The following is a 115070-nucleotide window of genomic DNA, read 5'->3' on the forward strand; positions in this document are numbered from 1 at the left end:
TGTCCATTCGCTACACGGAGCGCCTGGCAGAGGCAGGCATCGAGCCCTCGGTGGGCAGCAAGGGTGACAGCTACGACAACGCCCTGGCCGAGACGATCAACGGGCTGTACAAGGCCGAGGTGATTCATCGCCGATCCTGGCCAACGCGCGAATCGGTGGAGTTGGCAACCCTCGAATGGGTGTCCTGGTTCAACCACCACCGGCTCTTGGAGCCCATCGGCTACATACCGCCGGCCGAAGCTGAGGCAAACTACTACCGGCATCTCGCCAGTCAAATCTCCACGGTGGAGGTCTGACTTAAACCAACCGGCCTCCACGAAACACGGGGCGGTTCAGAACTGACCGTTAGCTGTGCCATTGCCGGTGGCTCAAAGGTACATCTAATCTGCACCTGCGACCATCGGTCGCTTGAGGCCGCTGGTGCCACTGCCTCCGCAGTTAGTGCAGCTCTTCGCCGCGGCGGTGTCTTGAATCTGCGAATGGACGATGGGCAGGGGCTAGCTTTCGGTCGTGGTGAGCAGGGCGGCCCCGGGGCTGAGGATGTGCAGATAGTTCTCGTCCTGACGCAATCTGGTACTGGTACCAACATGCTTGATATGCCCAAGCGCCCCACAAGGCTAATGCCCTTATGTGATCTGGTCAGCATCTTCGACGGTCTTGAGGACATACAAGAGCTTGAGCAGTTCTGGAAATTTTCGGACGCACAGCAGAGAACCCTGTCCCCATTCTCTCGAGCACTAGCTGACCTGTTCGGCACGTTCAAGGACACACACGGGGTACTAGTCGAGGGAGCCATCAACCCGACGATGATTGCACTAGACCCCCATTGGGGCAGCGGGTGGCGCTTCCGTAGCCTAGTCGAATTCTGGGCGTCGGCGCCGGCCTGCTTCCCGGACGGAACGCTTGGATGGCATGTGAGGCGAACAGCCAAAGGAGTTGTTGAACTTCGCTCACGTCACGATGCTGTGATGGCTTACTCCACCCAGGTCGGCCCCTGCACCATCCAAACAACAGTGACGATTGAACCCGGGTTGGAGGTCGAAGACGCCAAGATGGCTGACATGTTCGCGCAGATGGTCATCGATGCCCTGCATAAATGTTCAGGCGATCTCCAATCAGAGGAGCTGTTCCAAAGGCAGCAGTTGGTCTTGGCCTGCCGGATTGCCGACACGGGCCGTTTTGACCGCGAGCAGTCCCCAGCACCTCTGGATAACTTCGAGAAAGTGGTGCTGTCCTTCAGAGTCGGTGCAGTCAACCCGGCTTACGTTGAACTGAGTCTGCATTCAGCCGCCATTCAGGCTGGGTTGCATGGAGCGCTAAACGCGGCGTTTGAAGCCCGCTGCCTTCGAGAGGCACTTTTCGCCTGCACAGCATTACTTGGCATAGATCCCCTGCAGAACTTAGAGGCTCGACTAGCAGCTCTCAGTAACAGTCCCGCGCGGTACCACCTGCAGGTGGTCGAGCGCACGATTGATGTCCCCGACTTCGCTGACCCTGTCGTTCCAACGCCGACGGAGTACAAGCTCGCTCGCAAGGCGCTGGCAGTGGTCATGAGGGAAGCTGGGCTCGAACCAGGCCACTACGAGTTGCAGGAGGCAAAGGTTCGTATCGACGCGGCTCGAGAGAGCTTTCGCCTCCACCTTGAAAAACGGCTTGAATCCCTGGACAGAGAGATGCTGGCCATGGCCTGTGTGGAGCAGCACGATGGCCTGCTTCTTATGAGACGACTCCGCGAGACCCGAGTGCACCAGAGCCGCGTCCATCAAGTTGACTACGACCGCCTGGAGGCTCTCTCCGAGGCCCGGAAAGAGTTTGAAAGCACCGCTCGCAACTACCGGTACCTACTAGAGAAGACGGTCAGCTCAACCACGGCTGGTCAAGAGCGAATTACCGCGCAACTCCTTCGTGAACTCATCGGGTTGGTTGACTGGTACATGGTTCTTGCTGGAGCCAGCGACGTTCTGCATAACCAAGTCGACGTAGGCGGCGTGCAAATTGACGACCAGTTCATCCCCGAAGTCTTTTACTCAGAAACCTGGCAGGAGCGAGAGGAGGAGTACGCGCACGAGTTGGCGCGAATCAGACTGGGTGAGGGCATCAGGAATGCCGACGCGGTGGAGGGGGCGGCAGCGAGACTCCTGGAGAGCGAAGAGTTACAGAAGGCATTCCAAGCTGATGTGGGATTCGAGCTGCAGAAGCTCCTGCAGGCCCTGGCAGTGCTCGCCCAGCCGGTGAGCCATGGCTTGGCGGACGACTTGGCGCTGTTCTATCTGGGAGAACCAGCCCGCATTGCTCATACGCTTGTTCAGGGCTTTGAGGGAACCACGCCGGGAGAGGCAGCTGCAATTGTGTCGTTTCTTACGCTTTCAGGACACGACATCAGACGGCTGCCTGGCAAGTCAATCGACGAGAGCGATGTCCCGTTCTGGGAGCATAGCAAGCGCCTTCATCGCTATGCTATTCGACCTCTTATTCCCGTCGGTAAGCAGGTCGTCTGGGGGGCCGAGCACGCCAGTCGGTCTCTGCACATATGGTTGTCCGCCGTTCGAGATGGCGTTCTGCCAGCCGACTTCCGGTGGGCAAATGTTCAAGCAGTCGTCAAGTCCATCAAAAAGTCCATTGAGGATGCGCTTGAGTACCGCGCCGTGGAGATTCTCAAACGCCACACTCCGTACGTTGAAGGTGGCGTAGATTTCTTCCGTCGATTTCGGAGCGAGGGTTTCGCGGACGCTGGGGACTACGATGTCCTCGCCTATTGGCCTGCCACGAACACTGTCCTTTATGCGGAATGCAAGTACAACCAGACGGCGCACTCAGTGAAGGACTCACGGCGGCTGCGAGACCGCATGTTCGGACTGAGCGACGAGGATAGAGACGGCCAGTACAGCCGAATCCGAGACCGTCGAGAGTTCCTAGCCAAGAATCGAGAAAGGATGTTTGAACTCCTAAAGTGGCCCAAGCCAGCGCAAGTGCCTCCGAGAGATGTGGAGGTGTATATCAGCCGCGAGCTTCACTATTGGATGGTGCACCCGCCTTATAACGTTCCCACCAAGTTCATCCGAGTAGACGCATTAGATGCCTGGGTAACAAGTGTGATGAGAGCAGAGGAGAGCTAGGTAAACCACCGCGTGGGTCTAATCTAATCCTGCGCCCAGGATCCACCAAATCACTACCAATTTAATAGCTATCAGCGCTTTATAGACGGGCGACAGAGCCTAATTTTTTTCAAATTTGAGCACACCTCACCCTCAATACCTCGACAGCACCCATCCCGCCCATCCTCATAGCTCACAGCCACTGAGACAGACAACACACCGCCACGCCAGCAACAGCCAGCGCGGCGGCGCGTCGAGCACAACGCTTGCCCTCCTTGGCAGCGGCTTACTTCACCGCAAACCGCACATTCGCCGCCTTCTTGCCCGGCAGTGTCACCAGCGCCACCACCTTGGTGCCTGCTGCGACCTTGAAGATGCCTTTGGTTTCGAGCCTGCCCTCGCCTGCCGGAACAAGCACAGCCTCGGATTTTTCGGTGCCGTTGAGCAGGGTGAGCTTGGCGCTCACGCCCTCGGTTTTGGCGGGTTTGCCGTGGTCGCGCAGGTGCAGGGTCAGGGTGTCGGGCTTGGCGACGAGTTCGTAGTCCATGTCGTTGGCCTCGGCCACGATGCCGCCGTGTTGGGGCTTGTGGTCGTGGCCTGCGCCGTGGTCGCCAGCGGCATGGGCGGCGGTGGTGGCCAAAGCTGCGAGGGCCAGGGCGGCGAAAAGTTGGCGGGTGGTTTTCATGAAAGTCCTTTCAAAGGGTGAATGAAAAAGCAAACGAACAAACAAAGAGAACAAAAACAAAACAAGAAAAGCTCAGAACGCCTCGGCGTTCTTGTCGTCCAGCAGGCGTTCGGCATCCTTGCGGCCAAGCAGCCAGAACAGGGCCGGGGTGAGGAAGGTGTCGAGCAGCGTGGAGCTGATGAGGCCGCTGAAGATGACCACGGCCACCGGGTGCAGGATTTCGGTGCCGGGGCGTTCGGCCTCCAGCAGCAGCGGGGCCAGGGCAAAGGCGGTGACCAGGGCGGTCATCAGCACGGGGCTCAGGCGCTCCAGCGAGCCGCGCACGATCATGGAGGTGTCAAAGCGCTCGCCTTCCACACGCATCAGGTTGAGGTAGTGGCTCACCTTCAAAATGCCGTTGCGCACCGAGATGCCCGCCAGCGTGATGAAGCCGATCAGCGCCGCCACCGACAGCGGCTGGCCCGACACCCACAGCCCCAGCACGGCGCCCACCAGCGCCAGCGGGATGTTGGCCATGATGAGGGCCGAGAGCGTGGCCGAGCGGTAGCGCGTGTACAGCACCACAAACATCAGCACCAGCGAGACGATGGCCAGCAGGCCCACCAGGCGGCTGGCTTCTTCCTGCGCCTGGAACTGCCCGCCCAGGGTGATGAAGTAGCCCTCGGGCAGGCGCGTGTCGCCCACGGCCTGGCGGATGTCGGCCACCACGTCGGACAGCGCCCTGCCCTGCGCGTTGGCCGACAGCACGATGCGGCGCTTGCCATCGTCGCGGCTGATCTGGTTGGGGCCGTCGCCCTCTTCGATGGTGGCCAGGCGCGACAGGGGCACGGGGCCGCGTGGCGTGTCGATCAGCACACGCGCCAGGCCGTCGATGGAGCGTGCGCTGTCGGGCAGGCGCACCACCAGCGCAAAGCGGCGGCTGCCTTCCACCACCTGGGCCACTTTTTCGCCCTCCACCAGCGTCTGCAGCGCGGCCAGCACCTGGGGTGCGGGCACGCCCATTTGTGCAGCGGCGGCGTAGTCCACGCGCACGGTGATCTGCGGCGCCAGCACCTGCTTTTCCACCTCCAGGTCGGCCAGGCCGGGGATGCCCGCCAGCCGCGCGCGCAGGGCCTCGGCCTGGCCGCGCAGGGTGTCCAGGTCGTCGCCAAAGAGCTTGATGGCAATTTGCGAGCGCACGCCCGAGAGCATGTGGTCGATGCGGTGCGAGATGGGCTGGCCGATGGCGATGGCGGCGGGCAGGTGCGCAAGGCGGCTGCGGATGTCGGCCTGCACCTCGGCCATGCTGCGCTTGAGCTCCGCCGCAGGCACCAGGCCCACGTCCAGCTCGCTCACGTGCACGCCTTCGGCATGTTCGTCCAGCTCGGCACGGCCGCTGCGCCGGCCCACGTGCGTGACCTCGGGCACCTGGCGCACCAGCACCTCGGCCTGGCGGGCCAGCGCGCTCGATTCGGCCAGCGTGACGCCAGGGTTGAGCCGCATGCCGATGAGCAGCGTGCCTTCGTTGAACGGCGGCAGGAAGGTGGTGGGGAAGAACGGCACCGCCGCTGCCGACAGCGCCACCGCCACCGCGCTCACGGCCAGGGCTGTGCGCGGGCGCGCCAGCACGGCCACAAGCCCGTTGCGGTAGCGCGCTTTGAGCCAGGCCACCACGCGCGTGTCGCCGTGGTCAAGGTTCTTCATGCGCGGCAGCAGGTAAAAAGCCAGCACCGGCGTGACCGTGACCGACACCAAGAGCGATGCCAGCGTGGACACGATGAAGGCAATGCCCAGCGGCACAAACAGCCGCCCCTCGATGCCCGGCAGCGCAAACAGCGGCAAAAACACCAGCACGATGATGGCCGTGGCATACAGGATGCCCGAGCGCACTTCCATGGACGCGAGCTTGACCACCTCGATGGGGTGCAGGCGGTGGTGGGGGTGTTTGGCGCGGTCCATCTTCAGGCGGCGCAGCACGTTTTCCACATCGACCACCGCGTCGTCCACCAGGCCGCCGATGGCAATGGCCAGGCCGCCCAGCGTCATGGTGTTGATCGACAGGCCGAAGTACTTGAACACCAGCGCGGTGATGAAGATGGACACCGGGATGGCCGTGAGCGCAATCACCGTGGGCCTGAGCGTGCCGAGGAACACGAACAAAATCACCGCCACAAACACCGAGGCGCCCATGAGCTTGCCCTGCAGCGTGGTGACCGAGGCCTCGATGAAGCTTGCCTGGCGGAAGGTGACGCGTGGCGCCTCCATGCCGATGGGCAGCGAGTTCTTCAGGTCCACCAGCGCGGCCTCGATGCTGCGCGTGAGCCCGATGGTGTCGGCCGTGGGCTGCTTCTGGATGCCCAGGATGACGGCGCCCTGCCCTTCAAAGCCCGCATCGCCCCGCTTGGTGGCGGCGGCAAAAGTGGCATCGGCCACCTGGCGCAGCAGCACGCTTTGGCCGTTTTTGGCGGTGAGGGCGAGGTTCTGCAGGTCTTCGAGCCGCGAGGTGCGGCCCAGGTGGCGGATGAGGTATTCGCGCCCGCCCAGCTCCAGAAACCCGCCCGAGGTGTTGGCCGCAAAGCCCTTGAGGGCGCCCGTGAGCTGGTCGTGCGTGATGCCCAGCGCCGCCATGCGCGCCGTGTCGGGCAGCACCTGGAACTGGCGCACCTCGCCACCGATGGGGATGACCTGCGCCACGCCGGGGATGGCCATGAGGCGCGGGCGCAGCACCCAGTCGGCGTACTCGCGCACGGCCATGGGCGTGGTCTTGCCTGCGTCGATGGGGATGGCCACCTGCATGATCTCGCCCATGATGGAGCTGATGGGCCCCATGCGCGGCGTGATGCCGCTGGGCAGGCCCTCTTCCATGGACGACAGGCGTTCAGACACCATCTGGCGCGCGCGGTAGATGTCGGTGCTCCAGTCAAAGGTGACGTAGATGAACGACAGGCCCGCACTGGAGGTGGAGCGCACGCTCTCCACACCGGGCAGGCCATTCATCGTGGTCTCCAGCGGGAAGGTGATGAGCTGCTCGACCTCTTCGGCGGCCATGCCGCCGGCCTCGGTCACGAGGGTGACGGTGGGTTTGTTGAGGTCAGGGAACACGTCCACCGGCGTGCGCGAGAGCGTGAAGGCGCCGTAGGCCATGAGCACGGCGGCGGCGATGAGCACCAGCAGCCGGTTGACCAGGCTGTTTTCGAGAAGCCACTTGAACATCGTGACTCCTTAGCGGACCTGGTTGATGAGCGTGGCGCCCTGCGTGGCCACGCGGTCGCCGGGCTGCAGGCCCGAGGTCACGGCCACCGAGGTGCCATCCAGCGGCACCGCAGTGACCACCCGTGGCGCAAAGCGCTCGGGCGACTCCTTGACCCAGACGATGGTCTGGTTGGCCGGGTTGCGCAGCAGCGCGGCAGCGGGCACTTGCACGCCATCGACCTTGTCGGTGGACTGCACGAACACGCGCACCGGCTGGCCCAGGGCCAAGGCGCCAAGCGCAGACGAGTCGCCCGCAAACTGCAGCGGCAGCGCCTGATCACGCAGGCTGCGCGCCGCGCCCAGAAAGCGCAGTGGCACGCGCTGCCCGGCCACGGCCAGCGTGGCACCGGCCACGCTCTGGGCCTGTGCCGGGTCGTAAGCCAGGGCCTCGATGCGCATGCGCGATGGGTCTACCACCTCAAACACCAGTTCGCGCGCATCCACCACCTGCCCAGCCACGGCATTGGCCGAAGCGATCACGCCCGAAACGGGGGCCGCCAGCGCATCGCGTGTGGCCAGGCCCGCGCCCACGGCGCCCAGGCGCTGGGTGAGGCTGTGCAGCTCGCTCTCGGCCGCTTCGATGTCCTTGCGCGGCACGGTGTCGGCCAGCTCCGTGAGGCGTGCGACGCGCCGGGCGGCCAGGTCGCGGGCGGCGCGCAGCTCGGCCTGCTGGGCCAGTTGGTTGGAGCGCTCGATGGCGCCCGCCGTGGGCACCACATAGGCCAGCACCTCACCCTTGCGCACCGCCTGGCCCACGCCAGGCAGGCCCTTGGGCCCGGCCTCCAGCCGCCCGGCCAGCACGGCCTGCACCTTGCCACCCGCGTTGGGGTCCATCACCACGGTGCCCGCCAGTTCGAAGGCCTTGACATGTTGCCCCATGGCTGCCACCACAGTGCGTACGCCCAGTTGGCGCTGTGCGGGCTTGGGCAGAAACACGCTGCCATCGGGCTGGCGGCTGGGGCCGTTGCCGGTGGGCGTGGGTGGCGCGTCGCCATGGTCGTGGCCGGGGCCTGCCAGGGCTGGCAGGGGGGCGCTGAGCGCGGTGGCCATCAGCAAAGCCAGCAAAGAGGGCATCGGATGGAAGCGCTTCATGCGACACCTCCCACGCGCTGGGTGTTGCCAATGCGGGCAGCACGGCCTCGGCGCAAACCCCACACGGCGACCAGCGCCAGCAGCACGGCGGCCACGGCCCCTGCGATCAGCGCGGTGCGACGGGCCAGCCCTGCCGGTGCGGCATAGGTGTGGGCGGCGGGGTGCAGGTCGATCTCGCCTGCGAGCAGGTCAGTCTCATTGCCTGCGGCCACGGTGGCGGTGACGGGGCTCACACCCTCGGCCAGCGGCGCGGCCAGGGTGGCCTGGAACTCGCCCTCGGCCACACGGGTGACGGGCACGTTGGTGCCTGCAATGTCCAGCTCCAGCCGGGCGTCTTTCACCGGGCTGTTGTCGCCCGCGTGGTCCAGATAGAGCGCGATTTTTTGCCCGTCGAGCACACCCACGAGTTCAAACAGGTCCGAGGTAGCAGCAAAGCGCGGCAGGGTCGTGCCCGCTGCGGCAGCGGGGGCTTCGCCATGGTCGTGGCCAGCACCGGCCAGCGCGGTCGGCGGTAGCAAGCCCAGCAGCAGGGCTAGGCCCAGTGTGGAGAAAGTGGAAGAGAGTGTCATGGTTGTCTTAAAAATTGGTCGGGATTCACAGGGAGCTCATTGCGGCAGCAGGCCCAGGGCCTGGCGCAGGTGGGAGACGGCGGCGGCCGCATCGATGCGGGCGCGGGCCAACTGGCGTTCGGCCTGGGCGGCCTCCAGCTCCACACGCAGGCGCGTGGGGCCGTCGGCCTCGCCCAGGCGGAAGGCCTTGTCAACAAAGCCGCGCGTGCCCTGCGCCAGCGCCGCGTGGCGTGCCAGCGCATCCCGCTGGGCCTGGGTAGCTTTCACACGGGCCATGGCGGCGGCGATGTCGGCGGCCAGGCGCCTCTGCTCCACGGCAGCACGCGCCTCGGCATCGATGGCATCGGCGCGGGCTGTAGCCTGCTTCGCCTGCGCACGGTCGCCCCCGCCCAGCGGTATGCGCAGGCCCACGGTGAATGTCTGCAGGTAGCGGTCGCCCGCAAGCTCACGCCCGCGCGTGGCGGCCACCGTCAGCTCGGGGTTGGCACGGGTTTGCACGGCGGCCAGGTCGGCGGCGCGGCGGGCCACCTCGGCCTGGTCCTGCCAGTCGGCCGCCGCTGGGTGCTGGGCAGCGGCTGCCGTGGGGTCTGGCACGGGGGGCTCGGGCTCTGCCCCGTCCGCCAGCGCCAGGGTGGGCGCGGCCTGCACGCCCCAGGCAGCCAGTGCGGCCTGCGCTGAATCCCGCGCGCCCTGGGCCTCGGCCATGGCGGCTTCGGCCTGGGCCACGGCGCCGTCGGCCTGCGCCTGGTCGGCACGCGCCAGGTCGCCTGCACGCACGCGGCGCGCCACGTCGGCGGCCAGGCGCTGGGCGTTCAGCAGCCGGTCTTGCGCCAGTGCCTGATCGGCCTGCGCGCGCTGCGCGGCCCACCACGCTTCGCGCACGGTGGCGGCCAGTTGCAGCTGCGCGGCTCGCTTGCGGCTGTTAAGCGCCTGCGCTTCCGCATCGGCCAGCGCTGCCTTGCGGGCGCGCTCGCCGGGCAGCCACAGCGGCAGGGCCAGGCCCACTTCGGCCTCGCGGCTGCCCTGGTTGCTACCGGGGCGGTCGGTTTTGGTGGCCAGCTCCAGCGCCACGGGCTCGGCCGTCCAGGCTGCCGCCGCGCTGCGTGTGGCCTGCGCGGCCTCGCGCCGCAAAGCTGCAGACAGCGCTTCGGGCTGGCGTTGCCAGGCATGCTCGAACAGGGCCTGGAGTGTGAGCGGCGCTGTGCCGGGGTGGGTTGTCAGGGTCTGGGCCTGCGTGGCGCTGCCCAGCAGTGCCAAGCCCAGCGCGATAGCCGCTACGGCGGCGGGCGCATGGTGTCGTTGTTTCGTTAATTGCATCCGATTCCTCTGCAGTGGCCAGGGGCCACAGGTTGAAATCGGCGAGGCGCGATGGGAGGAAGAGCCGATCAGCAGTACACGCAGGCGTCAGCGCGCGCGTCGCGACTGCCTCAAAAGGCAGCTCTTCAACACCATCAACAAAATGGAAACGGGACAGCCCAGAGCCCCCGCCTCGCCGCTCAGGCGAGGAAGGGCCAATTGGGGCGTTCGGGGCGTGAAAGGGGGGCTGGAGGCCAGGCTGGTGCCGCCTGGGCCAGCGGGCGTGCTGCAGTCACGACGATGGCATGGTCACCGGGACTGTGCGCGAGACCGCTGCCCGCACCATGGCAGGCGTGACAGTCCATGTCCGCCGGGGTGGCACTGGATGTCTTGGCTGGATGGGCGGGAGACTCATCGGCCACATGATCGTGCACATGGTGGCCGAAGTGCGAGGCTTGCGGCGCCGTTTCATGCCCGCAATACGGCGAAGCAGCCGCCCAGATGGATTGGAGCGGCATGAACACCAACAAGAAGAGCAACAGCAATCGGCGCATGGGCAGCCGGATTCTAGGGAGGTTTGTAGAACCCCTACAGAAACAGCGGATCGCCCAGACCGGGTTGAAGGACTTTGGGTGATTGAGTGACAAAAGGCCCCAAGCCTGAATCCGCAGCTGGATTCACGCTGCGGGCGGCCCAACCTGCAGGGACGAGGGCAGCATCCGCCCCCATCCCCTGCACGACATCAAGCAGCAACGGCCTCGGGCTGCGCTGCCTGCGCCTTGGCCCCTTCGGCCACCACGGGCATGCGGATCAGGTGGTCAAAGGCGCTCAGCGCTGCCTTGGAGCCATCGCCCGCTGCAATCACGATCTGCTTGAAAGGCACGGTGGTGCAATCGCCCGCCGCAAACACGCCGGGGATGTTGGTGCGACCGTGCGAATCGACAATGATTTCGCCGAAGCGCGACAGCTCCACCGTACCTTTGAGCCATTCGGTATTGGGCACCAGGCCGATCTGCACGAACACGCCCTCCAGCGCCACGGTGTGCTCCACGTTGGTCGCGCGGTCCTTGTACTTGAGGCCATTGACCTTGCCATCAGCGCCGGTGATTTCGGTGGTCTGCGCATTGGTGTGGATGGTCACGTTGGACAGGCTCTTGAGCTTGTTGACCAGCACGGCGTCGGCCTTGAGCTGGTCGGCAAACTCGATGAGCGTGACGTGGGCGACCACGCCAGCGAGGTCGATAGCCGCTTCCACACCGCTGTTACCGCCACCGATCACCGACACGCGCTTGCCCTTGAACAGCGGGCCATCGCAGTGCGGGCAGTAGGCCACGCCCTTGTTCTTGTACTCGGCTTCGCCGGGCACGTTCACGTTGCGCCAGCGGGCGCCGGTGGACAGGATCACCGTCTTGGCCTTGAGCGAACCGCCGTTGGCCAGCTGCACTTCGATCAAACCACCGGGCTGCGCGGCGGGGATGAGCTTGTCGGCGCGCTGCAGGTTCATGATGTCCACACCATAGGCGCGGGTGTGGGCTTCAAGCGCGGCTGCGAACTTGGGGCCGTCGGTTTCGAGCACCGAGATGTAATTCTCGATGGCCAGCGTGTCATTCACCTGGCCGCCAAAACGCTCGGCCGCCACACCGGTGCGGATGCCCTTGCGGGCGGCATACACAGCAGCTGCGGCACCAGCGGGGCCACCGCCGACGATCAGCACGTCGTACGGATTCTTGGCGCTGAGCTTGGCGGCTTCGCGGGCGGCAGAGCCGGTGTCGAGCTTGGCGACGATCTCTTCGATGGTCATCCGGCCCGAGCCGAACACCTGGCCGTTCAGGAACACCATGGGCACGGCCATGATTTCGCGCTCGGTCACTTCCTGCTGGAAGGCGCCGCCTTCGATGACGGTGGTCTTGACCTTGGGGTTGACGATGGCCATGAGCGACAGCGCCTGCACCACGTCCGGGCAGTTGTGGCAGGTCAGGCTCATGTAGACCTCAAAGTTGAAGTCGCCATCCAGGGCCTTGATCGAATCGATCACGTCCTGCTCGACCTTGGGCGGGTGGCCGCCCGTCCACAGCAGGGCCAGCACCAGCGAGGTGAATTCATGGCCCAAGGGCAAGCCGGCAAAGCGCAGGCTGTTGGCGGCGCCCACGCGCTGCAGGCTGAAGGATGGCTTGCGTGCATCGTTGCCGTCGGTGCGCAGGGTGATCTTGTCGCTGCGCAGGGATTGGATGGTCGTCAGCAGCTCGCGCATGTCGCGCGCCGTCTCACTGTCGTCCAGGGAAGCCACCAGCTCAAACGGCTGCTGCACGCGCTCCAGGTAGGCGGCGAGTTGGGTCTTGAGTTGTTCGTCGAGCATGGTGGTGTCCTTTGAAATTCGAGTTGTGGTGTCTGGGAGGGTGACGCCAAAAAGGCTGCAGTTCAAGCCTGCTTGTCAACGTCCGGGCGTAAAAAAGCCGGACGGCATGGCGCGATGGCGCCATGACGCTGTCCGGCTTTGGAGGAGCCGTGGATTAGATCTTGCCAACCAGGTCCAGCGAAGGCGTCAGCGTCTTGGCGCCTTCCTTCCACTTGGCGGGGCAGACTTGGCCAGGGTTGGCGGCGGTGAACTGTGCAGCCTTGAGCTTGCGCAGGGTTTCCGACACGTCACGTGCGATTTCGTTGGAGTGAATTTCCATGGTCTTGATCACGCCATCGGGGTTGATCACGAACGTGCCACGCAGTGCCAGACCTTCTTCAGGAATGTGCACGCCGAAAGCGTTGGTCAGCTGGTGCGTTGGGTCGCCGACCAGGGGGAACTTGGCCTTGCCCACGGCGTCGGACGTTTCGTGCCACACCTTGTGCGAGAAGTGGGTGTCGGTGGTCACGATGTAAACCTCAGCACCGGCCTTTTGGAATTCAGCGTAGTTGTCGGCAGCGTCTTCGATTTCGGTGGGGCAGTTGAAGGTGAAGGCTGCAGGCATGAAGATCAGCACGGACCACTTGCCCTTGAGGGACTGCTCGGTCACTTCGATGAATTCACCCTTGCCGCCACGGTTGACAAAAGCGGTGGTCTTGAAGGGCTGAACTTGCGTATTGATCAGGGACATTGCTGTTTCCTTTGTGGTTGGTTGACTGAACAGGACTGAAGTTTAGGCATTTCCATGCCATCAATCCAATTAATTGATTACATCGAATCAATTGCCAATTACTATACAACGCCCTGTGCGACCTCCCGGTGACAACCCTGGTGCGCCGCGGGGCACACAGGATGTGAACGCGAACGCCTCTCAGCATCACACGCAGCCCGCGCGCCACAGCAGGGGCTTGCCTTGCGCTGCTGGATGCGGGTCACGACAATCAGCGCCGAATCCACACATTACAAGGAGTCCCCATGAAAGGTGACGCACAGGTCATTGGCCATCTGCAGGCCCAGCTCAAGAACGAACTCACCGCCATCAACCAGTACTTCCTGCACTACCGCATGCTCAAGCACTGGGGCTTCGACAAGCTGGCGAAGAAGGAGTATTCGGAATCCATCGGCGAGATGAAGCATGCCGACTGGCTCATGGACCGCATCTTCACGCTGGACGGCCTGCCCAACCTGCAGGACCTGGCCAAGATCCAGGTCGGCGAAGACGTGCCAGAGATCCTGGCCTGTGACCTGCGCGCCGAACAAGGTGCCCAAGCCACCATCAAGGATGGGATCGCCCACTGCGAAAGCGTGCGTGACTATGTATCGCGCGACCTGCTGCAAAAGATCCTGGACGACACCGAGGAGCACATCGACTTCCTCGAAACCCAGATCGACCTGATCGGCAAGGTGGGCCTGCAGAACTACCTGCAGTCGCAGATGGGCGATGTGGAGTAAGGCCACGGATCGCCAGATTGGTCCACGAAAGCGGGCAGAAAAATCAAAACGGGCTTCGGCCCGTTTTTTTGTGCCTGCGCGCTGCAGCTTTGAGAATGTCTCTCCCGGATAGCAATGCCCCCTGCGATCACGGGTTGTTGCAAGTGCACATCAACGGAAGAAAATTCCCGCAACACAAATGAGAATGCTTCTCAACAAAAGTAGAATATCAGCCTACCACCAGCGGCCGGGTTCAGTGACACCCTGATTCCCGAGCCCGCCAGCAAGCCAGTCAGCCCGGCTCCAGCCGCCCGTTGCAGCCAGCGTTTGTGCGTTTTGTACCCACACACCTGTCTGGAGCTCTTTGCTGATGCCGCACCGTACGACCCGCCCCCGCCTTGCGGGGCCCTTGCCCACATACACCCCCGGAGCTCCCCGGGCCCTGCCATGAAGGCCACCCGCGTCAATGGACGCTACCGGCTGGCCATCACCTCCCGCGCCGTGGCGGCGATAGGGGGCGGCTACGCGCTGGCGGCAGGCTTCTCGGCGGCGCTGTCGCTCCTGCTTGCGCAGTGCATGCCACGCGTGGAGGCTGTGCTCACGGCCACCATGCTCTCGTGGGTGGTGTATGCCACCGCCGCTGGCTGGGCTTTTTACACACGCACCGCCTGGGGCGCCTGGGGTGGCACGCTGCTGCCCGCACTGGTGCTGGGCGCCTGCGCCACGGCACCGCATTGGATGAAGGCAGCGGCATGACCAGCAGCACACTCCCATCGCAAACCCCGGCCGAACGGGCCCCTGCAGCCACCGCGGCCAACACTGCGTCTGAAGCAGCACGCTCAGCCAAGAAGCCCAAGGCGCCCAACGACCGCGAGGGATTCCGCCAGGCCATGTCTTGGCTGCACACCTGGGCCGGATTGATCCTGGGCTGGCTGCTGTTTGCAATCTTCCTGACCGGCACGCTGTCGTTCTTCAAGAACGAGTTCAACCTGTGGATGCGCCCCGAGATGCATGGACTGCAGCCGGTGGATGCCACCGATCCGCAGGTGGCGCAAAAAGCCCTGGATGCGCTAGTACGCCGGGTGCCCAACGTCACGCAATGGATCATGCACCTGCCCGACGACCGCGACCCTGCCGTCAACATCCTGTGGCGCGACACGGGCAATGGCCGCTTCGAGACGCTGCGCATGAACCCGCAGACCGGCGAGGCCATCGACGCGCGCCAGACCATGGGCGGCGACTTCTTCTACCGCTTCCACTTCGAGCTGCGCACCGCGCAGAAGGGGCGCTGGCCCCTCGAAGGCCGCTGGGTGGTGGGCGTGGCCACCATGCTGATGTTTGTGGCACTGATCTCGGGGGTGATCACGCACCGCCGCATCTTCAAGGACTTCTTCACCTTCCGCCCCACCAAGGGCGGCCAGCGCGCCTGGCTGGACGCACACAACGTCAGCGGTGTACTGGTGCTGCCGTTCTACCTGATGATCACCTTCAGCGGGCTGATGATCTTCCACACGCTCTACATGCCTGCAGGCATTGCCACCGCCTACAAGGGCGAGAACGGCGTGGACTCCAACACGTACTTTGCCGACCTGCAGGGCGAGAAAGCCGAAAGCCGCCCCCGGCGCAGACCGGGCGACAAGGTAGAGCCCCTGCCCGCTATTGCACTGCCGTCCATCCTGACCGAAGCGCGCACCCGCTGGGACGGTGGGCGCATCGGCAGCCTGCAGGCGCGCCGCGATGCCAAGGGCCGCGCCGTGGTCGAAGTCACCCGCCACGAAGGCGACCGCTTGCAATACCGACCACCGCGCCTGCTGTTTGATGCCACCACCGGCCAGTGGCTGGACCAGGCCGATGCCACCGGCCCCGCCGTCAAGACCTACGGCGTGTTGTACGGCCTACACATGGCGCGGTTTGCCGACATCGGCCTGCGCTGGGCGCTGTTTGGCTTTGGCGTGTTGGGCAGCCTGATGATCGCCACCGGCATGGTGCTGTGGTCGGTCAAGCGCAGCGCCAAATCGCAGACGCAGGCCAGCCGCACAGGGATCGCCGCCAATAAAGACAACAGTGCGGGCGTCGCACCCACCAAGGCGCCGTTTGGCGAGCGCCTGGTGGCCGCCATCAACATTGCCACGCTGGCGGGCCTGCCGCTGGCCTGCGGCGTGTACATCGCATCCAACCGCCTGGTCCCGCTGAATGCAGAGGGCCGGGCCGATGTGGAACTGGCCTGGTTCTTCAGCGCCTGGGGCCTGGCCCTGATGTGGGCGCTGGCCTGCGCCGTGGTGCGGCCCAGCCGCATGGGCTGGTCTGTGCCGCTGGGCGCCGCGGGGCTGGTGTGGGCGCTGCTGCCTGTCATCAACGCCCTGACCACCCACACCCACCTGGGCGTCACGCTGCCGGCGGGCGAATGGGTGTGGGCCAGCATGGACCTGGCGTTCCTGACCACCGGGCTGGTGCTGGGCTGGCTGTCGTGGCGGCTGGGCCCGGGCCGTGCCCCCAAGGGCAAAGCCGCTGAGGCCAAAACACCGCGCACTGCGCCGGCGGCCGCATTGCCTGCGGCCACCGAAGTGTCTGTTTCAACGTCGGGGGCCTGAACACCATGTCCGCATTTCTGCTGTGTTTTGCGGCCTGGTCGGTGATGGCGCTGGGCATGGACCGCCACCATGAAGACGCCACAGGCCGCGAAGGTGCAGCCCACCGCCTGCAACAACTGCGCCGCGCGGGTTGGCTGTTGCTGATGCTGTCGCTGTGGCTGGCCGCACACCCGGCCGATGGCGTGCCTGTCTCGCTCGGCGTGACCGCATGGGCCGTGGCCCTGTCAGTAGCTGCCGTGGCCGTGACAGCCACTGTGACCTGGCAGCCCCGGCGCACACCGCTGCTGGCGGGGTTGGCCCTGCTGGCAGGCCTCGCCGCCTGGGCCGGGGGGTGGTGAGCGGAAAGGATGCGGCGGCCCCGCTGGCTCGTCGCACTTTCTGATCCGCCTCTCACCCCTGCATTTTTTCATCCCGCTCTCTGCGCCCCTCCCAGCCACCGGCCCCATGGGCCCGCGCCAGGCCCGGTGCCTGCGGAGCCGTTTTCAACCGCGTTGCGCACACACCAAGGACAAACCATGCACGCACCTTTCAGCCGCCCCTTCCGCCACCCCCAGGCCCTGCACCCGCTGGCCGCCGCCGTACTGGCCGCGTTCTGCGGCACCGCGCTGGCACAAGCAACACCGCCCTCTGCGCCGACCCAGACGCTGGGCGAGGTCACCGTGCAATCCACCAGCGGCGATGACGGCTATTCGCCCGCTGTCAGCTCCTCGGCCACCAAGGGCAGCGCGCCGCTGCGCGATGTGCCCCAAGCCGTGAACGTGGTACCCGAGCAGCTCATGCGCGACCAGGGTGCGCGGTCGATGGAAGACGTGCTGCGCAACGTACCCGGCGTGGCAATGAGCCACGGCGACGGCCAGCGTGACCAGGTGGTGATCCGTGGCTTCACCGCCATTGCCGACCAGTTTGTGGATGGGGTGCGCGACGATGCGCTGTACTTCCGCGACCTGGCCGACATCGAGCGCGTGGAGGTGCTCAAGGGCCCCGCCGCCGTGCTGTACGGGCGCGGCTCCTCGGGCGGCCTGATCAACCGCGTGACTAAGAAACCCAAGTTTGGCGAGACCTCGGGGGAGGCTTCTCTGGGCCTGGGCAGTTATGCCTTTCGCCGCGCCACGGCCGATGTGAATGTAGGCATCAGCGACACCGCGGCCTTCCGCATCAACGCCGCCGTCGAAGACTCGGGCAGCTACCGCGACCAGCAGTTCGTCAAGCGCCACAACTTCGCGCCGTCGCTCGCGCTCAAGCTCGCGGCGCAGACCGACCTACTGCTGCAGTACACCAACGCGCGCGACAAGCGCCTGACGGACTTCGGCATTCCCGCACTCAACGGCCGTCCAGTGAACGTGCCCGCCAGCACCTACTACGGCTCCAGCAACGCCGCACAAGACGACACCACCACCAGCACCATGCAATCGCTGGCGGCCACCCTCAACCACCGCTTCAACGACGACTGGTCGGTGCGCAATGTGACACGCGCATACGACTACACGCTGGACCGCTACAACACCCTGCCCGGCGGCACCACCAACCCGGTGAACCTGACCGTGGGCCGCACACGCTCGTTCATCCTGCGCGACGAAAGCGGCCTGTTCAACCAGACCGACGTGACCTGGCGCAACCAGCTCGGGGGCCTGAAGCAGGAGTGGCTGATAGGCATGGAACTGGGCCGGCAGAAGAAGCGCGCGGAGTCCGTGTCGGGCGGAGCAGACCGCGTCTCCATCTTCAACCCCGCAGGCGTAGCCGCTCCGGTGATACCTGTCGCCAGCTACACCGCCGACAGCGCCATCCCCAGCCACACCACCCAAGACACAGCGGCGCTGTACTGGCAGAACCAGATCACGCTGGCCCCGCAGTGGAAGGCGATGGTGGGTGAGCGCTACGACGTGTTCAAGCAGCAGACCGAGTTTGATCGCAAGCTCTCCGCGTTGTCGCGCACTGACAAGAAGTTCAGCCCCCGCGCAGGCCTGGTCTGGCAGCCCAGCGACGCCGTGTCGTACTACGTGTCATACAGCAAGTCGTTCCAGCCTTCGGCAGAGACTTTTGCGCTGGCTTCCAACAACACCGCCAACGAACCCGAGATCACGCAGAACAAGGAAATCGGCGTGAAGCTCGACCTGCTCGATGGCCGCATGAACGTGACCGGCGCGCTCTTCAACCTTGAGCGCACCAACATCAAGAACACCGACCCCACCAACCCCTCGCGCCAGATCAACGTGGGCACGCAACGCACCAACGGCCTGGAGCTGACCGCCAACGGCCGCCTGCCCGGCCGCTGGGATGTGAGCGCCGGCTACGCCTGGCTGGATGGCCGCATGACAAAATCACTGGCCACCACCACCTCCACCCAGTTGCCCACCGCCGCCATTGCCGCCCAGGGCAAAGTGCCTGCGCTCACGCCCCGCAACTCTGCCTTCCTCTGGGCCATGAAGGACCTGGGCCACGGCCTGCGCGTGGGTGGCGGCGTGAACTACGTGGGCGCCCGCTTCACCTCGCTGACCAACTTGGTCACCCTGCCCGGTTACACCACGCTGGACGCCGCCCTGCAGTACACGCTGGGCCAGTGGGATGTGGACGTGAACATCAAGAACCTGGCCAACCGCAAGTACTACGTGTCAGCCCACGGCAGCAACGACAACCTGATCCTGCCCGGCTCGCCGCGTGCGGTGCAGGTCACACTGCGCTCGCACTTCTGACAAGGGCAAAAAGCGCACGCGTCTCAGTCAACCGACCGGTCGCCGCAACTTGCCACAGCCGGACCAAAGACGCTGCTGACGCCCTACCAAAGGTCTTTATCCGCTATCTAAAAGATAGCAAAAGTCGCTTTAACAGCATCGCACAGACGCACTGAGCGAAGCGTGCAATGGGGTCGATGGCGTTCAGTTCATGCTCCAGGTTCCGTCATAGAGCTCGGCTCTCAGACCCAGCTCCATGATCTGTGCAGTCAGGGTGCGTACCGAATGCCTGGCCTTGTCGCCTTCCGGGTCATTGGTTTGCGTTGACTGCGCAGCCCGGAGGCGGCGACCGACGTTGCGTCCCCACACACCGCGCCAGCGCGCCATGTTGGTTGTTTCCAGCGACACTGCATTCAAAGACTCGATGTAGATGTATCCGGTGGTCATCACCTCCTGGATGCTCTCCCGTTCGGCAGCGCTTGGGCTTGTGATTTGTTCGCTTTGCAACGCCACCATCACAACGCCGATCAACCGTATCAATGACGCGGACGTCTGCACCGAGAGATCCACCAGTCGATGGACCTGATCGTTAAGACCGGCATCGCACCCCGCTCGGTTCGCGCCGAACCTGTCTACAGAAACGATGGCCAGTGTGCCGGACATGGCCGTCAGCATGTGGGATGCCAATGCGAACAGGTTCACGATTCCCAGCGGGCCTTTGCGCTGCTCAGGGCTTTCCACCTTCGGCAAATAGTCAAACTGCCGCGCGAAGAGCTCTTGGATCAGGCGTGGGGACTCTTCAGTCATTGCCGACTTTCGGGCCTAGGAGGCGAATTGGGCCAGTACGGGCGCAGCGGCTCAGACTGCATAGCCAAGACCGGGCCGCCGCTCGTGGCTGACCGAGGCAGTGCCCGACCGCTCTTCAAGCTTGAAGATTTGCACCGCCCGCGTCAGCTGCTGGGCCTGCATGTCCAGACTCTGGGCTGCCGCCGCGCTTTCTTCGACGAGCGCTGCGTTGTGCTGTGTGACCTGATCCATCTGATTCACAGCTTGGCCGATCTGAGACACGCCGGAGCTCTGCTCAGAGATGGCAGCGCTAATCTGCCCCACAACCTCCGTCACACGCTGGATTGCGCCCACCACCTCGTCCATGGTCTGGCCCGCCTGATCCACCAGCTGGGTACCGGCAACCACCTTTTCCACGCTTTCGCTGATCAATGCCTTGATCTCCTTGGCGGCCGTGGCACTGCGTTGCGCAAGGTTGCGCACCTCGGTGGCCACCACGGCAAACCCGCGCCCTTGTTCACCCGCCCGCGCGGCCTCAACAGCAGCGTTCAGCGCCAGGATGTTCGTTTGAAAGGCAATGCCGTCAATCACGCCGATGATGTCGGAAATCCTGCGTGAGCTGTCATTGATACCCCGCATGGTGTCCACCACCTGCGATACCACTTTGCCGCCCTGGGTGGCCACGGTGGTTGCGTTCATGGCCAACTGGTCTGCCACCTTGGCGTTCTCTGCGTTGTTGAGTACCGTGGTGCTGAACTGCTCCATGGTGGCGGCCGTCTGCTGCAGGGCGCTGGCCTGCTCTTCGGTACGGTGGCTCAGGTCGATATTTCCACGTGCGATTTCCGAAGTGCCCATGGCGATCGAATCCGACGCACCGCGCACCTTGGCAACGATGTCCGCCAGGTTCTGCTGCATCGCGCTCAGAGAAGCCAGCACGCTTCCCTGGATGGCACTGTCGGCCCCATCCATTTTCGACAGATCCCCGTCCGCCACGCGGCGTGCTGCATCGCTGAGCACATCGGGCTCGGCCCCCAGCGCACGGGACAGGCTGCGTGTGATCAGGTAGCCGGAGATCAGAGCCACCAATGCTGCCACCAAAGCAAGGGCCACCAAGTAGGTGTGCTGCGCGGCCATGTCCGACTCAGATTGCTGCACAAGCTGGCCTGATCGCTCGTCGGTGACAGCCTGGTATTCATTGGTCTTGGAGACCAGCGCGGCCAGCAGAGGGCGGCACTTCTCGTTGATCATGGTGATGGCCTCATCCCGCTGGCCATTCAGCGCCAGATCCACGATCTTCAAAGCCACAGGGCTGTAGGCGTGTTCGATCTTGTCGATGTCGTCCACAAGCGCCTTGATGGGCGCTGGCACATGGCCTGCCGCCGCCATTTCTTTCAGTCGAGCCAACCGGTCCTGAACATCAGCATGGGCTTTGCTCACCGCGAGCTTCTCAGCCGCGCGTTCTGATTCCGAGGTGACTATCACCAGGTTACGCGCCGCAATGGCACGCCGGTTGACGGCCGACTGCACGTCTTTCGCCAGATGGGCGCGGGCATTGATGCCGGTGACGTAGTCGTGGAACAGGTCCTTCTGCTTTGTCATGTCATAGATGGCGAGCCCCGCCACCAGCAGGATCAGGGTCACCATCAGGCCGAAGGCCAGACTCAGTTTTCTACGGACGGTCATTCGGTTGCGGTTCACGGCATATCACCTTGTTCATTGATGTGATTCAATTTTTAATGAATTTATCATTTTCGTCAATTTTTTTTATCAATTAGAGATCGATACTGTCACGCAGAAGCCAAATTCGCAAAATCACAGCATCTGATCGGGAATCATTCGCATTTACGGGATAAAATTTGGTTACCGCAAGCCAAAGCCCTTTCTCTCGGCTGCAGCCAGCTCCCTCCGTCATCAGATGCATTCGGGTTGCCTGGCTTGAAACACTCCTTTCTCTCTGATCCTTCCGGCATGGCCGGCGCTTTGCGTCTGGCTCTTCAGTGCGTGCGTGCGCAGCGCTTTGAAACTCAAAGCCCTTGCGGTAGCAAATCGCTCAACAAGGTTCTCATCCCATGCTGAGCCCCACCGCCCTGCGCCGCTGGAGCTGGACCCACAAATGGTCCAGCCTGGTGTGCACCGTCTTCATGCTGCTGCTGTGCATCACCGGCCTGCCGCTGATCTTTCACCACGAAATTGGCCACCTGCTGGGCACCGAGGTCGAGGCGCCCGCCATGCCCGCCAACACGCCGCGCGCCAGCCTCGACCAGGTGTTGGCCACGGCAAAGGCGCTGCACCCCGAGCGAGTGGTGCAGTTCGCGTCGCATGCGGAGGACGATGACAACGTCTGGTTCGTCACGCTCACGCCCACCCCGGCGCCCACCGATGACTTCCGCTCAGTGGCGGTGGATGCCCGCACGGCCCAGGTGCTGGCGCAGCCACGGTTTGACGAAGGCTTCATGTACGTGATGTTCAAGCTGCATGTGGACCTGTTCGCGGGGCTGCCGGGCAAGCTGTTTCTGGGCTTCATGGGCTTGCTGCTGCTGGTGGCCATCGTCACCGGCGTGGTGTTGTATGCGCCGTACATGCGCAAGCTGGCGTTTGGTGAGGTGCGGCGGGATCGGTCCACGCGGGTGAAGTGGCTCGACCTGCACAACCTGCTGGGCATCGTCACGCTGGTGTGGGCCTTCGTGGTGGGTGGCACGGGCATGATCAACACGTGGGCCGATCTGCTCATCAAGTACTGGCAGTACGACCAGTTGTCGGTGCTGCTCAAGCCCTATGAGGGCCGGCCCATCGTGCCCGCCGCAGAGCGCGGGCCGCTGCAGCAAGCGCTGGAGGTGGCGCAGGCCCAGGCGCCGGGCACCAAGCTGTCGTTCATTGCGTTCCCGGGCACGGCATTCTCCAGCCCGCACCACAACACGTTTTTCCTGCGCGGCAACGAGCCGCTCACCTCGCGCCTGCTCAAGCCCGTGCTGGTGGACGCGCGCACAGCGCAGGTCACCGCATCGCCCACGCTGCCGTGGTACCTGACGGCGCTGCTCGTGTCGCAGCCGCTGCACTTTGGCGACTACGGCGGCGTGCCGATGAAGATCCTCTGGGCGCTGCTCGACATCGCCACCATCGTGGTGCTGGGCAGCGGGCTGTATCTGTGGCTGCGCAAGGGCGTGCAGACAGCAAGCCCCACAACACCAACCGTGGGCAGCGCCACCGCTCACTTGGCTGGCGGCGCATTACCCACATCGGGCGCCGCGCGCTCCACCGAGGGGGCCGCATGAAAAAGCGCAGCCCTTTCTGGGCCCTGTGGGGCGGGCCCATCACGATGGGTGTGCTCACCACCACCGGGCTGCTCACGGCCCTGGTGTCCGACACCTGGGGCGACTGGTGGTCGTGGGTGGCGCTGGGCATCCCCGTGGGGGTGATGGGCTGGTACGGCCGGCCGCGCGCACCGGTGCCGACTCCCCCAGCAAAGAACCCGCGCGCGAGCGCAGCGTTGTGAGCGTTTTCCGGCGGCTGTCGTGACGACCTCATGGCGGTCGCTGAAGCGGGCCCCACGGCCCAACGATCTGCGCTGTCGTCCGGTGTGAGCCGGGCGCTGCAACGTTCAGATCAAAAAGCCACCCAGCGCTTATCCCAAAAGCGCAGGCAGCTATCAAGAAGTGAGCTTTGCTGCACCCACCCTGGAGGTGGTGCGGCGGGCTGCGCTCTGCGCTTTATGGCGGCGTTCCCGAATCCCAAACCAAAGAGAGGAAATATCCATGTCTTGTGCTCCCACCTTCCCACGCCCTTGGCTGGCTGCCGCGCTGACCATCGCCAGCGTGACCGCACTGGCCCCTGTCCACGCGCACCAGGTGTGGCTGGAAAACGCCGGGGGTCAGGCGCGCCTGCACTTCGGGGAGTTCAACGACAACCTGCGCGAGAATTCGCCCGGCCGGTTGGACCAGTTCAAGGGTGTGCCCGTGCTCGAGCAGCAACGCACGGGCGCCGCCGCCCAGCGTGTGGAAGGCCAACTGGGCAAGGACGCTTTTGTCTACCCCGCCGCCGGCACGCCCGACACCCTGTTTGCCACCGCCACCTACCCGCTGATCGACCGCAGCAAGCGCAACCTGCCCGCGATGTACTGGCAGCCCTCGGCCCGCTGGGTGGCCAGTCTGGCCAAGCCCGTGGGCCCCACCGCCCCGCTGGACCTTGTGCCCACCGGTAAGCCCGGTGAGCTGAAAGTGGTCTATCAGGGTGCACCGCTGCCCAAGGCCAAGGTGCAGCTGGCCGCACCCTCGGGCTGGACGCGCGAGGCCGAGGCCGGTGAAGACGGCACAGTGACCTTCGTCACCCCCTGGAAGGGCCAGTACGTGGCCGAGGTGAAGCACAGCGACAAGACGCCGGGTGAGGCACATGGCGCACCGTACGGCGAAGCCAGCTACGTGACCACGCTGAGCTTTGTGCTGGCCGACGGCATGCCGTCGCCGTCCCTGCCCCCAGCGGCCACTCCCGCCCCTGCGGGACGCTGAGCGGCGCCCATTTCAAGCCAAAACGGCCGCTTGCGCTAGTCGAATATGCCCAAGTAGCTATCTAATTAATAGCAAATCATGCATCCTTCCGCATCCAATTCGCGCGCATGCCGCGCGCCGCGCACCGCGGTGGCACAGGCCGCTCTGCTGCTGCTGTGCAGCGCCGCTGCCCATGCACAAACCACTCCGACCACCACGGCCGAGACCACGCTGGCCCCTGTCACCGTCTCTTCGGGCGCGGGGCAGGAGAACCCCACCGCGCCCGTCACCGGCTTTGTGGCCCAGCGTGCGCTCAGCGCCACCAAGACCGACACCCCACTCATCGAAACGCCGCAGGCCATCAGCGTGATCACCCGCGACCAGATGGAAGCCCAGGGCGTCCAGACGCTGCGGCAGGTGACGGCATACACCGCGGGCGCGGTGTCCAACTATTTCGACAGCCGCGTGGACAGCTTTGCCGCACGCGGCGGCACGGTGAGCCAGTACCAGGACGGCCTGCTGCGCACCTACGGCACCTACAACACCAGCCGGCCGGACCCGTACACGCTGGAACGTGTGGAGTTTCTGCGCGGCCCCACCTCCGTGCTGTACGGCCAAGGCAGCGTGGGCGGCGTGCTCAACCTGACTAGCAAACGCCCGCAGGCAGACACCCTGCGCGAGGTGCAGGTGCAGCTGGGCAACAACGCACGCAAGCAGATCGCCGCCGACCTGACGGGCGCACTCGACCAGGACGGCCAGTGGCTCTACCGCCTGGTGGCCGTGGGCCGCGACAGCGGTACGCAGGTGGACCATGTGGACGACAACCGCGTGGTGTTTGCGCCATCGCTCACCTGGAAACCCAATGCCGACATGTCGCTGACGCTGCAGGCGCTGCACCAGAAGGACCAAAGCGGCTCGCTCATTGGCTTCTTCCCGTGGCAAGGCACGCAGCTGCCCAGCCAGTACGGACAGATTCCGCGCAACACCTTCATCAGCGAGCCGGGCTGGGACGCGTACGACACCAGCAACAACTCCTGGGGCTACCTGTTCAGCCACCGTCTGAACAGCGACTGGACAGTGCGCCAGAACCTGCGCCGCACCGTGAGCGAGGTGGACTATCGCACCATCTACACCAGCTTCACCGCCAACGCTGGGACCGGCCGCCCTGCGCGCCCCGTGTTCAACAGCGACAACCGCACGCTGGTGCGCGATGCGGTGTGGAACCTCAACACCGGCCGCATGCTGCTCATCGACACGCAGCTCGAAGGCAAGCTGCAGGCGGGCAGTACCGCGCACACAGTGCTCGCAGGCCTGGACGTGCAGCGCAACCACACCGGCCAGCAGGCATGGCGAGCGGTGGCGTCGTCCATCGACGTGTACAACCCCGTGTACGGCAACTTCACGCCACCCACTTCGGCGCAGCTGGTGCGCCAGCCCAGCGTGGTGCAAAAGCAGCTGGGGTTCTACGCGCAAGACCAGATCCAATGGGGCCGCTGGACGGCCACGCTGGGCCTGCGCCACGACAGTGTGCAGACCGATACCGAAGGCCGCCCTGCCGCTGCCGTGGACGACAAGGCCTGGACCAAACGCGCAGGCGTCACGTACCAGATGGATGGCGGCTGGGCGCCGTATGTGGGCTACTCCGAATCGTTCCAGCCCCTGGGTGGGCTCGACGCGTACGGCACCCCCTACAAACCCCAGCGCGGTGAACAGTGGGAGGCCGGCGTGAAGTGGCAGCCGCCAGGCCAGGGCATCAGTGCGTTTGCCGCTGTGTACACCCTGCGCGAGAAGAACCGCAAGACCACCGACCCCGGCAACCCGCTCAACAGCCTGCAGATCGGCGAAGTAAAGGTCAACGGTTTCGAGGCGGAGGTGCAGGCCAGCCTGGCGCGCCAGTGGGACTTCACGGTGGGCTACGCCTTCACCGACGCCCAAATCAGCCGCAGCAACGCAGGCGACCAGGGCCAGCCCGTGGCCAGCGTGCCCCGGCACACCGCGTCGGCCTGGCTGAGCCACCGCTTTGCAGCGCAGGGACGTGGCGGCTGGGTGGTGGGCGCTGGCGTGCGCTACACCGGCTCCCAATGGAGCGGCACCAGCGTCATCAGCACCCCTGCCGCCACCCTGGCCGATGCCATGCTGGCCTACGACGCTGGCGACTGGCGCGTGGCCCTCAACGTGGTCAACCTGACCGACAAGGTGCACATCACCCAGTGCCTGGCACGCGGGGATTGTTTCTACGGACAGGCGCGCACCTACACGCTGACCTCGACCTACCGGTTCTAGGGGCCCGTTGACGATCCCTCAAGGGGTCGTCGCCCACTCCACGAACCCCCACAAGCCGCCCTTCAGCGCTTAAGCCCGCGCGGGGCTTGCGCTGCATTCGCGACCTTGGAGGGGGTGCCAGGCTACGCCCCGGGTCGGTTCTGGCATGCCCTACCAGAACCATGTTGCGCCGCAACGACATTTGGATGACAAAAAGGTGTTTACCCCGCTGGCGGCCAATCACGGCGGCCAGTAGCATCCCCTTCCGTTGCAAAGTGCAACGATCACATCACCACAGGCACCAAACTTGCTTGTAGCGGCGGCCCGAAGGCATCACCCCTGTGCGTTTTTGGCCGGTGATTATTTGTCATCAAACAAAATTTGATTTAAGGAACCTCGCGAATGAAAACATTGAACCGCTGCGCCCTCGCCGCGCTGGCCCTGGTGGGTACGTCTGCTGCCTTTGCACAGAGCAGCGTCACCCTGTACGGCCGGGTCAACACCAGCTTTGAACACCAAAAAGACGGCGATGTCTCCAAGACCGGCCTGTTCAACAACTCCTCCCGCTTTGGCTTCAAGGGCCAGGAAGACCTCGGCGGCGGCCTGATGGCTGGCTTCCAGCTCGAAAGCGGCTTTGACTCCAGCTCCGGCGCTTCCGACTCGCGCGGCATTTTTGCCCGCCAGAGCGAAGTGAACCTGTCCGGCGGCTTCGGCATGGTTCGCCTGGGCAACTTCACGTCCGAGTCGTACTACGCCACGGCCGACTTCATCAGCAACCACAACCACGACACCGGCTCGTCGGCTGACGCCCTGTACGCCTACCCCGCCCGCGACATCAACAAGATCGCTTACCGCACCCCCAGCCTGGGCGGCGCAACGTTCGAAGCCGGCTGGGCCCAGCACGAGCAGCCCAGCGGCACCGGCGGCAAGAACAGCATGGACCTGGCTGCCAACTACGAAATCGGCAAGCTGGGCCTGGGCGCTGGTTACTCCAAGCTGGGCGACCAGAACCAGTTCGCAGTGCGCGCTTCGTACTCCACCGGTCCCTTCGTGATGGGCGCCTACGTGCAACGCGACAAGAACGTGTTCATCGCCAACGGCGGCAACCGCACCAACCTGCGCCTGTCGGCCGCCTACATCATGGGCGTGTCCGAGTTCCACGTGAACGTGGGCCGTGCCGGCAACTACTCCAACGTGTCCAACAGCGCCGCCACCCAGTACACGCTGGGCTACAACTACAACCTGAGCAAGCGCACCAAGATCTACACGTACTACACCCGCATCAACAACAGCCAGGCTGCCACCTACGGCGTGTCGGCTCCGGGTAACGACTTCAGCTCCTTCGCCGTGGGCGTGCGCCACAACTTCTGATAGCGCCCCACACGCTGCTGCCCTGACTGGTGGGAGGGCAGGCACACAGCCAATTACCCCGCACTTCTTTGAGGTGCGGGGTTTTTTTCTTGCGCAATCAACGCCTTGCGCATCCAATCCACCGAGCGTTTCCGTGCCAGCCCTGCATGCCCAATGCGGTTACAGATAGACACGCCGTGCGGGTTTGAACTGGTATCTTCCCAGCCGTCGGCGCAGTATTTGCTTGCACGAAAAATACCTTCGTGTATGGGAAAAAATTTTCACGACAGAGCAAGGAAAGCTCTCGACCATGCGGGCCTTCCGGCTCCTGCTGCGCTGGCAATAAAAATCACTTTCTCAATCATATGGACTCCCATAAAAAGCCATCGAAGGTCACCGCACTGGTTCCCGCATGGCAATCCGCAGGCTTTATTCAGGCGACTCTTGACTGTCTGTCGGCCCAAACCTATGCCCCTCTTGAGATCATTATCTCAGTGGACAAATGCGATGACTCGACCTATGAAATCTGTGCAGCCCATGCCCACAATGATCCACGCTTCAGGGTGATACGACAGCAGGAACGGCTGGGGTATGTAGGCAATTGCAATTTTTTACTCAACCAAGCCAATTCAGATTATGTTTTGTTTGCATTTCACGATGACATATTAAATTCAGCTTATATCGAAAAGCTGGTCAACATACTTGACAGCCGGCCAGAAGTTGTATTGAGCTATTCCGACGTTCTCTTAACCAACACCGACGAATCTCAAGAGCAGTGGATATTTGAAGAGATTGAAGGCGTGCACGACCCCGTGCAGAGAGGGTTCATCATGATGCGGGGAGACAACAAATGGTGGGTACCCAATCGAGGTTTATTTCGCTTGGAGCCTGCACGTCGAATTCAGGGACTCAAGTCCCACCGGGCGGGCGAATTTTCGGCAGACTGGCCATGGTTGTTTCACATGAGCCTGCTCGGTGAGTTCGCACGAATACCAGAAACCCTATGCTACAAGTACTACAAACCTGACAGCCTATCTCGAAGCTGGAAATTTTCTCAACGGCAATTTTTTGAGGTTCATGCAGCAATAATGCGAGAAATCTGGATCTCAGACCTAACCAGCGAACAGAAACTCATCTTGACCGGTCCGATGGCGAGATGGCTCCTCCAACACAAGCCAGACTTAGAAAGTGAGGGAAATCATAAATACCAGCGCTGACTTTTCGCATCACTCTTGGTTTGAGGGGCGCGCCCGCTTGATTGATCTTCCCGTTCATGCTGATGAACGCGGCAATTTACTACCAATCGATTTCGACGATCTTCCTTTCCGGCCTCGCCGGGTATTCACGGTAACAAACGTACCCGCCGGAGCCATACGCGGCGAGCACGGCCATCGGACGGGGCAGCAACTATTGATCTGCCTTCAAGGGAAAATTGAACTCGTGCTAAGAACAGGGCCAGAAGAAGTAAATACTGCGCTGATACCTACAGGGCCAGGTCTGCTCCTAGGCAGTGGAGTGTGGTGCCGCCAGACATACGTTGCATCGGACTCTGTACTCTTGGTAATGGCCAGTGAGAAATATGATCCCGCGTCATATGTGAATAACTGGAATTAAACAAACATGAAAAAACCGTTACGCATTGCGGTACTCGGAGCAGGGATCATGGGCTGCTCCACCGCGATCTTTCTCGCCCGCAAAGGATTTCACGTATCCATATTTGACAAAGAGAAACATCCTTTCAGTGCGGCAAGTCGATGGAACGAAGGAAAGATCCATCTGGGCTTTATCTACAGTGCGGATCCATCTTTACGCACCGCAAGCCATGTCATTCCTGGAGGGCTCAATTTTCGCCCTCTGATCGAAGAATTGGTCGGCACTTCACTTGCTCCAGCCATCACAAGCGAAGACGACCTGTATTTGTGCCATCGCGATTCAGTAACATCGGCATCAGAAATGATGACGTACATGGAGAAAGTTGTTGAACGGGTGCGAGCGCATCCAGATGCAAAACGGTATTTAGCTGATGTATCCGATTGCAGGGTTCAACGACTGAACTCCTCCCAACTTGCCAACTTGACATCTTCTCCAGACATTGTTGCGGGGCTTCGCGCCCCAGAGCGCTCTGTAGAGACCAATTGGGTGGCCGAAAAATTCATATCCGCTTTGGCGGAAGAAAAACTCATTGAGCTTTTGATGGAGGTCCGTATTACAGCAGCCCACCCCACGGGAGACAGCGCCGAAGGTACCTGGAGCATAGAAACATCTGAAGGCACGTTTGGCCCTTATGACTATGTGATCAACTCGCTCTGGCAGGGCCGCATGGCGATAGACCAGACCGCTGGAATAGAACCGACGGGGACTTGGTCGAATCGATACCGCCAGTCGCTATTCGTACGCACAAGAACAACAGTAAACACACCTTGTGCCGTTATTGCCACGGGACCTTTCGGAGACATCAAAAATTACAATGGACGTGATTTTTATCTCTCTTGGTATCCCGATGGTTTGCGGGTAGATAGTTCAGACGTCTTGCCACCGGATATCAAAGAGTCGGCCGTTTCCGATTCGCAGGCACTGAAGGATTCCATCTTCCAAAATCTGGAGTCATTGTTGCCGTGGGCAGCCCAGGTTCGCGAACAAGCCGAATACATTTATCTGGAAGGTGGCTGGGTTTTTGCTGCTGGCCAGGGTTTGCTCTCGGATCCGAAATCCACGCTTCATCGCCGATCAGACTATGGCATCACACGACATGGCCGCTATTTTTCAGTAGACACTGGAAAATACTCCACAGCACCTTTTCTTGCAAAATCACTCGCTCACAGCCTTGCTGAATAAATAGTCAGCACTCAAAATCTCTTTTGATGTGACCTCCCGGGCATACGATTGCAACCAGGTGCTCTAGGCATCTGGTGTTCATGCCATCCATGAGCAGATACCGCGATAACCGGTATGCAACAGCCCTAGCTGGCGTTTTGCGCGCTTTCAGTCTCGGGCAAAACCGCCAGCAGGCACGTGGTTTTCGACGATTTGAGTGGCTTGTATATCGACCGGGCCGAAGTCACCCACACGGTGTTGACAGGTGTCAGGCACCAGCCACGGTTCACCACACAAGTGCTTTGAATCACGGCGCGCTCTGGCCAGCGTCCGGCCATCAGCGCCCCATTGCAAACACTGTACGGTGCGCACGAAGCGCACCAGGAATCTCAATGCCCGCCAAACCGCCCCAGCTGCCGCAGCCCGCCCGTCAGGCCCCAGAGCGACACGCACCAGCCGTCACACCCCTCCGACACTAAGAACCTGGTCAAAGTCTTTTTGGAGTTGCACAAGTACTTGCCCGAAGGGTTGGAGTGGAATCGGGCGATTGGAAGCCTCGGCTGCTTGCATGGTCAGCCCTGCGGTGTAGGGTTCTTCCTGGCCGGCGGACTTCTGTGGTGATGCTGCCTTGCACTGGTAGCGGGTGCCTGCCTGCAGCGCAAACACCGGCGCGCCGGTATGGCAGTGCCGCACCATTTGCGGCATGGTGCGCGGGGTTCTCAAAATGCGCCCACACCGGGCCATCGTCCGGGGACAGCTAGGCACAGAACAGTCCGGGCCGCTGGCTGGAGCCTTCCTTGTCCATGCCAGCCCAGTTGGGGCATACGCAGGCTGGGGCCAAGATGAGGGCAAGGTAGCGCGTGGAGAACATGGACTAGGCTCTCCTGAAAGCAGTGCGCGCCGACGCACCGCTACCCATGCCGTGTGCCAGCGCGGCACCATTGCGCCGCCCCAGCGCAGTCTTCAGAAAGCAGAAAGGCCCCCGATGCCCATGGCACCGGGGGCCTGCGACTACCGCGCTGAGAACCTGTTCAAAAAACGCGATGGTCACCCTCACACGTTCATGATCGACACCAGGCGCGTGTTCAGGTGCGCCTCGATGGCCTCGGGGCCACCCTCGGAGCCGTAGCCCGAATCCTTCAGGCCACCAAACGGCAGCTCGGCTGCAGGTGCGGCGGCCTGGTTGATCCAGAGCATGCCGACTTCCAAGCGCTGCGCCAGCAAATGAGCGTTCTTCAGCGACGAAGTGAAGGCATAACCGGCCAGACCAAACGGCAGGCTGTTGGCCTCGGCAATGGCGTCTTCGATTTGGGTGAAGCCACGCACGGCAGCCACGGGGCCAAAGGGCTCTTCGTTCACGATGCGGGCCGACAGGGGCACGTCGTTCAGCACGGTGGGCTGGAAGAAGTTGCCTTCGGTGCCGATGCGCTCGCCACCGGCCAGCACCTTGGCGCCCTGCTGTACCGCATCGGCCAACAAGTCGGCCATGGCGGTAATGCGACGCGGGTTGGCCAACGGGCCCATCTGCGTGCCGGCCGTGAGGCCATCGCCCACCTTCAGGCCCTGCGCGTACTTGGCGAAGGCAGCCACGAAGTCGGCACGGATGCTTTCGTGCACCAGATAGCGCGTGGGCGAGATGCAGACCTGGCCTGCGTTGCGGAACTTGGCGCCGCTGCCGATCTTGATGGCGAGTTCGAGGTCGGCGTCTTCCGCGACGATCACCGGTGCGTGGCCGCCCAGTTCCATCGTCAAGCGCTTCATGTGCTTGCCGGCCAGCGCAGCCAGTTGCTTGCCCACGGGCGTGGAACCCGTGAACGTGACCTTGCGGATGACGGGGTGCGGGATCAGGTAGTTGGAGATTTCCGCCGGGTCGCCATAGACCAGGCCCACGGTGCCTGCAGGCACGCCCGCATCGGCAAACGCGCGGATCAGCTCGGCCGGGCTGGCGGGGGTTTCTTCGGGTGCCTTGACCAGGATGGAGCAGCCTGCGCCCAGCGCGGCGGCCAGTTTGCGCACCACCTGGTTGATGGGGAAGTTCCACGGCGTGAACGCAGCCACGGGCCCCACCGGGTCCTTCAGCACCATCTGCGTGGCCTTGAGATTACGCGAGGGCACGATGCGGCCGTACACACGCAGCGACTCGTCGGCAAACCATTCGATGATGTCGGCGGACGCCATGGTCTCGACCTTGGCTTCGGCCAGGGGCTTGCCCTGCTCTTGCACCATGATGGCGGCGATGGCCTCGGCGCGCTCGCGCATCAGTGCAGCGGCGCGGCGCATGGTCTTGGCACGCTCAGCGGCGGGCATGTCGCGCCAGGCTTCAAAGCCCTTTTGTGCGGCGTCCAGCGCGCGGTCCAGGTCCACCTTGGTGGCATGGGCCACACGGCCAATTTCTTTGCCCGTGGCGGGGTTGAACACGGCAAGGGTCTTGCCTTCGGCGGCGTCTTGCCACTGGCCTGCGATGAAGAGCTGGGTGTTTGGATAGGTCATGAGCGTTGGGGTCAGCCAAAAAAATCAAAAAAACGACTATACGCCTGCAGCGATGAAATCCCCCTGAGTCGCCTTCGTCGCCTTTCCCCACCGGGGGACAACGCCAGTGGCTAGGCGAAGCCTGCTCCGCGGCCTTCCGTGTTACGTGACGACATCAGCAGGTTGAAGAATCGCTGCGATGATGGGAGAGTTGTTGACGCAAGGAGATTGCATGCGAGAAGTAGTCCAAAGCCTCGAAGAGTCGCGCATCCGCGAAGTGGCCAACGAAGGCCTGGGGCGCAGCGATGTGCTGAAGTTCTGGTTCGGCGAGAGCGACGAGGTAACGCCGGATTTCATCCGCGACGCGGCCATTGCGTCGCTGCAAAAGGGCGAGACCTTTTATGCCCACAACCTGGGCCTGCCCGAACTGCGCCACGCGATTGCAGGCTACATGCACGGCCTGCACCCGCAGCAGCACACCGATGCGTGGTTCGACCGCATCGCAGTGACGTCCGGCGGTGTGAACGGCCTGATGGTGGCCGTGCAGACCCTGGTGGACGCGGGCGACGAAGTGGTGCTGGTGACGCCCGTGTGGCCCAACCTGGTGGCGCAGCCGCGCATTCTGGGGGCGCAGGTGCGCACTGTGCCACTGGTGGCCGACGTGCACGGCGCATGGCGCCTGGACATGGATGCGCTGCTGGCCGCCATCACACGCGGCACGCGCCTGCTGGTCGTCAACGCACCCAACAACCCCACGGGCTGGACGCTGACGCGCGAGGAGCAAGCCACCATCCTGGCGCACTGCCGCCGCACGGGCACGTGGATTTTGGCGGACGAGGTGTATGAGCGGCTGTACTACGCGGGTGACACGGCCAATGGCGCGGCGCCCAGTTTTCTCGACGTGGCCGAGCCCGAGGACCGGCTGATCGTGACGCACAGCTTTTCCAAGAGCTTTTTGATGACCGGCTGGCGCCTTGGGTGGCTGGTGTTGCCGCCGTCACTCACCCAGGCGGTGGGCAAGCTGATCGAGTTCAACACCTCATGCGCGCCGGTGTTTGTGCAGCGCGGAGCCACGGTGGCGCTGCAGCGCACGGAGGAGGTGACGCCCGCGCTGGTGAACCATCTACGCAACTGCCGCGACACGCTGGTGCCGCTGCTGGCCGAGGTGCCGGGAGTGTCGGTGGCCACGCCACGTGGGGGCATGTATGCGTTCTTCCACATCGACGGGCATGACGAGTGTTTGCCGCTGGCCAAGCGGTTGGTACGGGAGGCGGGGCTGGGGTTGGCTCCCGGCAGCGCGTTTGGGGGAGAGGCGTCGGGGTGGTTGCGGTGGTGTTTTGCGAGTCAGGATCTCGGGAGGTTGGAGGAAGGGGTGGGGAGATTGCGGGGGTGGCTGAAGGGGTGATTTGAGGTTTTTGAGCTTTTTTGGCCGCAGGCGCTAGTGGGATATGCGGCGGTAGCTATTGATTTTGTAGTGTCTGGTGGAGTGTGCTGATTGGGCCGCATGCCTGGGTTGAGGGCAGAGGCCGGGAGTCGCCCGGCATGCGAGTCCCTTTCTTTCGCGTCGCCGAAAGAAAGGAACCAAAGAAAGGGCGACCCCACTGTCTGCGTCCCCTGCGCTTCGCTACGGGGCAACCTGCGGTGCTCGGGTTTGGCGGGGTCTCGCTCAACTCGCGCCGCTGCGCGTCGCTCAAACACACGCGAGCCCTGATCCGCCAAACCCTGCGCTCCTCGGCGCATCCACAGGGGCACGGGGAGCAGAACATCCACACGGGCCATCGCTGCGCTCGGCCCCGAATCGCGGGCGCAAGCGCCACGCGCTGCGAAAGCTGGGCCGAGCGCAGTGATGGCCCGTGTGGCTGTTCGGCTGTTCGGCTGTTGGATGTTCGGCTCCTCACCCCTGCTGGCTGCGCCTGCGGCGGGGCGGTTGTGGGGTGAGCATGGGCGTCGAAGCGCCCATGCTTCGTGAACTGGCTCGCCGTGGCTGTCCGAGCGGCGCGCGCAGCGCAAAGCGAGTTCCACGGCGCACCCCGCAACCGACTCGACGCAGGTCTGCCCCGAAGCGCAGCGCAGGGGTCGCAGACTGGGGGTCGCCTTTTCTTTGGTGACTTTCTTTTGGCGAAGCAAAAGAAAGTTACTCGCTCGCCGGGCGACTCCCGGCCTCCGCCCTCAAGCCAGGCATGCGGTCAAATCAACGCACCGCAGCGTAGGCACACGCAGTTCAAAAGAGAAACAAGCAAGCAGCACACTACAAAAAGAATAGCTACCTAGGCATGTTCCACTAGCGCAGGCAGCCCAAACCGCTCAAAAACTACTGCGGCACAGCCGCCACCCTCACCGCAGGCTGATCCCCCCACCCTCCTCCGAGCGCCCGAATCAACCCCACCGTCGCCACATACTGCGCCGTCCGCACCTGCAGCTCCTGCCGCCGATTGCGCAACTCGCTGCGGCGCGCGTCCAGCAACTCCAGCTGGCTCACCAACCCATTGCGATACCGCACATCCGACAACTGCGTGGCCCGCCGCGCGGCCGTCACCGCCCGCCCCTGCGCCTCGGCTTGGCCGGAGAGCAGGCGCAGCGAGGTCAGCTGATCCTCCACGTCACGAAACGCATTGAGCACCTGCCCCCGGTGGTCCGCCAGCGCAGCCTCGAGGCGCGCCTTCGCGCCCTCGATCTGCGCATCGCGCTGGCCGCCGTCAAAGATCGGCAGCGACAGCAGCGCGCTCACGCCCCAGGCACGGGCCGACCACTTGAACAGATCGCCCAGCTCGGGCGACGCATGCCCCGCATTGCCCGTGAGCGTGACGGCCGGGAACCACGCCTTCTGCGCCACGCCCACGCGCGCTTGCGCGGCCAGCACGGCAGTTTGCGCGGCTGACACATCGGGACGACGCGCCAGCACCGTGCCGGGCACACCCGGCGGAATCACCGGCAACGCGGCGTCGCCCGTCGCGGGCGGCAGCACAAAACCGCTGGCCACCTCGCCCGCCAGCACGGCCAGCGCGTTGGTGAGCAGGGCCTGCTGGCGCTGCAAGGCCAGCGCGTCGGACTCGGTGGCCGCCACCTCGGTCTGCACACGGGCCACGTCCAGCTCGGCCACATCGCCAGCCTGCAGGCGGCGCTGCGTCAGGCGCAGCGTGTCCTGGTACGCGGCCAGGCTCTCTTGCACCAGCACCTGCTCGGCTTGCACCGCGCGCAGCTGCAGATAGGTTTGCGCCACGTCGGCTTGCACCATGAGGCGCGTGCTTTGCAGCAGGGCTTCGCGCGCGTCGGCGTCCAGCCGCGCGGCGTCACTGGTTTGCGAGAGGCGGCCGAACAGGTCCAGCTCGTACGATGCATTGAGCCCCGCTGTACCCAGCGTGGCAGGTGTTGCGCTGCCCGTGGTGGCAGCGCCTGCCTGGCGTGTCACACCGGCCGAGGCGCCCACTTGCACCGAGCGCGCGGCATCGGCAGAGCGCAGCAGCGAGCGCGCCTCGGCCAGCCGCGCGGCGGCCTGCTGGATGCTGGTGTTGGCCTGGCCCGCGCGCAATACCAGGTCGGCCAGCACCGGGTCTTGAAAGCCCAGCCACCACTCGCCGCGGGGCTGTGCCTCGGCGGGGGCGGCCACCGTCCAGGGGGCCGTGGGCAGCGCGCCGCCCCCTGCCGTGAAGCTGGCGGGCACGGGCACACCCGCATGCGGCGCGGGGGCCACGGGCTGCGTCATGCAACCGGCCAGCACCAGGGCGGCGGCCAGGGGCGCCAGCAGGCTGCGCTTGCGCGCCGCAAGGGCACCGTCGGTGGAGTTTTTCTTCAATAGCAAATCGGTCATGGTTGGTCTCCTGCCCCGCTCGATGCACCCGTTGCAGTCGGCAGCGGGTGCACCGTGGAGCGCGCATCTAGGGCCACAAAGGTCGTTGTTGTCACCGCGGTCAAGGGCATCATTCGTGCTCCTTGCGTGGCGCAGCCAGCACGGGGTGCGCGGTGCCACCAGTGCCAGTGTTGTGCGAGATAGGCGCCACATGCGCGCCATGCTCCACCAGCGGGCGGTTGCCCGCCAGCTTGCGCAACAGCACGTAGAACACGGGCGTGAGGAACAGGCCGAAGGCCGTCACACCAATCATCCCGGCGAACACCGCCACGCCCATGGCGCTGCGCATTTCGGCGCCCGCGCCGGTGGACAGCACCAGGGGCAACACACCCATCACGAAGGCCAGCGAGGTCATCAGGATGGGGCGCAGCCGCAGGCGGCTGGCCTCGATGGCGGCCTGCACGGGGGTACGCCCGGCAAACTCCAGCTCGCGCGCAAACTCCACGATCAGGATGGCGTTCTTGGCCGATAGCCCCACCAGCACGATGAGCCCGATCTGCGTGAACACGTTGTTGTCGCCGTTGCTCAGCCACACCCCGGTCATGGCCGCCAGGATGCCCATGGGCACGATCAGGATGATGGCAATGGGCAGCGTCAGGCTCTCGTACTGCGCGGCCAGCACCAGGAACACCAGCAGGATGGCCAGCGGGAACACCAGCACGGCGGAGTTGCCGGCCAGGATCTCCTGGTAGGTCAGCTCGGTCCATTCGAACGTGATGCCCTGGGGCAGCGTCTCCTTGGCGATGCGCTCGATGGCCGCCTGCGCCTGACCTGACGAATAACCAGGCGCGGGGCCGCCGTTCACATCAGCAGCCAAGTAGCCGTTGTAGCGCATGGCGCGTTCGGGGCCGAAGCTCGGCTCCATCTTCATCAGCGCCGACAGTGGCACCATCTCGCCGGTGGCAGAGCGCACCTTGAGCAGGCCCACGTCTTCAGCCCGCGCGCGGTAGGCCGCATCGGCCTGCACGCGCACGCTGTAGGTGCGGCCAAACTGGTTGAAGTCGTTGGCGTAGAGGCTGCCCAGGTAGATCTGCAGCGTGTCGAAGATGTCCGTCACGGGCACGCCGAGCTGGCGTGCCTTGGTGCGGTCGATGTTGGCGTACAGCTGCGGCACGTTGACCTGCCAGCTGGTGAACAACCCCGCCAGCTCGGGCGTCTGGTAGGCCTTGGCCATGAAAGCCTTCACCGCGTTGTCCATGGCTTCATAGCCCAGCGAGGCACGGTCTTCGATCTGCAGCTTGAAGCCGCCCGTGGTGCCCAGGCCCGCCACCGGGGGCGGCGGGAACATGGCGATGAACGCGTCCTGGATGCTGCCAAACGCCTGGTTCAGCTGGCCTGCCACCGCACCGCCGCTCTGGTCGGCACGGGTGCGCTCGGCAAAGGGCTTGAGCGTGGCGAACACGATGCCGGAGTTGGAGCTGTTGGTGAAGCCGTTGATCGACAGGCCGGGGAAGGCGATCGCGTCTTCGACGTTCGGGTTCTCCTTCATGATCTCACCCATGCGGCGGATCACGTTCTCGGTGCGGTCCAGCGTGGCGCCGTCGGGCAGCTGCGCAAAGCCGATCAGATACTGCTTGTCTTGCGCGGGCACGAAGCCGCCGGGCACGATCTTGAACAGGCCGACTGTGGCGCCCACCAGCGCAAGGTAGATCACGAACATCAGCGCCTTGCGGCCGATGACGCGCTTGACGCCGCCGCTGTAGGCCTCGGAGCCGCGATGGAACAAGCGATTGAAGCCGCGGAACAGGCCGCCGAACACCTTGTCCATGCCGCGCGTGAGCGCGTCCTTGGGCTCGTCGTGGCCCTTGAGCAGCAGCGCCGACAGCGCGGGCGACAGGGTCAGCGAGTTGATCGCCGAGATCACCGTGGAGATCGCGATGGTCACCGCGAACTGGCGATAGAACTGGCCCGTGAGCCCGCTGATGAAAGCCAGTGGCACGAACACCGCCACCAGCACCAGTGCGATGGCAATGATGGGGCCGGAGACTTCGCGCATGGCGCGGTAAGTGGCCTCGCGCGGGGTCAGGCCCGCCTCGATGTTGCGCTCGACGTTCTCCACCACCACGATGGCGTCGTCCACCACGATGCCGATGGCCAGCACCAGGCCGAACAGGGAGAGTGCGTTGATCGAGAAACCCAGCAGGTGCAGCACCGCGAACGTGCCCACCACCGACACCGGCACGGCCAGCAGCGGGATGATGGACGCGCGCCAGGTCTGCAGGAACAAAATCACCACCAGCACCACGAGGGCGATGGCTTCGAGCAGCGTGTGGATCACGGACTTGATCGACGCACGCACGAACTGCGTGGGGTCGTACGCAATCCGGTACTCCACGCCTTCGGGCATGTTCTTCTGGATCTCGTCCATGGTCTTGCGCACGTTGGCCGAGATGTCGAGCGCGTTGGAGCCCGGCGCCTGGAACACGCCCATGCCCACGGCAGGGTCGTTGTTGAGCAGCGAGCGCAGCGAATAGTCGGCCGCGCCCAGCTCCAGTCGGGCGATGTCGCGCAGGCGTGTCACCGCACCATCCGCACCGGTCTTGACGATGATGTCGCCGAACTCTTCTTCGGTCTGCAGGCGGCCCTGCGCGTTGATGGACAGCTGCAAGTCCACGCCAGGCAGGCCGGGCGATGCGCCCACCACACCTGCAGCGGCTTGCACGTTCTGGCCGCGGATGGCGGCCACCACGTCGCTGGCCGAGAGGCCGCGCTGCGCGACCTTTTGCGGGTCGAGCCACACACGCATGGAGTAGTCGCCGCCGCCAAAGATCTGCACCTGGCCCACGCCCTGGATGCGCGCAAGGCGGTCCTTCACATTGAGCACGGCGTAGTTGCGCAGGTAGTCGATGTCGTAGCGGTTGTTGGGCGAGACCAGGTGGACCACCATGGTCAGGTCCGGCGCGCTCTTGACGGTGGTGACGCCCAGGCGGCGCACTTCCTCGGGCAGGCGCGGCTCGGCCTGCGAGACGCGGTTTTGCACCAGCTGCTGGGCCTTGTCGGGGTCGGTGCCCAGCGCAAACGTCACGGTCAGCGTCATCACACCGTCGGTGGTGGCCTGGCTGCCCATGTAGAGCATGCCTTCCACGCCGTTGATGGACTCCTCCAGCGGCGTGGCCACGGTCTCGGCGATCACCTTGGGGTTGGCGCCCGGGTACTGTGCGCGTACCACCACGGAGGGCGGCGCGACTTCAGGGTATTCGGAGATGGGCAGACCGCGCAATGCGATGAGCCCCCCGAGGAAGATGAGCACCGACAGCACCCCGGCAAAGATGGGGCGGTCGATGAAGAAGCGGGACAGGTTCATGGATGCAAATTCCTTGCGTCGCTGGTTCGCACGCTCAGGCGGCGGGCGACTTGCTGTTGTTCTTGGCTTCCTTGCGATCACCCGCAATCTCAGCCTTGGCGGTCATGGGCACGGGCTGCGGCGCCACCACGGCACCGGGGCGCACGCGCTGCAGGCCGTTGACGACGATGTTCTCGCCCGCCTTCAGGCCCGAGGTGACCACGCGAAGACCGTCAATCGGCGCACCCAGGGTGACCTCGCGGTATTCGGCCTTGTTGCCCTCGCCCACCACCATCACGAACTTCTTGTTCTGGTCAGTTCCCACGGCGCGCTCGTTGATGAGCAGCGCCTGGGTGTTGCGGGCCTGACCCATGCGGATGCGGGCAAACTGACCGGGGATGAGCGAGCCGTCTTCGTTGTCGAACACGGCTCGCACGCGCACGGTGCCGCTCTTGGCATCGACCTGGTTGTCGATGAGCTGCAAGCGACCGGCGTGCGGCGTGCCGCCCGTGGTGCCCGTGCCCATCTGTACAGGGATGCGCTCGATGAGCTGGCGGGCGCTATTGCCGCGCTGGCCGCTTTGCAGATCGGCCAGGGCCTTCACCACGATCTGCTCGTCGGTGTCGAAGCTCGCGTAGATGGGGCTCACGGACACCAGCGTGGTCAGCACGGGGGCGCCCGCGCCGGCCGCCACCAGGTTGCCCACGGTGACTTCGATGCGACCCACACGGCCCGCCACCGGGGCGCGCACCTGGGTGTAGCCCAGGTTCAGCTTGGCGGTCTGCAGCGCGGCCTGGGCGGCGCGCAGGTTGGCATCGGCTTCGCGCTGGGCGTTCAGGCGCTCATCGTGCTCGCGCTGGGCGATGGCTTTTTCTTCGAGCAGGCGCGTGGCGCGCTCCAGTTCGCTGCGGGTGTACGACACGCGGGCCTGTGCAGCCACCACCTGGGCTTCGGCGCGGTCCACTTCGGCGGCGTAAGGGGCGGGGTCCACCGTCACGAGCAGCTCGCCCTGCTTGACCAGCGAGCCTTCGCGGAAGTGCACGGCCTGCACGGCGCCCGAGACGCGCGGGCGCACGTCCACGCGCTGCACGGCTTCGAGCCGGCCGGAAAACTCGTCCCACAGGGCGATGTCTTTTTGGAGCACGGCCGCCACCGACACCGGCATGGCGGGCGGTGCTGCGGGGGCGCTATCCGCCTGCGCCACGGGTGCCTGAAACACCAGAACAGCAGCCGCCACGGTGGCCGTCACGGCCGTGGCAAGGGTGGCCAGACCCAGGGGGCGGCGCTGGGAGAACTTGGAGAAGGATGGGAAGTTCATGGTCACTTTCGATCAGTAGGTGTGCCCTTGTGGAGCACGCTGTGAAACTTGTCTGCCGTGCGCTGGCGCCTGTGGGCTGCGCTCGGCAGGGGTCAATGCAAAGGGGGCGGAACGCAGTCTCGGCAATGACACGGTGGAAAGGTCAATACCCCGGCGACAAACACCGGGGCGGCCTGCGTGCCACCGTCAAAAGACGGTGCGGCCAGGTGCGCTGTGACAGCGGCCGCAGGCCAAAGGGGTCAGGGGTGCATGCATGGTGTGTTCTTTCCTCCGTGTCGTTTGAATGGCTAACGTGGGCTCCAGGACATGCGGAGCGGGCAACGCCGGGCAAGCGTTTCCCCTCCGGCACGCCAGGCCGGAAATCAAGATGCAAAAAGGGAATGGGGCTCGCGCCGAGCCCGCGTTTCTCTGCCTCCACCCGGGTGGAGGTCAGCGGCTGTCAGGGGTGTGAGAAGGTGTCAGGGGCCGTCGTCAGGACGGCACCGGACTTCGCGTGGAGGCAAAGAACTGCCGGAACTGCTCCTGCGCTCCCGCCGCACACGGACATTCGTGCGGGCCGGTCTGCAGCAGGGCATCAGGCCACTGCGGGTTCTTGGAGAACACGTGGCGCGTGACCGGCAGGCCGGCAGCCTCCAGCCGGGCCGCGTAGGCCAGCGCCTCGTCGTGCATGGGGTCGGTGTCGCCCACCAGGATCAGCGTGGGGGGCAGCCCCGCCAGGCGCTGCGCACCGGCAGGCACCGCATAGGGGTGCTCGGCATCGCGCGGGCAGCGCAGAAAGTTGCGCCAGCCCTCGGTCCACTTGCAGCCCGTGGAGTCCCCCGTGGCCTCGCGCAGCGACGCGGTGCCCACACAGGGGTCCAGCATGGGCGACAGCAGGATCTGCCCGGCCAGCGGGGGGTGAGACTGGTCACGCGCCATCAGTGCCACGGCCGCCGCCAGGTTGCCACCGGCCTCTTCGCCCGCCAGGTACACGGCGGCGCCCTGCCCGCCGAGCTTGGTGCGGTGCTTGTGCACCCACTTGAGCACACCGTAACCTGTGTCCACCGGCTGCGGAAAGGGCGTGAGCGGATACGCGACCGACACCACCACGGCCCCGGCACTCTCCAGCAGAGAAGCCACCGTGCAGCCGTTGTCCAGATCGCCCGACATGAAGGCCCCGCCGTGGAAGTGCACGACCACCGGGGACGCCTGACCGGTCTTCTTGCGGCCATACATGCGCACTTCCACGTCCTGCCCCTGGGCCACCTCAATGGTGGAATCGGTGCAGACGGACGCAGCCACCCCGGACGCCTTGGCGGGCGCCGCAGCGGGCTGCGTGGGCAAAGAGGATGAAGACGGGCGGTCGGGCTGCATGGCAGGTACCCAGTAGGTAGGTGGATAGGTGGAAGGTCGGTTGACGATGGATGAAATGTAGTGGCTTGGGCCTTTCTGATAAACAGGTCAAACACCACCGCACTGTTTCCAAAAGCTCAACAATCAAACCGGGGCGCCCGTGTGAGAATTCCTCAGCACCCAATCTGGGTGCTGATGACTCAAGGAGAAGCCATGGACCAGATACAGGCCATGCGCATATTCGTGCGGGTGGTGGAGGCCGGCACGTTTACCCGGGCAGCGGATTCGCTGAGCCTGCCCAAAGCCACGGTGACCAAGCATGTGCAGGCGCTGGAGGAGCGGCTGCGCGTGAAGCTGCTCAACCGCACCACCCGCCGCGTGACCGTGACACCCGATGGCGCGGCCTATTACGACCGCACGGTGCGGCTGCTGACCGACCTGGACGACATCGAGGCCAGCATGACCAACGCGCGCGCGAACCCGCGCGGGCGGCTGCGCATCGACGTGGGCACGTCGGTGGCCCAGTTGCTCATCATTCCGCAACTGGCGGAGTTTCATGCCCGCTACCCGGACATCCAGGTGGACCTGGGTGTGAGCGACCGCACGGTGGATCTGATCGGGGACAACGTGGACTGCGTGATCCGGGGGGGCGAGCTGAGCGACCAGTCACTGGTGGCGCGCCGCATTGGCAACCTGGAGTTCATCACCGTCGCCGCACCCGCCTACCTGGAGCGCAAGGGCACACCCACGCACCCGCTGGAGATCGAGGAGAAACACGCCAGTGTGATCTACTTCTCGCCCCAAAGCGGGCGGCACTATCCGCTCGAGTTTCGCCGGGGCGATGAGTCCATCGACATCACCGGCCCCTACCAGCTGAGCGTGAACGAGGCCAACGCCTACGTGACCTCCATCGTGGCGGGGCTGGGCATTGGCCAGATCACCAGCTGGCAAGCCCAGCGCTACCTCGCCAGCGGAGCCCTGGTGCAACTGCTGCCGGACTGGACCCAACCCCTGCTGCCCGTGTATGTGGTGTACCCGCCCAACCGCCACCTGAGCGCCAAGGTGCGCGCGTTTGTGGACTGGGCGGCCGAGCTGTTCCAGCGCGAGGCCCATCTGCAGCGCAAAGCCTGACGCCCCCTGAATCGGTTCTGTGGTGGCGGTGGTGGGGTTCACTCCCCATGCACACGACAGGATTGCTCTCAGGGCGTGTTCACGCTCCCAGTCTGTATGCTTGGAGCCATGAGCACTCCAGAGACCCCGCCACCCGCCCCACCGGCCAACAAGCCCACCCAGCCGCGCAACCCCCTGCACGGCGTGACACTCGAAGCCATGGTGGTGGGCCTGGCCGACTACTTTGGCTGGGATGAGCTGGGGCGGCAGATTCCCATCCGCTGCTTCCAGATCGACCCCAGCGTGGGCTCCAGCCTCAAGTTCCTGCGCAAGACCCCCTGGGCGCGCGAGAAGGTCGAAAGCCTCTACCTCTTCATGCTGCGGGACCAGCGGCGCAACGCGCAAGAATGACCAGCGATGCGCGCAGCCATACCGCAACAACGCCCAATAAGGCAGCGCATTCGGCACAGCTGAGCGCGCGGTATCACAACTTTCTGGTACCGCTGCTGGCGCTGGGCGCCATGGGTGGTTTCAACGCGCTGCTGGTGGCCCGGTCTGGAGCCGGTGATGCAGGCTGGTGGCCGGTGGCCTGGCTGGCCACCGTGTTTCTGGGGGTGTTCTTCAGTGCAGTCTTCATGGCGATGGCGGGCCGCCGCAAGCTGCCGGTGGCCTACGGCATCGCGGTGGGCACGCTGGTGGGCCTGGGGCTTACCGCCTGTGGCCTACTGCAGGCCCACCTGCACGCACCATGGGGTGCAACCCTGCCCGCCTGGTTAGCGTGGTTCAGCAGCCCCCAGGCAAGGGCCTGGCTGGACTCTCCCTGGGCACCGCTCATTCCCTACGCAGCAGGGCTGGCCTGGCATGGCGCCGCCCTGCTGGTTTTCAATCGCCGGACGTCACCAGAAAATCGCGGCTGATGCCGCCACCCAGGTCGTTCACCCGGTCCAGGAACTGCGTGAGGAACGCGTGCAGCCCGGTCGCCAGGATCTCGTCGATGCGGCCGTACTGCAGGTCGGCCAGCAGGCGCCCTGCCCTGCGGCTGGTCTCGGCAGACTGCCCGTTGGCCAGCACGGCCAGGTTGTCCACCACCTCGCGCAGGCACGCGTGCAGCGAGCGCGGCATGTCGCGGCTCAGGATCAGCAGGTCGGCCACGCGGCCCGGCGTGATCACGTCGCGGTAGACCTTGCGGTACACCTCGAACGCCGACACGCTGCGCAAGATGGCGCTCCAGTGGTAGAAGTCGCTTTCCTGGTTGCGGTCACTGGGGCGGCCAAAGAAGTCGTTCTTGACCGCGTGGAACTTCACATCCAGCAGGCGCGCGGTGTTGTCCGCGCGCTCCAGGAAGGTGCCCATGCGCAAGAAGTGAAACGCCTCGTCCTGCAGCATGGTGCCCAGCACCACGCCGCGTGAGAGGTGCGAGCGGTACTTCACCCATTCAAAGAACTGGCCTGGGTCGCGCTCAAACGCGCCGCCTTCCAGTTGCCGGTGCAGTTCCAGCCAGGTCTGGTTCTGCGTCTCCCACACCTCGGTGGTGAGCGCACCGCGCACGGCCCGCGCGTTCTCGCGTGCGGCGCGCAGGCACGACAGGATGGACGACGGGTTGTTGCCGTCGTGCACCATGAACTCCAGCACGTTGGCGGGCGTCACTTCACCATGCTTGGCGGTGTAGGCAGGGATCAGCTCGCTGATGGACAGCAGGCCCTCCCAGCCTTTTTGCGCCACATCGGCAGCCTGGGGCAACAGGGAGGTCTCGTAGCTCACATTGAGCATTCTTGCTGTGTTCTCTGCCCGCTCTGTATATCGGGACATCCAGAACAGATGGTCGGCGGTGCGGCTCAGCATTTTTCCTCCCCGGGCAGAGAACCCCGCGCGTGCTGCGCACGCTGGCTGTGTTGTGGTGAAACCCCGCATTCGGCGGCGTTTTCAGCCCGCTCGGTGTAGCGGGACATCCAGAACAGATGGTCGGCGGTGCGGCTCAGCATGTTCAGAGGCTCCCTTGCGATTGACTTTGCGACTGACCTTGTCCCTGCGATTGCGACTGGGATTGCGACTGGGATTGCACGGCCTTGGGTTGCGCTGCGGGCGTACCCTCGCCCAACACCCAGGTGTCCTTGGTGCCGCCGCCCTGCGACGAATTCACCACCAGCGAGCCCTCTTGCAGCGCCACGCGCGTGAGGCCGCCGGCGGCCATCTGCACCTCGCGGCCGCTGAGCACAAAGGGACGCAGGTCGATGTGGCGCGGGGCAATGCCGCTTTCCACATAGGTGGGGCAGCTTGACAGGCTGAGCGTGGGCTGCGCGATGTAGCCCGCCGGGTTGGCCAGCAACGCGCGGCGAAAGTCCTCGATCTCGGCCTGCGTAGCGGCAGGGCCGATGAGCATGCCGTAGCCGCCCGCGCCGTGCACCTCCTTCACCACCAGGTCCTTGAGGTTGGCCAGCACGTGCTGCAGGTCGTCCTGCTTGCGGCACATCCAGGTGGGCACGTTCTTCAGGATGGGCTCCTCGCCCAGGTAGAAGCGGATCATCTCCGGCACATAGGGGTAGACGGACTTGTCGTCCGCCACGCCCGTGCCCACAGCGTTGCAGATGCCCACGTTGCCCGCGCGGTAAGCCTCCATCAGGCCGTAGCAGCCCAGGGTGGAATTGCGGCGGAAGACTTGGGGGTCGAGGAAGTCATCGTCCACGCGGCGATAGATCACGTCCACCCGCTGCAGGCCGCGTGTGGTGCGCATGTACACGAACTTGTCCTTGACCACCAGGTCCTGGCCCTCCACCAGCTCCACACCCATCTGCTGGGCCAGGAAGGCGTGCTCGAAGTACGCACTGTTGTGCATGCCGGGCGTGAGTACCACCACCGTGGGCTCATCCGCCGTGGCGGGGGCGCTGGCGCGCAGGGTTTCGAGCAGCATGTCGGGGTAGTGGGCCACCGGCGCCACCTTGTGCAGGCTGAACAGCTCGGGGAACAGCCGCATCATCATCTTGCGGTTTTCGAGCATGTAGCTCACACCGCTGGGCACGCGCAGGTTGTCTTCGAGCACGTAGTACTCACCATTGCCCTGGGCATCAGGGGCGCGCACGATGTCGATGCCTGCGATGTGCGCGTAGATGTCCTGCGGCACATGCACGCCGGCCATCTCGGGGCGGTATTGCGCGTTGTTCAGGATGAGGTCGGCGGGCACGATGCCGGCGCGGATGATGTCCTGGCCGTGGTAGACGTCGTGGATGAAACGGTTGAGCGCCGTGACACGCTGCACCAGCCCCTGCTGCATGCTGGCCCACTCGTGGGCAGGGATGATGCGGGGGATCAGGTCGAACGGGATCAACCGCTCGTTGCCTGCGCCGCCTTCATCCTTGGCGCCGTAGACGGCGAAGGTGATGCCCACGCGCCGGAAGATCATCTCGGCTTCGGCCCTGCGGGCCTGCATCACGTCAGGGGGCTGTTTGCTCAACCACTGCGCATAGCGCTTGTAGTGTTCCCGCACGTCGCTGCCATCAAACGGCAGCATGGCGTACATCTCGTCAAATTTCTGCATGAACGGGCCTCCTGCGATCAGGATAGCAAGTTGTGAGCCCACCCCCGCCCAACACCCCTGGCGGCGCTGCGCCATCGGCCCCGAATCAGTCGTCCCGTGGCACCATGCGGTGCTGCCAATAGCGCTCGCCGGTGTCGCGTTCGCAGGCCACCTGACCAGGCTGCGACGAGGACCAGCGGGCGGCCCCGCAGCGCGACGATTCCACCACCGCAATCTGGCGCGCACGGTAGCGCTGCAGCACATCCGGCGCCGGATGACCAAAGCGGTTGCGATAACCAGCCTGCACCAAAGCGGTGCGCGGCTGGACAGCCTCCAGAAAAGCCGCGGACGACGAGGTCTTGCTGCCGTGGTGCGGCACCAGCAGCAGGTCGGCCCGAAAGGGCGCGCTGCGCGCCAGCAAGGCTTGCTCCTGCGGTGCCTCGATGTCGCCCACCAGCAGGGCCGTCCCGCCCTCGGGCCCGGCGGCCGTGATGCGCAGCACGCAGCTGAGTGCATTGGGACGCGGGGCCTTGGCCGCCACAGGGGCGTCGTCACCGGGCAGCGGATGCAGCACCTCGAAAGCCACGCCATCCCACTCCCAGCGCTGACCTGCCAGGCAGGGCCTGCTGGGGCGCAAGCGCTGCAGGGCGTGCTCGGCTTCGATGGAGCCGGTCAGTTCAGCGCGTGGCTGCTGGGCCAGCACGGCCGCTGCACCGCCTGTGTGGTCGGCATCGCGGTGGCTGAGCATGAGCACATCCACCTGCTCCCCCAGCGCCCGCAGCAGCGGCACCAGCACGCGGTGGCCCGCATCGCTCTCGCGGCTGAAGCGCGGCCCCGCGTCATACAGCAGGGTGTGCGTGGCCGTGCGCACCAGCACGGCATTGCCCTGGCCGATGTCGGCGGCCAGCAGTTCCAACTGCCCTGCGGCCGGCCGCGCAGGCTGCCACCACAACACCGGCAGCAGCAGGGGCAACGCCAGCAAACGCAGGCGCCAGGGCAGGCGCATGGCCAAGAGCGCGCCCCCAGCCACCGCCGCCACGCCCGCCCACAGCGGCGCGGCAGGCAAAAACACAGCGGCCCAGGGCCACTGCGCCAGCCACTGCAGCAACGCGGTGAACGGCTGCAGGCTGAGTGCCGCCGCACTCCACAGCGGCGCCCACAACACGCCCCCCAGCGCCAGCGGCGTGACCACCAGCGTCACCCAGGGGATGGCCACCAGGTTGGCGACAAAACCCACCAGCGACACCTGGCCAAACAGCAGCAAGCCCAGGGGCGTGAGCGCCAGCGTGACCACCCACTGCTCGCGCACCAAAGCATAAAAATGGCCTGTAGCGCTAGTGCTACCTGCCCCTGTAGCTATTGGATTAGTAGCAAATAGCACCCCCACAGCCACAAAGCTCAGCCAGAAACCTGCCTGTGCCAGCGCCCAGGGGTCCAGCACCACCACGGCCCCACAGGCCAGCAGCCACACCTGGGGCCAGGGCCAGCGGCGCCCGCTCAGCTGCAGCAGCCCCACGATGGCCAGCATGGTCACGGTGCGCTGCGCGGGCACGCCCCAGCCGCTGAACAGGGCGTAGGCAGCGGCCAGCAGCACACCCGACACCAGTGCAGCGGATTGCGCAGGCACCGCCAGGCTCAACCGGGGCGAGCGCCGCCACAACGCCCGCACCACCAGCGCCGCCAGCCAGGCGAACAGCGTGATGTGGAGACCCGAAATGCTCATGAGGTGGGCCACCCCGGTGGCACGGAACACATCCCAGTCTGCACGGTCAATGGCACGCTGGTCGCCGGTGACCAGCGCCGCCACCACGCCCGCCGTGCGCGTGCGGGTGGGGTCGGCGATGTCATTGCCCGAGCCATCCTGCCCGAATACCAGGCGCTCCAGGATGGCGTCCCGCACACGCTGGCGCAACTGCTCCACCGGGTACTGCCAGGTGGCGGCCACACGCACCGGCGGCTCGTCCTTGGGGCCAGCGCGCACGTAACCCGTGGCCTGCAGTCCCTGCTCCCACATCCACAGTTCGTAGTCAAAGCCATGCGGGTTGCGCAGGCCATGGGGCGCCTTCAGGCGCACGGTGATCTGCCACCGCTCGCCCGCACGCACCGGGGCGGGCTGGCGCTGCAGGTCCAGCACCTCGCCCGCACCGCCGAAAGCGCCGCCATACCAGGCCACATCCACCAGGGGCGGCAAGGACACCGGCGCGCCTTGCAGCGTCGCTCCCTCCACCACCATGCGCCAGCGGGTGCCCGCCTCGTTGATCTGCGACATGGCGGCCACCACGCCGGTGATGCGCAGGTCCTTGCCCTCCAACGCTGCCGGCAATGCCTGCGCCTGGTAGGCCAGGGCCCGCAGGCCGGTGCCTCCCGCCATGGCCAGCGCCCCCGCCAGCAACATCAGCCAGGGCGCCATGGCGATGGCACTGCGAGCCCAGCGAAGCCCTGGGCGCCGCCGCGCGGCGGCCACCGCACCACCGCCCAGCAGCAGACCAGCCCCCAACAGCCACCCATAGGCCGCAGCGGACCACAGCGTGGGCTGCTGCAGCTGCAGCGCAGCCCCGGCCACCACGCCCAGCAACACAGCGGGCAGCAGCCACGGACGCGGGGGCAATGGCCCCTCCACGCCCCGGCCTGTGGCGGACAGCGGCGTGGCATTAGAGGCGCTTATGGCGGACATGCGCTGATGCTAATGCGCCGCCAGGGCCTGCCACGTCGGCGCGAGGGTGGGGTGCTGTGTAACACTTACCGCGCTCGGCGGCCTGCGCACCAGACCGCTCTCGTCTATCCACCCACACTTCCTAACGAGGACCACCATGAGCGTTTACGACAAGCTGAAAGAACTCAACATCACCCTGCCCCCCGTGTCGGTGCCCGCCGCCGCGTACGTGCCCTATGTGCAGACGGGCAACCTGGTGTTCCTGAGCGGCCACATCGCTCGCAAGGACGGCAAGCCCTGGGCTGCACAGTTCGGCCGCGACATCGGCACCGAAGAAGGCAAGCAGGCTGCGCGTGCTGTGGCCATCGACCTGATGGGCACGCTGCAAGCCGCCTGCGGCGGCGACCTGAACCGTGTCAAACGCATCGTCAAGGTCATGAGCCTGGTGAACTCCACAGGCGACTTCACCGAGCAGCACCTGGTGACCAATGGCGCCAGCGAACTGCTGGGCCAGGTGTTTGGCGAGAAGGGCGTGCACGCCCGCAGCGCCTTCGGCGTGGCTCAGATCCCCATGGGCGCGTGCGTGGAGATTGAACTGATCGCCGAACTGGCCTGACAGACCGCGCGCCCCAACAAAAAACCCATGGCATCACTGCCATGGGTTTTTTGTTGCCTGTGCAGTGCAGGGTCCGCCGCCTGGGCCTGCGGCAGCCGGGGGCACCCACCTCAGCGTGTCAGAAAGATTCCCAGTCCTCTTCCGCCCCGGCCGTGGCACCGTGCTTGGCTCCTTGCTTCACGCCTGGCGATGATGAAGGCGATTTCGCCAGTGCCGCCGGGGCACTCGCAGCGCTGATGCGGGCTGCAGGGGTACCGCCCGCAGTGGCGGGCGCTGCGGGCTTGTTGCGGGTGGCGGGCATGGTGGTTGTCGCCCTGGCCGCGCCGCGCGCGACCCCAATGGCGGCCTGTGCAGGCCCGTAGCTGGCGGCGTTGACCTTGAACATGGACACCTCGCGCGCCAGGTGATCGGCCTGCTCGCGCAGGCTTTGTGCTGCCGCAGCGCTTTCTTCCACCAGGGCGGCGTTCTGCTGGGTCATCTGGTCGAGGTTGCTGATCGCCTTGTTGACCTGCGACACCCCCGCGCTCTGCTCGGACGATGCGGCGGTGATCTCGCCGATCATGTCGGTCACGCGCTGCACCGACTGCACGATGTCGGTCATGGTCGTGCCCGCATCGGACACCAGGCGCGAGCCGGTCTCCACCTTCTCCACCGACGCGCTGATGAGCTGCTTGATCTCCTTGGCCGCCTCGGCACTGCGCTGGGCCAGGCTGCGCACCTCACTCGCCACCACGGCAAAGCCCCGGCCTTGCTCGCCGGCACGCGCGGCCTCCACCGCCGCATTGAGCGCCAGGATGTTGGTCTGGAACGCAATGCCGTCGATCACGCCAATGATGTCTGCGATCTTCTTGCTGCTGTGGTTGATGTCCTCCATGGTGGCCACCACCTGGGTCACCACCTCGCCGCCCCGGCGCGCCACGCCGGTGGCACCCGCTGCCAGGCTGCTGGCCTGCTGGGCGCTGCCCGCGCTTTGCTGGATGGTGCTGGTGAACTCCTCCATCGCGGCGGCCGTCTCCTGCAGGTTGCTGGAGGTCTGTTCTGTGCGGGCCGACAGGTCCTGGTTGCCGGTCGCGATCTCTGCGCTGGCGATGGCAATGCTGTCCGTGCTTTGGCGCACCTGGTGCACCATGCGCCCCAGCGCATTGCTCATGGCATAGAGCGAGCGCAACAGATCGCCAAACTCGTCGCTGCGCGTGACAGCCTCCTGCAGGCTCAGGTCGCCACCCGCAATGCGTTCGGCCAGTCCATTGGCCTGGGCCAAGGGCCGCTGGATGCTGCCAATCAGGTAATACGCCCCCACGATGATGGCCAGCAGCAGCAGGCCCACGGCCACCGCGGCGATCTTGACGGTGAGCATGCGTTCGGCCGCCATCGCCACCTGCGTCTCTGCGGCGTTCTTCTGCAGTTGGGCCACAAACTCGCGCAGAGCAGCGAGGTAGGCCGCCACGGAGGGGTTGTACTTCTGGTTGATCAGCGTCACGGCCTGATCTTGCTGACCGTCACTCTTGAGCTTGCGGGCCTCGCCACGCAGATCGATCATGGTCTTGCGGGCGGCCGCAATCTTGTTCATCTGTGCCTTGTCGGCGTCGGACAAGGCCATGGATTCGAGCGACTTCTGCACCTCGCTGATCTGGGCCGACGTGGCAGCAATGACGTCCTTGAACTCGGCTTCCACCGCTGGGTCGTTGCTCACGATCAGCGCCTGGGTGCGCGCTGCATTGGTTTCGGTCAACCCCGACCAGCGCAGGGCAGCCTGCACCCGCGCCTCCATGTCCTTGCTCACGGCATCGGCCTGGGCTTGCACTTTTGCCGAGCGGTAGGCCGCAAACCCCACCACGGCGACCAGCATGACCACGATCAGAATCACAGCCAGCCACAGCTTGTGGGCCATCCTCAATTGTTTAGGCATGGAGGTCTCCTGGAGTGTGTTTGTCACGAGATGTTGCTCGCTTTCCGACAATTGCACAAACCAGGAGCGGCCGCATGAGGGTCATCCCCAAGCACGATCGGAGGCGCCGCCAAAGCCGCCGGGTGCGGCAAACCCGTTTTGCGCACCCCGCTCCACTGGCAGCGGCGACGATTGAAGCGGCGAAAAAACGCAGCGATACGGCCCCGGCCGAGCGCTGCGCCGCAGGCAATGCTGCAGTACGGGTGTGGCTGCAGGACGCGGCAACAACGCCGGAGGCGTCGTGTGAGCTGTCCTTACTCGACGCGCGTCACTGTCGTGGGCTTGAAGCCCAGGTCTGCTGCCTTGCCCTTGCGGCCGCGCGCGGCACGGGCGTTGTTCAGGCTGCGGATCTCCAGCGTCTCGTCACGCTGCTTGCCGCCCCGGCCCACACCATCGAGGCGAATGCTGCGCGTGTAGGCCGCCGCGCCTGCCAGCTGGTCCTTGTCTTCCAGGTCGATCAGCATCAGCCCCCGGCCGCCATTGGCCATGGTTTTCAGCTCGGTGATCTCGAAGGTCAGGATGCGCCCGCCCGTGGACGCGCAGGCCACGTGCGTGGCCGGCAGCACCGGTTTGCTGCCCGTGGTGCCCGCAGCGTGTGATGGCACACACACGGTTTCGCCCTCGCCCAGGGTGAGGAAGGCCTTGCCGCCCTTTTGGCGCGAGACCATGTTTTCCACCGCTGCCAGAAAGCCGTAGCCGCCCGAGTTGGACAACAGCAGCGTGGCGTTGGCTGGCCCCGCAAAGTAGTGCAGCAGTTGCGTGCCCGATTCCAGTTCGATGAGCGTGGTCACCGGCTGGCCGTCGCCACGCGCACCGGGCAGCAGCGACACGGCCACCGAGTAAACGCGGCCATTGCTGCCAAAGGCCAGCAGGGTGTCGACCGTGCGGCACTCGAACGTGCCGTACAGCCCATCACCTGCCTTGAAGGCAAAGCTGGCGGCCTCGTGGCCATGGCCGGTGCGTGCGCGCACCCAGCCTTTTTGCGAGACGACCACGGTCACAGGCTCGTCCACCACCTTCACCTCGGCCACGGCCTTTTTCTCGGCCTGGATGAGGGTGCGGCGTGCGTCGGCAAAGGTCTTCGCGTCCGCCTCGATCTCCTTGACCATGGTGCGGCGCAGCGAGCCGGGGTTGTTCAGGATGTCTTCGAGCTTGCCCTGGCTTTCGCGCAGTTCTTTCAGTTCCTGCTCGATCTTGATGGCTTCGAGCCGCGCAAGCTGGCGCAGGCGAATTTCAAGGATGTCTTCGGCCTGTCGATCGCTGAGGTTGAAGCGCTCAATCAGCGCGGCCTTGGGCTCCTCGGCCGCACGGATGATCGCGATCACCTCGTCGATGTTGAGCAGCACGGTCTGCCGCCCTTCGAGGATGTGGATGCGGTCCAGCACCTTGTCCAGCCGGTGCTGGCTTCGGCGGGTGATGGTGGTCTGGCGGAAGGCAATCCACTCTTCCAGCATCACACGCAGCGACTTCTGCACGGGCTTGCCATCGAGCCCCACCATGGTGAGGTTGATGGGGGCCGAGGTTTCCAGGCTGGTGTGGGCCAACAGGGCGGTGATCAGCTCCTGCTGCGGGGTCTTGCCCGTCTTGGGCTCGAACACCAGGCGCACGGGCGCGTCTTTGCTCGATTCGTCGCGCACCACATCCAGCACAGCCAGCATGCTGGCCTTGAGCTGGGTCTGGTCTTGCGAGAGCGCCTTTTTGCCGGCCTTGACCTTGGGGTTGGTGATTTCCTCGATCTCTTCGAGCACCTTTTGCGTGCTCACGCCGGGCGGCAACTCGTTCACCACCAGCTGCCACTGGCCACGCGCCATGTCTTCGATCTTCCAGCGCGCGCGCACCTTGAGGCTGCCACGGCCGGTGCGGTAGGCATCGGCAATGTCGCCCGCGCTGCTGATGATCTGGCCGCCGCCGGGGTAGTCCGGGCCGGGCACCAGCGCGAGCAGGTCTTCCTGGCTCAGCGAGGGCGTCTTGATGAGCGCAATGCAGGCGTCTGCAATCTCGCGCAGGTTATGGCTGGGGATTTCGGTGGCCAGGCCCACGGCAATGCCGCTGGCGCCATTGAGCAACGCGAACGGCAAGCGCGCGGGCAACTGGCGCGGCTCCTCCGTGCTGCCGTCGTAGTTGGGCATGAAATCGACCGTGCCTTCGTCGATCTCATCCAGCAGCAGGCTGGTGATGCGCGACAGGCGGGCCTCGGTGTAGCGCATGGCCGCAGCGCCGTCGCCGTCGCGGCTGCCGAAGTTGCCCTGGCCGTCGATCAGCGGGTAGCGCTGGGCAAAGTCCTGCGCCATGCGCACGAGCGCGTCATAGGCCGACTGATCGCCATGCGGGTGGAAGCGGCCCAGCACATCGCCCACCACGCGGGCGCTCTTGACCGGTTTGGCGGCCGTGTTGCGCGTGGGGCCGCTGTAGCCCAGGCCCATGCGGTCCATCGAATACAGAATGCGCCGCTGCACGGGCTTGAGGCCGTCGCACACGTCGGGCAGCGCGCGGCCCTTGACGACCGACAGTGCGTACTCCAGGTAGGCACGCTGGGCATAGCCCGCCAGGCCCAGGGAGTCGCCCCCGTCATCGCCTGCGGTGGTGAAATCGAGAGTGGGTTGGTCGCTCATTCGTTGGGTACAGTTTCTGGATTCACGTTCTGGGGAGCGGGGGGTGTCTGCGCCACGCGGGTGGGCGGCAGGTTGCCCCGGTTCTGCGCGCCGCCCGACAGCTCCATGCGCACGCGACCGGGCAGCGCACGCTGGGCCAGCACCGGCGCCGGGGGCTTGAGCTGGGCATACAGGCCCAGCACGGTGCGCACATAGTTCTGGGTTTCCCTGAAGGCCGGTATCTGGTTGCCCGCCTTTTGCACCGCGCCTTCGCCGGCGTTATAGGCGGCCACGGCCAGGTCCATGCGGCCAGGGAACAGGTCCAGCAGGTAGCGCAGGTAACGGGTGCCGGTGGGCACGTTCACGGCGGGGTCGGCGAGCTTTTGCTCGACCGAGCGCTTCTTGTCCGCATTCACACCAAAACGGCTGGCCGTGGCGGGCATGACCTGCATCAGGCCCACGGCGCCTTTGGGCGACACGGCGGCGGCGTCAAAGCCGGATTCGGTGGCGATCACGGCCTGCAGCAGCTCGTAGTCCACACCATGTTGGCTGGACGCAGCGCGCAGGTGGTGCTTGACGCGCTTGTAGTCCGGCGCAATGTCAAAAAACGCCAGCAGACGCGCACCCGCTACGGGAAGCGCATAGGGCATGGGCGATGCATTGGCCGGTGCATCGCGGGTGGAGTCGAAGTCGTTGCCCCGAAAAAACAGCTGGTAGCGCGCATCGACCTGCTCGGACGCAAAGTGCGTCACGCCGCGCTCATCCACATGCGCCCACAGGTCTGCATGGGCCGTTTGCTGCAAAAAACAGAGCAAACAACCCAATAAGCACCAGCGCACGACGCCATTCTTGTTTGGATTTCTCATGGCAGACCTGTCGGACAGCCCTCGGTCAGATATCGATCTCGACCGCATCGCCATGCAGTTCCATCAGCTCGCGGCGCGCAGCGGCTTCGCCCTTGCCCATGAGCTTGGTGATGAGGCCTTCGGTGGCGGCAAAGTCCACGTCTCCCAGCTGTACGGGCAGCAAGCGGCGGGTGTCGGGGTTGAGCGTGGTTTCCCACAGCTGCTCGGCGTTCATCTCGCCCAGGCCCTTGAAGCGGCTGATCTGGCACTTCTCGCGTGCCACACCATCCTTGGCGCATTTGTCGAGGATGGCCGTCAGCTCCCCATCGTCCAGCGCATACATCTTGGCCGCAGGCTTCTTGCCGCGCGCAGGCACATCCACGCGAAACAGCGGTGGGCGCGCCACATAGATGTGGCCGGTCTCGATGAGCTTGGGGAAGTGGCGGAAGAACAGCGTGAGCAGCAGCACCTGGATGTGCGATCCGTCCACGTCGGCATCTGACAGGATGCAGATCTTGCCGTAGCGCAGACCGCTCAGGTCCGGCGTATCGTTGGGGCCATGCGGGTCCACGCCAATCGCTACCGAGATGTCGTGGATTTCGTTGTTGGCAAACAGGCGGTCGCGCTCCACCTCCCAGGTGTTGAGCACCTTGCCGCGCAGCGGCAGGATGGCCTGGCTTTCCTTGTCGCGGCCCATCTTGGCGCTGCCACCGGCCGAATCGCCCTCCACCAGGAAGACCTCGTTGTGGGCGATGTCGCGGCTTTCACAGTCGGTGAGCTTGCCCGGCAGCACAGCCACGCCCGAGCCCTTGCGCTTTTCAACCTTCTGCCCGGCCTTCTGGCGCGTCTGCGCGGCCTTGATGGCCAGCTCGGCCAGCTTCTTGCCGTAATCAACGTGCTGGTTCAGCCACAGCTCCAGCGCCGGGCGTACGAAGCCGCTGACCAGGCGCACCGCGTCGCGCGAGTTCAGGCGCTCCTTGATCTGGCCCTGGAACTGCGGGTCGAGCACCTTGGCCGAGAGCACATAGCTGGCGCGCGCAAACACGTCCTCGGGCAGCAGCTTCACGCCCTTGGGCAACAGGCTGTGCAGCTCGATAAAGCTCTTGACCGCGTTGAACAGGCCGTCGCGCAGGCCACTTTCGTGGGTGCCGCCCGCGCTGGTGGGGATCAGGTTGACGTAGCTCTCGCGCATGGGCTGGCCGTCTTCGGTAAAGGCCACCGCCCAGGCCGCCCCTTCGCCCTCGGCAAAGCTCTCGTTGCCGCTGTCGGCAAAACCCTCGCCTTCAAACAGCGGGATGACCGGGTCGCCGGTGAGCGTCTGCATCAGGTAGTCCCGCAGGCCGCCCTTGTACTGCCAGGTCTGCGTGTCGCGGGTTTTTTCGTTGACCAGTTGCACCGTCACGCCGGGCATGAGCACGGCCTTGCTGCGCAGCAGATGGGTCAGCTCGCCCATGGGCAGGGCACTGGATTCGAAATACTTGGCGTCGGGCCACACGCGCACCGAGGTGCCCTGCTTGCGCTCGCCCGCCTCCAGCGGGCGGGCGACCAAAGGCTCGATCACGTCGCCAGCGGAGAACACCAGGCGCGCCGCCTTGCCTTCGCGGTAGCTGGTGGCCTCCAGCCGGGTGGCCAGGGCGTTGGTGACCGACACGCCCACGCCGTGCAGGCCGCCCGAGAAGCTGTAGGCACCGCCCTTGCCTTTGTCGAACTTGCCACCCGCATGCAGGCGGGTGAAGACCAGCTCGATCACCGGCGCATTTTCTTCCGGGTGCAGGCCAAACGGGATGCCCCGGCCGTCGTCCTCCACACTGACCGAGCCATCGGCGTGCAGCGTGACGCGGATCTTCTTGCCGTGGCCGGCGAGGGCCTCGTCGGCGGCGTTGTCCAGCACCTCCTGGATGATGTGCAGGGGGTTGTCGGTGCGGGTGTACATGCCCGGGCGCTGCTTGACGGGCTCCAGGCCCTTGAGCACGCGGATTGAGCCTTCGGAGTATTCGCTCGCGGAAACAGAAGAGGGTTTGGCTGCCATGGGGCGGATTGTAGTGCGGCACCGCAGCAATAGCTGGATAAATAACCAGCCCTTCAAACCGCTGCGCCAAGCGCTGCATTTTCTGCCGCCCCCACCGCCAACTGTATTGGTCGCGGGTGTATCAGCGCGTTTCGCCCAATCTGGCTACATTCCTGCGCATGCATATGAATCCTCCCAAACTATCCATGTTCCAGGTGCTGGCGTGCGGCGCGGCCATCGTGACCCTGTCCATGGGCACCCGCCACGGGTTCGGGCTGTGGCTTCTGCCCATCACCCAGGAAATGGGCTGGACGCGCCAGTCGTTCGCCCTGGCCATCGCCATCCAGAACCTGTCCTGGGGCGTGATCGGGATTTTTGCGGGCATGGCGGCCGACCGGTTTGGGGCCTTCCGCGTGCTGCTCGGCGGTGCAGCCCTGTATGCCCTGGGCCTGGCGGGCATGGCGCTGTCGCCCACGCCCACGCTGTTTGCGCTGACGGCCGGTGTGCTGATTGGCGCGGCGCAGGCGGGCACCACCTATGCGGTGATCTATGGTGTGCTGGGGCGGCAGATTGCGCCCGAAAAACGCTCATGGGCCATGGGCGTGGCAGCGGCGGCGGGTTCGTTCGGGCAGTTCCTGATGGTGCCGGTCGAAGGCTGGCTGATTGCAGGCCTGGGCTGGCAGCAGGCCTTGCTGGTGCTGTCGATGGCGGTGCTGCTGATCGTGCCGCTGGCCTTTGGCCTGCGGGAGCCGGGCTTCAAGGGTGCGGCCCCGGTCATGCGCGAGCAGACCATTGCGCAGGCGCTGGGCGAGGCCTTCCGCTACCCCAGCTTCAACCTGCTGATGGCCGGTTACTTTGTGTGCGGCTTTCAGGTAGTGTTCATTGGCGTGCACATGCCCAGCTACCTCAAGGACCATGGCCTGTCGCCCCAGGTGGCCAGCTATGCGCTGGCGCTGATCGGACTGTTCAATGTGTTTGGCACCTACATCGCGGGCACCCTGGGCCAGCGCATGCCCAAGCGCCACATCCTCGCTTTCATCTACTTTGCCCGCGCGGTGGCGATCAGCATCTTTTTGCTGGTACCGCTGTCGCCGCTGTCGGTGTACGTGTTCTCGGCGGTGATGGGCGCGCTGTGGCTGTCCACTGTGCCGCCCACCAACGCCACCATTGCACAAATCTTCGGGGTGCAGCACCTGTCCATGCTGGGCGGCTTTGTGTTCTTCAGCCACCAGATCGGCAGCTTCCTGGGCGTCTGGTTGGGCGGCTATCTGTATGACGCCACTGGCAGCTACGATATCGTCTGGTACATCGCGATCGGCCTGGGCATTTTTGCCGGGCTGGTGAACCTGCCAGTCAAGGAAAGCCCGATCGCGCGCCACACCCCACAACCCGCCTGACCTGTTTGACCCCCTGCATGAGCGACACCACCCCGCCCCGCAAACCCGCGCCGCGCGCCCTGCGCTGGCTGGGCGGTGCCGTGGCCGTGATGCTGTGCCTGGTGGTGTTTGGCTTGTACACCGTGCCCGAATTCATGGTGCTGCTGGCAGACCAGATGTGGGCGTGTTTTTGACACCCTTGGCGGGATTTTCAAGCGTTTTTGGCCGCAAGCGCTAGTGGATCATGCGCAGGCAGCTATCATTTTTATAGTTCATGCACGGTATGCACGGTACAGAAGCCCCTTCGGAATGGGTGTGGCGCTGGAGCCACCTGATCGCCCCCCACAGCACCGTGCTGGACGTAGCCTGCGGCGCAGGGCGCCACCTGCGCCATCTGCGGAAACTGGGGCACACCGTGGTCGGCGTGGACCGGTCCGCCGAGGCGCTGGCCGCCTGCGAAGGGCTGGGCGAGCTGGTGCAGGCTGACATCGAAAACGGCCCCTGGCCTTTTGCAGGCCGCCAGTTTGGCGGCGTGGTTGTCACCAACTACCTGTGGCGCCCCTTGCTGCCCACCATCGTGGCCAGCGTGGCGCCGGGCGGGGTGCTGTTCTACGAAACGTTCGCCCAGGGCAACGAAACCGTGGGGCGCCCGGCGCGGGCGGAGTTCCTGCTCGCGCACGGCGAACTGCTGCAGGCATGCCAGGACCTGCGCGTGGTGGCTTATGAGGACGGCTTCATCGACGAACCCGCGCGTTTCGTGCAACGCATCACGGCCGTACGGGAACTCCCGCAGGCGGGTGGACCCTCACGACATCTTTTGTCTACCGGGGCTAGTTAGAATGCCCTTTTACCGTTTACCACTGCGGACATGACTTCTTCTTCCGTGCCACTCACCGGCAGCATCGTCGCCCTCGTCACTCCCATGCACGAGGACGGTAGCGTGGACTACCCCACCTTGCGCAAACTGATCGACTGGCACATCGCCGAAGGCACTGATTGCATCGGCGTGGTGGGCACCACGGGCGAGTCCCCCACGGTGAACGTCGAAGAACACTGCGAAATCATCCGCGTGGCCGTGGAACAGTCTGCCAAGCGCGTGCCCATCATGGCCGGCTGCGGCGCCAACTCCACCGCCGAGGCCATTGAGCTGGCCAAGTTCGCGCGCGGCGTGGGTGCCGACAGCCAGCTGCAGGTCGTGCCCTACTACAACAAGCCCACCCAAGAGGGCCAGTACCAGCATTTCAAGGCGATTGCAGAAGCCACTGGCGACCTGCCCATCGTGCTGTACAACGTGCCCGGCCGCTCGGTGGCCGATATGCAGCACGACACCGTGCTGCGCCTGGCCCAGGTGCCCGGCGTGATCGGCATCAAGGAAGCCACCGGCAACATCGAGCGTGCCCAGTGGCTCATCCGTGACGTGCCCAAGGGCTTTGGCGTGTACTCGGGCGACGACCCGACCGCCGTCGCCCTGATGCTGTGCGGCGGCCACGGCAACATCAGCGTGACGGCCAACGTGGCCCCGCGCCTGATGCACGAGCTGTGCGTGGCGGCACTGGCCGGCAACGTGCAACGCGCCATGCAGATCCAGTTTCAGCTGATGCCGGTGCACAAGCACCTGTTTGTCGAAGCCAACCCCATCCCGGTCAAGTGGGCCATGTCCCGCATGGGCCTGTGTGGTGGCACCATGCGCCTGCCCATGACGCCCCTGGCCAGCAGCAACGAGGCTGTGGTCGAGTCGGCACTGCGCACCAGCGGCCTGATCTAATCCGGGCTTTGCGCCCGCTCTCAGAGACACTTCCCAAGGATTTCCGCGTGAAAGCTGCTACCACCCGCCTGAGCCTGCTGGCTCTTGTCATGGCCCTGTCCGCCTGCTCCACCAGCATTCTGGAGGGCGACAAGATCGACTACAAGAGCGCCGCCAAGGGCTCGTCACTGGAAGTCCCCCCGGACCTCACCCAGCTGTCACGCGACTCGCGCTACGCCATGCCGGGTGGCTCGGTGTCTGCCGCTGCCATGCAGGCAGGCCAGGCCGCGCAGCCATCGGGCAACGCCAACGCGGCGGCCCTGTCGCTGGGCGACGTGCGGATCGAACGAGACGGCAGCCAGCGCTGGCTGGTGGTCAATCGCCCCGCCGACAAGCTGTGGGAGCCCGTGCGCGACTTCTGGCTGGAAAGCGGCTTCACGCTGGCCCAGTCCGAGGCCAACGTTGGCATCATGGAAACCGACTGGGCAGAGAACCGCGCCAAACTGCCCCAGGATTTCATCCGGTCCACCATCGGCAAGCTGATGGAGTCCCTGTACTCGACCGGCGAACGGGACAAGTTCCGCACCCGGCTGGAACGCAATGCCAATGGCAGTACCGAGATCTACATCACCCACCGCGGGATGGTCGAGGTCTATGGCAACGTCACCAAGGACAGCACCGTCTGGCAGCCCCGCCCGTCCGACCCGGAACTCGAAACCGAATTCCTGCGCCGCCTGATGGTCAAGCTGGGCGTCAGTCAGGAACAATCCAAGGCAGTGGCCGCTGCACCCGCGGCGCGTGCCCAGGCCGCCCGCATGGCCACGGTCAACAACGTGCCGGTGGTCCAGCTGGACGAGGGCTTTGACCGGTCCTGGCGCCGGGTGGGCCTGGCCCTGGACCGCACTGGCTTCACCGTGGAAGACCGCAACCGCAATGAGGGCACGTACTTCGTGCGCTACGTGGCTCCGGACACCGTGAAGAAAGAGCCCGGCTTCTTCAGCAAGCTGTTCAGCTCCACCTCCGCAACACCTCCGCTCAAGTACCGCATCGTGGTGCGCAGCCAGGGTGAGTCGACCACCGTGTCGGTGCTCAATGAGGCTGGTGCCCCCGAGTCCTCGGCCAATGCCGAGCGCATCGTGCGCGTGATTGCTGACGATCTGAAATAAGAGCCGGCCGCAGGCCGCCACCCACACCTCTGGAGCCCCCTCCGCCTTCTGGCGGACGGTGGCTCTGGTTTTTTGGGCCGCCACAAACCCATCCTTTCGCTCCGCCATGCTTCGATTCAAGAACCTGGGCAGCGGCAGCACCGGCAATGCCACGGTCGTCGAAGGCCGCAGTGGCAGCCAGGTTCGCCGCCTCCTGATCGACTGCGGGCTCGGCATCCGGCAGCTGCAAGCCCGTCTGGCGCGAGCGCAGTTGCAGGTGGAAGACCTGGACGCCCTCTTCATCACCCACGAACACTCGGACCACATCGGCTGTGCCCAGACCGTGGCGCTGCGTTTTCGCATTCCCGTGTGGATGAGCGAGGGCACGTACGCGGCCCTCGGTGCGCCAGACTTGGACGGCTTGCTGCGGGTGGCGCACGACATGGAAGCGATTGACATGGGCGCGTTCGAAGCCCGCCCCTTCACCGTGCCCCACGATGCCCGGGAGCCGCTGCAGCTGCGGTGCTCCGACGGCGCCGCACACCTGGGCGTGCTGACCGACCTGGGCCACGCCAGCCCCCATGTGCTGCAGCAGCTGCAGGGATGCCACGCCCTGTTGATCGAGGCCAATCACGACCCCGACATGCTGGCCGCGTCCCGCTACCCACCCTTCCTGAAACGCCGCGTAGGCGGGCTGTACGGCCACCTGGCCAACCCGGCGACGGCGGAGATTCTGCGTGCGGTGCAGCACGACAGCCTGCGGTGCGTAGTGGCAGCGCATCTGAGTGCGCAAAACAACCTCCCCGCACTCGCCCGCCAATCGCTCGCCGCCGCGCTGGGTTGGGCGGACGAGGATATCCAGGTCGCCAGCCCAACCGAGGGCACTGATTGGCTCGACGTCAACCCTTGATGGCTCGGACCGGGTGTCCATAAATGTCTCACCCTGGCGAAGGGCATAAAAAAAGCCCCGGACCTTGCGGTGCGGGGCCGTGGCACAGGCCGACCTTGAGGTCAGCCCAGAGCCTGCAGCGATTTACTTGGCTGCGGAAGCGCCGGTAGCGGCGGTGGCAGCAGCGTCAGCAGCAGCCTTGGCAGCGTCAGCGGCAGGAGCAGAAGCGTCAGCAGCAGGTGCAGCGGCGGCAGGAGCAGCAGCGTCGGAAGCGGCAGGAGCTGCTGGCTCGGCGGCGGGAGCAGGTGCTGCGGCAGGAGCTTCCACAGGAGCGGGTGCTGGAGCGGGTTCTTCCTTCTTGCCACAAGCGGCGAGTGCAGCAGCAGCGATCAGGGCGGCCAGAACGAGAGAGTTCTTCATTTCGATTTTCCTATTTGGACAGACAGAATCTTGAAAAGCCACGGCGTCAGGCTTCCTGAGCCCATGCACGCATTGGCACAATGCACTTGGTTGCACCTTTTTGGGCACAGCCGCAGATTATATTGGTATTTAGTCAATACTGACTAACACTGACGAAAGCTTTACGCCAGCTTGACTTTGCGCAGTATCTCGCCGGGCGAGCCCGCCGCGTGGTGTCCCTCCAACGGGCGCAACCCCGATGGAGCCTGTGGCTACAACCCCAGTGTGGTCGAGGGAAAGCCTGGCGCACTCTTGCTGCGCACCCACTCGTTGAGTGACTCACGCAGCAATACCCGGCGGTCGGGCTCGCTGCCCGTAACCCCCACGCAGCGCTCGGGATCGAGCCGGTGCAGCACCCATTGCGGCGACCACAGCGCGCTCGGCAGGTCCAGCGGGTCGGCGGTCGGGCTGCGGCGGCAGGTGATGATGTGGTCCCAGGTGCCGCGCCAGCGCACAAAGCGGGCATGGCGGCGGATCACGTCGTCGTAGCTGCAGGCCAGCATGGTGAAGCGCCTGCCGCTGCGGGCCCAGTCCTGCAAGCACTCGACCACAGCACGCTCGCCCAAGGGCCAGTCATGAAAGTGGGCATCGCTGATAAAAATTTCCTGCCAGCCATCCCGCGCCGCCGTTGCAATGGCGTCGCGCACCAGTTGCTGAAACGCCTCACGCCCGCTGAATCGCCCACTGGGCAAGTCACGCAAAGGCTCGGCGGAGGGGGTTGCTGTGTCGGTCATCACTGGCTCCTGGTCAGTCTCAGCCGGCCAAGGCATGGGCCCAGCCCGCATCGCACCACGACGAAAGCAGCTCCAGCGCGTCGTCGCTGGCCCGTGCCAGATCGCGTGCCGACAGTTGGCGCTCATCGGCCAGGCGCCGCATCAGCGTGGCGTCGCGCCCCGCTGCGCGGTAGCTTTCGCCGTTGATGAAGATGTGCTGTGTGTCGTACATCATGCGGCTCTTGCGGTCCAGCCGCACCCCTTCCAGCATCACCTTGGGGTCGCCAGGCTCAAACCACACGCTGGGCTTGGGCTCGGTCAGGTACTCGCCCAGCGCGCGTTCCAGCACCAGGGGCTGGGCCAGCGCGCGCGACAGCGCCTCACGCGCAAAGTCCTGCAGCCCTGCAGGAATATGCGCCGGCTGCGCCACCGCGTCCTGTCCGGCATCGCGGTACAGCAACGGGTGGTCGTCCTCCCCGGCATCTTCCGCCAGACGCACCAGCAGTTCTTGCGCCAGCTCGGCGCGGGCTGGAGCGCGAAAACCAATGGAGTAGGTCATGCACTCGCCTTCGGCGATACCGTCGTGGGCATAACGCGGGGGCAGGTACAGCATGTCACCCGGCTCCAGCACAAACTCCTCCTCAGGCTCGAACTGGGCCAGCACCTTCAGAGGAATGCCGTCGCGCAGCGACAGATCCTTTTGGCGCCCGATGCGCCAGCGCCGCTTGCCGTGCGCCTGAAGCAAAAAGACGTCATAACTGTCGAAATGGGGCCCTACGCCACCGCCATTGCTGGCGTAGCTGATCATGAGGTCATCCAGCCGCGCCTCGGGCACAAAGCGAAACTGCTGCATCAGTGCATGCACCGCGTCGTTGTGCAAGTCCACGCCCTGTACAAGCAGCGTCCAGTCCGGCTGCTGCAACGCGGGCAGTGCCCGGCGGTTGAAGGGCCCATGGCGCAGTTTCCAGGCGCCTTTGACCTGTTGCACCAGGCGGGACTCCACGCCCTCCTGCCCCGCCAGCGCAAACAGCTCGGCCCGCAACACCGGCGGCGCAAACTGTGGGATGGCCTGGCGCACCAACAGAGGCTTCTTCTGCCAGTGGCGGCGCATGAATTGCGCGGGAGTGAGGCCGCCGAGCAGGGCCAGGGGTTGCTGGATGTCCATGGGGAAAGTGTTGCCCTTTTGCGGGGCCGTTGGTCAAACTGCGACAATTCTCCTATGGAAATTACCCAACAATGTGTGGTCGCACTGACCTGGACCCTGAAAGACACCCTGGGCGAAGAACTCGACGTACTCGATGAACCCGTGGAGTTTCTGGTGGGCGGTGATGATCTTCTGCCCCGCATCGAAGAGGCCCTGCAAGGCCATGGCCCCGGTGCCTCGCTGGCGCTGCACCTCGAACCCGAGGACGCTTTCGGTGACTTCAACGACCAATTGCTGTTTCTGGAACCCCGCGCACTCTTCCCCGCCGAAATTGAAGAAGGCATGACCTTCGACGGCATGGCACTGCCCGAGGGCTGCAACCCCGATGCCCCCCGCACGGCCCTGTACACCGTGGCCGAGATCTACCCAGAACATATCGTGCTCGACGGCAACCATCCGCTGGCTGGCATCGCGCTGCGCCTGCAACTGACTGTGGAGGCCGTGCGCGAGGCCACTGAAGAGGAGATTGGACGTGGCACGGCAGGAACCGGCTTCTTCCGCGTTCAGCCCCAGGCGCCAGGCAGCTCGTTGCTGCACTAAGTCCCACCAAAAGCACAACGGGCGCCCCGAGGAAACTCGGAGCACCCGTTTGTGAGGGCAGTGCGTCAGGTCACATGCGCGAAATCTGACCGTTGTACAGACGCACGCGATCGCCGATGCGCAGGTCACCCGGGCTGCTCACGTCGTACACGCGATACCCCCCCTGGTCGAGCTGCACGGACAACCGGTATCCCTGCACATATTCCTGGTTGTTGCGCCCTTCGATGGCGTTGCCAGCCACCGCGCCACCCAACACGCCTACAGCGGTGGCTGCAGCACGACCCGTGCCCTTGCCCACCTGGTTGCCCAGAACGCCGCCCACCACCGCGCCCAGAACGGCACCAGTGCCGGTGGTCTGGCCTTGGCTGCGGCCCTGCAGGACTTCGATGTTGGACACGCGACCATATTCGGTGCCTGCCTGATTCTGCGGATAGGCAGGCGCCGTCTGGTAGCCACTCGAATAACCGCCGGAGTATTGCGGAGCAGGTGCAGGGCGGCTGTGGCCGCAAGCAGCCAGCGAAGCAGCCAGAACCACGGTGCCCACGAGGGCGAGGGGACGGGTGAATTGCATGTTCAATCTCCAGAAGTTGTTGGGGCAGGCACTGAAAAATCTCCGACGACCCAGAGCTCAATGCCCATGTACAGATTGGAACAACGCCTGAGGATGCCGCGGCGTAGACAAGGGGCCATCGCCATGTCGGTAACAGACCCATCGAAACGTAAGCGGCGTCTTACAACCCGGCCACTCACCCATCACGCGCTCGGAGCCCCGAGCGGTCCACCTCAGGACTTGCCTGTGGATCCGTAGCCCCCCTCACCCCGCTGCGTGGCCGCAAACTCGGTGACGACGTTGAACTGGGCCTGCACCACCGGAACAATCACCAATTGGGCCAGCCGCTCCATGGGCTCCAGGGTAAACGCCACATTGCTGCGGTTCCAGGCGCTCACCATGAGCTGCCCTTGGTAGTCACTGTCGATCAACCCCACCAGATTGCCAAGCACGATGCCATGTTTGTGCCCCAGGCCCGAGCGCGGCAAGATCAGTGCGGCATAGCCCGGGTCTTGCAGGTAGATCGCAATGCCCGTAGGCACCAGCTGCCAGGCGTTGGGCTGCAGGGTCAGCGGTGCATCCAGGCAGGCGCGCAGGTCCAGCCCAGCGCTACCGGGTGTGGCGTAGGTGGGCAATTGGTCCGCCATGCGCGGATCGAGAATCTTCACATCTATCTTCACGGTTTCTTCTTTCCTGTTCCTATTTCTGTGCCACGGCGCTGCTGCGCCATTTGTCGCAGGCGATCCTGCAACGAGTCCATCCCCGCACGCCCGCCCGGGGCCTGCGCGCCCCCAGCCTGCGCGGCCGATTGCATCAGCCAACCCAGTCCCCACCACACCGCCCCCATGACCACCAGGCCTGGCAGCGAGCCCCGACCAAGCAGGAACAGCGCAATGCCATGCAACACCATCATTACCAGCAACACCGATCGCACCGTGCGCAGTGCGCCCGCCAGCGGCTGCATCAGCTGCAGCACATCGGGCGGCAGGACCTGAGGCAGGGAAGTCGCTGGCGCACTGGCCTTGGATGACTGAACGGCACCGTTGGTAGCGGCAGCACTTGCCTGTGCCGCTCGGGCCTTATGCAAAGGCGCCTGGGCTGTCAGCCGTTCCACATAAGCCGCAAAGTCGCCATCGGGTGGCGTGTCCCAATCAGGCTTCGTGGCACCAGTTGTCATCACACCTCCCCACGGTAGTGGCCGTCAAGAACGCAAAGGTGGCAAACGCGCGGCGATCTCAGCGATAAGCTGCTGCGCCAGCGCACGCTTGGACGCGCGGGGTAACTCGCGGTGGCCCTGCGCGTCCACCAGCAGCAGGGCGTTGTCGTCCTGCCCAAAGGTAGCGGGGCCAATATTGCCCACCAGCAAGGGGACGCCCTTGCGCGTCCTTTTGGCTGTGGCATGGGCCAGCAGGTCATGGCTTTCGGCGGCAAAACCCACGCAGAAAAGATCCCCTTCCAGCGCATGCGGCGACCGGGCTACGGTGGCCAGAATGTCGGGGTTCTCGACGAACTCCAGCGACGGGGACTGGCCCGAGCCGTCTTTCTTGATCTTTTGGTCGGACTGGTGGGCAGGGCGCCAGTCGGCCACTGCGGCCGTGGCAACAAACACCGAGGCGGCCTGGACATGCCGCTCCACGGCCGCCAGCATCTCCTGGGCGGACTGCACATTGACACGCCGCACGCCACGTGGCGTGGGCACATGCACCGGCCCTGCGACCAGGGTGACATCGGCACCCGCCTCGCGCGCCGCCCGGGCCACAGCAAAGCCCATCTTTCCGCTCGACAGGTTGGTGATGCCACGCACCGGGTCAATGGCTTCAAACGTGGGCCCCGCCGTGACGAGTACCGACCGGCCCACAAGGGTCTTGGGTGTGAAAAAAGCGATCAGCTCGTCCAGCAGCTCCAGCGGCTCCAGCATGCGGCCGTCACCCGTCTCGCCACAGGCCTGGTCACCATTGCCCACGCCCAGCACCACTGCACCGTCCTGCGCCACCTGGGCCAGATTGCGCTGCGTGGCCGGGTGCGCCCACATTTCGCGGTTCATCGCAGGGGCCAGCAACAGGGGCACGCGCTGGGCGGGGCGCGCCAGGCACAGCAGGCTGAGCAACTCGTCCGCCCTGCCCTGCACCAGGCGCGCAATGAAGTCCGCGCTGCAGGGCGCGATCAGGATCGCATCCGCCTCGCGGCTCAGGTTGATGTGGGGCATGTTGTTGGGCTCGCGCGCATCCCATTGCGAGCCGTACACCGTGCGGCCAGACAGCGCCTGCATGGTGACCGGGGTGATGAACTGCTCTGCCGCCTCGGTCATCACCACCTGCACGGTGGCGCCCTCCTTGATGAGCTGGCGGCACAGATCGGCTGCCTTGTAGCAAGCCACGCCCCCACTCAGACCCAGAACAATGTGTTTGCCAGCAAGCTCATTCATGGCGCGAATTTAGCAGACGGGGGTGACCCTGCCCCCGGGGGTGTCGCCGGGGTGCCATCTATAATCCCAATTTCCCACCACCAAAAAAGACATGACCAAATTTGTCTTCGTCACCGGCGGTGTGGTGTCTTCCCTCGGTAAGGGAATCGCCTCAGCCTCCCTTGCCGCGATCCTCGAATCGCGGGGACTCAAAGTCACCCTCATCAAGCTTGACCCCTACATCAACGTAGACCCGGGCACCATGTCGCCGTTCCAGCACGGCGAGGTGTTCGTGACCGATGACGGCGCAGAAACCGACCTGGATCTGGGCCACTATGAGCGTTTCATCGAAACGCGCATGAAGAAAACCAATAACTTCACCACGGGCAAGATTTACCAGTCCGTGCTGGAGAAGGAACGCCGTGGCGACTACCTGGGCAAGACCGTGCAGGTCATTCCCCACGTCACCAACGAAATCCAGGAATTCATCAAGCGCGGCGCCGGCATTGGCACGCCCGATGCCGTGGATGTGGCCATCGTCGAAATCGGCGGCACCGTGGGCGACATCGAATCGCTGCCGTTCCTAGAAGCCGTGCGCCAGATGAGCCTGCGCATGGGGCCCAACAACGCGGCCTTCGTGCACCTGACCTACCTGCCCTGGATCGCGGCAGCGGGCGAGCTCAAGACCAAGCCCACCCAGCACACGGTGCAGAAGCTGCGCGAGATCGGCATCCAGGCCGACGCCCTGCTGTGCCGTGCCGACCGCCGTATTCCCGAGGAAGAGCGCGCCAAGATCTCGCTGTTCACCAACGTGCCCGAATGGGGCGTGATCAGCATGTGGGACGTGGACACCATCTACAAGGTGCCGCGCATGCTGCACGAGCAGGGCCTCGATGGCCTGATCTGCGACAAGCTGCGCCTGAACACCCCGCCCACCAGCCTCAAGCGCTGGGACGATCTGGTGCATGAGACCGAGCACCCCCAAGGCGAAGTCACCATCGCCATGGTCGGCAAGTATGTGGACCTGTCGGACAGCTACAAGTCGGTCAACGAAGCCCTGCGCCACGCCGGCATGCGCAACCATGTGCGCGTGAAGATCGACCATGTCGATTCCGAAACCATTGACAGCGCCGACGCAGCCGCCAAGCTCGCCAAATACGACGCCATCCTGGTGCCAGGCGGCTTCGGCCAGCGTGGTGTGGAAGGCAAGATCGCCACGGCCCAGTTTGCCCGCGAGCGCAAGGTGCCCTACCTGGGCATCTGCCTGGGGATGCAGGTGGCCACCATCGAATACGCGCGCCACGTGGCAGGCCTCGCCCACGCCAACAGCACCGAGTTCGACCCCACCACGCCCCACCCCGTGATCGCCCTGATCACCGAGTGGAAGGACGCGGACGGCACCATCAAGAAACGCGACGAAAACTCCGATCTGGGCGGCACCATGCGCCTGGGCGCGCAAAGCTCGGACGTGGCCAAGGACACACTGGCCCACAGCATCTACGGCGATGTGGTGACCGAGCGCCACCGCCACCGCTACGAAGCCAACGTGAACTACCTGGACCAGTTGCGCAAGGCGGGCCTGGTGATCTCGGCGCTGACCCAGCGTGAAGAACTCACCGAAATCGTGGAGCTGCCGCAAACCGTGCACCCCTGGTTCATCGGCGTGCAGTTCCACCCCGAGTTCAAGTCCACGCCCTGGAACGGCCACCCGCTGTTCAATGCCTTCATCAAGGCGGCCGTGGAACACCAGCAAGCCGCGAAAAAAGCCTAAGGGGACCTCACCATGCAGCTGTGCGGATTCAACGTCGGCCTGGACCAGCGCTTTTTCCTGATCGCAGGCACCTGTTCCATTGAAGGCCTGGAGATGTCGCTCGATGTCGCAGGCCAGCTCAAGGAAGCCTGCGCGCCGCTGGGCATTCCGCTGATCTACAAAGGCTCGTTCGACAAGGCCAACCGCTCGTCGGGCACCAGCAAGCGTGGTGTGGGGCTGGAGGCCGGCCTGAAGATCCTCGATGAAGTGCGCCGCCAGCTGCAGCTGCCCATCCTGACCGATGTGCACGACGCCTCGCATGTGGCCGAAGTGGCCAGCGTGGTCGATGTGCTGCAGACACCTGCCTTCCTGTGCCGCCAGACGGACTTCATCCGCGCCGTGGCGCAAAGCGGCAAGCCGGTGAACATCAAGAAGGGCCAGTTCCTGGCGCCCTGGGACATGAAGAACGTCATCGACAAGGCCCGGTCTGCAGCGGCCGAAGTCGGCCTGTCGGAAGACCGGTTTCTGGCCTGCGAGCGCGGCGTGAGCTTTGGCTACAACAACCTCGTGGCCGACATGACCAGCCTGGCCGAGATGCGCAACTCAGGCGCACCCGTGGTGTTTGACGTGACCCACTCGGTGCAAAAGCCCGGCGGCCTGGGCGCCGTGAGCGGCGGTGCGCGCGACATGGTGCCCGTGCTGGCGCGTGCCGGCGTGGCTGTGGGTGTGGCGGGCCTGTTCATGGAAACCCACCCCCGCCCCGCCGAGGCCTGGTCGGACGGCCCCAACGCCGTACCGCTCAAGCACATGAAGGCGCTGCTGGAGACCTTGGTGGCCCTGGACGATGTCACCAAGAAAAACGGATTCCTCGAAAACAACTTTGGAGCTTGAGACATGAGCAGTGGTTACGTCATCGCATCCGTCACCGTCACCAACCCCACGCAGTACGACGAGTACCGCAAGTGGAGCACCCTGGCCATGCAAGCCCACGGCGCTGAAGTCTGCGTGCGTGGCGGCAAGGTCGAAGTGCTGGAGGGCGACTGGAACCCCGGTCGTACCGTGATCCTCAAGTTCCCGAGCTTTGAAGCCGCTCGCGCCTTCTACGACACGCCCGAGTACCAGAAAGCCAAGGCCGCCCGCGAAGGCGCCGCCGTCATGCGCATGGTGTGTGTCGAAGGCGTCTGAGCGCACACACCCAAATCGCTCACCAATTAATAGCTGCTAGCGCTTATACAGAAGGCGCTAGAGACTGATTTGATTTAAAACTTCTGCAAAAGGAAAACCATGAGTGCCATCGTTGACATCGTCGGTCGCGAGATTCTGGACAGCCGCGGCAACCCCACCGTCGAATGCGACGTGTTGCTCGAATCGGGCGTGATGGGCCGGGCCGCCGTGCCGTCGGGCGCCTCCACCGGCAGCCGTGAAGCCATTGAAATGCGCGACGGCGACAAGGGCCGCTACCTGGGCAAGGGCGTGCTCAAGGCCGTGGAATACATCAACACCGAGATCAGCGAAGCCGTTCTAGGCCTGGATGCCTCCGAGCAGGCCTTCCTGGACAAGACCCTGATCGACCTCGATGGCACCGAGAACAAGAGCCGCCTGGGCGCCAACGCCATGCTGGCCGTGTCGATGGCTGTGGCCCGCGCCGCCGCCGAAGAGTCTGGCCTGCCCCTGTACCGCTACCTGGGCGGCATGGGCAGCGTGCAACTGCCCGTGCCCATGATGAACGTGATCAACGGCGGCGCACACGCCAACAACAGCCTGGACCTGCAGGAGTTCATGATCATCCCGGTGGGCGCGCCCACGTTCCGCGAAGCCGTGCGCTGGGGCGCCGAAGTGTTCCACGCGCTCAAGAAGATCCTGCACGACAAGGGCATCAGCACCGCCGTGGGCGACGAAGGCGGCTTTGCCCCCAGCGTTGAAAACCACGAAGCAGCCATCCGCCTGATCCTGCAAGCCATTGAAGCTGCGGGCTACACGGCGGGCGATCAGATCGCCCTGGGCCTGGACTGCGCTGCGAGCGAGTTCTACAAGGACGGCCACTATGTGCTGGAAGGCGAAGGCGGCCTCAAGCTCACCGCCCAGCAGTGGACGGACATGCTGGCGGCCTGGGTGGACAAGTACCCGATCATCAGCATCGAAGACGGCATGCACGAAGGCGACTGGGACGGCTGGAAGCATCTGACCGAACGCCTGGGCGACAAGGTGCAACTGGTGGGTGACGACCTGTTCGTGACCAACACCAAGATCCTGAAGGAAGGCATCGACAAGCGCATTGCCAACTCGATCCTGATCAAGATCAACCAGATCGGTACGCTGACCGAGACCTTCGCTGCGATCGAGATGGCCAAGCGCGCCGGCTACACTGCCGTGATCTCGCACCGCTCGGGCGAGACCGAGGACAGCACCATTGCCGACATCGCGGTGGGCACGAATGCGGGCCAGATCAAGACCGGCTCGCTGTCGCGCTCGGACCGCATCGCCAAGTACAACCAGCTGCTGCGCATTGAGGAAGACCTGGGCGAGATCGCGCAGTACCCTGGCCGCGCTGCGTTCTACAACCTGCGCTGAGCCCCTGGCAGCCCTCGCCTGAGCGAGCCCTCCATTGGTCTCCCGCATCGTCCCCGTCATCCTGCTGGCCTTGCTGGCAGCGCTGCACGCCCAGCTCTGGCTGGGGCGGGGCAGCGTGCCGCGCGTCAATGCGATGCAGCGGCAGATTGATGTGCAGAAGGCGGCCAACGAACAGGCCCGCCAGGCAAATGCGCGGCTGACCTCGGAGGTGCACGACCTCAAGGAAGGCCTTGATATGGTGGAAGAAAAGGCGCGCAGCGAGCTGGGCATGGTCAAGCCCAACGAGGTGTACGTGCAGTTCACACCCCGCTGATCTGTCGTGCGGGGTCACTCAGCCGCCTTGGACCACCCCGCACCGTCCACACCCACAACGCAGCCCTGGACCAAGGCCTGCGCTTCATTCAACCCCGTGCGGCAGTCCTCTCCCCCCACTCCCTTGATTGCCCTGCTGGGCGCGCCCTACACGGGCGTGGAGGCGTTGGCACAGGCGCTGCAGCAGCAGATCACTCCCAGCACGGTGCGTATCGCCCTGCACCACCCGCACCTGGCCCACACCCCGCCCACACCGCAGGCAGAGTCCGACGCGGTGGCATTGACTCTGCTCATGGGTCTCGATCAGCCCTGTCCTGCCGAGGAACGGACTGCGCAGGAGGCCTGCGATACCCGGCTGCGTGCGGCCCTGGCGGCTGCGGCGATACCCTACCGCGTGGTGTACGGAACGGGCGAGCAGCGCACTCGCAATGCGCTTATTGCTATACAAAATATAGCACCACAGGCATATTCCACTAGCGCAAGGGCCGCATGGGACACTGAAAATACGCCCAGAGCAGCCCGGCTGCGCGCCTGGAACTGCGAAAAGTGCAGCGACCCGGCTTGTGAGCATCGACTGTTCACGGCGCTCGTTGAGCAGCGGGATACGACACCGCCGCAAGCCATCACGCCAGACCGCGCTTGAGTTCCTTGAGAAGCAACACCACCTGGCTGGAACCATAGCGGTAACCACCGTTGAGCACCTGCACAGCCCGGTCCCATTCGCCCTGCTGGGCCAGTTCCACCAGGGTGGCCGCCTGCTCATGAAAGTATTGGTAGCGCGCCACCAGCAGCGGATAGGCCGGCTGGTCGCCCAGCAGCTCGCCGCCTACGCCATGCAACCAGCGGCCCAGCGCACTGTGGTCAGCGCGGCGCACCAGCGCCGGGTCCAGCCCGGCGGAGGTGCGGCCCTCCAGGTAGTCCATCAGGCGGTCTTTCCAGCGCTCGTGGGCATTGATGGCGGCGTCGATGTCCAGCGCGGCGAGCAGGGTATCGGCACGCCGCGAGTCGGGTGCCGCCGCGCTGTCGTACAGCGCCAGCGGAGGCGTAGCCGGGCTGGCCCGGTGGCCCCCCAGAACACGGCGAAGAAACTGCATGACACCCCTCGTTCATTTCCTGCGCGACCGGATGTGATCGCTTGAACGCACACAGGCCTTGCGATCGGACCTTGTGCGCCGGCCCCTCGCAGCGGCAGGCGCTGCTGCAGGGTGACCCAGGAATCTTAGGCGGGGATGGCGGGGGCGATTGTCAACGATGGTCAGCCGACCACCGCGCCCGATGGAGGCTGCAGGCGGCTACTGGATGCCTGTGGGTCCCGGGGGCTGAGCAGCGGCGGGCGAGACAAAAATCTGCGCAGCATCCACGGCATCAAACCGGTACTGCTGGCCGCAGAACTCGCAACCCACTTCGATGTCGTCGCGCTCGGCGAGGATGCTCTCGGCCTCTTCAGCGCCCAGGTTGCGCAGCATGTTGCTCACGCGCTCGCGGCTGCAGGTGCATGCAAAACGCGGGCCGCTGGCGCCCTGCTGGGGTTCAAAGCGCAGCAACTTTTCTTCCCAGAACAGGCGGCGCAGGATGGTGTCCACATCCAGCGTCAGCAGTTCTTCGCGGGTCAGGCTGGCAGCCAGGTGCGCAATGCGGTTGTAGTCCTCGTTGTGGCCGATCTGGTCTTCGTTCTCGCGGTGCGAGAGGCCCGCGGCCAGGTTGCCCTCGCCCTTGATGGGCATGCGCTGGATCAAGAGGCCTGCCGCCACCTGGTCGTTGGCGCCGAGCACCAGAATGGTGTCGAGCTGCTCGGACTGCAGCATGTAATGCTGCAGCACGTCCGACAGACGCTCCAGCTTTTCGTGGTGGTCGCCGTGCAGAGGCACCACGCCCTGGTAGGGCTGCTGGCCGGGGTGGCGGTCCTTGGGGTCCAGGGTGATGGCGCAGCGGCCACCGCCGCCCACATTGACCATCTGGCTCAGGCTCGCGTCCGGCAGCACCTCGCCATTCACGGTGGCTGTCGCGCGCAGGCTCAGGTCCGACTGCACCTCGGCCACGGCCAATTTGACGGGGCCATCACCAAACACTTGCAGCACCAGCGCGCCGTTGAACTTGATGTTGGACTGCATCAGCACGCCGGCGGCCGCCATCTCGCCCAGCAGCTCGCTCACAGGGGCAGGATAGGCGCCGGTGGCGGTGTTGCCCGCCCGGCGCTTCAGGATCTCGGTCCAGGCATCGGTAAGGCGCACGATCATGCCGCGCACGGGCAGACCATCGAAAAGAAACTTGTGGAGTTCAGACACGCAGGGATTCCAGGAGAAAAAAAGCAGCAGAGAGCGCCAGTGGGCGGCGTTCAGCCGATCTTGTGCAGGCCGTGTTGGAAGCGGCGCGCATTGTCGATGTAGTGCTGGGCGCTCTGGCGCAGGCCTTCGATCTGCTCAGGGGTGAGTTCACGCACGGCCTTGGCCGGGCTGCCGATGATCATGGAGCCATCGGGGAACTCCTTGCCCTCGGTGACCAGCGCACCCGCGCCCACCAGGCAGTTCTTGCCGATCTTGGCGCCGTTGAGCACCACAGCGCCAATGCCGATCAGCGATTCGTCGCCGATGGTGCAGCCGTGCAGCATGACCTGGTGGCCCACCGTCACCCGCTCGCCCACCACCAGGGGCTTGCCGATGTCGGCGTGCAGCACGCTCGCGTCCTGGATGTTGGAGCCTGCGCCGATGGTGATGCTCTCGGTGTCGCCGCGCACCACGGTGCCGAACCACACGCTGGCGTCTTCACCCAGCACCACATTGCCCATCACCTGCGCGCTGTCGGCCACCCAGGCCGACGCCGCCACTTGGGGAGCCACACCGTCGAGTTCGTAAATTGCCATGCACCCACTCCGCTGAAACAAAAGAAGCGGCACGCCATGGCGCGCCCTGAGAGGTCGCCAATCGTTACAAAGCGCAAGCCTTGGTGCCGATGGCAAGGCCTAGAATTGTAAGGATGGAGCTTCGCCACCGTGCACTGCAGGTCTTGTGCCTGGCAGACCCCGAAAAAAAAGCGGCTGCAGCGCTAGACCTGTATGCCCAGGCAGCTACGCTTTCGATAGCAGATACTGCCCCTGCGGCCCCCACCGACCCCGACGCCCTGCCCGGCCGTCCCGAGCGCCCCGAACTGCTGCGCCACACCCAGGTGGCCCGCCGGTCGCCCGCCACCCCCGAGGGCCGGGCCATCCTCATCCACGCCATCGCCCACATCGAGTTCAACGCCATCAACCTGGCGCTGGACGCCGTGTGGCGGTTTGACGGTATGCCCCGCACCTACTACCAGGACTGGATGCGCGTGGCGGCCGAAGAGGCCAGGCACTTCAGGCTGCTGCGCGACCACCTGCGCAGCCAGGGCCACGACTATGGGGACTTCCCGGCCCACCAGGGGCTGTGGACCATGTGCGAGAAAACCCAGCACGACGTGCTGGCCCGCATGGCCCTGGTGCCTCGCACGCTGGAAGCCCGGGGGCTCGACGCCACGCCGCAGATCCAGGCCAAGCTGCGCCAGGTGGGCACGCCCGACGCCCTGGCCGCCGTTGCCATCCTGGACGTGATCCTGCACGACGAGGTGGGACATGTCGCCATCGGCAACCACTGGTACCGCTGGCTGTGCGAGCGCGCGGGCCAGGACCCGGAAACCCTCTACGGCACGCTGGTGCAGCGGTACGAAGCCCCCCGCCTGAAGCCGCCGTTCAATGAGTCGGCGCGACGCAGCGCCGGTTTCAGCGACGCCGAGCTGCGCTGGCTGCAGCAGGCCTAATCACCAAGCCATGTGTTGAAGACCTGAGGGGAATACGATGGCTCCTACAATTCTTGGCAATGCCCCCAGCGGGCCAGCGCACCCTCTTCCAAGAACACCAAGCCCACGTCCATGACCCAAGCCTTCACCCCTGGCACACCGCCCGCGCCACCACCGGGCAACCAATCGTCTGTCGCCATGATTGCGCGCCAAGCCATCGTGAATGCGCAACAAGTGGTGGTGGGCTACGAGCTGTTCAACCGCTCGCGCAGCGGCGCCGCCCACACGGCCGCCACCGACGTGATCCTGGTGTTCACCGCCCTGTCGCACGCCGGCACCGAGGAGCTGGTGGGCAAGAAGCTGATCTTCGTCAACTGCACCCATGAGAGCCTGTCGGGCGGCCACCTGGAGCTGGTGGACCCCGACAAGGTGGTGCTGGAGATTCCGCCCCTGGGCCATGCGGCCGCCGAAGAGGTCGCCACGCGCCTGCCCATCCTGACCGAGCTGCGCGACCGGGGCTTTCACCTGGCCTTCAACCACACGGTGCTGCAGTCGGCGTATGCGCCGTGGCTGCCGCTGGCGGACTACATCAAGCTGGACCTGTCGGTGCTGGCGCCCGACCAGCTCGCGGTGCTGATCAGCTACGCGGGCCGCCACTGCAAGGCCGAACTGATCGCCGAGAAAGTGGAGACGGCCCAGCAGTACGACATGGTGTCCAGCCAGGGAGTGCAGCTGTTCCAGGGCTACTGGTTTGCCCGCCCTGCCCTGGTCGAGACCAAGCTGCTCACGCCGTCGCAGGCCAGCATCATCGAGCTGATCAACCAGGTGCGCAAACAGGCCAGTACCGACGAGATCGAAGAAGTGCTCAAAAAGGATGCGGGCCTGGCCTTCAACCTGATGCGCCTCATCAACTCCGCCGGCTTTGGCCTGTCGCGCGAGATCACCTCCTTCCGCCAGGCCGTGATGCTCATGGGCCTGAAAAAGCTGTTCCGCTGGGCGGCGCTGCTGCTGACCGCGTCGCGCAACAACGGCACGCCGTCGTCGGTGGGCCACACCGCCGTGGTGCGCGGGCGCCTGATGGAGCTGCTGGCACTGGAGACACTGCCCCCCGAGGAAGCCGACCAGGCCTTTGTGGTGGGCATCTTCTCGTTGCTGGATGTGATGCTCTCCATGCCCATGGAGTCGGCCATTGGCCTGCTCAACGTGCCCGAACCCGTGGCGGCCGCGCTGCTGCGGCGCGAAGGCTTCCTGGGTGACCTGCTGACCCTGGCCGAGGCCTGCGAGTCCAGCGACGACGCCGTGTTTGACCGCGCTGCCGGCCTGCTGCACCTGACCAGCCAGCAGATCAACTTCGCCCACCTGCAGGCGCTGGCCTGGGCCGACCACATCAGCGACTGACAGCTACCGCCGCCACACTGGCGGCCCCCGGTCAGACTTTGGTTCTCTGCCAACGCCCGGCGGTCTAGAATGATCGCCAGCCCTTCATTTCAGTGGACCCCATGTCGAGCACACCCGAACAAGACACCCCGGACGCCGCGGCGCCTGTGGTCGATCCCGTGGACGAGAACCTTGCCATCATTGCGCGCCAGGCCATCGTGGACGAAAGCCGCGCGGTCTATGGCTACGAGCTGTTCGACCGCTCCACCGCGTCCGACTCGCACACCGCCGCCAGCGATGCCGCCCTGCTGTTCAATGCCCTGTCCTACGCGGGCACCGAGGCCCTGGTCGGCAAGAAGACGGTGTTCATCAACTGCACGCATGACAGCCTCTCGGGCGGCCACCTGGAGCTGATCCACCCCGAAAAGGTGGTGCTGGAGGTGCCACCGCTGCCCGACAGCGCCACCCCCGAAGAAATCGAAGGCCGCGTGCCCACGCTGGAGGCGTTGCGCACACGTGGCTTTCGCCTCGCGTTTGACCAGCAGGCCCTCAAGCGCGCCTACACCAGCTGGCTGCCGATGGCGGCGTTCATCAAGCTGGACATGCAGGCCTTCAAGCCCGAGCTGGCGGCCCCCCTGGTCAAATTTGCCACCACCCACAGCAAGGCCACGCTGGTGGCCGAAAAGGTCGAAACGGCTGCGCAATACGAGCTGATGCGCGATCTGGGCGTCAAGCTGTTCCAGGGCTACTGGTTTGCGCATCCCTCGCTGGTCAAGGCCACCACCATCCGCCCCTCGCAGGCCACCATCATCCAGCTCATCAACCTCGTGCGCAAACAGGCCAGCACGGCGGAGATCGAAGACCTGCTCAAGAAAGACCCCACCCTGTCTTTCAACCTGCTGCGTTTCATCAACTCGTCGGGTTTTGGCCTGTCGTGCGAGATCACCTCGTTCCGCCACGCGGTGATGATCCTGGGGCTGAAAAAGCTGTTCCGCTGGGCAGCCCTCTTGATGACCACCTCGCGTGCGGGGGGAGCGCCACCGGCCGTGGGCCAGACCGCCGTGGTGCGCGGCCGCCTGATGGAGCTGCTGGCTGCCGAGCTGCTGCCGCCCGAAGAATGCGATAACGCCTTCGTCGTGGGCGTGTTCTCGCTGCTGGACACCATGCTGGGCGTGCCGCTCGAAAAGGCGCTAGAGTCCGTGGCCCTGCCCGAACCCGTGATGGATGCCCTGCTGCGTGGCACCGGCGTGTTTGCCCCGTTCCTGGAGCTGACCAAGGCCTGCGAAAGCGGCGATGAAGTGGCCTTTGCCAAGAACGCCGATGCGCTGCACCTGTCCAACCGCCAGGTGAACTGGGCCCACCTGCAGGCGCTGACCTGGGCCGAGAGCCTGAACGAAGAATAGCCCCGGCCTTCCCCTTAAAAGCCCACAGGCCCTGCTTTGACAGGGCCTGTGGCGTTTCTGGGGCTCAACCCCTGCACACGGTCAGTTGCCCTGAATTCCTGCCGCGCGGATGATGCGCGCGTTGTTCTCGGACTCCAGCGCAATCTGGCGCGCGAACTCGGCCGTGGTGCCGCCCGTGGGCACGTTGTCAGTGGCATCGAGCTTGGCGCGAATGTCTGGCAGGGCCAACGCCTTGTTCACCTCGGTATTGATGCGTGTGATGACCGTCTTGGGCGTCTGGGCCGGGGCATAGAGGCCAAACAGGGACGAGAGATTGGCTGCAGGCTGACCCAGCTCGGCGAGCGTGGGCACCTGGGGCAGCGAATCCAGCCGCGCCGGAGCCCCCACCGCCAGCGGCTTGAGCTTGCCCGCCTGGACGTGCTGCAGCACCGCTGGGCCGGCATTGGTCGATAGCACCTCAAACTGCCCGCCCAGCGCGTCGTTCATCTGCTGCCCGCCGCCTTTGTACGGGATGTGCGTGATCTGCACCTGCGCCACCGACTGGATCTGCTCCAGCATGATGTGCCCCAGCGACGCCTGCCCCGACGTGGCCCAGCGCACCGTGCCGGGCTGGGCCCGCGCGCGGGCAATAAGGTCCTTGAAGTCGGTCGCCCGGCTCGCGGGCGTGCCCAGCAGCAACACCGGCGAATACATCACGCTGACCACTGGCGCGATGTCCTTTTGCGGATCGAAGGGGGACTTGCCCAGGTGCGGGTTGAGCGCCAGGGGACTGACCGCTGCAAAGCCCAATGTGTAGCCGTCCGGCGCGGCTTTGGCCACCGCGTCCACGCCCAGGCTGCCACTGGCGCCCGCCTTGTTTTCAATGACCACAGGGGTGCCCAGCTGCACCGCCAGCTTGTCGGCCAGCGCGCGGGCGATGTTGTCGCTCACGCCCCCTGCCGGGTAGGCCACGATGATGCGGATGGGTTTGGCGGGCCACGCCTGGGCCGAAGCCACGACGGGAGAGACCACCAGGGCGACAGCAGCAGCGGCCACCCACTGGCGGCGAGAAAAAAGCAGATTCATGGTGAGAGCCAATGGTGAGGAGTTCGATGGGCAGCCGTCAGGTCAGCCCGTCAATCCAGTTCGAGCTTGCGCTCGCGGATCAGCTTGGCCCACTTGTCGTTCTCGCCCTTCACAAAGCCGAAGAATTCCGTGGGTCCCAGGGAATGTACCTCTGAACCTGTGGACGCGAACTTGGCCTTCACCTCCGCTTGTGCCAGAACCTTGGCCAGTTCGGCGGCCAGCTTGTCCACCACCTCCTTGGGCATGCCTGCGGGGCCCACCAGCCCCTGGAAACCGACAGATTCCATGCCGCCGAGCCCAAGTTCAGCGACCGTTGGCACGTCGGGCAACTGCGGGTCGCGGCGCGGGCCCGTCACTGCCAGCGCCTTCAGCTTGCCGCCCTTGACCTGCGGCAGCAGCACCGGCCCTGCATCGATCAGCAACTGCGTCTGTCCGCCGATCAAGTCCTGCACAGCCGGGGCGCTGCCTTTGTAGGGCACATGCGTCACATCCAGCCCGGTCGCCTGGTTCATCAGCTCGCCATTCAGATGGGTGGAGGTGCCCGCACCGCCCGATGCGAAGTTCACTTTGCCAGCGTTGGCCTTGGCCCATGCCACCCATTCTTTGAGGTCCTTGGCAGGGTGGTCCAGCCGGGTGACCGCGATGTAGCTGCCCTGGCTGATCTGGCCGATGTAGCTGAACTGCTTGAGCGGGTCGTACGGCATCTTGCGCTGCAAGTACGGTGCGATAGCGAACGGGCCGGTATTGGCCAGCAGCAACGTGTAGCCATCGGGCGCGGCCCGGGTCAGCTCGGTCGCCGCCAGCATGCCGCCGGCACCGGGCTTGTAGTCCACCACGATCTGCTGCTTGAGAAGCTCCTGCAGCGGCACCTGTACGGTGCGCGCGGCGAAGTCGATGCCGCCGCCCGGCGGGTACCCCACGATGAGGCGGATGGGCTTGGCCGTGGGCCAGGCCTGCGCCATGGCCAGGGTGGCAGCCCCCAGCAGCAGTGCGCTAGTGATGAATTTTTTCATGCAATGTCTCCTTGTTGTGGTGTGGGAAAACCGGTCTGGCGCGCCGCTCAGCCCACGCCAGTGTGGTGTTGCACGCTATCCACGGGGGTGATGCTGCGCGTGCAGGGACTTGAGCCGCTCGCGCGCCACGTGGGTGTAGATGGTGGTGGTAGAAATATCCGCATGGCCCAGCAGCAGCTGCACCACGCGCAGGTCGGCGCCGTGGTTGAGCAGGTGCGTGGCAAACGCGTGGCGCAGCGTGTGCGGCGACAGCGGCACCGTGATACCCGCCACCTGCGCCCACTTCTTCACAATGACCCAGAACATCACGCGCGTCATGCCGCTGCCGCGCTGGGTGACGAACAGGTCGTCGGTCTGCTGCCCGCCCAGGATGGCGCTGCGGGCCTCGTTCAGATAGCGCTGCAGCCAGGCACGGGCCTCTTCGCCAAACGGCACCAGGCGCTCCTTGCTGCCCTTGCCCATCACGCGCAGCACGCCTTCGTTCAGGCCGACCTGGTAGGTCTTGAGCGTGACCAGCTCGGTCACGCGCAGGCCGCTGGCGTACATCAGCTCCAGCATGGTGCGGTCGCGCAGGCCCAGAGGGTTGCCCAGGTCGGGCGCGTTCAGCAGCGCCTCCACCTGCGCCTGCGACAGGGTCTTGGGCACACGCAGCGGCTGGCGCGCAGCCTGCAGCCGCACCGTGGGGTCGGCAGTGATGCGCCGCTCGCGCAGCGCCCAGTGAAAGTAGCGGCGCAACACCGTGAGGCGCCGGTTGGCCGAAGTGGCGCGGGTCTGCGCATGGCGGGCGGCAAAGTAGGCCTGCAGGTGGTGTTCGGCCGTGTCGTCCAGCGCCAGGGCGGGCTGCTGGTCGGCCAGCCACTGCGCATACAGCGTCAGGTCGCGCCGGTAAGCGGCCAGCGTGTTGCGCGACAGGCCATCTTCCAGCCACAGGGCGTCCACAAAGGTGTCGATGGCGTTCAGACTGGGAGCAAGCATCCAAAAACCATAGCATGCATTGCACGCATTCAACTCCACGGGCACAAAAAAGCCGCCCGAAGGCGGCTGAGGATGGAAGCGGTGTCTTTTATTCCAGCGTCAGCTTCTGCTTGACGACCACATCCTTGTAGACCGCGAACTCGGCCTTGATCTGCTCTGCAAACTGCTCGGGCGTGTTGCCGATCACGAGCGAGCCCGTGTCTTCGATGCGCTTCTTCACGGCCGAGTCTTCCAGGGCCTTGCGCACACCGGCGTTGATCTTGTCCACCACATCCTTGGGCAGACCCTTGGGACCCACGATGCCGTAGTAGGCCATGCGGTTCACCGGCTCCAGGCCCAGTTCCTTGAAGGTGGGCACATTGGGCAGGGCCGCCACGCGCTGGGGCGCCGCAACGACGATGGGCACCAGGCGGTTTTCCTTGATGAAGGGCAGCGCCGAGGGCAGGTTGTCAAAAATCATGGGCACCTGGCCAGCCACGGTGTCGTTCAGGGCCGGGCCCGCACCGCGGTAGGGGATGTGGGTCACAAAGGTGCCCGAGAGGTTCTTGTACAGCTCCATCTGCAGGTGGCCGATGCCGCCCGTGCCGGACGACGAGTACGAATACTTGCCGGGCGACTTCTTGAGTTCCGCCACGAACGCCTTGTAGTCCTTGGCCGGAAAGCTGGGGTTCACCGCAATGATGTTGGGGGTGGCCGCAATGTTGATGATGGGCGAGAAGTCCGTCAGCGGGTTGTACGGCGTCTTGGGGTTGATGGCGGGGTTGGCTGCGGTGGTGGACACGGTGGCCACGCCCAGCGTGTAGCCGTCGGCCGTGGCACGGGCGAGTTCGGCCGCACCCACAATGCCGCCGCCACCGGCCTTGTTGTCCACGATCACGCTTTGGCCGAGCACGCGGCCCAGCGGCTCGGCGATCACGCGCGCAATGATGTCGGTGGTGCCACCGGGTGCAAAGGGCACAACCAGCCGGATCACCTTGTTGGGGTAGCCTTGTGCGGCAGCCGATCCAGCTGCGGCAGCCAGTACGGTCAGCGCAAGCCATTGACGACGATGCATGGAAATCTCCTTCGTGCGGGGTAACAACAAACAGCGCAGATGGTATGCCCAACGCACGCCAAACCGCCCTGCGGATTCCACATAAGGGCTAACCCTAGAAACAAGGTGGGGGTGGGCAGTCCCCCGGCCCCATTCAGCCTGCCTGGAGCCCGCGGGCGGCTTGCCATGCATCAAGTATTCTCAGTGTGTGAACTACGCCCAACTCCTGCTCCCCGACTTTTCCCTCATCTTCCTGGGCTACCTGATCTGCCGGTACACCGCCCTGAACCGCTCGGTCTGGCAGCCGGTGGAGAGCCTGGTGTACTACCTGCTGTTCCCGGTGCTGCTGTTCCAGTCCATCGTCAAAAGCCCGATGGATATTGGCGCGGCGTCGGGGCTGATCGGCGCGGGCATGCTGTCGGGCGTGATCGGCATCGCTCTGGCCTACAGCCTGCCGCACTGGCCCTGGGTGGGCAAGCACATCGATGTGCGCGACCATGCGGCCAGCGCGCAGGTGGCGTTCCGCTTCAACTCCTTCATTGGCCTGGCGATTGCCGAGCGGCTGGCAGGTACCCAGGGCCTGTTGATGATCGCGGTGCTGATCGGCGTGTGTGTGCCGCTGTTCAATGTGGCTGCGGTGTGGCCCATGGCCCGGCACGGGCAGCACAGCTTTGCGCGCGAGCTGTTGCGCAACCCGCTGATCATCGCCACCGCCTCGGGGCTGGTGGCCAATCTGCTGGGCTTTCAGATCCCCGAATGGGCAGTGCCCACGGTCAGCCGCATCAGCTCCGCGTCGCTCGCGCTGGGCCTGATGGCGGCCGGCGCGGGGCTGCAGTTTGGTCTGCTCACGCGGGGCAAGACGCTGAGCGTGTCGGTGCTGGCCATCCGCCACCTGGTGCAGCCGCTCGTGGCGTTTGGCATGGCCCGCATGTTCGGGCTCGATGCCGTGCAGACCACGGTGCTGCTGGCGTTTGCAGCCTTGCCCACGGCATCGACCTGCTATGTGCTGGCGGCGCGCATGGGCTACAACGGGCCGTATGTGGCGGGGCTGGTCACGCTGTCTACCTTGCTGGGCATCGTGAGCCTGCCGTTTGCACTGGGGGTGCTGCGATGAGCCGGGGTCTGAACCGCAGGCGGCTGCTCGGCGCCAGCCTGGCCACCGCGTTCGGCCTGGTCGCCTGCGGCCGCAAACCTGCGCGTGCCCAGGCCGTCCCGGCAGGCGCCACGGTCCTGGCGCTGGGCGACTCGCTCACGTCGGGCGTGGGAGCCTCGGCCGACACCGCCTACCCCGCCGAACTGGCGCGCCTGACGGGCTGGAAGGTGGTCAACGGCGGTGTGTCGGGCGACACCTCGGCCCATGCGCTTGCGCGCCTGCCGGGCCTGCTGCAACAGCACCAGCCCGCGCTGGTCATCGTGGGCATTGGCGGCAATGACTTTTTGCGGCGCCAGAGTGCTGCCACCGCGCGCACCAACATCCTGCGCATCTGCACCGAGGCACGGGCCAGCGGCGCCCAGGTGCTGCTGGTGGCTGTGCCGGAGCTGTCGCTCATGGCCGCTGCCGGCCGCCTGAACGACCACCCGCTGTACGAAGAGATTGCCGAAGAGCTGAAGATCCCGCTGCATGCCAAAGGCTGGTCGAGCGTGCTGGCGCAAGAGCGGTTGCGGTCGGACCAGATCCACGCCAATGCTGCCGGATATGCGGAGTTCGCCCAGGGGCTGGTGGGCACCTTGCGGCAGACGGGGCTGCTGGTGCAGTGAGGACCCGGAGCAACGGCGATCACTCCTATTTTGATAGCTACCAAGGTATATTGCACTAGCGCTACCAGGCAATTTCTTCCAAAAACGCCCTCAAGCAGCGTCCAGAGCCCAGGCCACATGCTCCCGCACCAGCGCGCTGGCATCCTCGGCCCGCGACTGCAGCGCAGCGCGCAAGGCCCCATCGCCCGTGGCACGCAGCGCATTGCCCAGTGCCACGGCCACATTGCGCAGCCAGCGCTCATGGCCGATGCGGCGGATGGGGCCGCCCTCGGTCATGCGCAAAAAGGTGGCTTCGTCCCACGCAAACAGGTGCACCAGCTGCTGGCCCGACAGGCCCTTGCGCTCGTCAAAATCCGGCAGGCGGCTGACCTGCGCAAACTTGTTCCAGGGGCAAATCAGCTGGCAGTCGTCGCAGCCATAGATGCGGTTGCCCATCAGCGGGCGTAGCTCCACAGGGATGGGCCCGGCGTGTTCGATGGTGAGGTACGAGATGCAGCGCCGCGCGTCAACGCGGTACGGCGCGACGATGGCCTGTGTGGGGCAGATGTCGATGCACGCGCTGCAGCTGCCGCAGTGCGGGGTGACGGGCTCGCTCTGGGGCAGCGCCATGTCCACATAGATCTCCCCCAGGAAGAACATGGACCCCGCCTCGCGGTTGAGCACCAGCGTGTGCTTGCCGCGCCAGCCCTGGCCGCTGCGCGCGGCCAGCTCAGCCTCCAGCACCGGCGCGGAGTCGGTGAACACGCGGTGGCCAAACGGGCCGATGGCCTCGGCGATGCGGTCGCTGAGCTTTTGCAGCCGGGCGCGCAGCACCTTGTGGTAGTCCCGGCCCCGGGCGTAGACGGAGACGATGCCCTCGTGCGGGCGCTGAAGGCGTGAGAGTTCGGCCACCTGCCAGCCCCCGGGCGCATCCCTGGCCGTATCGCGCGGCAAATAATCCATGCGCGCCGTGATCACACTCACAGTGCCGGGCACCAGCTCGGCCGGGCGCGCGCGCTTCATGCCGTGGGATGCCATGTAATGCATGTCACCATGGAAGCCCTGCGCCAGCCAGGCCGCAAGACCCGGCTCGGCCGCAGACAAGTCCACCCCCGCCACGCCGATTTGGGAAAATCCCAGCTCGCGGGCCCACTCCTGCATTTGAGGAACGAGTTGACTGTTGCACCACATACCGGCCAGATTGTAGAAAGCGGCACCGATGCTGCGGCCAAAGCCACGCGCCATTTCACCTGGCACAGCGAGGAAGACACCGCCGCCTTTGCCCAGCGCCTGGCCGCCCAGCCCCTGCTGGCCAACGCCTTCGTGACCCTGCACGGCGACCTGGGCGCGGGCAAGACCACCCTGGTGCGCCACCTGCTGCGCGCGCTGGGCGTGCAGGGCCGCATCAAGAGCCCCACCTATGCGGTGGTGGAGCCCCACGAGGCGCCGGGTCTCTCGATCTGGCACTTCGACTTCTACCGTTTTGACGATCCGCGCGAGTGGGAAGACGCCGGTTTCAGGGACATTTTTGCCAACCCCGGTCTCAAGGTGGCAGAATGGCCGGAAAAGGCCGCAGCGCTTACCCCGCTTGCAGACCTTGCTATCCACATTGAAGCAATGGATGACACCGAAAGGAAGGTCACGCTGCATGCCCCCACCGCCACGGGGCGCAGCCTGCTGCAAGCTCTCTGAGACACCGTGAACGAACCCACCCTGCCCGACCGCCACGCCGCTTCCCAGCCATCGCGCCGTGCCGTGCTGCGCGCCAGCAGCCTGGTGCTGCTGCTGGGCGCACAGCAGATTGCACGCGGCGCCACCATCGTGGCCGTGCGCGTCTGGCCCGCACCCGAATACTCGCGGGTGACCATCGAGTCCGATGGCGCGCTGGTGGCCAAGCAGTTCTTCGTGACCTCACCGCCGCGCCTGGCGGTGGACATCGAGGGCATCGACCTGAGCCCCGAGCTGCGCGAACTGGTGGCCAAGGTCAAACCCGACGACCCCAACATCGCGGGCATCCGCGTGGGCCAGAACGCACCGGGTGTGGTGCGCCTGGTGGTGGACCTCAAGCAGCCCGCCATGCCGCAGGTGTTCACCCTGCCGCCCGTCGCCGCCTACCGCCACCGGCTGGTGTTTGACCTGTACCCCGCAGCGCCTGTGGACCCGCTGGAGGCACTGATTGCCGAGCGCCTGCGCGATGCCAGCGGCCCGGCCGCCACGCCTGCGCCGTCGCCCGCACCGGCCACAGCCCGCGCCGCAGAGCACGACCCGCTGGGCGACCTGATCGCACAGCGCGCCAATGGCCCCGCGCAGTCCGGCACCACAGCCCAGCCGCCCGTGGTGGCCGCAGCACCCGCGCCCAGCGCCGCCCCTGCCGCGCCCTCACGACCTGGCAACCGTCCCACAGCCACCGAGACCGACCGCATCATCATCGTGGCACTCGACCCTGGCCACGGGGGCGAAGACCCCGGCGCCATTGGCCCCTCCGGCACCCGCGAAAAAGACGTGGTGCTGCGCGTGGCCCACCTGCTGCGCGACCGCATCAACGCCACCACCGTGGGTGGCAACCCCATGCGCGCCTACCTCACGCGCGACGGCGACTACTTTGTGCCCCTGGGCACCCGCGTGCAAAAAGCCCGGCGCGTGCAGGCCGACCTGTTCGTCTCCATCCATGCCGACGCCTTCACCACGCCCGAGGCCCGTGGCGCCAGCGTGTTTGCGCTGAGCCAGGGCGGGGCCTCCAGCACGGCCGCCCGCTGGCTGGCCAACAAGGAAAACCAGGCCGACCTGGTGGGCGGCATCAACGTGCAGTCCAAAGACCAGCATGTGCAGCGCGCGCTGCTGGACATGAGCACCACCGCGCAGATCAACGACAGCCTCAAGCTCGGCACGGTGCTGCTGGGCGAGATCGGCAACGTGGGCAAGCTGCACAAGCCGCGCGTGGAGCAGGCGGGCTTTGCCGTGCTCAAGGCGCCTGACATCCCGAGCGTGCTGGTCGAAACCGCCTTCATCAGCAACCCCGAAGAAGAAAAGCGCCTGCGCAGCAGCGCCTACCAGGAGCAGCTGGCCGACGCGCTGATGCGCGGCATCACGCGCTACTTTGCCAAGAACCCGCCACTGGCGCGCAGCCGGTCGGTGTAGGCAGGCAGGGACATCGCGCGCGGGACGGCCAGCCCACCTTGCGCGCACTGCCAACTGCAGGCACAGTAGCCTGCATCGGCCGGGCGCGCACCGCGCCCTGGCCAGCGAGGAGAACTGCCATGGCCCTGCCCCACGCCCAATCTGGTCAGATCGTCAGCGTGCGTCCCCTGGGAGCACGACTGGCCGACACCGTCACCACCGCCGTCCTCAAAGCCGGCCAGCTCGAAGTCATGCGGGTGGTCCTGCCCGTGGGCAAATCCATGAAAGAACACCAGACGCCCGGCGAGGCCACCGTGCAGTGCATCGAGGGCGTGGTGGAGTTTGCGAGCGAGCTGGGCGTGCAGCAATTGCATCCCGGCGACTTTGTGCACCTGGCACCGCGCGCGCTGCATTCGCTCAAGGCGGTAGAACCTGCGTCACTGCTGGTGACGATGTGCCTCAAGCCTGCGGAGAAAACCTGAGGCCTCTTTGGCCGCGTTGGCTTCTTTGCACTCCGGGCCCCGAAGGCCTGAGGGGGTGAAGACCGTGCGGCACTGAAGGCGGTCAGCGCCCCAGCCGGAACACGCTCACGATCTCTGACAACCGCGCCGCCTGGTGCTTGAGGCTGTCGGCCGCCGCAGCGCTCTGCTCCACCAGGGCCGCATTCTGCTGGGTGACCTGGTCCAGCTGCATCACCGCCTCGCCCACCTGGCTGATGCCGATGGTCTGCTCGCCCGTGGCGCTGGAGATTTCGCCAATCAGGTCGCTCACCCGCTGCACCTGGGCGACGATGTCTTCCATGCTCTGCCCGGCGTTGCTCACCAGCTGGGTGCCGTTCTCCACCTTCTCCACACTGGCACTGATCAGGGCCTTGATCTCCTTGGCCGCCTCGGCGCTGCGCTGGGCCAGGCTGCGCACCTCGCTGGCCACCACCGCAAACCCACGGCCCTGCTCGCCGGCGCGTGCGGCCTCCACCGCCGCGTTCAGCGCCAGGATGTTGGTCTGGAACGCGATGCCATCAATCACGCTGATGATGTCGGTTATTTTTCGGGACGCGGCCGAAATGTCCTGCATGGTGGTCACCACCTGTCCCACCACCTCGCCGCCCTTGACCGCCGCCTGCGATGCCGAGCCGGCCAGCGTGGCCGCCTTGCGCGCGGTGTCGGCGTTGTTCTTCACGGTGCTGGTGATCTCTTCCATGGAGGCAGCCGTTTCCTCCAGGTTGCTGGCCTGTTCCTCGGTGCGCTGGCTCAGGTCGGCATTGCCCATCGCGATCTCGCTGGAGCCCGTGGCAATGCTGTCGCTGCTGTGCCGCACGTCGCCCACGATGCGCACCAGCGAGCTCTGCATGCCCTGCATGGCACGCATCATCTCGGCCACCTCGCCACGCCCTTGCACCTCGATGGGTTGGGACAGGTCACCCTCGCCAATGCGCTGCGCCACCGCGCTCACCGCCCCCAGCGAGCGGCGGATGCGCTGCACCACCACCCACGACAGCACCACCAGCAGCGCCAGCCCCGCCAAACCCGCCACCAGCACGGTCATGCGGTAGGACTGTATGAGCTCTGCCGCCTCGACCGCCTGCTCGGCCGAGCGGCGCACCTGGTAATCCACCATCTTGTCGGCCACGGCGTTGTATTTGTCCAGCACTGGCGCAAACGTGCCCAGCGCATAGGCGCGCGCCTGGGCCATGTCACCCGCCTTTTTCAGCTCCAGCGACTTGTCGCGCGACTCCAGGTACGACTTGCGGATGGTGGCCAGCTCTTCCTGGATGCGCAGGCCCTCCGGGCTGTTTTCCAGCTCGGTATAGCGCTTTTGCACCTTGCTGGTGTCGGCGGTGGTGGCGGCCACTGCCTCCTTGAAATAGTTCTGGAGGTCATCGCCCTCGGTCTGAGCGATGGAGAACACACGCGTGGAATTGACGGCGATGTTGCTGCGCCAGCGCAGCGCCAGTTGCAGTCGCTCCACCTGCTCGGTGGCCAGCTGATCCACGGTAGCCCCCAGGCGCTGCACACGCACCAGGCTCAGCGCCAGGACGACCACCAGCGCCAGCACCGCCACGCCCACAATCAACCCGATCTGCTGCGCCACCGTCAGCTGGGTGCCCACGCCGCCCCGGCCGGCTTGCTGGATGTGCTGGGTCATCGCGTGTCCTTGTGTAAGTTTTGTATGACAAGGAAATGATCTGCCTGCGCAACCCGGTTGGCAACAGCGACAGGCGCAGGGAAACCCTTAGTTCCTCCTGTGCCGCCTGTCCTACACCCAGCACCCTTGCCTGCCTACAGCCACCGCGCGGCCGGGCAGCGACAGTAGAGGCACAGGTCGAGCTTCAGCCGCTACCGCGGTTTGGGGACCACGGCCTGACTCCACAACCATCAAGGAATCTCGCCATGAACATCCGTCACATTCTTCTTGCGACTACCTGCACTGCGGCCCTGGCACTGGGTGGTTGTGCATCCAACCCCACCAACGCCCAGGTCGGCACTGGCGTCGGCGCCGTGGTCGGCGGCGTTGCCGGTAACGCCATCTTCGGCGGCCCTGTGGGCACCATCGGCGGTGCCGCTGCCGGCGCCCTCATCGGCCATGAAGTGGGCGAAGACCGCGACCAACGCCGCCCTTACCGCCGTTAAGCCTCTGGGACGTCCCTCCCCGCCCAGAGCGCTGATCTGGGCATAAAAAGAGCGACAGGCGCATGTAAAACATGCGCCTGTCGCTCTTTTATTTGTAGCAAATTCGCAGTCTGTCAGGCTGTGCGGGCCTGGCGCCCGGCGCGCCAGGCGCCAAAGATGGCGATCAGGCCCGGCACAAAAATCATCGCCCAGATGATCTTGTCCAGGTTCTCCTTGACCCACGCAAAGTTGCCGAAGAAGTACCCGGCCGTGGCAATGCCCAGCACCCACAGCAGCGCCCCGCCCACGTTGTAGGCGGTGAACTTGGCGCGATTCATTTCCGCCACGCCCGCCACGAAGGGCGCAAACGTGCGGATGAAGGGCATGAAACGCGCAATCACGATGGTGATGCCACCGTAGCGCTCGTAAAACTCATGCGCCTGGTTGAACGCCCGGCGGTTGAACCAGCGCGAATCCTCCCACTGGAACACCTTGGGGCCAAAGTAGCGGCCGATGGAGTAGTTGCACTGGTCGCCCAAGATGGCCGCCGCCAGCAGCACCGCGCACGCCAGCGGAAAGCTCATCATGCCGGCACCACACAGCGCGCCCACGATGAACAGCAGCGAGTCGCCCGGCAAAAAAGGCATCACCACCAGGCCTGTTTCGACAAACACAATGGCAAACAGCAGGGCGTACACCCACATGCCATAGGCCTGCACAAACGCCTCCAGATACTTGTCCACATGCAGGATGAAGTCGATGAGAAAAGTGACAAGTTCCATAAAAAGACGGGCCCGGGCGCGGCGCGGAAAAAAGGTGGGCGCATTATCCCCATCACGCCCCACCCCAGCCCGATACCCCTGCGCAGCCCCCGCCCTAAAATCCGGTGGGTGAACGACACCACCCCCTTCCTCGCAGCGGCGCAGCCCGCCTCCAGCCCCCCCACCGCCACGCGCCGCCCCATCCGCGATCTGCCCGATGAACTCATCAGCCAGATTGCTGCGGGTGAAGTGGTGGAGCGCCCCGCTTCGGTGGTGCGCGAGCTGGTGGACAACGCGCTCGATGCGGGTGCCACGCAGATCACCGTGCGCCTGTCGGCCGGTGGCGTGCGGCTGATCACCGTGGAGGACGATGGCGGCGGCATCCCGCAAGAAGAGCTGCCTGTGGCCCTGCGCCGCCACGCCACCAGCAAGATCACCAACCTGAACGACCTGGAGACCGTCGCCACCATGGGCTTTCGGGGCGAGGCACTGGCAGCGATTGCGTCGGTGTCGGAGATGGCCCTGCTCTCGCGCCCCGCCGCGCAGGCCAGCGCCTTCTTGCTGGACGCCCGCAGTGGTGAGCTGCGCCCCGCCGCGCGCAGCACCGGCACCACAGTGGAGGTGAAGGAACTGTTCTTCTCCACGCCCGCGCGCCGCAAGTTCTTGAAGACCGACGCCACCGAGCTGGCGCACTGCATTGAATCGGTGCGCCGCCACGCACTGGCGCGGCCCGATGTGGGCTTTGCCATCTGGCACGAAGGCAAGCTGGTGGAGCAGTGGCGCGCGACCTTCGTGCCCGGCCAGGATGCCCATGACGCGCTAGCCCGCCGCCTGTCGGACGTGCTGGGCGAAGACTTCGTCACCCAGTCGGTCGCCGTGCAGCACCGCGTGGGCCCGGTCACCGTCACCGGCCGCGCAGGCCTGCCCGACGCGGCGCGCTCGCGGCCCGACCACCAGTATTGCTACGTCAACGGCCGCTTCGTGCGCGACAAGGTCCTCACGCACGCGGCCCGCAGCGCCTACGAGGACGTGCTGCACGGCCACAAGCAGCCCATTTATGCGCTGTATGTCGAGATCGACCCGGCGCGTGTGGACGTGAACGTGCACCCCACCAAGATCGAGGTGCGCTTTCGCGACAGCCGCGAGGTGCACCAGGCCGTGCGCCATGCGGTGGAAAACGCGCTGGCTGCGCCACGGGCTGCCGCATTGGCAGCGGCTGCGGCGGCACCCAACCCCTCCGCAGCCGGTGATGGGGAGCATTTCAAGCCCCAGACGCCCCAAGCGCCGGTGTGGAATGCCCAGGCCGCTATCAAATTTGAAGAACGTGGTCACCGTGTGGAAGACCTGCAGGCTCTGTGGGGGTCGCGCAGTGCGACGCCTGCCGGCCCCGTGGCAGACCCCGCATCGGGCGAGGCCGTGGGCGGTTTGTGGGCGCCCTCAGCCCAGGCAGATGCGCCCGCAGCATGGGCAACGCCTGCCGCATCCCATGCATCTGACACGCCCTGGGACGGTGCGCCCTCCGCACAGACGGCCGCTCCGGTTGCAGGCACCCCCACCGAGCCCCCGGCCAGCAACCCACCCACGGCCTGGCCTGTGGGCCGCGATGGCAACGAAACCGCCTGGCCCCTGGGCAAGGCCGTGGCCCAGTTGCACGGCGTGTACATCCTGGCCGAAAATGCCCAGGGCATGGTGGTGGTGGACATGCATGCCGCCCACGAGCGCATCGTCTACGAACGCCTGAAGGCCCAGGTGGACAGCGGCGCGCGCATTGCCAGCCAACCCTTGCTGATCCCCGCCACCTTCGCCGCCACGCCGCAGGAAGTCGCCACGGCCGAAGAGTCTGCCGACGTGCTGGCCACGCTAGGCCTGGAGGTGGTGCCCTTCTCGCCCAAGACGCTGGCCGTGCGCGCCGTGCCCACCACGTTGGCGCAGGGCGACCCGGTGGAGCTGGCCCGCAGCGTGCTGGCCGAGCTGGCCGCCCACGACGCCACCACCGTGGTGCAACGCGCCCGCAATGAAATCCTGGGCACGATGGCCTGCCACGGTGCCGTGCGGGCCAACCGCAAGCTCACCACCGACGAGATGAACGCCCTGCTGCGCCAAATGGAAACCACCGACCGCTCCGACCAGTGCAACCACGGCCGCCCCACCTGGCGGCAGTTGAGCATGAAGGAGCTGGATGCGCTGTTCCTGCGCGGACGGTAGCGGCGGGCACTTCCCCGCCCGCGACATAGCCAGAGCCTTTTCCTCCAGCCATTGCCCACCGCCCTCCATGACCCAGCACCGCTACCACCGTACCACCCACGCCACCGCATCGCGCATGCTGGCAGCCACCACCACCCTGTGCGTGGCCTGGTCCGCCCACGCCGGGCGCCCTCTGTCCGTGGACGATGCAGGCGTTGACGAGGTGGGCCATGGTCACGTCGAAGTGTGGTGGGAGGGCCAGCGCGGCCAGCCTGGCACGGTGTACATGGCCCCTGCCTTCACCCCCATGGCAGGACTGGAGCTGGGCGCCGTGCTGGCGCGTGACCGCAACGAACGCCACACCTTGCAAGGCGTGCAGGCCAAGTGGCTGTGGAGCCCCGCGCAAGAGCAGGGCTGCAACGCAGGCAGCAGTGCCGGTGTCGTGCACCGGCGCCAGAGTACCGGGCAAAGCGCGGGCAGCGTGGTGGCGCTCAACCTCATCGGCACATGCGCCGCGACCTGGGGCGTGGTCAACGCCAACCTGGGCAGCCAGCGCGAGCGCGGCCAGTCCTGGCGCGCCACCTGGGGCGCCTCGGTGGAACGCAGCTGGGGTGCCATCACGCCGCACCTGGAGGCCTTTGGCACCCAAGGCAGCGCCCCCGCCTTTCAGACGGGTGCACGGTGGGAGTGGGCGCCTGGCAAGCAGCTCGACGCTACCGTGGGCCGCCAGCAAGGTCGCACCTTGTTGAGCCTGGGGTTTGCGCTGGGGTTCTGACCCGACGCAGCGCCGCATAAAACCGCAGCTACTGCCGCCCCGCCCAGCATCCTCTTGCCCCCACCGGCAAAGAGCAGGGGGACAAGCCGCTCAGGGCAAGGCGCGCGCCGCTGCGGACACGTCGCATTGCAGCGCTACCGGAGGCGTCGCCACGGTAATGGAAGCACCTGGCCACGCCGGCAGCAAGGACCACTCCAGCGTGTAGTAGTTGCTGCCCATGTACCTGAAGTGCTCGGCGCGCGGCGGCACACTGGAGCTGGCCTGCACCAAGGACCAGCCCTCCGGCAGGGGCAGCACCGTCTCGTCGGTGCATCGCAGGGCCACGCGGAGCACGGCAGGCCCCGGTGCACTGATCTGTAGCGCAATACCCTCGCGGTGCGTGGCTGGCGCAAACGTCATGTAGTCCAGCCGTTCTTCGGTAAAGACATTGCCACCTTCGCGGCCGTTGACGCGCAAAGGCAGCGGCGCGAAGGCATACACCGCCGCACCGGGCAGCGCGGCCACGGGCGCAAGCCCTTGGGTAAATGCCGACTGCACCGCCTGGGCCTGGGGTTCGATCAGGTATTGCGTGACCAAAGCGCCCCCCGCAGCGGCCTGGCACCTGGCGTCGAACTGGCGGTTCGTCATATCGCGCACCAGCATCCAGTACAGGCCCCGAAGCTGGCTCTGGCAGAGGGATTCGGAGTCCACATAGTCCTGCATGGCGCGCAGGTACCGGAAGCTGAAAGAAGGCGCCCAGCGCTGCGGTCCCGGGATGCGCGGAAAGAACGACACGTTGGCCCCGAGGTCCAGCTTGCCCAGCACCTCGAACTGCCGGTACAGCGCCCATTGCCCGCCCAACGCCACTACGCCGACAGCAGCCATCGCTACAAGCCAGGCTGCCGCGCTGCGAGCCCACCGCGCACTGGCACCGGCCCAGCCATAGGCTGCCAACAAAGACATCCAGGGCTGGATCACGTCCAGGTACCAGAACGCGCCAAACGGCAGCAGCAGCATGGCCATACTCCACCACACCAGCACCGCCGCGGCCACCCAGCGCATGGCGGGAGACCGGGCGGCCCGAACCAGCCCCAGCAACACTCCCACAAGCAACACTCCCAGCAGCGCCGCGGCGGCGGCGGTCACCATGGGCAGGGCAGGCTCAATGCCTGCCACCATGTGGTAGGGCATGGCCAGTGCATCCCACCATTTGCCCGGGCTCAATAGCCGGCCAGCGAGCGCCGCCCAGCCCGCCTCGGACGGTGGCGGCGGAGCCGCCACCACACGCTCGATGCTCCAGGGCTTGGCCCACAACGCCCACCACGCCGTCAGCGCCAGCACCACGCCGATGCCAGCCCACGTGCCACGCTGGCGCAGCACGGCGGGATGGACCACGGCAAACAGCCCCATGACCAGCGCCAGCAACGCGGCCGAGGGGTGAACCTGCAGCAGTACGAACATCGCCAGCACGAGCGCAAACCAACCTGTGTTCGGCCGGTGCAGGGCCCGCACCCACAGCGCCAGTACCAGGCTGGACAGCCCCATCACCAGCGCCGGATTCCAGGCACTGTGGGTGTATACGCTGCCAAAGATGGGCATGCACAGCGCTACATAGGCCAACGCAACGCGGCTTCCCAGGTGCGTGCGGAGCATGGTCCATGCCCAGCCGATGCAGGCCACGTTGAAGAACCCGAAGGCGGCAAAGATGCTGACCTCGCTGTCCACCACCAGCAGGGGCAGGCCCAGCAGGTAATAAAACCCCGGGGGAAGAAAAAACCGACCGTTGAACGGGGTGCTGCTCTGGGGCCACTGGCCGCGGTGCAACCACTGGCGCACTGTGTCCACGTCGCGAATCTGGTCGGGGCCATGGAAAGTGAGGTCGCAGTAATACAGCTGCAGGAAACCGAATCCCAGCAACAGCAGCACGGCCAACCAGTCGCAGGGCTGTGCGCGCTGCACCGGGGAGGAAGCAGAGGGTGCGGTCATGGAAGAGAAAATCGACTTGGTGGGCTGACGCCGCAGCTGACGTGCCGGGAACGCGCTGGCGGAAATAGGGGCGAACAACCTGAAAATGCGAAGTCCCGCATAAGGCGCGCCAAATCGGGAAGAATACAACGCAAAACTCGGCGATAGCGCCAGCCCCCTGCAGCAGCGTTGGTCTTATGCAAATGGGTCCCACGCATTGGCTGCCAGGGACTACCTCACTGAACACACGAAAAATCTCGATCTTGAAAACTGCAATCACATCCCTCATCCGCAGATTGGTAGGCACGCCGGGCCTTGACAGCCGGCTAGCAAGTATTGAACTGGCTCTTCAACAAAAAAAGAAGTACCCGTAGCACCCGCAGCACGTTCGCTCTGCGGATCCATGACCGAGGTGCGCAAAACCGTTGCAGACAATTTCATTGCGGGCCACGGGTTGGAAATCGGTGCCTTCGCTTCGCCCCTGCCAGTGCCCGACGCGGCTCGCGTAACTTATGTGGACAAATACAACCTGGAAGACTTGGACGCGAATCACAAGGTGGCTGGCTTATCGCTGGGGGATTTTGGGGTCGATCTGAGCACCGTGATCCGCCCGGACATCGTGGACGATGGCGAATGCCTTGCGAAAGTGGGGGACTACTCACAGGACTTCGTGATTGCCAACCATGTCCTGGAGCATTTTGAAGATCCGATAAGGGGCTTTCGCAACATGCTCAGAGTGTTGAAACACGGAGGCATCCTGTATTTGAGCCTGCCCGAAATGCGGCATAGCTTTGACAGCGTCCGACAACCCACGCCCTTTGAGCACCTTCAACGAGACTATGAGGAGGGGCCTGCCTGGTCGCGGGATTCGGCCTATGCCGAGTTTGCAAAGATCTTTGCGGCCAACGGAATGGACAAAGGGCTTTTCCCACGCCACAGCGGCGCGGCGCTAAAGCAGTTCGAAAATGAAGTAGCCCAGGAATTGAATGCAGCCGACTACAGCATTCACTTTCACGCCTGGACCATGGAGGGCATGGTGGACATGTTCTCCAGGATCAAGCCCCTGTACCGCCTCGCTTACGAGACACGGCTGATTCTGAAAAACAAGGAAGAAGTGATCTTCATCTTTGAAAAAGCGGTGCCTCATATTGCGTAGATTTCAGGCACAGGCTCTTTCATTCTTTCGCCGCCCATAAAAGAAAGCGCCTCTCGGCGCTTTCCTGCGGGTAGCTCTTGGGGATTGCAGCCGGGCGGTGCGCCCCCGGGCGAGGGTGTCACTGATCCCGCGCAGCCTTGGCGGTGTCGGCAAAGTCGCTGAACACGCCGTCCACACCCAGGTTGAAGAACAGCTTGTACTCGGCCTTGGGATCACCCTTGAAGTCCGAGGCCAGGCGCTTGGCTTCGTTGCGGAAGGTGTAAGCGTGCACGAACAGGCCTTCGGCGTGGGCGTTCTTCACCACGTCGGTGGGCGCCATCATCACGCGGTCGCGCTCGTCGATCTTGCCGTCGCCATTCAGGTCGTCGGCCTTGCTATCCTTGTTGGCATCCACTTGCTTAGAGGGGATCAGGTACGGCTTCCAGGGGCCAATGCCGTCGGCATAGGTCTTGACTTCCTTGAGGCCTGCGGGGGTCAGCAGGCTGGCGAAGGTGCGCGAGTCACCGGCCACAGCAAAGTCATAGGGCTTGTCGTACGGGGCCACCAGCGACATGGTGCCATCGGGGTTCACATCGTCCGCGTCCACCAGCTGCACCAGGCGCACCTGGGTCTTGGTGCGCAGGTACTTGAGGTTGGAAACCTCGAACGACTGGATGATGACGGGCGAGCTCTTGGAGGTGTAGCCGTACTTGGCCAGGATGGCCAGCAGGCGGTCTTCCAGCGGCAAGCCTTGCTTGACGTGGTAGGTGGGGTGCTTAGTCTCGGGGTACACGCCCACGGTGCGGCCAGCCTTGGCGCCTTCGGTCTTAGCCAGGTCCAGCACTTCTTCAAAGGTGGGGATCTGGAACTTGCCGTTGTACGACTGGTCGCGGTCCGACAGGGGCTGGATGGCGCGCAGGGTCTTGAGTTCGGCCAGGGTGAAGTCGGTGACAAACCAGCCTTCCTCCTCTACGCCATCGACCACTTTCTTGGTCTTGCGGCCCGCAAACTCGGCGCGGGTGGAGACATCCGTGGTGCCCGTGATGTTGGGCTCATGGCGGGCAACCAGCACACCGTCCTTGGTGGCGACCAGGTCGGGCTCGATGAAGTCGGCGCCCATGTCGATGGCCAGCTTGTAGCCCTCTAGCGTGTGGTCGGGCCGGTAGCCCGCCGTGCCCCGGTGGCCGATCACCAGGGGCTTGTCGCCGTTCAGGGTGGGGTACGGATAGTTGTCGCTGCCGCCGCAGGCTGCCAGCGTGGCCACCATGGCCAGCGCTCCCCATTTCACACCAGTGATGTGCATGCTCTTCTCCTCGCTATGTTGTTGGTAGAACCGCCGAACTGTGGGGTCGGCATGTGACAAGACCATGACGTCCTTTTTGCAAACGCATGACGGTCGCACCACACACCAACCGCACCAATATGTGGCGAATATCTCGGCCACATTCCCCACCATTGTGCATAGGCATCGGCATGAACGTATAACTTTTGAACATAATTCGATGTTGCAGTGCGCCAAACCGGTGCGTTAGCGATCTTTGACGTTGTTGACCTTTTGATGCTGAAAGCCTTTTGAACCATGAAACACGCGACCGCCGAGAGCTTCCTTTCCCACGTGGCGCTCCGCAACCCCGGCCAGCCGGAATTCCTGCAAGCCGTCACCGAAGTGATGGAAAGCCTCTGGCCGTTCATTGCGCAGCACCCGCGCTACGCCGAGCATGGTCTGCTGGAGCGGCTGGTGGAGCCCGAGCGCGTCGTGATGTTCCGCGTGTCCTGGGTGGACGACCATGGCGGCGTGCAGGTCAACCGGGGCTACCGCATCCAGCACAGCATGGCGATTGGCCCGTACAAAGGCGGCCTGCGTTTTCATCCGTCAGTCAACCTGTCGGTGCTCAAGTTCCTGGCGTTTGAGCAGACCTTCAAGAACGCACTGACCACGCTGCCCATGGGTGGTGGCAAGGGCGGTTCCGACTTCGACCCCAAGGGCAAGAGCCCTGGCGAAGTCATGCGCTTTTGCCAGGCGTTCGTGACCGAGCTGTACCGCCATGTGGGCCCCGACACCGATGTGCCCGCCGGCGACATCGGCGTGGGCGGCCGCGAGGTGGGCTTCATGGCGGGCATGTACAAAAAGCTGGCCAACAACGCGGCCAGCGTGTTCACCGGCAAGGGCCTGTCGTTCGGCGGCTCGCTGATCCGCCCTGAAGCCACAGGCTACGGCACGGTGTACTTTGCGCAGGAAATGCTCAAGACCCGAGGCCGTTCGTTCGACGGCCTGCGCGTGTCGGTGTCCGGCTCGGGCAACGTGGCGCAATACGCCGTGCAAAAGGCGATGGAGCTGGGCGCCAAGGTGGTGACGGTGTCGGACTCCAGCGGCACCGTGGTGGACGAGGATGGCTTCACTCCCGAAAAGCTCGCCATCCTGATGGATGTGAAGAACCACCTCTACGGCCGCGTGAGCGACTACGCCGCCCGCACGGGTGTGAAGTTTGAAGCCGGTGTCCGCCCCTGGCATGTGAAGGTGGACGTGGCCCTGCCCTGCGCCACGCAAAACGAGCTGGACGAGAACGACGCGAAAACGCTGATCCAGAACGGCGTGCTCTGCGTGGCCGAGGGCGCCAACATGCCCTCGACCATCGAGGCCGCCAAGGCCTTTGAGGCCGCAGGCGTGCTGTACGCCCCCGGCAAGGCCAGCAACGCAGGCGGCGTGGCCACATCCGGCCTGGAGATGAGCCAGAACGCCGCCCGCCTGTCCTGGCCCCGCGAGGAGGTGGACGCCCGACTGCTGCAGATCATGCAGGGCATCCACGCAGCCTGCCTGCACTACGGCAAGCGCGCCGATGGCAGCGTGAGCTACATCGACGGCGCCAACATCGCCGGCTTTGTGAAGGTGGCCGACGCCATGCTGGCGCAGGGCGTGGTGTAAGGGGAAGGGCCGGGCCTTGGAACGTGTTTGCGTTCCAAGATCCTGTTCACGCAGCAAATCACTGGGGCTTCGTCCCCTTTGTTTTTGGCGCGCAGCGCAGTGCAGGCTATGCTGCACTTGAAAACCAATACGCACACTTTCGGGAGTCCGCCGTGGAAATCTTCAGCTTCTTGAACGTCATGGTCGAAAAGGGAGGCTCGGACCTCTTTTTCAGTGTCGGTGCGCCGGTCAATCTCAAGATCGAAGGGGTCACACACCCGTTGAAGATGCCCGCCTTGTTGCCCGGCCAGGTCAAGCAGCTGGCCTACGCGGTGATGAACGAAAAGCAGATCGGCGAGTTCGAGGCCAAGCAGGAGATGAACCTGTCGATCTCGGCCGAGAACCTGGGGCGCTTTCGGGTCAACGTGTTCGTGCAGCGCGGCGAAACCGGCATGGTGGTGCGCTACATCAAGAACAAGATCCCGCCGCTGGCCGCGCTGGGCCTGCCCCCGGTGCTGGAAAAGCTGGTGCTGCGCAAGCGCGGCCTGGTGCTGGTGACCGGGGCCACGGGCTCGGGCAAATCGACCACGCTGGCGTCGATGATCAACTACCGCAACGAGAACGTCACGGGCCACATCCTCACCATCGAAGACCCGCTGGAGTTTTTGCACGCGCACAAGCGCTCGGTGGTGGACCAGCGCGAGGTGGGCATCGACACGCAGTCGTACGAAGAAGCCCTGAAGAACGCGCTGCGCGAGGCGCCGGACGTGATCATGATCGGCGAGATCCGCGACCGCAACACCATGAAGCAGGCCATCGCCTATGCCGAGACCGGCCACCTGTGCCTGTCCACCCTGCACGCCAACAACGCCAACCAGGCCATGGAGCGGGTCATTAATTTCTTCCCCGAAGACGCCCACCACCAGCTACTGATGGACCTGAGCCTGAACCTGGCCGGCGTGATCTCTCAGCGCCTGATCCCCGGCCTGCACGAAAAGCTGGTGCCTGCGGTGGAGGTGATGCTCAACTCACCCTACATCGCCGACCTGATCGCCAAGGGCGAGTTCTCGGGCATCAAGGAGGCCATGGGCCACAGCACCGAGATCGGCATGTGCACTTTTGACCAGGCGCTGTACCAGCTCTACACCGACGGCCGCATCTCGCTGGACGAGGCGCTGCACAACGCCGACTCGCGCACCGACCTGGCGCTGCGCGTGCGCCTGGCGGCGGGCGTGACCACGCAGGATGCGGGGGACCTTTCCATCGACACCTCCTCGCCCATGCAGTCGGCCTCGCGGCTGTCGTGACGGGCAGCGCGCGCATGCAGCATTGGCCGTTTCCGCCGTTCTTTCGCGACGCGCGGCCGGTCGACGCCCTGACACCGGCCGACGCCATCGTCTTCACAACGGGCGGGGACACCCGCCACGGTGTGCTGGAGCAGTTTGATCCGCAGGCACAACGCGCGGTGCTGATGCCGCCAGAGGGCACGGCGGCGGTGGCGCTGCCATTTGCGGCCATCAAGAGCATCCAGCTGATGCCGCCCATTCCGCTGGCGGCCGATGCCGACCTGACGGCGCGTTACCAGGCTGCCGGGGGGCACGAAGTCAACACCACATCGCGTCCCTTCACCGTGCAGTTCATCGACGGTGAAAACCTGCGCGGTGAGACCAAGGGCTTTGTCAAAACCCGCCAGGGCCTGTTCTTCTATCTGACCACCGATGCGGTGCACTGCGTGCGGATATTCATCCCCACCACGGCACTGCGCAGCTACCAGGTGGGAGGCCTGCTGGGCCAGCACCTGATCCAGTCGCAACTGGTCAGCGCCGACACGGTGCAACTGGCCCTGACTGAACAGGAGCGACGGCGGCAAGGCCCCACCGCCAACGGCGAACCCATCCGCAGCACGGCGCAGCTGGCCGGCCAGATCACCCAGATCGGCAGTTTTGTACCCGTGCGGCTGGGCGACCTCCTCATCAACCAGGGACTGGTGAGCAACGACCAGATGCGGGATGCCCTCACACTGATGCAGCGGGGCAACAAGCACCTGCTGGGCAACATCCTGGTGGAGATGGGCGCGCTGAGCCGGGCCCAGCTGACCGAAGTGGTGGCGCAGCAGTTCAGCATTCCGATGGTGGCGCTGGACGGCTTTGTGGTGCAGCCCGAGGTGCTGCGCCTGGTGCCCAAAGAATACGCGGTAGAGCACCAGGTGCTGCCCCTGCTGGTCAGCGACAAGAGCCTGGTGGTGGCGGTGGAAAGCCCGGTGGATGCCGACTACCTGGACGAGCTGCGGTTCTCGGCCCAGAAGCAGGTGGTGCCCGTCATTGCCAACCCGGACGAACTGGCGGCACGCATCACGGTGGAATACTCCAAGGTGGGCATGGACCGCACCGATCTGTCGATCGAGGAAGAGCTGCGGCAACTCTCCCAGCGGCTCACGGCCAGCGACACATCGCCGGGCCACCCAGACCTCCAGCGGCAGGTGTCCGACAACGACAGCCTGGTGGTGCGGCTGGTCAACAAGACCATCCTGGACGCCCAGTCACGGGGCGCGTCGGACATCCACATCGAGGCCTACCCCGAGGAGCAGCCCACGCTGATCCGGCTGCGCGTGGACGGCGATTTGACCGAATACATGCGCATCCCTTTCGTGCTGCGCGCGGCGCTGCTGTCGCGCATCAAGATCATGGCCAACCTCGACATCTCCGAGCACCGGCTGCCGCAGGACGGAAAGATCGACTTCTCGCGCTTTGGCCACACCAAGCTGGAGCTGCGCGTGGCCGTGCTACCCACCACCAATGGGCTCGAAGACATCGTGATGCGGCTCCTGGCATCGTCCAAACCCATCCCGCTGGCCAAGCTGGGCATGGACGTCGCCTTGGTCGAACAACTGCAGCAGATGGTGCACCGCAGCTACGGCCTGATCCTGGTGTGTGGGCCCACCGGGTCGGGCAAGACCACCACCCTGCACTCGCTGCTGGCCGAGGTGAACCACCCTGACACCAAGATCTGGACTGCCGAAGACCCCATCGAGATCACGCACCATGGTCTGCGCCAGATCCAGATGCACCCGCGCATCGGGCTCACGTTTGCGACCGCCATGCGCGCCTTTTTGCGGGCCGACCCGGACGTGATCATGGTGGGCGAAATGCGCGACAGCGAAACCGCCCACATCGCCATCGAGGCCTCGCTGACCGGCCACATGGTGATGTCCACCCTGCACACCAACAGCGCGCCCGAGAGCGTCATCCGCATGCTGGACATGGGACTGGACCCCTTCAACTTTGCCGACGCGCTGGTGGGAGTGCTGAGCCAGCGCCTGGCGCGCCGCCTGTGTCCCGACTGCAAGCAGCCCTACACCCCGGGCGCCGAAGAGCTGCAGCAGATCGCCACGGACTACGCGGCCGGCACCGGCCTGGCGCCCGAGAGCCTGCTGGCGCCCTGGCGCAGCCGCTTTGTCCCCGCAGGGGCATCGGACTGGGTGCTTTACCGTGCCCAGGGGTGCAACCATTGCGACCACACGGGTTACAAAGGCCGTGTGGGCATCTACGAACTCATGGCCGCCTCGCCAGGCATCAAGAAGCTGATCCAGACCCGTGCGCCAGTGGACCAGCTGTTTGAGGCCGCCACCGCGCAGGGCATGCTGCGGCTGCTGCAGTACGGGTTGCTCAAGGTGCTGGAGGGCGTGACCGACCAGCGCAGCGTGCGCGGAGCCTGCTCCTGAACGGCCGAGCCCATGGACGATCTCGCAGGGGATCGTCCATGGGGCCTTCCAATACCCTCCGTCTTCACCGAACTTTTGCATCGGGACCAGAATCTGTCGGACGATGAAACGCATCCCTCTCCTTGCATCTCTGGCGCTGGCAGTAGCCGTGAGCGTGGGTTGCGCCACCCTCGACGCCAAGCAGCGCGAATGGATCTTCCAGCCCAGCGACCGCAGCTGGGGCGGCGCGCCGTCCACCGAAGGCATGCAGGACGTCTGGATCGAGTTCGCCTCCGACGCCAGCGGCAAGGCCGAGCGCCTGCACGGGCTGTGGCTGCCCCACACCCAGGCCGGCGCGCCGGTACTGCTGTACCTGCACGGCGCGCGCTGGAACGTGGCGGGCTCGTCAGGCCGCATCCGGCGCATGCAGGAGCTGGGCTTTTCGGTGCTGGCCATCGACTACCGGGGCTTTGGGCGCAGCAGCGCAGGCCTGCCTTCCGAGGCCACCGCGGCCGAGGACGCCCGCGCCGCCTGGAACTGGCTGGCCGAGCAGCACCCGGACAAGCCGCGCTACATCTTCGGCCACTCGCTGGGCGGCGCCATTGCGATCGATCTGGCGCGCCAGGTACCGGATGAAAAGGGCACCATCGTCGAAGGCACCTTCACCAGCATCCCCGACGTGGTCAGCACCTTCAAGTGGGGCTGGCTGCCGGTGTCGCCGCTCATCACGCAGCGGTTCGAATCCATCCGCAAGGTGGCCGAGATCGGCTCGCCGCTGCTGGTGGTGCATGGCAGCGACGACAGCCTGATCCGCCCCACGCTGGGCCGCCAGCTGTACGAGGCAGCGCGGGAGCCCAAGCAGTTTGTGCTGGTAGAGGGTGGCTCGCACCACAACACCAACTCTGTGGGCCAACGGCAGTACCGCGAGGCCGTGGCCTCGCTGTTTCACCTGAAGTAAGCGCAGCGGCTCGCCGCGACGAGTCAGCCGCGCTGTCTCAGCGGCGCACCGCCTGCGCCAGTGCCGCCCAGGCCTTGAGAGTGAGCGGGTGGGTAAAGCCTGCCCCCGCCACGGGGTGAGACGACAGTTTGATCACCACCATCTCGGCAGCCGGGTTCACATGGATGAACTGGCCGTGGATGCCGGCGGCCTCATAAGCCCCATCAGCGTTGTGCAGCACCCACCACTGGTTGCGGTAGCTGTAGCCCGGCCGAAAGGCCATGCCACCCACCTTGAACTTCTCTCGGTCGCCGCCCTTGGCGGTGTCTTCGATCACGGCCTTGTCAAAAATCTTCTGACCGTTGAAGCTGCCGCCCAGGCGCAGCATCTCGCCAAACCGCGCCAGGTCGCGCGCCGTGGCGTTGAGGCCTGCGCCCTGCAGCGGCGTGCCCACGCTGTCCACCATCACATGGGCATCTTCCTCGGTGCCCAGCTTTTGCCAGATGTTGTCGCTCATCAACTCCGCCCAGTGTTTGCCAGTGGCGCGCGACACGATCCAGCCCAGCACCTCCGAATGCACGGTGCGGTACACAAACCCGGCGCCGTGTTCGCCTTCCTTCTTGAGCGTCTTGAGGAAGTCGTACACATTGGTCGGCCCCTGGTAGCCCGGCGGACGGGGCAGCAGACCGCTGGACCAGCTGTAGCCAAAGATCTCGGTGGTCGGGTCGGTGTAGACCTCGCGGAAGCGCACGGCGCCCGTCATGTCCATCACATCGCGCACCTTCATGTCGCCCCAGGCCGATTCGGCCAGCTCCGGCACGTACTTGGTCACCAGCGCCTCGGGGTCGATCTTGCCCTCGTGCGCCAGCTGCGCCGCCATGAGCCCGGTGAACGACTTGGTGACCGAGAACAGCAGATGCGGCGAGTAGGGCTTCATCTGGTTGTCGTAGCGCTCGTACACCACGCGGCCCTTGTGCATCACCACCAGTGCATCGGTGTAGGTGCGGGTGAACCATTGGTCCACCGTGATGGGCTGGCCCTTGTCGTCATCGAATGCCACTGCGCCCAATGGTCGCGGGTCGGCCGGCAACGCAGATGGTGCGGCACCGCCCCGGCGGATATTGCGTGTGGGCTGCAGCTCGCGCAGGTGCTGCACGGCCCAGCGCAGCTGCGGGTATTTGTACGAGTTGCTCAGGTCCACACGCTGCGCCCCTTCGGGTGGGAAGGTGCTCATGTAGCCCAGCTTGTCCAGCGTCACGGTCTCGGGCGCCGGTAGCGCCGGGGCCTGCGCCTGGGCTGGGGCCGCAAAGGCCACACCCAATGCCGCCGCAGCGCAGGCAGCCCGCCACAGCGCGGCGGGGAATGCGCCAGAACGCCGGGCCTGCGCAGGATGCAAAGGGTGAGCGGTTTGCGCCGCAGAGGCGCTGTAAGTCTTGTGCATGGCTTGTCTCCTTGTTGTGTTGTGTTGCTTGGTGCAGCATCCGGGCGAAGCGTCCCTCAGAACAGCGTCCAAGGCATGACGGGCTGCCAGCCACCGCCCCACCATGGTGCTGCGCCCCGCGCAAGGCAGGATGTCACCCGCGCGACCTTTGTCATACATAAATTTGCGCAAGTTCTCACCGCCTGGGTCCACCGCCCTGCCTGCAGCGCGCCCACCCCTTCTGGTACGCTCAGACAGATATGTCTGCCCCCTCCGCCACCGCAGCGTCTGCGGCCGCCCCTGTCTCTGTCCCACCCGGCCTGGCCATTCTGGTGCTGGCCCTGTTGCTGTCCATCCAGCCCGTCACCACCGACCTGTACTTGCCCGCGCTGCCCGCGCTCACCCGCAGCCTGGGCGCGCCTATGGCGGCGGCGCAGCTCACGCTCAGCGGGCTGCTGCTGGCGTTTGGTTGCTCGCAGATGGTGTGGGGCCCTCTGTCTGACCGCTTTGGCCGCCGCCCCATCCTGCTGGCGGGCCTGACCATCTACACCGTGGCCTCGCTGGGCAGTGCCTTTGCACCGACCATGGGCCTGCTCATTCTGTGGCGCATCGCCCAGGGTGCTGCCATGGGGGCCGTGGTGATGTGCGCGCGCGCCATCGTGCGCGACCTGTACACCCCGCTGGAGGGCGCCCGCGCCATGTCCAAGGCGCTCACGGGGCTGGGCATCGTGGCCTGCATCTGCGCGCCCATGGGTGGCCTGCTGAGCGAATGGCTGGGCTGGCGCGCTGCGCTGCTGGCACTCACGGTGTATGCGGTGGTCACGCTGGCGCTGGTGGCCTTGCGCTTGCCCGAGACCCTGGCCCACCGCAACCCCCAAGCGCTGCAGCCCCGTGCGCTGGTGGGCACCTGGCAACAGGTGTTGCGCAGCCCCACCTTCTGGGCGTTTTCGCTGCAGACCACGGCCACCTATGGCGGGCTGTTCACCTTTCTGGCGTCGTCCTCGTTCGTCTACATCGACGTGCTGGGCCTCACGCGCACCATGTATGGCTGGGTCATGGCGTCTGCCTGCGTGGCCTACTTCGCGGGCACCTTTGTGTGCCGCGCTCTGCTGGCACAGTTTGGCCTGCAGCGCACGGTGGCCATTGCCGGGGCCTTGAGCGCCAGCGGCGGCACGCTGATGGCGCTGGTGGCCTGGATGGGCTGGCACCACCCCTGGGCACTGACGCTACCGTTCTACCTGTTCATGGTGGCGCACGGCATCCACCAGCCCTGCGGGCAAAGTGGCGCGGTGGGGCCCTTCCCCAAAGCAGCAGGCGTCGCATCGGCCCTGAACGGCTTCATGATGATGCTGGCGGCCTTTGCCATTGGCGGCTGGCTGGGGCTGCGGCTCGATGGCACGGTGTGGCCGCTGGTCAATGGCATCTGGTTCTGGTCGGTGGTGCTGGCCGTGATCTCGTGGACGCTGGTGCAGAAGTTTGGAGCGCCCCGTGAGCACGCCTGACACCTTCCCCACCATTGCCCTGGCGGGCCCCACGGCGTCGGGCAAGACCGCCGGCGCGCTGGCGCTGGCCGCCGTGCTGGGCAAACAGGGCCGGCCGGTCGAGATCATCAGCGTGGACTCGGCCCTGGTGTACCGGGGCATGGACATTGGCACCGCCAAGCCCACGCCCGACGAGCGCGCTGCGGTGCCCCACCACCTCATCGACATCCGCGATCCGCTGCAGGCCTACAGCGCCGCCGAGTTTGTGCAGGACGCCACCCGGCTCATTGCCGAGATCCGCGCGCGCGGCGCACTGCCATTGCTGGTGGGCGGCACCATGCTGTACTTCAAGGCACTGTTTGATGGCATTGACGACATGCCCGCCGCCGACCCTGAGGTACGCGCCAAGATCGAAGCCCAGGCGGCCGAGCAGGGCTGGCCCGCCCTGCATGCCGAGCTGGCGCGTGTGGACCCAGTGACGGCCGCGCGCCTGGCCCCCGGCGACAGCCAGCGCATCCAGCGGGCACTGGAGGTGTGGCATGTCTCGGGCCAGCCGTTGTCGAGCTTTCACACTATTAAAAAGGTAGCAGACAACACAAACAACACCGGCGCAAGCGCGCTTTTTTCCTTGGAACCCGACAACCGGGCCTGGCTGCACGAGCGCATCGCCCAGCGTTTCGACACCATGCTGGCCGGAGGATTCATTGATGAGGTGGCGGCCCTGCGCGCACACGGTGACCTGCATCCCGACCTGCCCTCCATGCGCTGCGTAGGCTACCGGCAGGTGTGGGAAGAACTCGACTTCCAGGCCAGCTGTCCTTCAGGCACCCCGTTGAACACGGCCTTCCTGCGCGAACGCGGCATTGCCGCCACACGGCAACTGGCCAAGCGCCAGATCACCTGGCTGCGCAGCATGCCGCAGCGCCACGCCATCGCCTGCGACCAGCCCCATGCCGTAGCCACGCTGGTGCAGGCCGTGCTGCAACGCCTGGAGCAGCCCACGCCATGACGCTGCTGCGTGTGGAGAACCTGGGCAAGCACTACGGCAGCACGCCGGTGTTCGCCAACGTGCAGTTCGCCGTGGCACCCGGCGAGTTTGTGGCAATCGTGGGCGACTCGGGCGTGGGCAAGTCCACCCTGCTCAACTGCCTGGCGGGGCTGGATACCTGGGACACCGGGCACATCACCCACGGCACCACCGACCTGGGCCAGCTCGACGACACCGCCCGTGCGCTGTGGCGCCGTGCCCATGTGGGCTTTGTGTTCCAGGCCTTCCACGTGTTACCGCACCTGGACGTGGCACAGAACGTGGCCCTGCCGCTGATGCTGCTGGGCCAAAGTGATGCCGCCCGCGTGCAACACATGCTGGCCGCCGTGGGCCTGGAAGGGCTGGGTACACGGCTGCCGCAGCAGCTCAGCGGCGGGCAACTGCAGCGCGTGGCCATCGCCCGCGCACTGATACACCGCCCCGCCCTGCTGCTGGCCGACGAGCCCACCGGCAACCTCGATCCCACCACCGCCACGCGCGTGATGGACCTGCTGCTGGCGCAGACGCGCGAGCACGGCGCATCGCTGGTGCTGGTCACCCATTCCGACGCCGCCGCAGCGCGGGCCGACCGGGTGCTGCGCCTCACGGCCAGCGGCATCGCCGGTTAGGCCTCGAACGCTCCCAGCAGGGGCCGGACGAGGACTTCAAGCCGATCACGCAACCCAGCCCAGCGGTTCCGGCCAGGAGGGTTGTGTGAGCCACGCTCACTCGATGTTCAGCCGCTGCGCCGCCTTGTTCACCTTCTTGGGCAGGTTCAGCGTCAGCACGCCGTTGTCGTACTTGGCCTTGGCCTGCGCGGCGTCCACATCGGCGGGCAACTGGAAGCTGCGGGCCACAGCGCCAAAGTAGCGCTCGCTGCGCAGCACCTTTTCGCCCTCGCGCTTTTCATCGTGCTGGCGCACCTCGGCGCGCAGGCTCACCACATTGCCTTCGAGCGAGACATGGATGTCCTCCTTGGCCACGCCGGGCACCTCGGCCTGCACCGTGTAGCCACCTTCGGTTTCCCTCACATCCACCTTGATCTGGCTGGGCGAAGGCAGGTTGTCGCCATGCAGCGGGCGCACGTAAAAGCCGGGGGCAATATCCTTGAAAAAGTCGTCAAACAGACTGCCACGGGTCACGAGAGAGTTCATGGTTTTGGCTCCTGAAAAGGGGTTGAAACAGACAACTGAGCCAGCGCAGGAGGGCGGGCCCCTAAGAAGGTGCGAACGAGCCCCACATGCCCGCTCATCCCGCCAAAACGCTCCCGCTCGTTGTTGCCAATGCTCGCCATAGCCCGAGCTATGACTGCGCTTTGCGCCTAGATCGGAAACGTTTTGGCGGCTTGCTCGGGCAGGCGGGTCTCATTCACACCTTCTGGCTCCAAGATAGGCCTGCGGTATCGCGGCTTCAAGGGGGTTGAAATGCAAGGTTGATGTGCGTCAAAAACCCAGGCTCCCAACGCCTGCGGCCACAATGCAGGCCATGCTCGCCCTGCTCCGCACCTTCTCCTGGCAAGACCTGCGCCACCACCCCTGGCGCAGCGCCGCAGCGGTGGCGGCCGTGATGCTCGGTGTGGCACTGGCGTTTGCGGTGCATGTGATCAATGCGTCGGCGCTGGACGAGTTCTCGCAGGCGGTGCGCGCCGTCAACGGCCAGCCCGACCTGGAGCTGCGCGCCATGCAAGGCAGCCTGCCCGAGGCGCTGTACGAACGCCTCGCCACCGACCCGCAAGTGGCCCGCGCCAGCCCGCTGCTGGAGCTGTCGGCCGTAGCGCAGGCAGCTACAACAGCGGGCGCCAAAGACCAGTCCCTTCGCACGCCCATCCGTGTGCTGGGCGCCGATGCACTGCTGCTGCCCACCATGGCCCCGGCGCTGGTGCCGCGCCCCTGGGACAGCGCCGACCGGTTCGCCCTCTTCGCACCCGCCACGGTGTTCCTCAACACGGCAGCGCTGCAGGTGCTGGGGCTTTCTGCCGCCGCTCCAGCACCATCGTCGCCCCTGCCCCGCCTTACGCTGCAGTTGGGTTTGCAACCAGCGCTCACCGTGCAGGTGGCGGGCACCGTGACCGCCGGCGGCGCGCCGCTGGCCGTGATGGACATTGGCGCTGCGCAAGATCTGTTTGGCCGTGCGGGCGCACTCACCCGCATCGACCTGCAACTGCAGCCCGGCACCGACCGCACTGCGTGGGAAGCCACACTGCGCGCGCAGCCCGGCTGGCCTGCCAACCTGGTGCTGGCGCAGCCCGGCGATGCCACCCAGCGCATCAGCAACCTGTCGCGCGCCTACCGGGTCAACCTGACGGTGCTGGCGCTGGTAGCACTGTTCACCGGGGCGTTTCTGGTGTTTTCGGTATTGGCCCTCAGCGTGGCGCAGCGCGGGCCGCAGTTTGCGCTGCTGGCCGTGCTGGGCGCCACGCCGCGCCAGCGGCTGGCACTGGTGCTGGCAGAGTCGGCAGCGCTGGGCCTGCTGGGCAGCGTGCTGGGCATAACGCTGGGCACCGCGCTGGCGGCCACGGCGCTGCAACTGCTGGGCGGCGACCTGGGCGGTGGCTACTTTGCGGGTGTGCGGCCCGCGCTGCAATGGAGCGCCCCCGCCGCGCTGGTGTACGGCGCACTGGGCGTGGCGGCCGCCTTGGCGGGTGGCTGGTGGCCCGCCCGCGCCGCGCAGACCCTGCCCCCGGCCCAGACCCTGAAGGGCCTTGGCGCCGCAGCCAGTCAGGCGGACAAGGGCACTGTTGGTATCGTTTTGATAGCTACCGGGGCAATTTTGACTAGCGCTCCACCCGTATTTGGCATTCCACTGGCTGCCTACGTGGCCATCGCGCTGCTGCTGGTGGGGGGCATCGCCCTGCTGCCCTGGGGCATGGCGCGGTTGCTGGCGTGGCTGCAGCCCCTGGCCGCGCGCCACGCGCTGCCACTGCTGGCGCTGGAGCGCGCGCGGCGCATGCGGGGCAGCGCGGCCATCGCGGTGGGCGGTGTGGTCGCATCCCTCAGCCTGGCCGTTGCGCTGACGGTGATGGTGTCCAGCTTTCGCGGCTCGGTCACGCAGTGGCTGGACGCGGTGCTGCCGTCGCCGCTGTACGTACGCTCGGCCATCAGTGCGGGCGGCACGAGCGGCAGTGAGGCTGCGTTGCTGCCCGCAGGCTTTGCAGAAGCAGTGGGCCAGTTGCCAGGGTTGGACCGCGTGCAGCCCCTGCGCGCCAGCCCACTGCAGCTGTCCCCCACGCTGCCCGCCCTCACGGTGCTGAGCCGCCCCCTGGGAGATGAGCCGGCGCAGACCCTGCCGCTGGTGGGCGAGGCCCTACCCGTGCCCCCCGGCCGCACCGGCGTGTACATCAGCGAGGCCGTGGTGGACCTGTACGGCCTGCGCCCCGGCATGGAGTGGCCTGCACTTTCCAAGGCTTTTAGCCCCCAAGCGCTAGAAAATCATGCGCCAGCAGCTATCTTTTACATAGCAGGCATCTGGCGTGACTATGCCCGGCAAACCGGCGCCGTGGTGATGGACCGCGCTGTGTGGCTGCGCCTGACCGGCGACGCCCGCACCAGCGACCTGGCCCTGTGGCTCAGCGAGGGCACTGACCTGTCGGCCTTGCAGGCGTCCATCCGCGCGCTCGCTGCGACCCAAGCCGGCCGCCAGCTCTCCACTGCGGCGGGCGCCACCACGGGCGACGGCAACGAGGCCCTGGTGGAATTCAGCTCCGCCGCCACCATCCGCGAGCGCTCGCTGCGCATCTTCGACCGCAGCTTCGCCGTTACCTACTGGCTGCAGACCGTCGCCATCGGCATCGGCCTGTTCGGCGTGGCCGCCAGCTTCAGCGCCCAGGTGCTGGCACGGCGCAAGGAGTTTGGCCTGCTCGCCCACCTGGGCCTCACGCGGCGCCAGATCCTGACCGTGGTGGCGGGCGAAGGGGCCGCGTGGACGGCGTTGGGTGCAGCGGCGGGGGTGCTGCTGGGGCTGGCCGTGTCCGTGGTGCTGGTGCACGTGGTCAACCCGCAGAGTTTTCACTGGACGATGGATTTGGCGGTGCCGGGTTGGAGGTTGCTGGGGCTGTGTGCTGCCGTTGTTGCGTCGGGCACGGTCACCGCATGGCTGGCGGGCCGAGCGGCGGCGGGAAGGGATGCGGTGATGGCGGTGAAAGAGGACTGGTGACACACCACTTGTGATCATTCAATAGCGCCGTTAAAAATTGTTTGCAATCTCGGAAGATTTTGATAATCATCCTTTGAAATGCCAGCGCAAGCGACATAGAAGCGCAGGTGGCGGCAAGGCGTGACCAGCGTTGTCCGCCACGCCCCGGGCACAGTCACGTGGCAATGCAAGACTGAGCTGCCGCGTACATAACGTACATAAGAGTAAGAGGGAAATCCATGAAATCAGTATTCCGGCATATGGCCGCCGCAGCCGTGCTCTGTTGCGGCCTCATCGCCCCCGCGTGGTCACAATATGTCGTGGGCGCTGGCGCTTCGATTGACATGTCCGGAGGAGGCTCTTGGGATATCGGCTGCCTCCCCGTGCAGGTGGAAGGCTCCCTGATCATCGGTGCCGGCCAGTTCTCGACAGGCAGCAACCTCGACATCGCTGGCTCGGGGGTTTTCAACGGCGGCACCGGCCTGCTTCAAGTGGGCGGCAACCTGAGCAGCTTCGGCACGTTTAACCCCGAGACCGGCTCTGTGGTGCTCACAGACGGATGCATAGGCAATACCAGCCAGCTTTCAGGCACCTTGGTGTTTCGCAATCTGACTTTGTCTAGCTCCACGGGACGTACCTTTGTCATTCCGGCA

General features: G+C 65.3%; 98 protein-coding genes and 1 pseudogene (1 of these 99 running past the window's edge). 54 read left to right on the forward strand and 45 right to left on the reverse strand.

The features are described 5' to 3' along the window. Together ATF69_RS12080 and ATF69_RS12085 are read left to right on the forward strand one after the other, a co-directional pair. A partial coding sequence (locus ATF69_RS12080; RefSeq protein ID WP_146871121.1) for an integrase core domain-containing protein occupies nucleotides 1-296 on the forward strand: 296 nt, incomplete at its 5' end. A gap of 291 nt (nucleotides 297-587) precedes the next feature. Further along, nucleotides 588-3116: a hypothetical protein gene (locus ATF69_RS12085; RefSeq protein WP_146871122.1), complete on the forward strand. Its 2529-nt coding sequence runs from the start codon at nucleotides 588-590 to the stop codon at nucleotides 3114-3116. A 265-nt stretch (nucleotides 3117-3381) separates the two neighbouring features. On the opposite strand, the gene ATF69_RS12090 is transcribed toward ATF69_RS12085, so the two are convergent. From ATF69_RS12090 to ahpC, 8 genes are all read right to left on the reverse strand, one after another. Beyond that, the gene (locus tag ATF69_RS12090) at nucleotides 3382-3780 is read right to left on the reverse strand and encodes a hypothetical protein (protein ID WP_146871123.1); all 399 of its coding nucleotides are present in this window, start codon (nucleotides 3778-3780) and stop codon (nucleotides 3382-3384) included. Nucleotides 3781-3852: 72 nt separating this feature from the next. Further along, on the reverse strand, nucleotides 3853-6972 hold the full coding sequence (locus tag ATF69_RS12095; RefSeq protein WP_146871124.1) for an efflux RND transporter permease subunit: 3120 nt from the start codon (nucleotides 6970-6972) through the stop codon (nucleotides 3853-3855). A 9-nt stretch (nucleotides 6973-6981) separates the two neighbouring features. After that, entirely contained in the window at nucleotides 6982-8103 is a 1122-nt protein-coding gene (locus ATF69_RS12100; protein ID WP_146871125.1) for an efflux RND transporter periplasmic adaptor subunit, read from the reverse strand. Beyond that, nucleotides 8100-8672, reverse strand: coding sequence for a hypothetical protein (locus ATF69_RS12105; RefSeq protein WP_146871126.1), 573 nt, complete (start codon nucleotides 8670-8672; stop codon nucleotides 8100-8102). Before ATF69_RS12105 ends, ATF69_RS12100 begins: the two co-directional genes overlap by 4 nt. A gap of 36 nt (nucleotides 8673-8708) precedes the next feature. Beyond that, a complete protein-coding gene (locus tag ATF69_RS12110; RefSeq protein ID WP_146871127.1) occupies nucleotides 8709-9989 on the reverse strand; it encodes a TolC family protein in 1281 nt (426 codons plus the stop codon). Nucleotides 9990-10168: 179 nt separating this feature from the next. Beyond that, nucleotides 10169-10522, reverse strand: a complete 354-nt coding sequence (locus ATF69_RS12115) for a hypothetical protein (protein WP_146871128.1) — start codon at nucleotides 10520-10522, stop codon at nucleotides 10169-10171. A 188-nt stretch (nucleotides 10523-10710) separates the two neighbouring features. After that, on the reverse strand, nucleotides 10711-12324 hold the full coding sequence (ahpF, locus tag ATF69_RS12120; RefSeq protein ID WP_146871129.1) for an alkyl hydroperoxide reductase subunit F: 1614 nt from the start codon (nucleotides 12322-12324) through the stop codon (nucleotides 10711-10713). A 154-nt stretch (nucleotides 12325-12478) separates the two neighbouring features. Then, on the reverse strand, nucleotides 12479-13054 hold the full coding sequence (gene ahpC / locus ATF69_RS12125; protein WP_056061816.1) for an alkyl hydroperoxide reductase subunit C: 576 nt from the start codon (nucleotides 13052-13054) through the stop codon (nucleotides 12479-12481). Between the two features lie 284 nt (nucleotides 13055-13338). Here ahpC and bfr point away from each other — a divergent pair, with 284 nt between their 5' ends. From bfr to ATF69_RS12150, 5 genes are all read left to right on the forward strand, one after another. Beyond that, entirely contained in the window at nucleotides 13339-13815 is a 477-nt protein-coding gene (gene bfr / locus ATF69_RS12130) for a bacterioferritin (RefSeq protein WP_099729799.1), read from the forward strand. A 426-nt stretch (nucleotides 13816-14241) separates the two neighbouring features. Further along, nucleotides 14242-14550, forward strand: coding sequence for a hypothetical protein (locus ATF69_RS12135; protein ID WP_056061811.1), 309 nt, complete (start codon nucleotides 14242-14244; stop codon nucleotides 14548-14550). Next, nucleotides 14547-16385 carry a PepSY-associated TM helix domain-containing protein gene (locus ATF69_RS12140; RefSeq protein WP_146871130.1) on the forward strand — a complete coding sequence of 613 codons (1839 nt, stop codon included), beginning with the start codon at nucleotides 14547-14549 and terminating at the stop codon, nucleotides 16383-16385. The genes ATF69_RS12135 and ATF69_RS12140 overlap by 4 nt, the downstream gene beginning before the upstream one ends. A 5-nt stretch (nucleotides 16386-16390) precedes the next feature. Further along, on the forward strand, nucleotides 16391-16723 hold the full coding sequence (locus ATF69_RS12145; protein ID WP_146871131.1) for a DUF3325 domain-containing protein: 333 nt from the start codon (nucleotides 16391-16393) through the stop codon (nucleotides 16721-16723). Between the two features lie 177 nt (nucleotides 16724-16900). Further along, the gene (locus ATF69_RS12150) at nucleotides 16901-19075 is read left to right on the forward strand and encodes a TonB-dependent receptor (RefSeq protein ID WP_146871132.1); all 2175 of its coding nucleotides are present in this window, start codon (nucleotides 16901-16903) and stop codon (nucleotides 19073-19075) included. Nucleotides 19076-19258: 183 nt separating this feature from the next. On the opposite strand, the gene ATF69_RS12155 is transcribed toward ATF69_RS12150, so the two are convergent. Then, nucleotides 19259-19861 (reverse strand): hypothetical protein, encoded by a 603-nt coding sequence (locus ATF69_RS12155; protein ID WP_146871133.1) that lies wholly within the window; start codon nucleotides 19859-19861, stop codon nucleotides 19259-19261. Nucleotides 19862-19912: 51 nt separating this feature from the next. Then, the gene (locus ATF69_RS23410; protein ID WP_342212245.1) at nucleotides 19913-21538 is read right to left on the reverse strand and encodes a methyl-accepting chemotaxis protein; all 1626 of its coding nucleotides are present in this window, start codon (nucleotides 21536-21538) and stop codon (nucleotides 19913-19915) included. A gap of 371 nt (nucleotides 21539-21909) precedes the next feature. Here ATF69_RS23410 and ATF69_RS12165 point away from each other — a divergent pair, with 371 nt between their 5' ends. From ATF69_RS12165 to ATF69_RS12200, 8 genes are all read left to right on the forward strand, one after another. Then, complete coding sequence (locus tag ATF69_RS12165) at nucleotides 21910-23112, forward strand: PepSY-associated TM helix domain-containing protein (protein ID WP_146871134.1); 1203 nt, start codon at nucleotides 21910-21912, stop codon at nucleotides 23110-23112. After that, complete coding sequence (locus tag ATF69_RS12170; RefSeq protein ID WP_146871135.1) at nucleotides 23109-23333, forward strand: hypothetical protein; 225 nt, start codon at nucleotides 23109-23111, stop codon at nucleotides 23331-23333. Before ATF69_RS12165 ends, ATF69_RS12170 begins: the two co-directional genes overlap by 4 nt. Before the next feature lie 259 nt (nucleotides 23334-23592). Further along, nucleotides 23593-24342, forward strand: a complete 750-nt coding sequence (locus tag ATF69_RS12175; RefSeq protein WP_146871136.1) for a DUF4198 domain-containing protein — start codon at nucleotides 23593-23595, stop codon at nucleotides 24340-24342. Between the two features lie 78 nt (nucleotides 24343-24420). Further along, a complete protein-coding gene (locus tag ATF69_RS12180) occupies nucleotides 24421-26604 on the forward strand; it encodes a TonB-dependent siderophore receptor (protein ID WP_146871137.1) in 2184 nt (727 codons plus the stop codon). 381 nt (nucleotides 26605-26985) lie between these two features. Continuing rightward, nucleotides 26986-27954, forward strand: a complete 969-nt coding sequence (locus ATF69_RS12185) for a porin (RefSeq protein WP_056061777.1) — start codon at nucleotides 26986-26988, stop codon at nucleotides 27952-27954. A gap of 344 nt (nucleotides 27955-28298) precedes the next feature. Then, nucleotides 28299-29150: a glycosyltransferase family 2 protein gene (locus ATF69_RS12190; RefSeq protein WP_146871138.1), complete on the forward strand. Its 852-nt coding sequence runs from the start codon at nucleotides 28299-28301 to the stop codon at nucleotides 29148-29150. Further along, the gene (locus tag ATF69_RS23475; RefSeq protein ID WP_121943346.1) at nucleotides 29122-29547 is read left to right on the forward strand and encodes a sugar 3,4-ketoisomerase; all 426 of its coding nucleotides are present in this window, start codon (nucleotides 29122-29124) and stop codon (nucleotides 29545-29547) included. Before ATF69_RS12190 ends, ATF69_RS23475 begins: the two co-directional genes overlap by 29 nt. Nucleotides 29548-29553: 6 nt before the next feature. Beyond that, nucleotides 29554-30768, forward strand: a complete 1215-nt coding sequence (locus ATF69_RS12200) for an NAD(P)/FAD-dependent oxidoreductase (RefSeq protein ID WP_146871139.1) — start codon at nucleotides 29554-29556, stop codon at nucleotides 30766-30768. Nucleotides 30769-31206: 438 nt separating this feature from the next. Here the strand turns inward: ATF69_RS12200 and ATF69_RS12205 are convergent, their stop codons facing one another. Then, on the reverse strand, nucleotides 31207-31452 hold the full coding sequence (locus tag ATF69_RS12205; protein ID WP_146871140.1) for a hypothetical protein: 246 nt from the start codon (nucleotides 31450-31452) through the stop codon (nucleotides 31207-31209). Between the two features lie 348 nt (nucleotides 31453-31800). Beyond that, on the reverse strand, nucleotides 31801-33237 hold the full coding sequence (locus tag ATF69_RS12210; protein WP_146871141.1) for an NAD-dependent succinate-semialdehyde dehydrogenase: 1437 nt from the start codon (nucleotides 33235-33237) through the stop codon (nucleotides 31801-31803). A gap of 211 nt (nucleotides 33238-33448) precedes the next feature. Here ATF69_RS12210 and ATF69_RS12215 point away from each other — a divergent pair, with 211 nt between their 5' ends. Next, a complete protein-coding gene (locus tag ATF69_RS12215; protein ID WP_146871142.1) occupies nucleotides 33449-34621 on the forward strand; it encodes a pyridoxal phosphate-dependent aminotransferase in 1173 nt (390 codons plus the stop codon). Between the two features lie 906 nt (nucleotides 34622-35527). Here the strand turns inward: ATF69_RS12215 and ATF69_RS12225 are convergent. The 4 genes from ATF69_RS12225 to ATF69_RS12240 all read right to left on the reverse strand — a co-directional run bounded on the left by ATF69_RS12225 (nucleotide 35528) and on the right by ATF69_RS12240 (nucleotide 43017). Further along, nucleotides 35528-37024: an efflux transporter outer membrane subunit gene (locus ATF69_RS12225; RefSeq protein WP_146871144.1), complete on the reverse strand. Its 1497-nt coding sequence runs from the start codon at nucleotides 37022-37024 to the stop codon at nucleotides 35528-35530. 109 nt (nucleotides 37025-37133) lie between these two features. After that, nucleotides 37134-40367, reverse strand: a complete 3234-nt coding sequence (locus tag ATF69_RS12230) for an efflux RND transporter permease subunit (protein WP_056061763.1) — start codon at nucleotides 40365-40367, stop codon at nucleotides 37134-37136. 34 nt (nucleotides 40368-40401) lie between these two features. Next, nucleotides 40402-41664, reverse strand: a complete 1263-nt coding sequence (locus tag ATF69_RS12235; protein ID WP_146871145.1) for an efflux RND transporter periplasmic adaptor subunit — start codon at nucleotides 41662-41664, stop codon at nucleotides 40402-40404. Between the two features lie 471 nt (nucleotides 41665-42135). Further along, nucleotides 42136-43017, reverse strand: a complete 882-nt coding sequence (locus ATF69_RS12240) for an alpha/beta hydrolase (RefSeq protein ID WP_192418796.1) — start codon at nucleotides 43015-43017, stop codon at nucleotides 42136-42138. Between the two features lie 192 nt (nucleotides 43018-43209). On the opposite strand from ATF69_RS12240, the gene ATF69_RS12245 reads away from it, so the two are divergent. The 3 genes from ATF69_RS12245 (at nucleotide 43210) to ATF69_RS12255 (ending at nucleotide 45023) form a co-directional block, all read left to right on the forward strand. Continuing rightward, complete coding sequence (locus ATF69_RS12245) at nucleotides 43210-44127, forward strand: LysR family transcriptional regulator (RefSeq protein ID WP_056061756.1); 918 nt, start codon at nucleotides 43210-43212, stop codon at nucleotides 44125-44127. Between the two features lie 108 nt (nucleotides 44128-44235). After that, a complete protein-coding gene (locus ATF69_RS12250) occupies nucleotides 44236-44517 on the forward strand; it encodes a VF530 family protein (protein WP_056061753.1) in 282 nt (93 codons plus the stop codon). Continuing rightward, entirely contained in the window at nucleotides 44514-45023 is a 510-nt protein-coding gene (locus tag ATF69_RS12255) for a hypothetical protein (protein ID WP_146871146.1), read from the forward strand. The genes ATF69_RS12250 and ATF69_RS12255 overlap by 4 nt, the downstream gene beginning before the upstream one ends. Here ATF69_RS12255 and ATF69_RS12260 read toward each other — a convergent pair. The 4 genes and pseudogenes from ATF69_RS12260 to ATF69_RS12275 all read right to left on the reverse strand — a co-directional run bounded on the left by ATF69_RS12260 (nucleotide 44989) and on the right by ATF69_RS12275 (nucleotide 50291). Next, nucleotides 44989-45948, reverse strand: coding sequence for an alpha-E domain-containing protein (locus ATF69_RS12260; protein ID WP_055400923.1), 960 nt, complete (start codon nucleotides 45946-45948; stop codon nucleotides 44989-44991). The genes ATF69_RS12255 and ATF69_RS12260 overlap by 35 nt on opposite strands. A 32-nt stretch (nucleotides 45949-45980) precedes the next feature. Continuing rightward, nucleotides 45981-46088, reverse strand: a pseudogene (locus tag ATF69_RS12265) (alpha-E domain-containing protein); the annotation flags it as partial. A gap of 2 nt (nucleotides 46089-46090) precedes the next feature. After that, nucleotides 46091-47638, reverse strand: a complete 1548-nt coding sequence (locus tag ATF69_RS12270; protein ID WP_056743396.1) for a circularly permuted type 2 ATP-grasp protein — start codon at nucleotides 47636-47638, stop codon at nucleotides 46091-46093. A gap of 85 nt (nucleotides 47639-47723) precedes the next feature. Beyond that, nucleotides 47724-50291, reverse strand: a complete 2568-nt coding sequence (locus ATF69_RS12275; RefSeq protein ID WP_146871148.1) for a DNA internalization-related competence protein ComEC/Rec2 — start codon at nucleotides 50289-50291, stop codon at nucleotides 47724-47726. Nucleotides 50292-50427: 136 nt separating this feature from the next. Here ATF69_RS12275 and ATF69_RS12280 point away from each other — a divergent pair, with 136 nt between their 5' ends. After that, the gene (locus ATF69_RS12280) at nucleotides 50428-50886 is read left to right on the forward strand and encodes a RidA family protein (protein WP_008906002.1); all 459 of its coding nucleotides are present in this window, start codon (nucleotides 50428-50430) and stop codon (nucleotides 50884-50886) included. Nucleotides 50887-51004: 118 nt separating this feature from the next. Here the strand turns inward: ATF69_RS12280 and ATF69_RS12285 are convergent, their stop codons facing one another. The 4 genes from ATF69_RS12285 to ATF69_RS12300 form a co-directional block, all read right to left on the reverse strand. Beyond that, on the reverse strand, nucleotides 51005-52795 hold the full coding sequence (locus ATF69_RS12285; RefSeq protein WP_146871149.1) for a methyl-accepting chemotaxis protein: 1791 nt from the start codon (nucleotides 52793-52795) through the stop codon (nucleotides 51005-51007). Nucleotides 52796-53088: 293 nt separating this feature from the next. Then, a complete protein-coding gene (gene parC / locus ATF69_RS12290) occupies nucleotides 53089-55446 on the reverse strand; it encodes a DNA topoisomerase IV subunit A (protein WP_146871150.1) in 2358 nt (785 codons plus the stop codon). After that, the gene (locus tag ATF69_RS12295) at nucleotides 55443-56291 is read right to left on the reverse strand and encodes a lytic transglycosylase domain-containing protein (RefSeq protein WP_146871151.1); all 849 of its coding nucleotides are present in this window, start codon (nucleotides 56289-56291) and stop codon (nucleotides 55443-55445) included. Before ATF69_RS12295 ends, parC begins: the two co-directional genes overlap by 4 nt. A 25-nt stretch (nucleotides 56292-56316) precedes the next feature. Then, entirely contained in the window at nucleotides 56317-58299 is a 1983-nt protein-coding gene (locus ATF69_RS12300; RefSeq protein WP_056061737.1) for a DNA topoisomerase IV subunit B, read from the reverse strand. Between the two features lie 158 nt (nucleotides 58300-58457). Here ATF69_RS12300 and ATF69_RS12305 point away from each other — a divergent pair, with 158 nt between their 5' ends. From ATF69_RS12305 to ATF69_RS12325, 6 genes are all read left to right on the forward strand, one after another. Continuing rightward, nucleotides 58458-59675, forward strand: a complete 1218-nt coding sequence (locus ATF69_RS12305) for an MFS transporter (RefSeq protein WP_146871152.1) — start codon at nucleotides 58458-58460, stop codon at nucleotides 59673-59675. Nucleotides 59676-59692: 17 nt separating this feature from the next. Further along, entirely contained in the window at nucleotides 59693-59848 is a 156-nt protein-coding gene (locus tag ATF69_RS23150) for a hypothetical protein (RefSeq protein WP_167514354.1), read from the forward strand. Between the two features lie 89 nt (nucleotides 59849-59937). Further along, nucleotides 59938-60492 (forward strand): class I SAM-dependent methyltransferase, encoded by a 555-nt coding sequence (locus ATF69_RS12310; protein ID WP_099729774.1) that lies wholly within the window; start codon nucleotides 59938-59940, stop codon nucleotides 60490-60492. A 30-nt stretch (nucleotides 60493-60522) separates the two neighbouring features. Next, nucleotides 60523-61419 carry a 4-hydroxy-tetrahydrodipicolinate synthase gene (dapA, locus tag ATF69_RS12315; protein ID WP_056061726.1) on the forward strand — a complete coding sequence of 299 codons (897 nt, stop codon included), beginning with the start codon at nucleotides 60523-60525 and terminating at the stop codon, nucleotides 61417-61419. 47 nt (nucleotides 61420-61466) lie between these two features. Next, nucleotides 61467-62564 carry an outer membrane protein assembly factor BamC gene (gene bamC / locus ATF69_RS12320; protein WP_099729773.1) on the forward strand — a complete coding sequence of 366 codons (1098 nt, stop codon included), beginning with the start codon at nucleotides 61467-61469 and terminating at the stop codon, nucleotides 62562-62564. 106 nt (nucleotides 62565-62670) lie between these two features. Next, the gene (locus ATF69_RS12325; RefSeq protein ID WP_146871153.1) at nucleotides 62671-63453 is read left to right on the forward strand and encodes an MBL fold metallo-hydrolase; all 783 of its coding nucleotides are present in this window, start codon (nucleotides 62671-62673) and stop codon (nucleotides 63451-63453) included. 123 nt (nucleotides 63454-63576) lie between these two features. On the opposite strand, the gene ATF69_RS12330 is transcribed toward ATF69_RS12325, so the two are convergent. From ATF69_RS12330 to ATF69_RS12340, 3 genes are all read right to left on the reverse strand, one after another. Continuing rightward, a complete protein-coding gene (locus tag ATF69_RS12330) occupies nucleotides 63577-63852 on the reverse strand; it encodes a hypothetical protein (RefSeq protein WP_082522412.1) in 276 nt (91 codons plus the stop codon). A 251-nt stretch (nucleotides 63853-64103) separates the two neighbouring features. After that, a complete protein-coding gene (locus ATF69_RS12335; RefSeq protein ID WP_146871154.1) occupies nucleotides 64104-64625 on the reverse strand; it encodes a hypothetical protein in 522 nt (173 codons plus the stop codon). Between the two features lie 19 nt (nucleotides 64626-64644). Then, nucleotides 64645-65769, reverse strand: coding sequence for a cupin domain-containing protein (locus tag ATF69_RS12340; protein WP_146871155.1), 1125 nt, complete (start codon nucleotides 65767-65769; stop codon nucleotides 64645-64647). A 54-nt stretch (nucleotides 65770-65823) separates the two neighbouring features. Here ATF69_RS12340 and ATF69_RS12345 point away from each other — a divergent pair, with 54 nt between their 5' ends. Beyond that, nucleotides 65824-66348 carry an FKBP-type peptidyl-prolyl cis-trans isomerase gene (locus tag ATF69_RS12345; protein WP_146871156.1) on the forward strand — a complete coding sequence of 175 codons (525 nt, stop codon included), beginning with the start codon at nucleotides 65824-65826 and terminating at the stop codon, nucleotides 66346-66348. A gap of 70 nt (nucleotides 66349-66418) precedes the next feature. Here the strand turns inward: ATF69_RS12345 and ATF69_RS12350 are convergent, their stop codons facing one another. The 4 genes from ATF69_RS12350 to coaBC all read right to left on the reverse strand — a co-directional run bounded on the left by ATF69_RS12350 (nucleotide 66419) and on the right by coaBC (nucleotide 69323). Next, complete coding sequence (locus ATF69_RS12350; protein ID WP_056061711.1) at nucleotides 66419-66919, reverse strand: outer membrane lipoprotein; 501 nt, start codon at nucleotides 66917-66919, stop codon at nucleotides 66419-66421. Between the two features lie 212 nt (nucleotides 66920-67131). Continuing rightward, complete coding sequence (dut, locus tag ATF69_RS12355; protein WP_015013334.1) at nucleotides 67132-67578, reverse strand: dUTP diphosphatase; 447 nt, start codon at nucleotides 67576-67578, stop codon at nucleotides 67132-67134. Further along, on the reverse strand, nucleotides 67575-68075 hold the full coding sequence (locus tag ATF69_RS23305; RefSeq protein WP_244303720.1) for a hypothetical protein: 501 nt from the start codon (nucleotides 68073-68075) through the stop codon (nucleotides 67575-67577). Before ATF69_RS23305 ends, dut begins: the two co-directional genes overlap by 4 nt. Before the next feature lie 24 nt (nucleotides 68076-68099). Then, entirely contained in the window at nucleotides 68100-69323 is a 1224-nt protein-coding gene (coaBC, locus tag ATF69_RS12365) for a bifunctional phosphopantothenoylcysteine decarboxylase/phosphopantothenate--cysteine ligase CoaBC (RefSeq protein ID WP_146871157.1), read from the reverse strand. Nucleotides 69324-69414: 91 nt separating this feature from the next. On the opposite strand from coaBC, the gene ATF69_RS12370 reads away from it, so the two are divergent. From ATF69_RS12370 to ATF69_RS12395, 6 genes are all read left to right on the forward strand, one after another. Beyond that, on the forward strand, nucleotides 69415-71073 hold the full coding sequence (locus ATF69_RS12370) for a CTP synthase (protein ID WP_056743420.1): 1659 nt from the start codon (nucleotides 69415-69417) through the stop codon (nucleotides 71071-71073). A gap of 12 nt (nucleotides 71074-71085) precedes the next feature. Beyond that, complete coding sequence (kdsA, locus tag ATF69_RS12375) at nucleotides 71086-71943, forward strand: 3-deoxy-8-phosphooctulonate synthase (protein ID WP_146871158.1); 858 nt, start codon at nucleotides 71086-71088, stop codon at nucleotides 71941-71943. Nucleotides 71944-71946: 3 nt separating this feature from the next. Next, a complete protein-coding gene (locus tag ATF69_RS12380; RefSeq protein WP_056061699.1) occupies nucleotides 71947-72237 on the forward strand; it encodes a DUF1330 domain-containing protein in 291 nt (96 codons plus the stop codon). A gap of 99 nt (nucleotides 72238-72336) precedes the next feature. Further along, nucleotides 72337-73623: a phosphopyruvate hydratase gene (gene eno / locus ATF69_RS12385; protein WP_056061696.1), complete on the forward strand. Its 1287-nt coding sequence runs from the start codon at nucleotides 72337-72339 to the stop codon at nucleotides 73621-73623. 34 nt (nucleotides 73624-73657) lie between these two features. Beyond that, nucleotides 73658-73936 (forward strand): septum formation initiator family protein, encoded by a 279-nt coding sequence (locus ATF69_RS12390; protein WP_056061693.1) that lies wholly within the window; start codon nucleotides 73658-73660, stop codon nucleotides 73934-73936. A 123-nt stretch (nucleotides 73937-74059) separates the two neighbouring features. Then, nucleotides 74060-74578 (forward strand): hypothetical protein, encoded by a 519-nt coding sequence (locus ATF69_RS12395; protein WP_121943365.1) that lies wholly within the window; start codon nucleotides 74060-74062, stop codon nucleotides 74576-74578. On the opposite strand, the gene ATF69_RS12400 is transcribed toward ATF69_RS12395, so the two are convergent. The 3 genes from ATF69_RS12400 to ATF69_RS12410 form a co-directional block, all read right to left on the reverse strand. Next, nucleotides 74559-75029 carry a CZB domain-containing protein gene (locus tag ATF69_RS12400; RefSeq protein WP_121943366.1) on the reverse strand — a complete coding sequence of 157 codons (471 nt, stop codon included), beginning with the start codon at nucleotides 75027-75029 and terminating at the stop codon, nucleotides 74559-74561. The genes ATF69_RS12395 and ATF69_RS12400 overlap by 20 nt on opposite strands. A gap of 198 nt (nucleotides 75030-75227) precedes the next feature. Next, nucleotides 75228-76220 (reverse strand): Hsp33 family molecular chaperone HslO, encoded by a 993-nt coding sequence (hslO, locus tag ATF69_RS12405; protein WP_146871160.1) that lies wholly within the window; start codon nucleotides 76218-76220, stop codon nucleotides 75228-75230. Nucleotides 76221-76270: 50 nt separating this feature from the next. Beyond that, a complete protein-coding gene (locus tag ATF69_RS12410) occupies nucleotides 76271-76795 on the reverse strand; it encodes a gamma carbonic anhydrase family protein (RefSeq protein WP_056061680.1) in 525 nt (174 codons plus the stop codon). Nucleotides 76796-76908: 113 nt separating this feature from the next. Between ATF69_RS12410 and ATF69_RS12415 the strand changes: the two genes are divergently transcribed. The 3 genes from ATF69_RS12415 (at nucleotide 76909) to ATF69_RS12425 (ending at nucleotide 80471) form a co-directional block, all read left to right on the forward strand. After that, nucleotides 76909-77712: a ferritin-like domain-containing protein gene (locus tag ATF69_RS12415; protein ID WP_146871161.1), complete on the forward strand. Its 804-nt coding sequence runs from the start codon at nucleotides 76909-76911 to the stop codon at nucleotides 77710-77712. A gap of 111 nt (nucleotides 77713-77823) precedes the next feature. Next, on the forward strand, nucleotides 77824-79089 hold the full coding sequence (locus ATF69_RS12420; protein ID WP_056061672.1) for an EAL and HDOD domain-containing protein: 1266 nt from the start codon (nucleotides 77824-77826) through the stop codon (nucleotides 79087-79089). A 101-nt stretch (nucleotides 79090-79190) separates the two neighbouring features. Beyond that, nucleotides 79191-80471 carry an EAL and HDOD domain-containing protein gene (locus tag ATF69_RS12425; RefSeq protein ID WP_056061670.1) on the forward strand — a complete coding sequence of 427 codons (1281 nt, stop codon included), beginning with the start codon at nucleotides 79191-79193 and terminating at the stop codon, nucleotides 80469-80471. An 81-nt stretch (nucleotides 80472-80552) separates the two neighbouring features. Here ATF69_RS12425 and ATF69_RS12430 read toward each other — a convergent pair whose 3' ends face one another. From ATF69_RS12430 to ATF69_RS12445, 4 genes are all read right to left on the reverse strand, one after another. Continuing rightward, nucleotides 80553-81536 (reverse strand): Bug family tripartite tricarboxylate transporter substrate binding protein, encoded by a 984-nt coding sequence (locus ATF69_RS12430; RefSeq protein ID WP_146871162.1) that lies wholly within the window; start codon nucleotides 81534-81536, stop codon nucleotides 80553-80555. 50 nt (nucleotides 81537-81586) lie between these two features. Continuing rightward, complete coding sequence (locus ATF69_RS12435; protein ID WP_146871163.1) at nucleotides 81587-82549, reverse strand: Bug family tripartite tricarboxylate transporter substrate binding protein; 963 nt, start codon at nucleotides 82547-82549, stop codon at nucleotides 81587-81589. A 75-nt stretch (nucleotides 82550-82624) separates the two neighbouring features. Continuing rightward, nucleotides 82625-83524 (reverse strand): site-specific tyrosine recombinase XerD, encoded by a 900-nt coding sequence (gene xerD / locus ATF69_RS12440; protein ID WP_146871164.1) that lies wholly within the window; start codon nucleotides 83522-83524, stop codon nucleotides 82625-82627. Nucleotides 83525-83612: 88 nt separating this feature from the next. Continuing rightward, on the reverse strand, nucleotides 83613-84578 hold the full coding sequence (locus ATF69_RS12445) for a tripartite tricarboxylate transporter substrate binding protein BugE (RefSeq protein ID WP_146871165.1): 966 nt from the start codon (nucleotides 84576-84578) through the stop codon (nucleotides 83613-83615). Nucleotides 84579-84765: 187 nt separating this feature from the next. Between ATF69_RS12445 and ATF69_RS12450 the strand changes: the two genes are divergently transcribed. Together ATF69_RS12450 and ATF69_RS12455 are read left to right on the forward strand one after the other, a co-directional pair. Then, nucleotides 84766-85671 (forward strand): AEC family transporter, encoded by a 906-nt coding sequence (locus tag ATF69_RS12450; RefSeq protein WP_116749374.1) that lies wholly within the window; start codon nucleotides 84766-84768, stop codon nucleotides 85669-85671. Continuing rightward, nucleotides 85668-86315: a GDSL-type esterase/lipase family protein gene (locus ATF69_RS12455; RefSeq protein ID WP_146871166.1), complete on the forward strand. Its 648-nt coding sequence runs from the start codon at nucleotides 85668-85670 to the stop codon at nucleotides 86313-86315. The genes ATF69_RS12450 and ATF69_RS12455 overlap by 4 nt, the downstream gene beginning before the upstream one ends. A 90-nt stretch (nucleotides 86316-86405) precedes the next feature. Here the strand turns inward: ATF69_RS12455 and queG are convergent, their stop codons facing one another. Continuing rightward, nucleotides 86406-87455 (reverse strand): tRNA epoxyqueuosine(34) reductase QueG, encoded by a 1050-nt coding sequence (gene queG, locus ATF69_RS12460; protein WP_146871167.1) that lies wholly within the window; start codon nucleotides 87453-87455, stop codon nucleotides 86406-86408. A gap of 12 nt (nucleotides 87456-87467) precedes the next feature. On the opposite strand from queG, the gene tsaE reads away from it, so the two are divergent. From tsaE to ATF69_RS12475, 3 genes are all read left to right on the forward strand, one after another. Beyond that, the gene (gene tsaE, locus ATF69_RS12465) at nucleotides 87468-87986 is read left to right on the forward strand and encodes a tRNA (adenosine(37)-N6)-threonylcarbamoyltransferase complex ATPase subunit type 1 TsaE (RefSeq protein WP_146871168.1); all 519 of its coding nucleotides are present in this window, start codon (nucleotides 87468-87470) and stop codon (nucleotides 87984-87986) included. 6 nt (nucleotides 87987-87992) lie between these two features. Then, on the forward strand, nucleotides 87993-89432 hold the full coding sequence (locus ATF69_RS12470; RefSeq protein WP_056743447.1) for an N-acetylmuramoyl-L-alanine amidase: 1440 nt from the start codon (nucleotides 87993-87995) through the stop codon (nucleotides 89430-89432). A 119-nt stretch (nucleotides 89433-89551) separates the two neighbouring features. Then, on the forward strand, nucleotides 89552-89893 hold the full coding sequence (locus ATF69_RS12475) for a cupin domain-containing protein (protein ID WP_056061641.1): 342 nt from the start codon (nucleotides 89552-89554) through the stop codon (nucleotides 89891-89893). A gap of 82 nt (nucleotides 89894-89975) precedes the next feature. Here ATF69_RS12475 and ATF69_RS12480 read toward each other — a convergent pair whose 3' ends face one another. Beyond that, on the reverse strand, nucleotides 89976-91556 hold the full coding sequence (locus ATF69_RS12480; protein ID WP_146871169.1) for a methyl-accepting chemotaxis protein: 1581 nt from the start codon (nucleotides 91554-91556) through the stop codon (nucleotides 89976-89978). Between the two features lie 245 nt (nucleotides 91557-91801). Here ATF69_RS12480 and ATF69_RS12485 point away from each other — a divergent pair, with 245 nt between their 5' ends. Further along, nucleotides 91802-92041 carry a glycine zipper 2TM domain-containing protein gene (locus tag ATF69_RS12485; protein ID WP_056061634.1) on the forward strand — a complete coding sequence of 80 codons (240 nt, stop codon included), beginning with the start codon at nucleotides 91802-91804 and terminating at the stop codon, nucleotides 92039-92041. Between the two features lie 113 nt (nucleotides 92042-92154). Here the strand turns inward: ATF69_RS12485 and ATF69_RS12490 are convergent, their stop codons facing one another. Further along, nucleotides 92155-92802: a DedA family protein gene (locus tag ATF69_RS12490; protein ID WP_056061629.1), complete on the reverse strand. Its 648-nt coding sequence runs from the start codon at nucleotides 92800-92802 to the stop codon at nucleotides 92155-92157. 108 nt (nucleotides 92803-92910) lie between these two features. Here ATF69_RS12490 and mutL point away from each other — a divergent pair, with 108 nt between their 5' ends. Both mutL and ATF69_RS12500 read left to right on the forward strand, forming a co-directional pair. Next, on the forward strand, nucleotides 92911-94986 hold the full coding sequence (mutL, locus tag ATF69_RS12495) for a DNA mismatch repair endonuclease MutL (RefSeq protein WP_208758725.1): 2076 nt from the start codon (nucleotides 92911-92913) through the stop codon (nucleotides 94984-94986). A gap of 67 nt (nucleotides 94987-95053) precedes the next feature. After that, a complete protein-coding gene (locus tag ATF69_RS12500; protein WP_146871170.1) occupies nucleotides 95054-95740 on the forward strand; it encodes a hypothetical protein in 687 nt (228 codons plus the stop codon). Nucleotides 95741-95830: 90 nt separating this feature from the next. Here ATF69_RS12500 and ATF69_RS12505 read toward each other — a convergent pair whose 3' ends face one another. After that, entirely contained in the window at nucleotides 95831-97705 is a 1875-nt protein-coding gene (locus ATF69_RS12505) for a glycosyltransferase family 39 protein (protein WP_146871171.1), read from the reverse strand. A 382-nt stretch (nucleotides 97706-98087) separates the two neighbouring features. Here ATF69_RS12505 and ATF69_RS12510 point away from each other — a divergent pair, with 382 nt between their 5' ends. Further along, a complete protein-coding gene (locus ATF69_RS12510; protein WP_056743458.1) occupies nucleotides 98088-98840 on the forward strand; it encodes a methyltransferase domain-containing protein in 753 nt (250 codons plus the stop codon). 118 nt (nucleotides 98841-98958) lie between these two features. On the opposite strand, the gene ATF69_RS12515 is transcribed toward ATF69_RS12510, so the two are convergent. Beyond that, a complete protein-coding gene (locus ATF69_RS12515) occupies nucleotides 98959-100122 on the reverse strand; it encodes a glycerophosphodiester phosphodiesterase (RefSeq protein ID WP_146871172.1) in 1164 nt (387 codons plus the stop codon). Nucleotides 100123-100398: 276 nt separating this feature from the next. Here ATF69_RS12515 and gdhA point away from each other — a divergent pair, with 276 nt between their 5' ends. The 4 genes from gdhA to ATF69_RS12535 all read left to right on the forward strand — a co-directional run bounded on the left by gdhA (nucleotide 100399) and on the right by ATF69_RS12535 (nucleotide 106379). Then, nucleotides 100399-101742 carry an NADP-specific glutamate dehydrogenase gene (gene gdhA / locus ATF69_RS12520; protein WP_099729752.1) on the forward strand — a complete coding sequence of 448 codons (1344 nt, stop codon included), beginning with the start codon at nucleotides 100399-100401 and terminating at the stop codon, nucleotides 101740-101742. Between the two features lie 152 nt (nucleotides 101743-101894). Further along, nucleotides 101895-103028 carry a PilT/PilU family type 4a pilus ATPase gene (locus ATF69_RS12525; RefSeq protein ID WP_146871173.1) on the forward strand — a complete coding sequence of 378 codons (1134 nt, stop codon included), beginning with the start codon at nucleotides 101895-101897 and terminating at the stop codon, nucleotides 103026-103028. A 14-nt stretch (nucleotides 103029-103042) separates the two neighbouring features. After that, a complete protein-coding gene (locus ATF69_RS12530; RefSeq protein ID WP_146871174.1) occupies nucleotides 103043-105442 on the forward strand; it encodes a GspE/PulE family protein in 2400 nt (799 codons plus the stop codon). 103 nt (nucleotides 105443-105545) lie between these two features. Further along, nucleotides 105546-106379: an alpha/beta hydrolase gene (locus tag ATF69_RS12535; protein WP_146871175.1), complete on the forward strand. Its 834-nt coding sequence runs from the start codon at nucleotides 105546-105548 to the stop codon at nucleotides 106377-106379. Nucleotides 106380-106416: 37 nt separating this feature from the next. Here the strand turns inward: ATF69_RS12535 and ATF69_RS12540 are convergent, their stop codons facing one another. Further along, nucleotides 106417-107799: a serine hydrolase domain-containing protein gene (locus ATF69_RS12540; RefSeq protein ID WP_244303721.1), complete on the reverse strand. Its 1383-nt coding sequence runs from the start codon at nucleotides 107797-107799 to the stop codon at nucleotides 106417-106419. Between the two features lie 239 nt (nucleotides 107800-108038). Between ATF69_RS12540 and ATF69_RS12545 the strand changes: the two genes are divergently transcribed. The 3 genes from ATF69_RS12545 to ATF69_RS12555 are packed head-to-tail and all read left to right on the forward strand — an operon-like array spanning nucleotide 108039 to nucleotide 110915. Beyond that, on the forward strand, nucleotides 108039-109280 hold the full coding sequence (locus ATF69_RS12545) for a multidrug effflux MFS transporter (protein WP_146871176.1): 1242 nt from the start codon (nucleotides 108039-108041) through the stop codon (nucleotides 109278-109280). Next, nucleotides 109267-110268: a tRNA (adenosine(37)-N6)-dimethylallyltransferase MiaA gene (gene miaA / locus ATF69_RS12550; RefSeq protein ID WP_146871177.1), complete on the forward strand. Its 1002-nt coding sequence runs from the start codon at nucleotides 109267-109269 to the stop codon at nucleotides 110266-110268. The genes ATF69_RS12545 and miaA overlap by 14 nt, the downstream gene beginning before the upstream one ends. Continuing rightward, complete coding sequence (locus ATF69_RS12555; protein WP_146871178.1) at nucleotides 110265-110915, forward strand: ABC transporter ATP-binding protein; 651 nt, start codon at nucleotides 110265-110267, stop codon at nucleotides 110913-110915. The genes miaA and ATF69_RS12555 overlap by 4 nt, the downstream gene beginning before the upstream one ends. A gap of 96 nt (nucleotides 110916-111011) precedes the next feature. On the opposite strand, the gene ATF69_RS12560 is transcribed toward ATF69_RS12555, so the two are convergent. Next, nucleotides 111012-111440, reverse strand: a complete 429-nt coding sequence (locus ATF69_RS12560; protein WP_146871179.1) for an Hsp20/alpha crystallin family protein — start codon at nucleotides 111438-111440, stop codon at nucleotides 111012-111014. 322 nt (nucleotides 111441-111762) lie between these two features. Here ATF69_RS12560 and ATF69_RS12565 point away from each other — a divergent pair, with 322 nt between their 5' ends. Together ATF69_RS12565 and ATF69_RS12570 are read left to right on the forward strand one after the other, a co-directional pair. Beyond that, the gene (locus ATF69_RS12565) at nucleotides 111763-114438 is read left to right on the forward strand and encodes an FtsX-like permease family protein (protein ID WP_146871180.1); all 2676 of its coding nucleotides are present in this window, start codon (nucleotides 111763-111765) and stop codon (nucleotides 114436-114438) included. Between the two features lie 218 nt (nucleotides 114439-114656). Then, nucleotides 114657-115070 carry the 5' portion of an IPTL-CTERM sorting domain-containing protein gene (locus tag ATF69_RS12570; RefSeq protein WP_244303722.1) on the forward strand. The gene runs 285 nt beyond the window's last position, so only the first 414 of its 699 coding nucleotides appear in the window; it begins with the start codon at nucleotides 114657-114659; its stop codon lies beyond the right edge, outside the window.

Source organism: Acidovorax delafieldii (assembly GCF_007993815.1).
GTDB classification, from domain to species: Bacteria; Pseudomonadota; Gammaproteobacteria; order Burkholderiales; family Burkholderiaceae_C; genus Acidovorax; species Acidovorax delafieldii.

Coding starts and splice junctions, on each gene's coding strand:
- ATF69_RS12085 (WP_146871122.1), top strand. CDS start 588: ATGCTTGATATGCCCAAGCGCCCCACAAGGCTAATGCCCTTATGTGAT.
- ATF69_RS12090 (WP_146871123.1), bottom strand. CDS start 3,780: ATGAAAACCACCCGCCAACTTTTCGCCGCCCTGGCCCTCGCAGCTTTG.
- ATF69_RS12095 (WP_146871124.1), bottom strand. CDS start 6,972: ATGTTCAAGTGGCTTCTCGAAAACAGCCTGGTCAACCGGCTGCTGGTG.
- ATF69_RS12100 (WP_146871125.1), bottom strand. CDS start 8,103: ATGAAGCGCTTCCATCCGATGCCCTCTTTGCTGGCTTTGCTGATGGCC.
- ATF69_RS12105 (WP_146871126.1), bottom strand. CDS start 8,672: ATGACACTCTCTTCCACTTTCTCCACACTGGGCCTAGCCCTGCTGCTG.
- ATF69_RS12110 (WP_146871127.1), bottom strand. CDS start 9,989: ATGCAATTAACGAAACAACGACACCATGCGCCCGCCGCCGTAGCGGCT.
- ATF69_RS12115 (WP_146871128.1), bottom strand. CDS start 10,522: ATGCGCCGATTGCTGTTGCTCTTCTTGTTGGTGTTCATGCCGCTCCAA.
- ahpF (WP_146871129.1), bottom strand. CDS start 12,324: ATGCTCGACGAACAACTCAAGACCCAACTCGCCGCCTACCTGGAGCGC.
- ahpC (WP_056061816.1), bottom strand. CDS start 13,054: ATGTCCCTGATCAATACGCAAGTTCAGCCCTTCAAGACCACCGCTTTT.
- bfr (WP_099729799.1), top strand. CDS start 13,339: ATGAAAGGTGACGCACAGGTCATTGGCCATCTGCAGGCCCAGCTCAAG.
- ATF69_RS12135 (WP_056061811.1), top strand. CDS start 14,242: ATGAAGGCCACCCGCGTCAATGGACGCTACCGGCTGGCCATCACCTCC.
- ATF69_RS12140 (WP_146871130.1), top strand. CDS start 14,547: ATGACCAGCAGCACACTCCCATCGCAAACCCCGGCCGAACGGGCCCCT.
- ATF69_RS12145 (WP_146871131.1), top strand. CDS start 16,391: ATGTCCGCATTTCTGCTGTGTTTTGCGGCCTGGTCGGTGATGGCGCTG.
- ATF69_RS12150 (WP_146871132.1), top strand. CDS start 16,901: ATGCACGCACCTTTCAGCCGCCCCTTCCGCCACCCCCAGGCCCTGCAC.
- ATF69_RS12155 (WP_146871133.1), bottom strand. CDS start 19,861: ATGACTGAAGAGTCCCCACGCCTGATCCAAGAGCTCTTCGCGCGGCAG.
- ATF69_RS12165 (WP_146871134.1), top strand. CDS start 21,910: ATGCTGAGCCCCACCGCCCTGCGCCGCTGGAGCTGGACCCACAAATGG.
- ATF69_RS12170 (WP_146871135.1), top strand. CDS start 23,109: ATGAAAAAGCGCAGCCCTTTCTGGGCCCTGTGGGGCGGGCCCATCACG.
- ATF69_RS12175 (WP_146871136.1), top strand. CDS start 23,593: ATGTCTTGTGCTCCCACCTTCCCACGCCCTTGGCTGGCTGCCGCGCTG.
- ATF69_RS12180 (WP_146871137.1), top strand. CDS start 24,421: ATGCATCCTTCCGCATCCAATTCGCGCGCATGCCGCGCGCCGCGCACC.
- ATF69_RS12185 (WP_056061777.1), top strand. CDS start 26,986: ATGAAAACATTGAACCGCTGCGCCCTCGCCGCGCTGGCCCTGGTGGGT.
- ATF69_RS12190 (WP_146871138.1), top strand. CDS start 28,299: ATGGACTCCCATAAAAAGCCATCGAAGGTCACCGCACTGGTTCCCGCA.
- ATF69_RS12200 (WP_146871139.1), top strand. CDS start 29,554: ATGAAAAAACCGTTACGCATTGCGGTACTCGGAGCAGGGATCATGGGC.
- ATF69_RS12205 (WP_146871140.1), bottom strand. CDS start 31,452: ATGCCGCAAATGGTGCGGCACTGCCATACCGGCGCGCCGGTGTTTGCG.
- ATF69_RS12210 (WP_146871141.1), bottom strand. CDS start 33,237: ATGACCTATCCAAACACCCAGCTCTTCATCGCAGGCCAGTGGCAAGAC.
- ATF69_RS12215 (WP_146871142.1), top strand. CDS start 33,449: ATGCGAGAAGTAGTCCAAAGCCTCGAAGAGTCGCGCATCCGCGAAGTG.
- ATF69_RS12225 (WP_146871144.1), bottom strand. CDS start 37,024: ATGACCGATTTGCTATTGAAGAAAAACTCCACCGACGGTGCCCTTGCG.
- ATF69_RS12230 (WP_056061763.1), bottom strand. CDS start 40,367: ATGAACCTGTCCCGCTTCTTCATCGACCGCCCCATCTTTGCCGGGGTG.
- ATF69_RS12235 (WP_146871145.1), bottom strand. CDS start 41,664: ATGAACTTCCCATCCTTCTCCAAGTTCTCCCAGCGCCGCCCCCTGGGT.
- ATF69_RS12240 (WP_192418796.1), bottom strand. CDS start 43,017: ATGCAGCCCGACCGCCCGTCTTCATCCTCTTTGCCCACGCAGCCCGCT.
- ATF69_RS12245 (WP_056061756.1), top strand. CDS start 43,210: ATGGACCAGATACAGGCCATGCGCATATTCGTGCGGGTGGTGGAGGCC.
- ATF69_RS12250 (WP_056061753.1), top strand. CDS start 44,236: ATGAGCACTCCAGAGACCCCGCCACCCGCCCCACCGGCCAACAAGCCC.
- ATF69_RS12255 (WP_146871146.1), top strand. CDS start 44,514: ATGACCAGCGATGCGCGCAGCCATACCGCAACAACGCCCAATAAGGCA.
- ATF69_RS12260 (WP_055400923.1), bottom strand. CDS start 45,948: ATGCTGAGCCGCACCGCCGACCATCTGTTCTGGATGTCCCGATATACA.
- ATF69_RS12270 (WP_056743396.1), bottom strand. CDS start 47,638: ATGCAGAAATTTGACGAGATGTACGCCATGCTGCCGTTTGATGGCAGC.
- ATF69_RS12275 (WP_146871148.1), bottom strand. CDS start 50,291: ATGTCCGCCATAAGCGCCTCTAATGCCACGCCGCTGTCCGCCACAGGC.
- ATF69_RS12280 (WP_008906002.1), top strand. CDS start 50,428: ATGAGCGTTTACGACAAGCTGAAAGAACTCAACATCACCCTGCCCCCC.
- ATF69_RS12285 (WP_146871149.1), bottom strand. CDS start 52,795: ATGCCTAAACAATTGAGGATGGCCCACAAGCTGTGGCTGGCTGTGATT.
- parC (WP_146871150.1), bottom strand. CDS start 55,446: ATGAGCGACCAACCCACTCTCGATTTCACCACCGCAGGCGATGACGGG.
- ATF69_RS12295 (WP_146871151.1), bottom strand. CDS start 56,291: ATGAGAAATCCAAACAAGAATGGCGTCGTGCGCTGGTGCTTATTGGGT.
- ATF69_RS12300 (WP_056061737.1), bottom strand. CDS start 58,299: ATGGCAGCCAAACCCTCTTCTGTTTCCGCGAGCGAATACTCCGAAGGC.
- ATF69_RS12305 (WP_146871152.1), top strand. CDS start 58,458: ATGCATATGAATCCTCCCAAACTATCCATGTTCCAGGTGCTGGCGTGC.
- ATF69_RS23150 (WP_167514354.1), top strand. CDS start 59,693: ATGAGCGACACCACCCCGCCCCGCAAACCCGCGCCGCGCGCCCTGCGC.
- ATF69_RS12310 (WP_099729774.1), top strand. CDS start 59,938: ATGCACGGTACAGAAGCCCCTTCGGAATGGGTGTGGCGCTGGAGCCAC.
- dapA (WP_056061726.1), top strand. CDS start 60,523: ATGACTTCTTCTTCCGTGCCACTCACCGGCAGCATCGTCGCCCTCGTC.
- ATF69_RS12325 (WP_146871153.1), top strand. CDS start 62,671: ATGCTTCGATTCAAGAACCTGGGCAGCGGCAGCACCGGCAATGCCACG.
- ATF69_RS12330 (WP_082522412.1), bottom strand. CDS start 63,852: ATGAAGAACTCTCTCGTTCTGGCCGCCCTGATCGCTGCTGCTGCACTC.
- ATF69_RS12335 (WP_146871154.1), bottom strand. CDS start 64,625: ATGACCGACACAGCAACCCCCTCCGCCGAGCCTTTGCGTGACTTGCCC.
- ATF69_RS12340 (WP_146871155.1), bottom strand. CDS start 65,769: ATGGACATCCAGCAACCCCTGGCCCTGCTCGGCGGCCTCACTCCCGCG.
- ATF69_RS12345 (WP_146871156.1), top strand. CDS start 65,824: ATGGAAATTACCCAACAATGTGTGGTCGCACTGACCTGGACCCTGAAA.
- ATF69_RS12350 (WP_056061711.1), bottom strand. CDS start 66,919: ATGCAATTCACCCGTCCCCTCGCCCTCGTGGGCACCGTGGTTCTGGCT.
- ATF69_RS23305 (WP_244303720.1), bottom strand. CDS start 68,075: ATGACAACTGGTGCCACGAAGCCTGATTGGGACACGCCACCCGATGGC.
- coaBC (WP_146871157.1), bottom strand. CDS start 69,323: ATGAATGAGCTTGCTGGCAAACACATTGTTCTGGGTCTGAGTGGGGGC.
- ATF69_RS12370 (WP_056743420.1), top strand. CDS start 69,415: ATGACCAAATTTGTCTTCGTCACCGGCGGTGTGGTGTCTTCCCTCGGT.
- kdsA (WP_146871158.1), top strand. CDS start 71,086: ATGCAGCTGTGCGGATTCAACGTCGGCCTGGACCAGCGCTTTTTCCTG.
- ATF69_RS12380 (WP_056061699.1), top strand. CDS start 71,947: ATGAGCAGTGGTTACGTCATCGCATCCGTCACCGTCACCAACCCCACG.
- eno (WP_056061696.1), top strand. CDS start 72,337: ATGAGTGCCATCGTTGACATCGTCGGTCGCGAGATTCTGGACAGCCGC.
- ATF69_RS12400 (WP_121943366.1), bottom strand. CDS start 75,029: ATGCAGTTTCTTCGCCGTGTTCTGGGGGGCCACCGGGCCAGCCCGGCT.
- ATF69_RS12410 (WP_056061680.1), bottom strand. CDS start 76,795: ATGGCAATTTACGAACTCGACGGTGTGGCTCCCCAAGTGGCGGCGTCG.
- ATF69_RS12415 (WP_146871161.1), top strand. CDS start 76,909: ATGGAGCTTCGCCACCGTGCACTGCAGGTCTTGTGCCTGGCAGACCCC.
- ATF69_RS12420 (WP_056061672.1), top strand. CDS start 77,824: ATGACCCAAGCCTTCACCCCTGGCACACCGCCCGCGCCACCACCGGGC.
- ATF69_RS12425 (WP_056061670.1), top strand. CDS start 79,191: ATGTCGAGCACACCCGAACAAGACACCCCGGACGCCGCGGCGCCTGTG.
- ATF69_RS12430 (WP_146871162.1), bottom strand. CDS start 81,536: ATGAATCTGCTTTTTTCTCGCCGCCAGTGGGTGGCCGCTGCTGCTGTC.
- ATF69_RS12435 (WP_146871163.1), bottom strand. CDS start 82,549: ATGAAAAAATTCATCACTAGCGCACTGCTGCTGGGGGCTGCCACCCTG.
- xerD (WP_146871164.1), bottom strand. CDS start 83,524: ATGCTTGCTCCCAGTCTGAACGCCATCGACACCTTTGTGGACGCCCTG.
- ATF69_RS12445 (WP_146871165.1), bottom strand. CDS start 84,578: ATGCATCGTCGTCAATGGCTTGCGCTGACCGTACTGGCTGCCGCAGCT.
- ATF69_RS12455 (WP_146871166.1), top strand. CDS start 85,668: ATGAGCCGGGGTCTGAACCGCAGGCGGCTGCTCGGCGCCAGCCTGGCC.
- queG (WP_146871167.1), bottom strand. CDS start 87,455: ATGCAGGAGTGGGCCCGCGAGCTGGGATTTTCCCAAATCGGCGTGGCG.
- ATF69_RS12475 (WP_056061641.1), top strand. CDS start 89,552: ATGGCCCTGCCCCACGCCCAATCTGGTCAGATCGTCAGCGTGCGTCCC.
- ATF69_RS12480 (WP_146871169.1), bottom strand. CDS start 91,556: ATGACCCAGCACATCCAGCAAGCCGGCCGGGGCGGCGTGGGCACCCAG.
- ATF69_RS12485 (WP_056061634.1), top strand. CDS start 91,802: ATGAACATCCGTCACATTCTTCTTGCGACTACCTGCACTGCGGCCCTG.
- ATF69_RS12490 (WP_056061629.1), bottom strand. CDS start 92,802: ATGGAACTTGTCACTTTTCTCATCGACTTCATCCTGCATGTGGACAAG.
- ATF69_RS12500 (WP_146871170.1), top strand. CDS start 95,054: ATGACCCAGCACCGCTACCACCGTACCACCCACGCCACCGCATCGCGC.
- ATF69_RS12505 (WP_146871171.1), bottom strand. CDS start 97,705: ATGACCGCACCCTCTGCTTCCTCCCCGGTGCAGCGCGCACAGCCCTGC.
- ATF69_RS12510 (WP_056743458.1), top strand. CDS start 98,088: ATGACCGAGGTGCGCAAAACCGTTGCAGACAATTTCATTGCGGGCCAC.
- ATF69_RS12515 (WP_146871172.1), bottom strand. CDS start 100,122: ATGCACATCACTGGTGTGAAATGGGGAGCGCTGGCCATGGTGGCCACG.
- gdhA (WP_099729752.1), top strand. CDS start 100,399: ATGAAACACGCGACCGCCGAGAGCTTCCTTTCCCACGTGGCGCTCCGC.
- ATF69_RS12530 (WP_146871174.1), top strand. CDS start 103,043: ATGCAGCATTGGCCGTTTCCGCCGTTCTTTCGCGACGCGCGGCCGGTC.
- ATF69_RS12535 (WP_146871175.1), top strand. CDS start 105,546: ATGAAACGCATCCCTCTCCTTGCATCTCTGGCGCTGGCAGTAGCCGTG.
- ATF69_RS12540 (WP_244303721.1), bottom strand. CDS start 107,799: ATGCACAAGACTTACAGCGCCTCTGCGGCGCAAACCGCTCACCCTTTG.
- ATF69_RS12545 (WP_146871176.1), top strand. CDS start 108,039: ATGTCTGCCCCCTCCGCCACCGCAGCGTCTGCGGCCGCCCCTGTCTCT.
- ATF69_RS12555 (WP_146871178.1), top strand. CDS start 110,265: ATGACGCTGCTGCGTGTGGAGAACCTGGGCAAGCACTACGGCAGCACG.
- ATF69_RS12560 (WP_146871179.1), bottom strand. CDS start 111,440: ATGAACTCTCTCGTGACCCGTGGCAGTCTGTTTGACGACTTTTTCAAG.
- ATF69_RS12565 (WP_146871180.1), top strand. CDS start 111,763: ATGCAGGCCATGCTCGCCCTGCTCCGCACCTTCTCCTGGCAAGACCTG.